Origin of the sequence: Bhargavaea sp. CC-171006 (genome assembly GCF_009761675.1) — a bacterium.
GTDB classification, from domain to species: Bacteria; Bacillota; Bacilli; order Bacillales_A; family Planococcaceae; genus Bhargavaea; species Bhargavaea changchunensis.
Window position 1 is genome coordinate 1 of sequence record NZ_QUZH01000004.1, and the last position, 115,343, is coordinate 115,343.

The following is a 115,343-nucleotide window of genomic DNA, read 5'->3' on the forward strand; positions in this document are numbered from 1 at the left end:
CACATGAATGACAAAACGTACCCAGAAAGATTTCATCTGGGTACGTTTTGTCTACAGTCTGAGGTTGTGCGCGGAGCACAACCTTTTTTGCCTTTTGCTTATTGAACCGTTTCTTTTTTCACTGTCAGTTTTTCAAGCTGTGACTCATCGACGTTAATTCCGAGCCCCGGCTGGCCGGACAGGAGGACTTGTGGCAGCTCATATTTCAGGTCGCCGATTTCTTCGCTGAAGAGGAGCGGTCCTGTAAGTTCGGCCGACTGGATGTTTGACCGGCTCATAACCACATGGTATCCCGCCGCCGAGCCGACGGATGACTCGACCATCGATCCGACCTGGCACGGTATTCCCGAAGCCTCCGCCGCCTTGGCGATATGGATTGCCGGGTAAATACCGCCGCATTTCATCAGCTTGATGTTCAGGACGTCAGCCGCCTCAAGTCGGACGATTTCCAGGAACTCTTCCATGCCATGCAGGCTTTCGTCCGCCATGACCGGTACAGTCACTTTTCTCCGTACATCCGCCAGCCCCCGGATATCCCCCATGCGGATCGGCTGTTCGATCCATTTCAGGTTCTCCCCTTCGAGCTCACGGATGGCCGCAGCCGCCGTTCCCGGTGTTTTCCAGCCCTGATTAACATCCACTCGGATCGGAAAGTCCGGACCCACAGCTTTCCGGACAGCCTTGATGCGGGCGACATCCTCCATCGGATCCCCTTTGCCAACTTTCAACTTAAGCGAGGAATACCCGTCCTCCACCGCGCGGACCGCTTTTTCTGCCATGACCTGAGGAGCCTCGATACTGAGGACGCGCGGATACTCGATCCGGTCATGGGCACGGCCGCCGATCAGGTTGTACACAGGCTGTCCGGCTGCTTTCCCCATCAGGTCATAGCAGGCAATGTCGACTGCAGCCTTGGCTGCCGGATTCCCCGAAACCGCTCCGTCCATCCTGCCGTGAATGCGTTCGATATCAAACGGGCTCTCTCCGATCACCGACGGGACGAGAAGCTGCTTCAGAATTTCATACGCAGACAGGAAGTATTCCCCCGTCACATGCTCGTCCGTCACGGCTTCACCGTATCCGACAAGGCCTGAGTCCGTTTCCAATCTCAGAATGACCGCGGGCATGTCCGGATAAGTCGCATAGGAGACGATGAACGGCTCCCGGAGCGGGAACCGGACCGCGTGAACGGTTGCTTTGATGATTTTCATGCTGCCCCTCCTTTTTTTCTTTTTCAGTCTATCGGGAACGCCTGTACAAATCAATCTCATACCGGGCTTTAGCCGTGCCGGCAGTTCGCCCGCCGCATAGCCTGTCACGAGGGAGGTGCGGAAATGGAGATACCATCGTCCGGAGGCAGCAGCGACGGACAAAAGCCCTGCCCCATTTGCGGGCAGTATCACCGCAGGAAGCGCGCTAATGCGACTGGTAACCCCTTGCCTGTCATACTCGCTGAACTGCAAGAGCGGGATGCGGAATTTCGCCGGGGCAAACGGGGGCCCAGGGGCTTCACGGGCATGAATGGGGAACCCGGCCCGCCGGGACCGCAAGGCGTTCAGGGACCTGAGGGGCCGGCAGGTCCTGAGGGAATCCGGGGACCTGAGGGGCCGGCAGGTCCTCAGGGTATCCGGGGACCTGAGGGGCCGATGGGTCCCGCAGGCGAGCCGGGGCCTCAGGGCGAACCTGGACCCGAAGGAAAACAGGGGCCAAAGGGAGAGAAAGGTGAACCTGGTCCGCAGGGGCCACAAGGTGTTCAGGGACCCAGAGGGAATTGTGGCGAAGTCGGGCCGGCGGGACCACCCGGCCCTGCCGGAGAACCCGGTGCACAGGGACCTAAAGGTGACCCGGGCCCGGAAGGACCTCAGGGCGCAAGAGGGCCGGCGGGTAAACGCGGAGAGAGAGGCCTACAGGGGCCGGCGGGAGGAATCGCGGAATATGCCTTTCTATCCACCCTCTCCGGCCAGCAGGTCGGACAGGGAACAATGGTCCGATTCAACGGCGAATCCGTTTTCTCGCCTGGCTTTTCAGTCAGAGGCAGGAAAACGTCGATCAAAATCAGCCGGAATGGCCTTTATGAGATGATTCTGGCTTTATCGGCCGGAGAAGCCAGCCTCTGGGCCGTCTATGTAAATGGTGAGAAAATCCCGGCTTCCGAGTGCCTGATCAAGACGGAACATCAGGAAGCATTCCGGATGACGATTCTGACGCTAAGAGAAGGCGACCTCGTGACACTCAAGAACTGTGTCCCGGAAGAAGGGGAAAAAGGGCAATCAAAGGCAGAAGTCACTGCAGCATTGTCCCTGAAGCTTCTCTCTCCCCTGCCGGAAAACGACGGAGCATAAGCAATCGATATCATTCGAGTTGGACCGAAAGTGCACCCAGCGGCATTTCCGGTCTTTTCGGATTTTCGAGACCTTTGTCTCCACCTTTCCCCTGACCCCTCCCTCCCGTTACCGTGTTCCTTTATAATAGTGGGAACAATAGGAGGTGCCGCATGGAAACCACATTAATTAAACCTGAGGACACTTGGCTGCTCTGGGCGTTTCTTGCCGGCTGGGCTGCCGTGAGCATCTATCTTGAACAGAAGTATAAATGGGCATCGAAAGTGACCGGCGCCATCATAGCACTCGCGGGTGCACTGATCCTGTCCAATCTGAACATCATCCCGACCGATGCCCCTGCTTATGATGCGGTTTGGACCTACGTCATTCCGCTCGCCATCCCTCTCCTTCTCTACCAGGCCAACCTCAAGCGGGTATGGAATGAAAGCGGACGGCTGCTGATCCTTTTCCTCATCAGTTCTGTCGGGACAGTTGTCGGGGCGTACATCGCATTTTTCTCACTCAGTGCGTTCATTCCGGAACTGTCCAAGATCGCCGCGGTCATGACGGGATCCTACATAGGCGGAAGCGTAAATCTGGCCGCTCTTTCCGCCAAGTTTGACGTCAGTGAGGGCATGCTGTCATCTACCATTGTCGCAGACAATCTCATGATGGCACTTTACTTTTTCGTCCTGATCGCCATCCCTGCGATCGGCTTTTTCCGGCGGAATTTCCCTACTCCGCATATCGACCATGTCGAGCAGTCCGCCGGCGATGAAGCCGGTACGCTAGCTGCCTCCTACTGGCAACGCAAGGAGATTTCACTCAAAGACATCGCCCTCTCTGCCGGAAGTGCATTCGTCATTGTCGCAATCTCCTTTAAAATGGCAGAAATCTTCGGAACCATCATTCCTGATGAAGGGACCGGCTGGCAACTGCTCGGGGGCCTGCTCGGAGACAAGTACCTGATGCTGACCACCATCACTGTTGCAGCAGTCATGCTCATGCCAAAGTTCTTTGACAGCCTGAACGGTGCCCAGGAAATCGGAACCTACCTGATTTATATCTTTTTTGTGGTCATCGGTGTCCCGGCTTCACTCCCACTCCTCATCCAGAATGCACCGCTCCTGCTCGTCTTCGTCTTCCTGATGGTGCTGGCCAACATGGTGGTCACGTTCGGCGTAGGGAGACTGTTTAAGTTCAGCCTCGAGGAGATGATCGTCGCCAGTAATGCCAATATCGGTGGGCCTACCACAGCTGCTGCCATGGCGATCGCAAAAGGATGGAAAGACCTGATTGTCCCTGTGATGCTCGTCGGCACGATGGGCTATATTATCGGAAACTATATCGGCACCATCGTCGGCAACATGCTAGGCGGTTTCTGAAGGATTGCCAAAATGTTCCGCATTCCCTAAGATGGATAAGTACCGACTACTAAGATGGGGGCATGACCATGGGCAATCCTCTAAATGCCCTCTCGCTTGACGAGATCTGGGCAAAAATCGGACAGGTGCTGGAGGCAAAGCCGGAACCTTATCAGAACGAACATATCCGATATGAATTCATCATCGATGAAAAAGGCGAAGTCAGCCGCTGGCAGTTGCTGCTCGACCACGGACGGGCGGAGATTTTCCCTGGCATTGCAGGTGAACCTGCCTGCACGCTCGAACTGAGCGGCAAGCACTTCCGCAAGCTGCTGACAGGTGACCTCAACAGCATGGCCGCGTTCATGACCGGCAAACTGAAGGTCCTCGGCAATGTCGGCTTCGCGCTGAAGCTTGAAAACCTGCTCAAAGAATATCAGTTCTCCGGATAAACGGGTTTCGCCCGCCGGAACAGGAAAGGACGGTCCGAACCATGCGCGTCGCAATCTTCGACTTTGACGGGACACTTTACCAGAACGAGACGTTCGACTTCATGATGACTCACCTTAAGCAACATCCCGAATACGGAAAGCTTTACGGCAAGTTTTTCAGGCGCATCCTCCCGGTGTATACCGGCTATAAGATGAAGCTCGTTCCCTCTCCCGTGATGAGGGAAAAGTCGATGCAAGCTTATCTCGCCCCCTTCTCGGGCTTTGCGGAAGAAAAGCTGACCTGCTTCTTCGGCGAGATGGCTGCAGCGATGCGGGGCGGATTCAATCCGGAAGTCGTACGGCGGGTCCATGAACACGCAAAATCCGGTGACCGGGTCATGCTGGTTTCCGGCGCCTTCACCCCGCTCCTTAGCGAGGCTGTGAAGGATCTGCCGTTTGATGACGTCATCGGCACCGACATCCCTTATTCCGGAGATACATATGACGGGCGGACAAACATCTACCACATTCGGAGCGAAAGAAAAAATGAACGCATCCACGCAGCACTTGGAGACTCCACAGTCGCATGGGAAGAAAGCTCAGCATTCGGCGATACGCTGTCCGACATGACTGTACTAGAACTTGTCGGGAACCCGGTCGCTGTGCGTCCGGAGGAAGGCCTCCGGAACATCGCGGCTGAACGGAAATGGGAAATTATCGGATAATCTAAAAAGGCACACTCGCATCATTGCGAGCAGTGCCTTTTCTGATATGACTTCATTTTTCTTCTGCCAGCAAATCGAACAATTCGGACCAGTCGCTGATCCTGGGAATGTCCATGTGCTGATTGTAGGATTGGTTCTTCGCGAAGACGTTCAGCGGACGGTCGCTAAGCGTTTCAAGAACGGCGGGCTTGTCATCAAAGTAATAATCAAGTTCCAGCTCTTTGATGATATGTACCTTGTCCTCATCGTTCATGCCGTAAAAGAACCTGTCTTCCCGGACCGGAAAGCCGTTTTGAATCATCCATTCCATCGTCCGCTTTCCGTGTTCCTTTGGCCTGGCCGTTATATAGTAAATTTCATGGCCTTCTTTTTCCAGCCTCTGCAGAGTTTCCGCCGCATCCCGATACGGCGGACAGTTTGTGTAATAGATTTCTTCAAGCGAACCGTTCCACATCTTCCCGCCTTCCTCAGCGGTCATGCCAAACAGTTCGTGGATTTCCACTTTGTCCAGTTCATGAAATAGGGAGATATCCACATTCCGGTTCAGTTTCCGGTTATACAGATGGAAAGCATGTTCCCTCAGGTTGATCAGTGTATCGTCAATATCGAAACCGAATTTCAAATCAGATTCCCTCATTTTGTATTGTAGTTCGGATAGCCCGTGAACCTGTAATCTTTCCCGATTTTTGTGATTTCGAGATCATCCAGCTCCACGGCATCACGCATCAGTCCGACGCCGGTGCCTTCGAGGAATGTGGGCGCCTGTGCGCCGCCGATCAATTTCGGCGCCATATAGACCTCCACTTTATCGACGAGCCCGTTCTCAAGGAAAGCCGCATGGATCGAGCCTCCCCCTTCTACCAGGACAGAAGAGACAAGTTGTTCGCCAAGCATACGGAGGACATCTTCCAAATCAACCCGTTCGGTCCCCGAGGTCGGAAAAACTGTAATCCCTCTCTCCTCCAACTCTTTCCTCGCGTCGTGATTATATTGTTTCGCGGTAAAAATCCATGTTTCCGCCTGCCCGTCCGTGACTACTTGGGATTCGAGGGGAATTCGGAGTGAGGAATCCAGAATGACTCGGATTGGGTTCCGGCCGTTCGGAATCCTCGTAGTCAGTTCAGGATCATCTTCTATGACCGTATTGACGCCGACCAGGATCGCCATATGCTCGTTGCGGAGCCGATGGACATCCTTGCGTGCCTCTGCAGAGGTGATCCATTTGCTGTCGGCTGTATGAGTGGCAATTTTACCGTCCAATGTGCTTCCCGCTTTCATCGTGATGAACGGCTTTTGTGTCACGATGAATTTGTTGAACACTTCATTCATCTTGCGGGACTCCTCTTCCATGACACCGACTGTCACTTCAATGCCTGCTTCCTCCAGGATCCTGACCCCGTTTCCGGCGACAACCGGATTCGGATCAAGCGTGGCGACGACGGCTTTTCGGATCCCAGCTTCTACTATGGCGACCGCACAAGGCCCTGTCCGGCCATGATGAGAACATGGCTCAAGCGTGACGTAGATGGTCCCGCCTTTTGCCTTGTCCCCGGCCATCCTGAGGGCATGGATTTCCGCATGCGGCTCGCCTGCCTTCAGATGCGTCCCGATGCCCACGACCCGGTTGTCATTGACGATAACTGAACCGACGAGCGGATTCGGATCGGTCTGCCCTTTCATCGCACGTGCGTTTTCAAGTGCAAGATTCATATAAAATTCATGGCTGGTCATCTGGATCTGGCGAGCCTCCCTCTAAGTGTCCGGATCGCTGGACCTTGGTCTGCAGATACTTTTCGTTAAACTCGGAGCGGTCACCCCATAACGGCTGACGTCCGGAAATCGGAAGGCCTGCCTTCTGCAGGGCATCCAATTTTTTCGGGTTATTGGTCATGAGGGTCACCGGCTTTTCCCTCAGGGTCTTCAGCACGCGGATAGCATCGTCATAGTTTCTGGAATCGTCGACAAACCCAAGGCTTTCGTTTGCTTCCACGGTATCATAGCCATTCTCCTGCAGCACGTAAGCCATCGCCTTGGAGAACAGGCCGATTCCTCGGCCTTCATGATTCGCCAGATAAAACAGTGCACCCGCCCCGTGGTCCACGATATTCTTCATGGACTGTTTGAGCTGATAGCCGCAGTCGCACCGCCTGCTGCCGAAAATGTCCCCGGTATGGCAAATGGAGTGCAGACGGATCAGCGCATCATCCGCGTTTTCAAAATCACCGTAGACGAGAACGCTCGACTGCTGGTATTCCGCCAGATTCGCAGATGACAGCCGGTCGATGATTTCCTGATAATCCTCTGTCACCTGGCATTGGTTCAGCCAGCAATACCACTGGAATACGACGGTATCCCCGTAAAGGTTCACTGGCAATCTGATCGGTCCCACCAGGTAGATGGCGCCTTCCCCGGTCTCAATCATTTGAATTTTTTCTTTCAGGACATCCAGCACTTTGGTTTCCAGCTTTGCTTGGACCATATAAAATCATTCCTTATAATTGATAAATTTTTCTTAGAGTGGTCATTCTAATGAGTTGTATACTTAATACATAAGTATTCCTGTATGAATATTTGTTTTCTATAAAATAACACTGTATGATGGATAACGTCAATTTATCCATGTTACGATTATATGCAAATTCAAGATTTCAGGGAGGGCTGGATATGGAGATCGGTTCCAAAATACGTGCAATCCGCAAACGGAAAGGACTGACGATCGCACAGATGAGTGAGCAGACAGGCCTGTCCAAAGGGTTCATCAGCAACATCGAGAACGACCATACTTCGCCCTCCCTCAATACACTGCAGTCCATCGCGGCCTTTCTGGATGTTCCGCTCCCCTACCTGCTCTTGGAGAAAAAGGAGCACATGAAAGTCGTGAGGAAAGCCGAGCGGGTGTACACATCGTTCAATGATATCAAGATCGAGCACCTCACTTCCCAAAGCGGCCTCCGGATGATGCACGTCGAATTACCGCCCGGCGCCTCGACCGGCGAAGCGATCGCCCATGAAGGCGAGGAGGCTCATATCGTCCTGAAAGGCACCGTCCTGGCCGAACAGGGGGAAGACTCCGTCATCGCCGAAGAAGGCGATTCATTCAGCTGGAACGCAAGCGTCCCCCACTTTGTGAAAAACGTCGGGGACTCTGAGGCGATCCTGCTCATCGCGGTCCATTCAGAGAAGGGCAATCAATAAGTCTGCTTCGGACCAAAAGCACCGCGCGGATATTCCCGCACGGTGCTTTTGGCATTTCCGATAGTCATTATATGAAGGCTGAAATCTTAGTATATAGAATCGATTAAACAAATTAACATCCATAGTGGGCAGTTGCTTTCCGCGGGGAAGGCATCAAGCCCCTTGCAGGGTCTTTCCGCTCTTCCTTTTCCGCAGGAGTCCGCGCCTTCACTGCAAGCAACCATGCTAATCATGTTCAAATTCAAATGTTCATTTTATATAGAAGTTAAATTCAGGATAGCGATATTTGCAAAATAAAATAACAAGCTGCTCCGGAAGAACAACGAGCATGACATAAAAGATTGCCAGCCCGAGAATGATCGCCGTCATTTCATTGAGCCCCTCAAGGCCTGATCACATATTGCAGGATGAAAAATATCCCGAGTCCGGCAGCAGTTGCAGCGTGGAGATAACTTTTATACTCGAACTTTTCACGCATCGCTGCCTGACGGGACCCGTCCCGATAATCTCCCCGCCGAATTTTCCTGATGAACCTTGCAAAAACCAGCAGAAACACTATTAGGCCGAACGTTAAGCTAATCCAGGTGAAGGTAATCATCGATTCAGCTGAAGCATCTGTCTCCTCTGCTATTAATAAAAGTGCACAGATATAAAATGTGATTCCGAACAGGTTTTGAGAAACCACGATACTGACCAAATACTGCACTTTCTCACTTCTCTTATACACAACAGGCAGTGAGTAAATCATTGATAGGGCGATCAAAATAGCGGTGAACCAGAAATGGACAGACAGGATCTGATCCTTCCATGGATGGTCGGATGCATAAGCAAAGACATAATACTCCAAAGCATACAGTCCTCCCTGGAGAACTGTAGCCAGCACCATATTACCCGCAAGGTTCTAGGGACTCTGCCGCCCCGATTCAAGCGGCTTTCTTAACACAAACACATCTTTTTCTTGGAGCAAAGCTGCTTCCCTCCTTAATGAAACCAGCCTTAACTTATCCTTTGCAGAATTCCTCTAAGAATCATCACACAGCAAATTGCAATAAAGGCGCCTATGTAACCTGCTTCTTCGGTACGGTATCTCCTAGCTATGAAACGGATATCCGAACATTTAACTCTTTTCAGTTTCACCATCATGTGTGACTTCATCTAAATACGTTTGCCCTTTAAAGTTAAAGCTGCTGAAACGCAGTTTGCAATACAAAATGATGAGTTGCTCGGGAAGCACAAAACACATCGTGTAAAACACAGCAAAACCAATGAAAATGATGATGAGCTGGTTTGGATCCCCTAATCCCAGGTTCCTTAGAACATATTGGAGGATAAAGAAGAGGCCAAGACCGGCAACGGCAGCCGCAGGCAAGGAGGACTTATATTCGAATTTCTTTCGTATCTGTTCACTTCTCGATCCTCGACTATAATCCCCATTCCTGATTTTCCATATATAACGAAGGAACGTGAGGAGGAAGACGAAAATCCCCGCAAATAGTGTCACCTTAGTGAACGTCATCATGGAAGCATCCGACAAACCGGCTTCTATGTCTGTAACAGCAAATAAAGCCAGAATGTAGGAAGAAACACCAAACAGATTTTGTGAGAATACAATACTGATCAGATACTGCAATCTCTCAAACTTCCTATATACAATAGGTAACGCAAAAACGATACCAAGCCCAATTAAAATTAAACTAGTCCAGAAATGCAACTTAAGAATATCGTTTTTTAGTGGATGAGCACTTGAATATCCTATGACATAGAATTCCAAAGCATATAATCCAGCTTGTAAAAAAGCGCCTAATACTAGGATTCCGGATAAGTTCATCGGACTTTGCAGGCCCGATACAAGCGGCGTTCTTAACACAAATACATCTTGTTCTTTGAGCATAACTATTTCCTCCTTCCAAACACCCGCCTTCCGGAGTCAACGTCAAGGTCTCCGCTGCCATCTTGGTTCAGGGTTTCAAACAGTTCAAATGATAAAAAGCATCGCGCAACAAATGTTGCCGATGCTTTTTAGGCCGATTCGCTCAGCACTTCCAGAAGAGAACTATCCGCTGACACCCACGCTCATTTCCACATATGTAGTTCCATCCGGGGCCTGCTTGTACTCCACGAAGACCGGTGTCTTCTGCTGCAGGTTATCCTTCTTCACATGATTGTAAAGCGCCCAGTAGGCAGCCTGTGACTGCTCATCAAAGTCATTCAGCAGACGGATTTTAGCAAGGCCTTTTACTTCAAAATAGCTTCGGAAAATAACTTCTTCCTCGGCAGGTACGGTCAGGTCGTTCTCTTTAATGCCCATATGCAGTTCGGCGGTCATCACTTCTGCAATCGGCTCGTTCAGCATCGTAAAGAATAGCCGGCCATCCACATTTGCACCGTGGGTCTGCAGGATAGTCCGGAAATCTTCGAAGGCGAGGCCGATCTCTGCAGGCACAAAGCTGTACCTTTTTGAAGCGACATTGCGATGCCGGATCATCCGGTTCTCGGTAATGTTCATTCCGGTCGTCCGCCTTCCACCGGAACGGCGAGGTCAATGATGATGTCACCGTAAACGTCGATCAGCACACAATAATAGTTCTGACCGAGAACGATGCCCTCCTTTTCGGCATGCATCCGGACTTTTCCAAAAGCCGCATCGAAGTCCGGCTCCTGCTCGGCCTGGCGCATGACGAGCGCATCCCCGGAATGGAAACGTTCCATATAGCCGAAACCGCTATCTTCAATTGCCATCGGTTCGCTGACCGGCAAATAATACGTAAATGTTCCCGTTTCAGCTCCTTCTTTCCCGTCGAACGTGAAAAAGATGGGACCATTCTGATATACACCCTTATCCAGAAGAATTGTCTCCAGGGCGCCTATCGGCTCCTGCCAATCTGCTTTCTGTTGCTCAGTCTGATAAGTCAGTACGCGGTCAAACACGAGCGGTCGCCGTTCCATTGCCATGCCCCCACATCCTTTTTTGTAAGATTTCTATCTGTAATACGAATCTCCAAAGAGCTCCTCTTCTTCGTCTTCATCTCCCGGTTCATCCAAATATGGACGTCCCTCAAAGTTGAAGCTGCGATAACGCAGTTTATAATAGAAGATCGCTAATTGCTCAGGAAGAACAAACAACATGGTGTAGAAGATGCCAAATCCGATCAGCAGGAACACGAGGGTACCCAGTTCCTCCATCCCCGACTGCCGGATTACATACTGGATAATGAAGGAGATCCCGAGCCCGGCAACCGTAGCTGCGGGAAGATAGGATTTGTATTCAAATCTCGCACGCATCTGGTCGCTTCTGGAGCCTTCCCGGTAATCGCCCTTGCGGATTTTCCAGATGAATCGTGCTGATGTCAGAATGAATATGAAAAGTCCCACAAGTAAAGTGGTCCATGTGAATGTCATGATCGAATCAGCCGATGCCCCGAATTTCCTGTCCGTTGCAACGAATAGCGCACAAATGTAGAAAGACACTCCGAACAGATTTTGGGAATACAAGATACTGATCAAGTACTGAAGCTTTTCAAACCTTCTATAGACAAAGGGAATGGCAAGGAGGAGGCCCAGGACAATCAAGACCGCACTCACCCAAAAATGCCACTGTAAGATTTCTTCTTTATACGGATGATCGGTGGAATACCCGACAATATAATATTCTGCCGCATACAGCCCCGCCTGAAGAAAGGCACCAAAAACAAAGATTCCGGATAAGTTCATCGGGCTTTGTCTGCCCGATTCAAGCGGCCGTCGCAGGACTGCGACCTTTTCAAAATTTTCGTTGTTCATTCAGTTGCCCCCATCACCGGAACCAGCCTTTAATGTGATCCATGGCAGATTTGTCCGAATCACCGAATTTCTTGTTCAGGAGCCAGTTGGCCCCGATACCTGCTGCCATGCCTATTGCGGTGCCGACACCAGGAATCGGTATGAGGGCGGTTCCCGCTGCTGTGAACCCGGCCTGTACGGCTCCGCCGACAGCGGTATCGACTGCCGTATCCAAAGCGGCCCGTTTATGGGCTTCCCCGCCGCTCAGACCATCCGCTGTTGCACTCTCATAGTTGCCAGCGTAGGCAAGGCCGGCCCCGATCGGGCCAAGCGCTTTACCCGTTCCTCTGATGAGTCCGCTCGCTTTGTTCATGACTCCAGGGTCTTTGACCCGCTTGAATTCATCAACCGTTCCTTTGGCATCCCAAAGATCGGTGAATGCGCCGGTGGTCCCTTTCACTGTCGCTGTGCCTATGACTTTGCCCTTTTGCCCGACGGTGGTCGCACGTCCGGTGAAATGCTCGATATCCGGATGCATCGTCTTCACTTTCTCGCCGGTAGGGGACCAGCCGCTCTGCCCCGGTTTGCGGGTGGCATATTTCAGCATGACGCTTCTGCTTTCGTATTGGGCAACTTGCTGCGGAGTCCATTTGCTCCGATCTTTCGGCAGACCGCGAGTCAGCATCTTCTCAACTTGTGCATCAAGCGGGACTCTGAGGGTATCCAGTGCTTTTTTGGAAGCGTTGATGCGGTATTTATAGCTTTGACTTTTGGGATCCCATGCACGGGTGGTTTGTATCCCGCCTTTGCGGCCAGCCACGTAAAGCGCAAACGCTGACATGCCGCCTTCCCCTTTACCGACCTTGTCCACCACGTCAGCACCGGACTGGATCGCTTTCGAGACACTCGCCCAGTTGAGCGCACCCTCTTGATCTGCCTCAAACGGGACGGTGCAGATGTTTTCCCCTGTGATCATCGGATGGCCCTCCATATAGGCCTTCCAGTCTTCAGCAGGGAAATCGACGTCTGTGATGCCGTCTTTGAACATTCCCTCGATCTCTCCAAGCCACTGCCCCATCCGGAGCAGACCGTCACGCACCGGGACAAGGGCATTTCTCTGGGTAGAATCGAATTCGTTCAGATCGGTGACTGTGTTATCCTTTTTTTTCCTCGCACTCCGGATGCCCTGCTGGACGTCACTGTCATCCAGATGTGGCAATGACGTAATATCCGCGACAGAGTCCATTATTCCGTTTGCATCGGAAGTGAGGTTCCTTGAAATGGTGGACATTGTGCTCAGGCCGGTCTCGACTTCGCTTTCGAGAAATCCCTCCCTGATATATCCTGAGGCATTTGGTTCCAGTGATTCCTGCGCAGACTGGATGGAAGTCAGAACAGAATCGAACGTGCCGGCAAAGCTCTCGAACTGGTTGAGCAAGGGCAGATGGCAGTCGCGATAAAATGCCTTGATCGCCTCCCCGCCGCTTCCGGCCAGAGAATCCCCCAGGTCCGTTACTTCCTGCACGCCTGTCCGGATCGCATCCATTTCCTGCTGAAGACTTTTCAACTTATCCCGGTTGCGCTGCAGCCCTTCCCTGAAGGGTGATACATCGAGCGTTTTCATTGATTTCCCTCCTTTTCCCGCTGAGCATTCAATCCTTATTCGGGCTTGGGTCCGTTTCCTGTGCCGCTGATGGCGGTTGCCAGCTGCTGATCGACGTCTGCAAGGAAGTTGATTGATTCCTCTGATGACAACACATTCTTCTGAAGCAACTCGCGGTAGCGGGTCAGCATCTGCTCCATATAGGTCATGAGTTCATTCAGCGAATCAGCGGTATCGAGTGTATTTCCGGTGATCTGGCCTGGCGCTGTTGTTTCCAGCGAAGACGCTTTTGCATCCAACGCTTCGAGCTTGGCCCGGACTTCCTCAAAGGCCACTTTCAATTCTGTCATCACTTATCCCTCCGGTTATCGTTGCCGCTCCGCCGCTTCCTGCGCGCGGAGCTGGGCGATGACCGATTCAAGTGACCGGATTTCGCTCTGCAACAAAGTGATTTTATTGTCGATCGCAGAATAGGCATTCTGGAATTGAGGTCCGGACACTTCAAGATATGGTGTCAGGATTCCCGACTCCCGTGTGCTTTCGAACTTACTGGCATGCTGTCCATGCCATGTACGGGCAGTCAGTTCTGGTTCGCTGAATTTAGATTCTTTAGATTGGAATTCGCCCTGTTTCCCCTGCAGTTCCCCCTTGCAGCTGCTCAGCCGCCTGATCTGCTGCCGCTTTTCCTCCACAAGCATCTGATAATACGAGATCATGCGATTTTCCCCTCCGTTTCTTCCTTGCGCCTGACTGTAGGAGTTCCCTTAGTGCCGCTCTTCAGCAGCGCTGGGACCATAAGGCCGAAGAGACCCAGCATCGCCGCCCCAATCAGGCTGATGAAGACATAAGTGCGGATGCTGCTGCTATCCGCAGCCTCATCCGGCACTTCCGCCGGTTGACTTGCCTGCGCCTGCGATTTCTCTGCTGGCGCAGTGAACAGGCCCAGTTCCTCAGCCTTCGCTGCCGCCGTCCCCGTTTCGGGACGCCCCGCTTCCAGGAACAGGTCATCCACTTCTATCGGAGATCTGAATCGGACCGGTTCGGAAAAATCAAGATTGACCCGTTCCTCGGTCAGCGTGTTCTTCATCTCGACCTGCCTGCTATCATGAAGATATTCTGTCTTCTTCCTGAAGGGAAGTGACTTGTATTCAAGCGGTTCCAGCGAATCTGCCGGTGCGTCTCCTGTATTGGCGGTAGCCGGAATAGCTGCAGAAGATATTGTGGTTGCCAGAAGGATGGCTCCGGCATGCTTAACTTTCATACGATTCTTCCTGAATGACGGTTTCACCGGTTCGCCATCTTTTTACAAGCCATGCCGCAATGAGCAACACCACTGCCGCAATGCCGGCGATAGCTGCTCCGGAATCAAACAGCGTAACCGGATCATACTTGATGGACATGTAGACCGGCGAGAGGATATCCGGAATATCGGCTTCAGGTACGCCTAGTTTCAGCAACGGGGCGATATAGAGACAGATGAGGGCAATTGCCGCGATCCATCCTGCTGTCTCAGCCGAATCCAGTGCCGTGCTGATAAGTGCAGATCCTGCAATGACGATAAGGATTGTGAAAAGCGTCCATTCGATTGCACGCTGGTCATTCAGAGCGTACATGTTCACACTGTACAGGCTGATGATCAGTCCTGTGATGCCGCCCAGAAGAGCCAGCATTCCTGTCCTGAGCAAGGGAGTACCTTCTCGCATTTTATGGCTGAAGAAGCCGATGGCCAGACTGCTGATCAGCAGGATGACATATAGAATTGCCGGCGGAACCTTCTTCATCTCTTCCCCTGCGATCGCTTCTCCGCGCACGCTGAGAGGATTGGTAAAATGATCGAACACGTATCCGTTCTCCTGCCCATCCACATAGGTGTTGTCGAGGAAACTGGAAACGTCATCACTGAATGCTGTGATTGCCTCTAAGTTCTGACGCCATTTTTCACTGTACGAATCGGTCGCGCTCTCGAAACCTTCCGCTTTGCCCTGCAGTTCTCGTGCGTAGTTGACAATACTGTCCTGACGCTCGGAAACCTCACTTACGGTAGAACTCAGGCTGACGAGTTGCATGCCAATGTTCTGCTGATCAGATACGAGCTCTCCTTCATTCGAAAGAACTTCCGGTTCACTTTCCTGAAGGCGGGTTGCCGGATCGCGAAGTTGTGCTAAAAGCGAATCAGCCTGATCGCCAATTGACTGCAGGTTCTCGAGTAGTTTCATATGCTGCATCCCAACGGACTCCTCATATCCGGAGACGATCGCGGTGAACGAGGAATTCCATTCTTCGACACGGGCACCGGTCTCGGGAAGCCCTTCACTGACCTTAGCCCATTGGAGCTTTTCCTCTTCCTTGAGCGCTGCAATATTCTTTGTCAGGGTATTGATAATTTCATCCTTCAGCACTTCATCTTTCCTCTGTTGGCGTCCGTCCTTCCGGTCATCCAACGTGAACGCCATTTGCTCCAAGGTCGCGTAGTAGGCAAGGAGCGAGTCAAGATCTTTGGCTGCCGGCGCCTGCTTGAACAGACCTTTCAGTTCCTTCTTTCGTTCCGGGGAGAGGGTATCCAGTTGGAGGAGGCCTGCTTCCTTCCGTTCAATCTCCCGGACAATGGCAACCGTGTTTTCCGGATATTCCTCAAGATATAGTTTCGTCTCCGAGTAGATGGCCAACAGACTTTCATAGGCACTGTAAAGATCACTGTAGTAGCCGGCTGCAACCTTCACTGCGTTTTCCTTGTCTTCCGCTTCACCATTGCCGTTACCGTTACCTTCACCATTGCCATTGCCATTGCCTTTACCGTTTCCTTCAGATCCGGCCTCTTCTTCCTTTTCTCCGATCGATTCGTTTACTTCAGATAGTTTGCCTGACAGTTCATCAAGCTGGGCCGGGATTTCCGATTCAGGCTGTTCTTCTGCGATCTGCTGCTTCAGGCCATCGATCGACGCTGCAAGAGCAGTGATCGTTTCCTTTTCTTCCTCCAGGGAAGGCAGACCTCCGCCTTCTTCAGGAGCTTCAGGTTCTGGCTGTTCCGGAGGTGCCGGCTCTTCCTTTTCCTGCTCTTTGGCGAGCCGTTCGAGTTCTGCCTTGATGGCCTCGAAATCTGTAATGTCCGGCAGACCATCAACGACAGGCGCATCCGGAATCTTAGAGCCTGCTCCGTCTTTCAGATTCTTCTGGAGGGTGCCGATCAATGTGTCGTTATACTCATCAATCGCCGTTCCCTGGAGTGCAAGAATTTCCTCTGCCTGGCGTTCTGCCTGTTTGAGGCGGACTTGCTCCAAGTCATTGAACTTCTCCTGATTAAGCGCAATCTGTTTATTCACTTTTTCCAATTCCGCGGCCAATTGGCCGTTGTTTTCCTTTAGACGGCGGACGGTTTCCTCGTATTCAGCTGCCTGTCCGGCAGCCATTTCCTGGATTTTAGCGATATTGTCCGATTGCAGTTCTTCAAGGACCCCGCGCTGTTCAACCTGGAATGCCTGATAGGACTGGACATCCTGCAGGAAACCGGAAAGTTCGTTCTTGAACGCTTCCACATGATCGACACGAGCTGCGTGATCCTGGTCAGATGCGCCTTCAACGGTCTCTCTTAATTGTTCCATCTGTTCGCGCTGTCTCTGCATGACATCCGCAAGTTCGGAAGAACCCGGGTCGTAATACGCAACCATTGCATCGAGGAACTCACTTTCCTTGTCCAGAATCGATGCAAACTCTTTCTTGATATGATCCATTTCGATTGCGACATAGCTCCAGTACATGGTTGAGATTCTGCCGTTTACGCGATCTGTTGCACGCTCAATCTCTTTTAATGCGTTTTTCTTGGAGTCCGCGTTTTTCTGCTGCTGGATCGTGTAATTGAATTCTGCCTTTTGCGGATTCTGTTCATCATAGGACATGACGTTCGACGAAAAGTCGGACGGGATGTACAGGACGGCATCATAGCGGTTTGATTTCAGGCCGCTTTCCGCTGCCCCCCTGCCGGTCACTTCCCAGTTGTAGTCGGAGTCTTCGGAGAGGATGGAGAGTACTTCCTTGCCCATCTCGATTTTCTGTTCTTCCCGTTCGCTCCCCAGGTCTTCGTTGACTACGGCGATTGTCCGTTCAGCCGGCTCGGCGAACGATGTGAAGCTGCCCGACATAAAGCCAAAGAACAGGACAGGCAACGCGAGGATGGCGATGACTCCCCCAATGATCGACGCCGATTTTTTTACATTGCTATTCATCGTACGTTCTCCTTCTCCAGTGTGCATAACGGGATCATGATTTTCGTGCTGTTCCCGTTCAGGATGTAATGTGCAAAGCCGGCAGGGAGCTCGGCTTCCTTCCGTTCATATGGAACATTGAAGAGCGTCTGCTCGGATTTCTTCATGAAAACTAGTGCCTGGCGCACAAGTTTCAGCTCGTTTGTGAATACGTCGTAGCCTTTAGTGAACTCGGCGTTGTTGCCTGACACGGCCACATTGAATCCGAGGTGCCCATAGTTTTTCATCAGTTTTACCAGCCTGTCCTGAATGCGGACATCCGCGGTCTGCATGAATCTCGAGTAGCCGTCGATAAACAGAAACACAGGGACGGGGTTGAATGGAAGACCGGTCTGCACAGCTGCGACATAAGCCGCTTCTGCCTCCTGCAGATAGGCTTCCGCCTGGGTGATCCATTCTTCCAACTGCTCTTTGGTTTCTGCATACGTGACTTCAGGATCCCGTGCGTATTCCGATAATCCCCGTTCAAAAGAGTCAAATATGGCGACAGGACCTGTTTCCTGCTTCCTGGCCGTACGGATCAACAGCTTCATCGCATTGGTTTTGCCCTTGCCGGGGAGGCCAACCATCAGAATATGGCGATGTTTGCTGAAGTCCACCGACACGGGCAGGACAGTCTCTTCATCCAGACCGATCGGAATGATTCCCGATGAGACGGGTTGCCCGGCAAGTCCGTCGAAGTGTTCGGCCGACAGCTCGGCCGGCAACATCGGGATCGGAGCAGGGCCTTTTCGTTCCGCATACCGTATGCGTAGATCCCGGACCCGTTCCTTGACCCCGTTCAAGACGCCAAAATCGTCCGCCCCGTCCGCCGGAAGGAACATCTGGCCAAACATGGCTTCTTCCGTTTTGATGATTGCCCTGCCGGGAAAAGGTTCCGGCGTAAACGGCGGACGCCCGATCATGCCGTACATTTCAGATGAATCCATCAGATAGTGGACAATCTTCATCTTCAGATTATTCATCAGGTGATGACGCACCGACTGAGGGCGGGTCGCCGTCAGCAGAAGATGGATCCCCAGGGACGAGCCGTCACGGCTGAACTGGCTCATCTGAAGCTCCAGTTCCTCCAACTCATCACGGATGATGTCGTAGTTATCGACCGCAAGATAGATGAGCGGCAGCGGCTGTTGCGATATCCGGTTGTACATCTGGATGGAGCTGACCTCGGCCTGCTGGAACAAGTTCTTTCTCTTGCTGATTTCCGCCCGGATCATCCGGACCATTTTTTCCCGTTTCAATTCCTCATCGAGGGTCAGGTAATCTGCAGTATGAGGAAGCTGCCGGAGTGGAAGCAGTGTACCGTTGCCATAGTCGAGAAGATAGAAATGTACCTCTTCCGGTGTCATGCTTTGCGCAATCCCCAAAAGGAGGGACTGCAATGTATAGGACTTTCCATAACCGGTGGAACCGAAAATCCCTACATTTCCGTCTTCCAACGGGTTATAGCCTACTGCCCGCTGGCTCTGCTTTTCCGGCTCATCTATGATGGCAATCGCGAAACCGGCACCATCGTATTGGCGGTCGCCAACATTGGCAAGCCGGTCAGGCAGCGGCGGCAGCCACGGGCTCCGGAGCCGTCGGATGCCGAGCTGATCTGCCGTCGATGCTATCGAGGCTGTCACGGCATCAATTTCCGTCATGTTGCTCCGCTTTCCCTTCACGACAGCCGACAGGCCGGTTAGCGGTTCCAGTCCCAGGTCGGTGACGATTGCCACTTCATCTTCCCCATCGTGCGTCTCGTTCTGGTAAGGCGCCCCGCTCCAGGCAGACTGAAACAGTTCGTACACTTCATTGTTTCCGACCTGGAGATAACCGCGTCCGGTCACCGTGATGTTCGCCGCATCCCCATTTTTAAGAATCTCCTTGCTGTCCGATGCATCCTGCACTTTCAGCGCGATCCTGAACCTTGCGTTGCTCCAGATCTGATCGTCGATGATGCCGCCCGGTTTCTGTGTCGCAAGAATCAGGTGGACCCCCAGGCTTCGGCCAATCCGCGCCGCACTGACAAGTTCACGGATGAATTCCGGCTCCTCGGTCTTCAACTCAGCGAATTCATCCGAAATCAGAAACAGATGTGGCATCGGCTCCGGTGCTTCTCCGCTTTTGTAGAGTTCAGTGTATTCATCGATATGGGTGACGGTATGCCGGTCAAACAGGCGTTGCCGCCGCTTTAGTTCGCTCTTGATCGAGGCGAGTGCCCGGTCACTGAAGTTCCGGCTCCCTTCGATGTTGGTGATTGTCCCCAGCAAATGGGGAATGTTCCGGAATGGCTGTGCCATGCCGCCGCCTTTGTAGTCGATAAGAAGGAATGCGACTTCATGCGGATGGAACTTTACCGCGAGCGAAAGAATATACGTCTGCAGTAACTCCGACTTACCTGAACCCGTCGTCCCCGCCAAAAGTCCGTGTGGTCCGTGGGCCTTCTCATGGAGGTTCAGTTCGATCAGGTCCTCGCGCCCCTTGTATCCGACTGGAGCCGCCAGGGAGCGTGCAGACTGGTTCGTATTCCAGTTTTCAGCGATCGCCAGGTCATCCGCATCCGTCACGCCGTACATATCGAGGAAGCTGACCATTGAAGGAAGGGAGTTCGTGACACCGGTTTGGTGGTCCAGCGTCCTCAGCATTCTTGCGAAATGCTCATTACCTCCTGTATTCTGTGCATCCAGTCTGAATCTGGTGTCAGCGGCGATGCCATCCCGAATGAGGATGTCACCCTCACGGTCGTTGACATAACGGACAAGCATATGTACATTTTCCGTGATCCGCTCTTTCGCATTCGCCGTGAAGATGACGGAAATGCCCAATGCTTCATGGTCCTTCCCTTCAAGAAACTCCATGATGATGTGTTCAGACAGCAGCTTATAATCAGAAACGATGAAAACAAGATGCGGTGCAAAACGTACCTTGCCTTTGTTCTCGTCATTGTCACGTTCCCTCAGAATTTCATACAACGACCCCAGAAGCTGATCACGTGTCCGTTCGTCATGGATCAGCCCTTTTGCGTTCATATGGGGCAGTTGGAAGTGCGGCAGCCATTTCATCCATTCCATTTCCTCATATCTGCTGTTGTCAAATACATAGATGAAGCGGACATCGTGATAACTGTGGAAAAAGGACAACTGGCCGATGATCTGTCCGATTTCCTTGCGGATGACTTCCTCTTTACCGAACATTCCAATGATCCCTCTGGATAGGTCAGCGGTGATGGGAGCGTTCTGAAGTTCCCTGTACACTTCCTCCATCCGTTTCGACTGCTCAATGAGATCATCGACTTCCCGATTGGCAAGATCCCCCGCCGATAGGGACAAACTGTAGCTTGCCGGTACTTTTCCCGTGCCTAATCTGAATTGCAGAAAGTCTGCATTGTCACGCGCCTTTTCCCAGATCCTCCCTGATAGCCCTTCCGTCATCCGCTTCACTTCACTGAACGGCGGAAAATGGTAGTCGAGCATTGTCTGATGCCGCTCACGGAGTTCATGAAGCTCTTCACGCATATTTTCCAGATAGGCCGTATAAACTCTGCGGCGCTTTTCCTCCTGCATTTTCCTGCGCTTGCGTTCTTTGAAGTATTGGACGGTCGAAGTGATGATCGTCACGGTGAACATCGAAATGGAAATGAGGATGAACAATCCCCGCGGGATGAAAATCACGACCAGAGACATGACGATCAGCATGACAAGTGGAGGGAGAATGACGAGCCAAAGCCCCCTGCCCTCATCCGGCTGTTCCTGTACCGGGAAAGAAAGTGATACCTTATCGTCGGGCGCCTGATGGATGAGACGCGGGGTACGCCGGTAGGCCGGGTAAGTTTTCTTTACCTCGGACTCGGGCTCTTCAAATACGGGGAGTGAAGTCCGGTACTTAAACGGAGATGATATTCCGATCATGTCATTGTCCACAAATTGAACTTCCATCCTCAGCCACTGGATGATATCTCCTGCCCTGAGACGAACGGCCCCTGATGTCTTTTTCCCATTCAGATAGAATGGGCAGCCAAACTCTATATCAGCACTCCAGCCGTCAGTACCTTTCAGCAGGACAAAACCCTTTCCCCCCGGAATGTCAGCGCCTGTTAAATTAACGGTGGCCTCCGGCTTTCCCGACGCAAAAATCAGCTGGTTTTCAAATCCTATATAATAGCAGTCGCTTTTTCGCGGCGCCGGGGTGATCGACAGGTGCAGTGATCGGCCTTTTTGAAGAGCAGCCAGATGCTCGCCAATTTTGAGATAACCGATTTCCCCCTGCCGGTCTCTGACACGGTAACCGTCATCCCCGCCTTCAAGCGTGATGGTGCCATTCGCGAATGGGAAGTCAAGCACTGTCAATGTGTCATCGACGGAAGGCCCGATTGACATGCGCTTCGCAGTATATTCGTCGAAGTCGATCTTTTGATAGTGCTCCGAGTAATGGATCCACAATTGCTGCATCGATCTTTCACCTTCTTTCTACAGACGGTTTAAGAACCGCTTTTTTCCCCGGATTCATCGTCCGGTCCTTCAGTTGGCTTTTTATCGGATTTTTTTGCTTCTGCTTTTTCATCTGTCTTGTCCGACTCCACCTCTTCCTTCGGTTGCCCGGAATTTTCAGGGCCTGCGTTTTCAGTGGCTGGCTTTTCCGATTCTTCCATGTCCGTGGTCATCTCTTCCCCGGTTGTCTGTTTGATTTCTTCCATAGCCTTCTGGATTTCTTCGAGTTCCTTGTTGATTTCTGAAATCTGCTCCTGCTTTTCCTGCCCGCTAAGTTCCTTATCCGCCCGGATTTCCTCCTGACGAATGGCAAGGCCGTATGCCAAGAGAACAGGATCTTCCATCGCGCGCGCTATGTCTACTGCTTCTTCCGCCTCGTTCCGACCGATCAGGACCCAGTACTTCAGGTAGTTCTCATCTGTCTTCAGCGTAATATTAGACCGGATATTCTCCTTCTGTTCTTCGGTCAGCCTTTCATTGATGACGTAGGAGTCTGCCAACTCATAGAGTGAGACGTAAGGCAGGCTGTCCGGTTTGTAATCGGATAGCTCTGTCACGGTATTACTGTAATTCATCGACAGATACGCTTGATGAGCTGCGTTGATGGCTGCCGTCTTCGGTTTTTCATAAATAAATGTATATAAAGTGAAAGCAAGAGAGGGGATGAGGAGTACACCGGAAACAATCCCCAAGACCTTTGCGGTTTTCCACTTTTTATTCGGAATCCGGACATTCTCCATCTCCCGTCTGTTTACATCTTCAATCGCCTTGTCAATAAAAATCCTGAGTGCATCCGGATCCGCTGCAGACATGACAGCTGCAGCCTGCGGTTTTAGATCGAGAGTGTCGTGGTGATGAAGATAATCTTCATACTTCCGTGTCCCATCCACCGCAACAGCAATCACGGCCTTTGTTTCCTGCCACACCCTCATCTGATCCGGAGATTCCGGCGGCAGGCTGTCCGTCACACCAAGATGAAGAAAGCGCGGAGTCATACTGCTGTCAAAGACGATATTCTCCGGACACACTACCGGTTGCAACCGGCCATTGCTACATTGTTCTGCCAAGTCGACAAGCTTTCCGGCAAACATCCATCTTGTCTTCTCGTCCTCTCCGAGAAGCACGCCAAAGCGGTTAAAGCGCTCCGGGAAAATAGCGGTGATCTTCAGTTCGTCACCGCTCAGGTCGATCTCTTTCCGGATGACCGGATCAGCGGCGGCAAGGAATGAGATTTCTGCTTCATTGTTCATCCCGATCCGTTCCGTCTGGAAAACGAACGAACTTTGATGGTTTCCATGTTGGATGTCAGCATCCAACAGTTTTTCCATATAGGAAAGCGGTTGTTTATCAGTCGCCATTTCGGTCTGCCCCTTTACTAAGTTCAAACTGTCTATGTATGATGGGTTGCACAAAAAATTATAGGATTTCCAGACGGTCTCCGGTCTGGATTCCGCATTTCGACATTGTCAAATGACCAGGGACGACCCGATTTTTATTAACAATCCTTACCCAATGCCCTTCTCGCTGGTATTTGGATACGCCTTTGGCCTGACGGGCGATTTCCGCCACTTTTTTCATTGTGTGATAATCCGACAGCCGGAGGTCGAAGACGCCTCCATCATAATTGGTCAGATCTACAGTAATTTCGATATACATGCATTCACCCCATTTTAATGAAGGAAGAGCGCCTTCCGGTGAGTTGAAAGGCGCTCCAAAATATTCAACGTACAGCTGATCAGCTGCGGATTTGGCCCGCAATCTGTTCGTCCGCATCGCGGAGGGCTTGGCCAGTGCGGTTCAGTTGGACACCGATTTCCGAAAGAAGGTCACGCATATCGTTGAAGTGCGGCTTTAGACGCTCATACTGTTCAGCGAATGCACGGCTGGAAGCCCCTTCCCATACGGAAGTAAGTTCCGAAATCATACCGTCGAGGCGGCCAATCTGTGCAGCCATTTCTCCGGATTCGTTATTGTAGCGATTCGACATAGCTTCCAGTTCAGCAGGGGTTACGCGAATGATACCTGACATTTCATCCATCTCCTTTTAATTTGCTGTATTTAAAATAACTGCTATCTGGTGATTTGGCGTCGCCGCCACTCCACCGCAGGTATTTCCGGGTCATCATGGGCAATCCGTCACATCTCATAGGGATTCCCTGTCATTCTTTAAATCTTTCTTTCTATTGAATACCATTTCTACGGGGAAACTGTCAAAAAAGATTCAAAGTCACGTCCCCCGAAAACAGGACTTAAGCATCCCTTTGCACTACTTTCAAGGTATTAAAAACCTCTTTTTTTCGACAAGACCACTATATTTCATAGATCTATATACCCTACAACCCTAAAAAAATAGCCTTAAACAACTTTATTCTTTTAATCAATGAGTGACTTACGATTCATTTTCACTTTCCGATCCTCCCTACTTTATCTTGGATTCATATTAAGAAACCAAAAATAAAAAACCGACATCAGCCGGCTTTAACCACTACAATATCAATCTGAATGAGCGGGCTCTTTCCTTCCCATCTTCTCCAACCGTTTTCACCTCCACCCACTGCCTTATTCCTTGATGATTTCATTTGGTCCGATGTTTTTTAACGTATTTGCTTTGCTTCCAGAAGCTCTCCGTTTATCAATGAAATTGTCGTTGAGGTGCAAAGCGTAAGTACCTGCCGGAATCCCTTCCAGCTTTGTCAGGGACGTTTTCAGTTCGTCCATTATTGACTTGTCAGGCTCAGCTCCCTCCTCCCCCATATACAAAGAAATACCAAATGCAATATCATCTGCAACAAATCCTGTACTTTCCAGCACTTTGCGGATTTCCCAAAATGGGAATGCAAAAGAAGGAGTATCGTAAATTAGGAACAAAGCCCTCCCCTAAATAAGCAATCTAATAGTTCATGTAAATTCTAGTTTATGTTATATATACGAATTGTTCAGAATACATTGTGTATATCGACGAAAAAAGCTATTATTATCTCTAATCTATTATAGTTCTGGGTCTTGAATATGGATTGGTCGAGGTACCAAATCGATATGGACTGATGAGCTAAAAAAAACGTAGGGGGGAAGTCATTGGATCTCATATTAGAAAAGATTGTTGGGTGGCTTTGGGGTTTGCCGCTTATATTAACCGTCCTATTTGTAGCACTTTATTTCACGATCGGAAGCAAGGTCTTCCAGCTCTTTCACCTTCCGCATATCTTCAAGGCAACATTCGGCAAAGTCTTTTCTAAAGAGGATCGTGAGCGTGCCAAATCGGAAAAAGGCATTCTGACACCGTTCCAGGCTGTCAGCACCGCAATCGGTGGCAGCGTGGGTGTCGGAAACATAGGAGGCGTTGCGACGGCGATAGCGGTCGGCGGGCCCGGAGCAGTGTTCTGGATGTGGCTCACAGCGCTCTTCAGCATGATGACCAAAATGGTCGAGGTTACACTCGCCGTCCACTACCGGAGCACCGATGAAAAAGGAGATCCGTACGGCGGACCGACCTACTATATGCAAAAAGGCCTCGGCGAAGAAAAGAACTTCAAGTTCTGGTGGATTCCCGCATTTCTCTTCGGCTTCGGGATCTTCTCGACTTTCTTCATCACGCTTCAGAACTACACGGTCGCGGAAGCGATTGATTCATCGTTCGGATTCGGCCTGATCCCCTCTTCCATCATCTACGTGGTCGGTATCTACCTGATCATCCTTGGCGGGATCAAGCGGATCGGGGAAACGGCATCTAAACTCATTCCGGCGATGTGCCTGTTCTACTTGGTGGCCGGACTCTATATCATTTTTTCGAATGCAGGTGACATCCTTCCTGTATTCAGGCTGATCTTTGACAGTGCATTCACCGGAATGGCTGCTGCCGGCGGATTCACCGGGGCGGCCGTGGCACAGGTGATCCAGATGGGAGTTGCCCGAGCGGTCTACTCCAATGAAGCCGGCTGGGGAACGTCCCCGATGATCCACTCCACTGCCAAAACCGACCATCCGGTCAAGCAGGGCATGTGGGGCGCGGCCGAAGTCTTCATTGACACCATTGTCATCTGTTCAGTTACTGCACTCACCATCATCATTACCGGAATGTGGTCGAGCGGCCTGGACGGCGCCTCGCTTACCCTTGCAGCATTTGAAGAGGGAATTGGTGAAATGGGCCGCTACGTCATCACAATCTCCGTTTTCCTGTTTGGGCTGACGACCACGACCGGCTGGTACACCTATTATGAGATTCTGCTGCGCCAGGTTTTCGGAAAGCCGGAGCAGGCGTCTCTGAAAGGAAAGGTGCTGAAGTTTTTCCAGCTCGTCTATCCTCTTCCGGGACTGTTGCTGGTCATTTACGCGGTCTATTATGAGCTGCCGGGCAAATATGTCTGGTACTTCGCCGACATCACAACCGCCATCCCGACATTCATCAACCTGGTCGTCCTGCTATTCCTGAGCAAGCGGTTCTTTGAACTTCTCCGGGACTACAAGGCCCGCGAACTCGGCGTAGGCATACCGGACCCGAATTTCAAAGTGTTCTACGAAGACCGGAAAAAGTGATTCGCTCTCCCCGTCCTTCCTGACCGTTTATTTGGATTCCTCAAGGGAATAGTAAAAAGGGAAATTCCAACACGGGAGGGATCGGGATGGATACAAAAGCAACTGCACAAAAAATACTGGATGAAAGCATGGTCGGCACGATGGCGACCGTCCAGGGCGGCAAGCCGTTTACACGCTACATGACATTTTTCAATGACGGCTTCACCCTGTATACGGCCACCTCTAAACAGACCGATAAAGTCGACGAACTCGAGGACAATCCCCACACCCATATCTTGATCGGCTATGACGGCGAGGGCTTTGGCGATGACTACCTGGAGATCATGGGTACCGCCGAAATCACGGATGACGAAGGCCTGATTGACAAGGTGTGGAACGACTCAATGGAAACTTATTTTGAAGGTCCGGATGACCCGGATCTCGTCATCTTGAAAGTCCGGCCCGATGCGATGCGCGTCATGAACAAAAAAGGACAGCCTCCGCAAGACGTCACAATGTAAGGAAGTGCTTCCAGCCCCTCCGGCAACTGCCGGAAGGGCTTTTTGAATGTTCCGTATGTCTCAACCGGTTGTCCCGGGGTATAGAATATAAAAGTGCCTCCCCAACAAGAAAGGAGCGAGAAAATTGAATCCCAAGTTCGAGGAAATGCAGAAACGCCTGAGCCATATCGGGAATCTGAATAATTACATAGAACAGCTGGTGGACAAGGTCCCGGGAAACCTGATATCGCAAAAGCAGCGGCGGAAACTCGTCGATGCCATCACCGATGACGAAGATCTGAACGCCCTCCTTGAAGGACTCAAAAATCCCCGTCCGCCCCGCTTTGTTCTGGTCGGGCGGACAGGCGTCGGTAAAAGCAGCCTCATCAATGCGATAAGCGGAAAATACCTTGCAGAAGTGAGTGACGTGGAGATCGGCACGAAAGAAGCCCGGCGGTTCACCTATGAATCGGATGGCCAAGTTTACTTTGAGGTGATCGACACGCGCGGCATCGGTGAGTCGGAAACATTTGATACAAAAGCGGAGGAAGAGCTTGCCGAGGTGATCCGCGAATTCCGGCCGGATGCGCTCCTCTTTCTCCAGAAAGCGACGGAGCGAGCGCATATCGACAAGGATGTCCTCGCTACCAAGCAGTTAATGGACAGGACAGGCGGTGACCTTCCACTGATCGCGATCCTCACCCATATCGATGAACTAAACCCGTCCCGCATTAAGGAGCCGGACCGGTACCCGGAAGATAAATTGGGCCTGATCGAGGAAAAAGCCGGACAACTGGATCGCATTTTCAAACAATACGGCCTGGACGCGACAGCGATTCTCCCCGTCTCCTCCTACATCGAATGGGATCGCCATCCAGACGATACACCGGGGGGCGAACAATATGATCCGGATATGGCCTTTGACGGGCGCAAAGGAATCGAGGAGCTGCTTGATTTTTTGGAGGAAAGCCTGGATGTCCGGGCAGCCATCCATCTTGGACTGACTGTACGGCTAAACCGCGTGGCGAACAGGATCGCTGAGCGTTTTATCCGGATATTCTCAGCTCTGAGTGCAACCGTCGCCCTTAGTCCGATCATCGCTTCGGATATCGCCGTCCTCCTCACCCTACAATCCATGCTCGTGATGATCATCGCCTATTTGTCAGGAAGGGAGCTGGAGTTCAAGACAGCGAGAGACCTGTTGATTTCCCTCGGCGGCATCGGGGCGACCGGCTTCACCTTGCGGATGGTCGCCCAACAGGGCACCAAGTTCGCGAATCTGGTGTTCCCGGGCGCCGGCTCCGCTTTGAGCGCCACCATTGCGAGCGGTGGCACCTACGCAATCGGCAAAGCCGCCGTTGCCTATTATCTGCGGGGCGTACCGGAAAATAAGCTTCAGCAAGTGATCCAAGATGCCCAAGATGAATTCCATGAAAAGCAGAAAGAACAATGAGTTGTTTGTAATCAAACAAAAAAGCAGTGGCTTTGGTCGCCTTCGGCAAACCATAGCCACTGCTTTTTGTATTTAATTGCTTTCTCCTAGATCCAGGTCAATGCGCTGCGGTCTCCGGCTTTCCGCTCGACTTCATACGCTTGCCCAGCACGGTTTCCCTGTACCGGTTACGTTCTTTTTTGGACATTTTTTGATAGTCCTTCATGAACTCATCATAATGCTTCAGGACTTCTTCTGTTTCTCCGTTTTCCCGGATCGTTCCGAACTCCAGCCAGACAATCCGGTCACAAAATTTGCGCATCTGTCCGGCCGAGTGGCTGACAAAGAACATGGTCTTTCCACGTTCCTTAAACTCCATCATTTTTGCGAGACTCTTTTCCGCGAATGCCTTATCTCCAACAGACAATGCTTCGTCGACAATCAGAATATCGGGATCGACACGGACTGAAATGGAAAAGCCAAGGCGCGATTTCATTCCGCTTGAATAGGATTTCACCGGCTGGTCAATGAATTTTTCAATCTCCGCAAATTCGATAATTTCCTCTTCCATGGCATCAATTTCGGCTTTGCTGAATCCCAGCATAAGCAATTTCAGTTCGATATTCTGACGCCCGGTAAGATTATTATCAAGGCCTGCATTGACCGCAATAAGAGAGATACTGCCGTTTGCAATCACTTCACCGGAAGTTGGAGGAATGATTCCCGCTATGATATTGGAAAGAGTCGACTTGCCGGAGCCGTTGATACCGATGAATCCGACAATCTCCCCGTGATTCACTTCCAGAGAAACTCCATTCAATGCATAGAAGTCCTCTCCATACTCCTTCCATGGCATAACCAGGTCAAGGATGCGTTCGGAGCTTTTCTTATACAATTTATAGCGTTTTCTTACATCTTTAACAATTACTGCTTTAGACATCGCTTTCCCAACTTTCCTCACAGGAAGTCAATAAACTGGCTTCGGAATTTCACATGAAGAGCAGAACCGATCAGGAAAAGAACAAGCACCACACCAACCATGTATGCCGTATAGACCGGGTTCTCAAGGAAATACCATCCCTCACCCAAAAGTGAATACCGGTACCCTTCAACAATGTAATAGAACGGGTTGATCTTAACTGCTGTCTGCCAAGACTCCGGCAGCAGTGTCGGCGGCCAAAGAATCGGGGACAGATACAGCAACATTCTCATAATCGATTGGAGAAGCATCTGGACATCACGGACAATCGTCGCAAGTGTCGATGTGATCAATGTCATGCCTAATAGCAGGACGAGTAAAATGGCCGTATAGAGCGGTAATTGCAAGTAATACACAGAAATCGGATACCCTGTGAATTGCAGCACCAGCATCCCCAGGCCCAACAAAATCAGATGCGGATAGAACTGAGCCAGAATCACATAGCTCGGGATGACGCTCATCGGGAAGTTCATTTTCGAAAGCATCTTGATTTTGGAGTATACAGATTTGGTCCCTCTCATAATCCCCTGGTTAATGAAGAACCAGACGAGAATTCCAGAAAACATCCATTGGAAGTACGGAATATCGCCGATCGGTTCCCGCTGGCGTATCCCGAATCCGAACACGAACCAGTAAATCATGATTTGGATCGCCGGATTGATGACCTCCCAGGCTGCCCCCAGATAACTGCCGGTGGCGGCACTCCTGAATTCGTAAAGGGAGAGCCGCCGCGCCAGGACAAAATTGCGTATCTGTTCATTTAAAACTGTTATCGCAGATTTCATAGTGGTTGCTCCTACATGATTAATGTCACTTACCGAGGAAAGTGCCGACTACCCGCTCCGTTGCATGGCCATCCTCTAGTGACGTGAACGTTTGACGGAATTTCCGGTACACTTCACTGTTCTCCGGCTGCAACTGCCCTGCATTCCGGATCACATCGAAAAGTTCCTCTTCCGTGCGGACGATTGGGCCTGGGGCTTCATTCTCAATTGGGAAATAAAAGCCCCTTAACTGGTCCCGATACTGATCCAAATCGTACATATAAAAAACAATCGGCCTGTTAAGGACGGAGAAATCGAAAAACACAGAAGAATAATCCGTAATCAGCATGTCTGAGACGATATAAAGATCCCGGATATCCGGATAGCCGGATACATCAATGACGGCCCCGTCGTATCCGGAGAAATCGAAGTTCTCCGCAATGAGGTAATGCATCCTTGTTAGAAGGACCCACTCCTCGGAAAACTGTTCTCTCCACTGTTCCAGATCAAATTGGAACTCGAATTTGTACTTCCCTTTTTCATAAAACTCATGATCCCTCCAGGTCGGCGCGTACAGCATCACTTTTTTCCCTTCAGGGATACCGAGCGTCTCCCTCACAGTCCGGACTTCCGATTCCGTAAAGTTGGTCAGGAGATCGTTGCGTGGGTAGCCGGATTCGATGACATTCCCCTTATACCCGAAAGCCCGCTTGAATATCTTCGTCGAGTAAGGGTTAGGGGAAACGAGAAAGTCCCATTTTGAAGATTCGCTGAGGAAGTTCTTGCGGTACCTGTCAGTGTCAGTCCCGGGCATATGAACCATCTCAATATCGAGGCCCAATTTCTTGAGCGGAGTCCCATGCCAAGTCTGAACATAAATTGTGCCCGGCGGCTTTGGCATCCAGCCGGGCAGACGGACATTGTTCACCCAATATTTTGCCCTAGGAAATTCAATGAACCACCTTGGAGTGAACCGCTTCACATATGGAACGCCATGCGTCTTAAAAAGTTGCTCTGCACGCTTATCGATACTCCAAACCAGTTCATATTCAGGATGATGCTCAAGCATATATTCATAAATCGCCCGGGGGCTGTCGCTATATTGCCTTGCATGGAAACTCTCAAAGAACACTGTACGCTTTTTTCTCGGTAAAAGGCCGATCAGCCTGAAAGCGATGCGGAAGATCCGCTTCGGAAGAGAACTCTTCTTTAACTTCTGAATTACGGACATGGCTCTTATCACCCTCTGAAATTGATTGGCCCTCTTTATGAAGCTCTCTCATACGAGCACCCTTCAAGTACATCACTATTTTTTTGGGAACATGTTGTATATAATAACATACGATTCGACATTTTATTATTATCAGGGGTATGACCCTGACCCACATTGAGGAGATGTCATACTATGAAACGAGTAATAACATACGGTACGTTCGACCTCATCCACCATGGTCACATTAATATCCTGCGCAGGGCCAAGGAATACGGCGATTATCTGATCGTGGGAGTTTCCACAGATGAATTCAATGCCATCAAAGGCAAAAAAGCATACTATCCCTTTGAAGAGCGAAAAATGATCCTTGAGGCCATCCGCTATGTCGATGAAGTGATCCCTGAATCCCATTGGGGTCAGAAAGTCGAGGATATTCGTGATCATAATATCGATATTTTCGTTATGGGCTCCGACTGGGAAGGAAAATTCGATGAGCTCGCGGAACAATGCGAAGTCATTTATCTTCCCCGCACAGAGGGAATTTCATCATCTAAAATCAAAGAGGATCTAAAAGACAAAGCACAATGAAAGATGTTTTAATATCCCTTTATGTGCGGTTGTTTGCCTTTATTTTCACAGCCTTCAAGGCATTCCCCTTACAAAAGAAAACAGTCTTCCTTTCTTCTTTCGGAAATAATGCCTGGCATCTGGCGAATGAACTTGGGAAAGAAGATAATCAGCCGGTCATCTTTTTAAATGATTCACGGTGTCGGATCGATTTTGCGGATACCACTCCAGCCAGGAAGAAAGTCTACACTTTTGAAACCGCCAATATACGGGATATGATCATATCCATATACCATTTGGCTACAGCCAGGTATGTCTTCATAGACAATTATGTCGGAGTCTTTTCCGGACTACGCTTTCGAAAAGAAGTTGAGCCGGTCCAGTTATGGCATGCAGCAGGTGCCATTAAGCGCTTTGGCTGGACAGATCCTGAGACATCAAAAAGAAGCCGAAGATCCCAAGAACGCTTCCAGGCTGTGTACAACCGTTTTTCTTGGATTCCCGTCGGCTCAGAAAAGATGAAATCAATTTTTATCGAATCATTTAAAATTGATGCCGGACACTTTCTTCCAACCGGAGTGCCGATGACAGACTTTTATTTCGACTTAGCCGCGGTAGCCAAGGGAGTGGAGAACGTTCTGCTTGAATATCCGGCAGCACGCGGGAAGAAAATCGTTCTTTATGCCCCGACTTTCAGGAAAGATCAACTTAGCCAACAGAATCTTGCCCTGGATTTCAGGGAGCTGCTAAACAGTATAGACGAGGAATTCGTTGTGATGGTCAGGCTTCACCCTGCGGTAATGGAGAATTCCAAGTTGCCTGAACATCCGCGGTTGATTGACGCCGGATCATACCCTAAGGTAAACGAACTGCTCGCCGCAGCTGACATCCTCGTGACCGACTATTCCTCACTTCCGTTCGAGTATGCTCTTTTGCGCCGTAAGATGGTTTTCTATCTTTATGACCTGGAAGAGTATTCGAAAAAAACAGGGATATGGGCAGTATCAGGTGATTTCTTCCCGGGTCCCGTTGCCGCAACCACACACGATGTCATCAGTCATATTAATGATCCCGCTATCGATTACAGTCGGATCGATGATTTTAACGCGGCTTGGAACAAATATTCCGACGGATGCTCGAGCAGAAAGTTGATTGACCGGATCTATAAATAATTAGGACAGGCTTCCCGATATTTCGGAAGCCTGTTTTTCATCATTTATTCAGACATGCTCACCCAATTTAGTCAATGTTCTCATTTCCTCTTACCCATCTGTCTCACAGGGTACATGAGGATATCGCTGGCAAGTTCAGCTGCACGCGCCCAGAGCGCCCCTTTCCCCTCTACCAGACGCTGTACAGTCTGTTCGGCCTGGCTCTGACGCTCCTGGAGTTTAAGCAGTGTATCAAACCCGCTGCGTACCATTCCCCTCATGCGCTCCTGCATGCATTCAGCAACCTCGGGGAAGAATTCACTGAAGTGATCTTCCCCTATCCACTTCTGTGCCTGGGCCGCCTTGTCGATCTCCTGTTTATAAAAAGCGGACTGCGCTTCCATCAGGTAATACAGGTCGAGCGCATCATGGATCCGGCTGAGCTTACCATAACCGACATTCTTCGCCCGGTATAGCTTGACTGCTTCACGGACATCCTCCCCGCGGCTATGGCGCCGGGGCTTGACCTGATGAAGGGTTGAGTAGCCGTTGTCAGGCAGGGCCGGATACCAGCGCCTGAACTTCTCCTCGAATTCCGCCAGAACAGCTGCCATTTCCCGGCGCGCCTCTTTTGCATAATGTCCTTTCGGATAATAGTAATCCAGGAGCTCCGCCCGTCTTTTTCGCCGCGCCAGCCAGCCGCCCGCCTCCGGCCAATCCGGGTATGGGCCAGCCGATTGCTTGTCCCGCTGTTCCATGATGCTCTCCCCCCTTCAATATTGCTTTTCTACTATTATACGGCTTTTTCGTTTTCTCTTCATCCTTGCAATCCGTAAAAAAAGCTTCCGCAGGTTGCGGAAGCCTGGTATACGATTATTTATTTGATCCATTTATGTCGCATCGGACTTTGCTCGTCCAATCCGTAGACCGGGTCCTGATCTGGGACGCCGGCATTGCTGATTGTATTCTTTGCCTGGGCTGCCTTTGCCGGATCGCGCTGCATCATATTCGGCTCCGCTCCGTCAGGATAGGCACCGACAACTTCAAAATCATCGGTGGATTCGATTTTCATATGGCCCGTTCCTGCAGGAAGCAGAATCACATCTCCCGGCTTGACGTCGATGCGCTGGCCGGAATCCCCTCCGACCAGGACCGTTCCGGTACCCCGCCTCACACCAAGGACTTCATGTGTATTGGAGTGATAATGGAGATAGTCATAAACATCTCCCGTCCAGCTGTTTGTCCATCCATGGCTGTTGAAGGCTGCCTCGATTTCTTCTGGGCTCCGCCCCCCGTCCTCACCGTCAAATGCGTTCTGGTAGAAAATGACCGGAAGCGTCGGGTTATTCGGAATCTGTCCGTCCTCTTTCAGGAAAAACGATTGTACTTGAATATCCATCTGATCCGTCCTTTCTTCCATTTTCCTTATGTTTTTCATTTACCCGTCTGCCGCTCTGCTAATCGTTTCCGTTTGGCGGGACTTGCGAATTTCAATTTTGAGCAGCAGGCAAAACCCTTAAATGGGTCTTTTTCCATATAAGAACGCCCCATTTCCATGTTCGTGTGCCGCAAGATTCAAATTTGAAGAACGCAAAATTGGATTTTGAGCATTTGACATTCAAATAAGCCCGTTCGACCGGATTTCTCCGATTCAGTAGGCTGAACATACCCGGGAAAACGTTGCGCCGTGCACGGCCTGAAAGGCCGACTCATGATGTCGAACCAGAATACCGAAAACCTCCTGCAGCAATATGAACCCATGATTTCCGCCATGCTCCGCCAATTGAATATCCGTCGTGATCACGACAACTTCAGGCAGGCGGCACGCCTCGCGCTCTGTCAGGCTTGTGAAAGGTACGACAGCCAACGCGGGCATTTCGCACCGTTTGCATACCGGACGATCCGCGGTGCAATGCTGGATGAACTAAAAAGAGAAAGCCGTCATACAGAAGCCGCTTCCGCCGTCGGCCCCGATATCCTTGAAATCCTATCCGGCAGGCAGGCATGCGACGCGGATGCTGAATTTACGGACGATCGGCTTCCAATGCTGCGGCAGGCCTTTACCCGCCTGCCGGAAGCTGACCGTCTCCTGCTGATACGGCTTTTTGCACAGCGGTTGCCTTATACCGAATGCGCAAGGCTGGCGGGAATCTCCGTTCCCGGCATCAAAAAGCGCCGGGAACGGATCCTCGGCAGGCTCAGGAAGCAGATCAATGCCATGCTGGAAAAGGAGTCGGCTGTTTAGGCTCATGTGGTGAGGGTAAACATAACCATGAATGATTGAATGATAATCAGGAGGGATTCAGAATGGCAAAAGTACTTACAGTGGAAAATGGCGTGCAGGCACGCGAGGAAATCGACAAACTCGTCACACAAGGGTATGACAAAGATCAGATTTACCTGTTTGCACATTATGATGATCGTGAGAAAGACATCGCCGAAGCACTTGATATCGAAACGGCTGGCATGAGCGACACCGGCTTTTTCAAGGGCATGAAGAACCTGGTCGCAAAACGGGGCGACGAGCTCCGCTCCGAATTTGAGGGCGTCGGGCTTTCCCAGCAGGAAGCCGATGAATACGAGAAAGTATTGGACGAAGGACGCCTCGTCCTCGTCGCGCAAGACGCAACGGACAAATAAACATTTAAAAACGCCGTCCGGACCGGGCGGCGTTTTTAAATGCCGGAAAACGGAAAGAATAAACTGAAGGAAACCGAAAACGCAGAAAGGAGGAAGCAGCGTGGGCATCCATAAGTTTTTTACCAGTATGAACGACCTGGAGAGAATCATCCGCGCACCGGGCAAATTCAAATTCGAAGAGCACAACGTGGCTGCTCATTCATGGAAAGTCGCGCAGTATGCCATGTTTTTCGGCACACTCGAAGAGATGGGCGGTGCGGACGTCGACTGGAAGTCACTTTATGAGAAAACCATCAACCATGATTTCGCAGAAGTCTTTATAGGAGACATCAAGACGCCCGTCAAGCATTCCTCCCCGGAACTTAAGCAGATGCTTGCCACGGTCGAAGAAAAGATGATGGAGAAATTCATTCACCGGGAGATACCTGAAGAATTCCAGGCCGTCTTCTTCCACCGCATGAAAGAAGGCAAGGATGGGACACTGGAAGGGCGGCTTTTGGAACTCGCCGATAAGCTGGACCAGTTCTATGAGGCTTACGCTGAACTTAAGCGAGGCAACACGGAACCCGATTTTACTCAGATGTACGAGATTGCACTCACCAAGATCCTCGAGATGCCGCTGAAAAAGAGTGTGGCCTACTTCCGGAATGTCATTCTGGAAGACGTCGTCAATGAGAAAACGGCCGTCGACGTCAAAAGTCTTACTATGCGCATCCTGAATGAGCAAAAAGATTAGGCGCCAAGAATGTGAATATTGTTTGAACAATTTCTATTTAATGGCATAATCCGAAAATTCGGTATTGAAAACGATTAACTGTCTGTGTATAATTATGAAATCAGACTCATAGTTTTTTTCTGAGAAAACATAGACGGAAAGGAACAAGGAATCCCTGTCGGTTCCTTTTTTCGGTTCCAGGAAAGGAATGATGCAACATGCAGATGGTCAGAGACGTTAAGGAAGAGGCACGGCGCAACGCAAATGATTATGTCCATCAGGTCTTCGAACTCGTCAAACGCCGCAATCCTGGACAAAAGGAATTCCTCCAGGCGGTCCGCGAGATTTTCGACTCCCTCCGCCCCGTTTTCGCCCAGCATCCGGAATATATACGGGATGGTATTCTGGAACGGATTGTGGAACCCGAACGGATCATTTCATTCCGGGTGACGTGGGAAGACGACAACGGGAAGGTCCATGTGAACCGAGGGTACCGTGTCCAGTACAACAGTACACTCGGACCTTACAAAGGCGGGTTGCGTTTCCACCCTTCCGTCAACGACAGCATCATCAAATTCCTGGGCTTTGAGCAGATTTTCAAGAACGCGCTGACAGGCCTTCCGATCGGCGGTGGCAAAGGCGGTTCCGATTTTGACCCGAAAGGAAAAACGGACCGTGAAATCATGCGCTTCTGCCAGAGCTTCATCACCGAGCTGAGCAAGCATGTCGGCCCGGATACGGACGTTCCTGCAGGAGACATCGGGGTCGGCAAGCGTGAAATCGGCTATATGTTCGGCCATTACAAGCGACTGAAGAACGCCTACGAAGCGGGTGTCTTTACAGGCAAAGACCCGGAAAGCGGCGGCAGCCTCGGCCGGAAAGAAGCAACCGGCTATGGCCTCGTCTACTTTACCGATGAGATGCTGAAACATCACGGCCTGGACCTTAAAAATAAAACGACGGTCGTATCAGGCTCTGGTAATGTTTCGATCTACGCCATGGAGAAGGCCATTGAGTATGGCGCCAAGGTCATTGCCTGCAGTGACTCAAACGGCTATATTCATGATCCGGCCGGCATCAACCTTGAAACGGTCAAGCAGCTGAAGGAAGTTGAACGCCGCCGAATCAAGGACTACATCCTGTTCCACCCGGATGCCACCTATACAGAGGGCTGCGGGGATATCTGGTCCATTCCTTGCGAGATTGCACTGCCATGTGCCACACAGAACGAACTTGATGAAGCATCTGCAGCCAAGCTGATCGAGAACGGGCTGATTGCAATCGCTGAAGGCGCGAACATGCCATGCGACCAGGAAGCGATTGACCTGTTCCTGGAGAACGGCATCTTCTACGGACCTGCCAAGGCTGCCAATGCCGGAGGCGTCGCGGTATCTGCGATGGAAATGTCGCAGAACAGCATGCGCTATTCCTGGACTGAAGATGAAGTAAATGAAAAACTCCACCGAGTCATGATTGATATCCATAAAAACTGTGTCGAGACGGCAGAACAATATGGATATGAGAACAACCTGATGGTCGGAGCAAACATCGCAGGTTTCAAAAAGGTTGCCGATGCCATGGTTGCCCACGGCCTGCACTGAGTTCAAGTTCGACTGGCGCAAAAAATACTTTCAATCCACTCCCCTCATAAGGGGAGTTTTTTATAATGGGGCAAAAAATATTTGTTCTGAAAGCCCATACAAGGCAAACTAATGGTATAATTATGTCGAATCGAATCTATTATTTATGGCAAGGAGCCGTTGATATGCTTAAAGAATTCTTTATCGGTCTTTCCCAAAATCAGTTTCTTAACGCTGCCGCACAGAAATACGGCCTTCAGCTCGGCGCGCAAAGCGTCGTTGCCGGTACGGATATCCATGAAGCCATTGAGACAATAAAAGAATTAAATAAAAGTGGTATCTCCGCCACAGTAGATAATCTTGGGGAATTCGTCCACGACCGCGAAGAAGCGACCGCTGCCAAAAATCAGATCCTGGGCGTCGTTGAAGCCATTCATGAGGCAGGAGTCGATGCTCATATCTCCCTTAAAGCCTCACAGCTCGGATTGGACATCGACTATGACTTCGCTCTCTCAAACCTGCGTGAGATTGTCCGGGCGGCCGCAAACTATGACATGTTCGTCAACATCGACATGGAAGACTATGCCCGTCTCCAGCCATCGTTCGACATTCTGGACGAGCTCTCAAAGGACTACAACAATGTCGGTACCGTCATCCAGGCATATTTCCACCGTGCAGAGGATGATATCCGGAACCATAAAGACTATCGCCTCCGAATTGTAAAAGGGGCTTATAAGGAGCCGGCGGATGTCGCCTATACAGAGAAGGAAGAAATTGACCGCAACTTCATCAAACTGATCGAGTACCATCTTCTCCACGGAAAATTCACATCGATTGCGACGCATGATCATCACGTCATCGAGCATGTGAAGAGATTTGCAACAGAAAATGACATTCCGCGGGATAAGTTCGAGTTCCAGATGCTTTACGGGTTCCGCCGCGACATGCAGCATGAACTTGCATCTGAAGGTTACAATTTCACGACATATGTTCCGTTCGGCAAGGACTGGTACGGCTACTTCATGCGCCGTCTGGCTGAGCGCCCGCAGAACCTGAACCTCGTCGCAAAGCAGGTATTCACACCAAAGACCAATGGCGTCATCGCCCTTGCCGCAGGAGCTTTCCTGCTCGGCCGTATGACGAAGCGCCGCTGAAGAATGAATCAAGGACCGCACATCCGGATTTTCCCGGATGTACGGTCCTTTTATTGATGCCGATTATGGTTTCTCCGACAGACGGACAATGGTTTCGGCAAGCAGGCGGCAACGCGGGATGAACGAGTCCAGCTCCATGTACTCGTCTTCCCGGTGGGCATTTCCGCCGACGGGACCCATCCCGTCGATGGTCGGAATCCCCGCGGCGGAGGTGTATGATGCATCTCCGCCGCCGCCTGTTGCGGTGTCGGTCACTTCAATCCCGATTTCAGCACCGATTTCCCTGATGATTTCGATTAGCCGGGCTGTCCCTTCAGTGCGCTCCATCGGTGGCCGGTCTATGGCACCTTCGACAGTGATGCTCGTCCCTTCCACGTCCGGCACCGCACAGATATCTCGGATTTTACGATCAAGCGGCTCCGCCTGGGAAAGCTTCGTCGTGCGGATATCCACATAGCCGACGGCTTCCGGCGTGACGACATTCACAGCATCTCCCCCCTGGATAATGCCTACATTGACGGTGATTCCTTCAGTGTAATCTGTCAGCGCATGAAGTTTGATGATCTTGTGGGCAAGCTCTTCCGTTGCACTCCGCCCTTTTTCCGGTTCGATGCCCGAATGTGCGGCAACGCCGTGTACACGGATCGTGTAGTCTCCTCCGCCTTTGCGGGCACTGACGTGCGACCCATCCTTGCGGGCGGGCTCCATGATGAGCGCGGCCTTCTTTCCTTCTGTATGTGCTTCAATCATCGGGCGGCTCGTGATCGAACCGATCTCCTCATCGCTCGTAAGGAGAATTTCGATATTATCCAGGCCGGGTCTGCCGCTCTCTTTAATGGCCTGCACAGCGTAAATCAGCGAGACGAGGCTTGCCTTCATATCGATGACACCAGGCCCGTATGCGCGGCCATCTCTTACTGAAAACGGCCGCTCTCTTGCCGTTCCGTCGCGGAAGACCGTATCCATATGTGCAACGATCAGGATTTCGGGAGCCGACGCATCGTTGTGCCGGATGATGAGGTGGTCGCCCTGGATCTCCTGTGAAACGGTCTGGACGTCAAATCCGAGGTTGATATACGCTTCTTTCAAGATGCTTCCGACCTTGTCGATTCCCGCTTTGTTTCGCGAGCCGGAGTCAATATTGACAAGCTGCTCGAGCAAACCGAGCATTTCTTCCTGACGGCTGTTCAGGAACTGTTCCATGATCATTCACTCCATTCGCTCCTAGTTAATGATTGCCATTCCATTATACCGGTTCGGGCCATTCAGATGAACCTGCCATTCTATGTACCCGCAAGCAGAAAGATGAAGTGAAATGCAGAAAACTTTTCGACAAAATCCGACTTATCCAGAACCTGTGGATAAGTCTATGCACATCATCCACACTGCCGAATGCGGAATGAGCCGTCATTCACACACACTATCAACAGGTTATCCACCGGTTTTTGTGGATAACGGAACAGTTGTTCCCGAATTACTTCTTTGATACATTGAGAATGTGGGAAATGCGCCCCGCATCCACAGACTGTGATCATCCACCGGAGGTGAACAAGTTGGACAGACTAACAGACGATCAGCTTATTGACACCTATCTCACGGCGATTGCACACGGGCTTAATCAATGCTTCATCATGCTTCTGGAGAAAGAAATTATGCGGCGCACTTTTGAACAGGAAAAGAAACTGTTGTGTCCGGCCTGAATGACCAAGCAGACGGCACCGGAAAAGCAGCATCTGCTGACCGGAACGCTTTCTGCTTTTTGTTATTGCCCAAAAAAAAACCGGGAGGCTTCCCGGCTGGTCAGACGACTTTTCGGCCTTTTTTCCAGACGGCATGGACATGGTTGACGCCAAACAGATATTGAAGTTCCTGATAGTTCCTCACATTCCATATGACTAAGTCGGCCTGTTTGCCGGGCTCGATCGAACCGGCTTTGTCCTGCACTCCAATGGCACATGCGGCATTGATGGTGGCAGCGACAAGTGCTTCTGCAGGCGTCATCCGCATGGCGATGCACGCCAGGTTCATGACCAGCGGCATCGAGGTCGTCGGGGAGGAGCCGGGGTTGCAGTCGGTCGAGATGGTGACAGGGACGCCCGCGTCAATCATCTCCCTGCCCCGCGCGGCTTCTTCCCTCAGATAGAGCGCGGTCGCCGGGAGCAGGCAGGCGATCACTCCTGCTTCCGCCATCCGCCGGATTCCTTTGTCGGACGCCTTGAGCAGATGCTCCGCGGAAATGGCTCCGACTTCTGCGGCCAACTCCGCCCCTCCGTAAGGTTCAATTTCATCTGCATGAATCTTCGGCTTCAGTCCATGCCTCTTCCCTGCTTCCAGGATACGCCGGGATTGCTCAGGTGTATAGACACCGACTTCACAGAAGACGTCATTAAAGACAGCCAGCTTTTCCGCCGCCACGGCAGGAATCATTTCATCGATGATCAGGCCGACAAATTCATCTTCCCTGCCCTTGAATTCCTGCGGGACGGCATGAGCACCCATGAAAGTCGATACGACGTCGACCGGATGCTGTTCGTTCAGCTGTTTCATGACACCAAGCTGCTTGAGCTCGGTCTCGAGCTCCATTCCGTAGCCGCTCTTTCCCTCGACCGTCGTCACCCCGTGTCGGAGAAACGAATTCAGCCTGAGCTCTGCCTGGCGGTACAGCTCTTCTTCCGTCGCTTCCCTTGTCATACGGGTGGTCGCATGGATTCCGCCGCCGGCATTCATGATGTCCATATAGGAAGCGCCCTCAAGGCGCATCTCAAATTCCTTCTCCCTGCTTCCTCCGTAAACGAAATGGGTGTGGGGGTCGATGAGACCCGGTGTTACAAGCCGGCCGGTCGCCTCGTAAACATCCGCTTCCTCTTCCCATTCCCCGAATCGTGCCTCCAGCTCGGAGGTCGTTCCGACCGCTTTGATTTCCCCATCTTCAATCCAGACGCTTCCGTCCTCGATCAGGCCGAGTTCAGACATGTCCGCGCCTGTTCTCGGCCCCTTGCTGCCGCCGACGGTCACCAGCTGAGCGGCGTGTTTGATCCACAGGGGTCTTCTCATGACGGATCCTCCTTTCCGGACATCGGGATATCGACGCCCTTTACCCTCGCAGTCCGGATGGCCAGATCGTACCCCGCATCCGCGTGACGGGCGATGCCCATCCCCGGATCAGTCGTCAGCACCCGCTCCAGGCGGGCTTCCGCTTCCTTCGTGCCGTCAGCGACAATCACCATCCCGGCATGCTGGGAGTACCCCATGCCGACGCCGCCGCCATGGTGGACGGATACCCAGGTCGCCCCGCCGACGGCATTGATGAGCGCATTCAGGATCGGCCAGTCGGACACCGCGTCGGAACCGTCCTTCATCGCTTCCGTCTCGCGGTTCGGCGAGGCGACAGAGCCGGAGTCCAGGTGGTCACGGCCAATCACGATAGGTGCTTTCAGCTCGCCGGATGCGACCATATCGTTGATGATTTTCCCGAATCTGGCACGCTCCCCGTAACCGAGCCAGCAGATGCGGGCAGGGAGGCCCTGGAACTCGATCTTCTCTCGGGCCATGCGGATCCAGTTGCACAGATCCGTGTTGTCGCTGAACTCCCGGAGGATCACTTCATCCGTTTTCCGGATATCGTCCGGATCGCCCGACAGCGCCACCCAGCGGAACGGGCCCCTTCCCTCGCAGAACTGCGGGCGGATATAGGCGGGAACGAAACCCGGAAAGTCAAATGCCCTCCCGACGCCTTCGTCTTTTGCCACCTGCCGGATGTTGTTGCCGTAGTCGAACGTCACCGCTCCCCTGTCCATCATGCCGATCATGGCACGGACATGCCGGGCCATAGAGGACTTCGCCAATTTAACGACCCGGTCTGGATCGGACATACGGAGTGCCTCTGCTTCTTTTGCATCCATGCCGGACGGAACATAGCCATTCATCGGGTCATGTGCCGATGTCTGGTCGGTCAGCACATCCGGGATGAACCCGCGTTCAAGCAGTGCCGGAAGGATATCGGAAGCATTTCCGAGCAGGCCGATGGAAAGTGCCTTCCCTTCTTTCTTCGCCTCCACCGCCAGACGGATGGCCTCATCTGCTGAGTTGGTCTTGGTGTCCAGATATCGGGTCCGGATTCGCTTGTCGATCCTGCTTTCATCCACTTCAACCGCAATGCAGACCCCGCCTGCCATCGTGACTGCCATCGGCTGGGCGCCGCCCATGCCGCCAAGTCCCGCGGTCAGTGTGATCGTGCCTTTGAGGGAGCCGCCGAAATGCTGGCGGGCAAGCTCCGCAAATGTCTCATACGTTCCCTGCACGATGCCCTGGGAGCCGATATAGATCCAGCTTCCGGCAGTCATCTGCCCGTACATCATGAGCCCCCTGCGGTCGAGTTCATGGAACGTTTCCCAGTCAGCGTATGCCGGAACCAGATTCGAATTGGCGATCAGCACGCGCGGCGCTTCCCGGTGTGTGCGGAACACGGCCACCGGCTTACCGGACTGGATGAGGAGTGTCTCATCATTTTCCAGCCGCTTCAGCGCTGCGACAATCGCATCGAACGCTTCCCAGTTACGTGCCGCCTTGCCGATTCCCCCGTAGACGACCAGCCGGTCCGGGTGCTCCGCCACATCCGGATGGAGGTTGTTCATGAGCATTCTCAATGCCGCCTCCTGCAGCCACCCCTTCGTATGAAGCTCCGTTCCAGTATAGGCAATGACCTTTTCCGCCGCTGTATTTGTATGCGCTTTCAATTCCATCCCCTCCCTTTCCCCCATTGTACAATGAAACAGAGAGTGCAACATCAGGATCAGGGGATTGATTAACGCTTTAGTGAGGGAACAGACGAAAAGTTCCCGAGACCGTCTTGCCAGATCAGGCAAAAGGTTTCGGGAACGCTGACTGGTCGGACAGACTCCCTATTGTCAGGCAGCCGCCGGGCTATTTTTCCGCCTGTCTTTCAGATAATTGAAACTGAAAATCACGCCTACAATCAAAACTCCGATAATATCGGAATAAGTTTCAGGGATGATCATTCCGATGGCCCCTGCCCCCAGCAAAATCCGGAAAATCAGGTTCATATCTGTCCGGAAGTAACCTTCGATAGCCGAGCTTAGGGCGATGATGCCGATCACCGCAGTTACCGTGATCAGCAGGATGTCAACCGGGGCGGCCATCCCAAACTCCCTTGCATTCGTGGCGACGCCTTCCGTATCCAACATCAGCATTGCCGGATTATAGACGAACAGATATGGAATAAGGAAACCCGCCGTGGAAAGTTTCAGGGCATGGAAACCCGTTTTCATCGGATCCCCACCGGATATTCCGGCCCCCGCAAAAGCGGCCAATGCAACAGGCGGCGTGATATTGGCAAAGATCCCAAAATAGAATACGAACATATGCGCAACAATGATCGGAATATCAAATTCCGCCAGAGCCGGCGCAGCCATCGTAGCAGTGATGATATAAGCCGGAATTGACGGTAGCCCCATTCCGAGGACCATTGATGCCAGCATGGTGAAGAATAGCGTCAGGAACAGGGAACCTGCTCCGAGACTTGCGATGGAAGAAGTCATCACGTTCCCGAAACTTGTCAGGCTGACCACTCCGATGATGATGCCGACCACCGCACAGGCGACCATGACAGAAAGCGACTGCCTGGCGCCACTGTCGAGCGCGGCCAGGATATCCCTGAAGCCCATTCGGGTCTCTTTGCGGATGGCCGCGATAATCACCGTGGAAATAATGGTGTAGATTGCAGTCTGGCCTACCGGCACCCCCTGGTATAGGAAGAAGACAAGAAGCAGGATCGGCAGGAGAAGATGCCCTCTTTCCTTCATCACTTCCTTGACGCGCGGAAGATCGGCCTTCGGAATGCCTTTCAGCCCCCTTCGTCCTGCGCGGAAGTGAACTTGCATGATTACACCGAGAAAATACAGGAGTGCAGGTATCAATGCCGCCAGAGCAATGGTTCCATACTGGACACCGGTTGTCTCCGCCATGATAAATGCGCTCGCTCCCATGATCGGCGGAAGGATCTGGCCGCCAACCGAAGCACTTGCTTCAACAGCTCCCGCAAAGTTCTTTGAATAGCCGATTTTTTTCATAAGAGGTATGGTGAACGCGCCGGTCCCCACTACGTTGGCCACTGCCGCCCCGTTAATGCTTCCCATAAAACCGCTTGAAATGACGGCAACTTTTGCTGGCCCGCCCTGTTTGTGCCCGGCCAGCGCAAGTGCCAGGTCATTGAACAATTGTCCCATTCCCGACCTGGCCAGAAAAGCTCCAAAAAGGATGAACAGGAAAATGAAATTGACCGAAGCACCGATGGCTGTTGAGTATAGCCCTTCCGTCTTCAGATACAGCTGTCCGAAAATGTCCCCCAAATCGAACGGACGGGTCGCCATGCTGATTGGCACCCATGGCATATGACTGAAGAATGGATACGACAGGAAAATCAGTGCCAATACCGGGAGGATCCAGCCGGTAACCCGGCGTGCCGCCTCCAACACGAGAACGACCGCCACAATCGCCATCATGATATCTGCCGTATTCGGGATTCCGCCCCTTGTCGTGACAATGGCCGTGTACTGTGAAATCAGGTAGCCGGCCGTTGCGAGCGCTCCGATGAACAACAGCCAGTCCAGCAAGGGCACACGATTTCTGTTCTGCTTTTTGGTCATCGGATAAAGCAGGAAAATGAGACCGATCCCGACTGCCACGTGCACAGCGCGCTGTTGCAGTGCCGGAATCGGGTTGAATGTCGTATACAGATGGAAGACTGAATAAAGAATGGCGACTGCGGCGATGAAAAACCCTACAGTCCGGCCGCTTATCTTTCTCGTTCTGGAGTCTGCATCAAACTTCTCCAACAGCTCTTCCTGCTTTCTTTCATCCAGGAATTCCGTCTCCGCGGCTATTCTCTTTTTCTCGGCTTCACTCATGATGGGCACCTCCGAACAGCCGCCAAAGCGGCACAGTTTTGTGTGTAATGCTTACCGACCACCTCTCTCCGCCGGGTGCATAGAGAGGCAATTCCCCTTTTCCAAAATAGAAGGTCGTCTTTATATCTTTGGACGTAAAAATGTTCAGTTCCGGCACTTCCCGATCCAGTGCCATATGGACAAATCCGTCATCGGAAGGGATGATTTTACCTTCAGACGGAACACCTGCCCCATATGTTTTGAATCTTGTTCCCGTCAGGTAAAGCTTTCCGTCCCGGGCCTCATACGTTTCAAACCACGGTTCCTTCTCCACAGAGTGAATCCAGCCAATTTCGAACCGGTCCGTCCGAATCATGTCTTCCCAAGCGTCAGTTGTGATCTGGATGGCAGGTACCGGTAAAAAAAGAGAAAGAAGGAGCATAACGACCGCTATGCCCCCGAACATGAAGCTTTTGGATTTCATTGCTCGTCATAGTACTTTTGCGCTCCCGGATGGACAGGAGCGACCATACCTTCCTGTGCCCCCTCCAGAGAAATGTCGGAAGCCGCCTGGTGGGAGTTCTCAAGTGATTCCAGACTATCAAAGAATTCTTTCGTCAGTTTATAGACGTCGTCTTCCGACAGCTCGGACGACACGACAAGGGCATTCATGATGGCTGCAGTCGGAACGGCTTCTTCATTGCCGTATGTATCCGCCGGGATTTCCATAGAGATGAAATATGGCTGTTCTTCCGCGATTTCTTCAACTTTTGCCGGATCCACGGAGACCATGCTCAGATCCAGGCTTTTCGACAATTCAAGTACGGAAGAGTTTGGCAGGCCGCTCGTCAGGAAAGCCGCATCAATCTGGCCGGAACGCAGGCCGTCAGCCGCTTCGGCATAGCCCAGGTAATCGACTTCAATATCGTCATAAGTGATTCCGTGGCCTTCCAGAAGGTTCCGTGCATTGACCTCGACTCCAGAGTTCTGATCACCCACTGCCACCCGCTTGCCTTTCAGATCATCGACCGTTTCGATTCCTGAATCTGCAGTCGTCACGATCTGGACGAAGTTCGGATAGAGAGCGGCGATCTGCTGGACCTGGTCTACCGGCTCGCTGAAGTTTCCGGTACCATCCACAGCTTCCGTGAGCACATCACTCATCACAAAAGCCATCTCGACCTTTCCTTCCTTGATGAGATTGATGTTTTCGACGGAGGCGCCAGTCGTCTGCGGTTTGGAGTTTACGCCGAACGCATCCGAAAATTCGCTGGCAAGTGTGGTGCCGATGATGTTGTATGGACCAGATGCTCCCCCAGTGGCAATGGTCACAATCCGGGTTTCAAGACCCTCAGAACTCCCGCCACCTTCCCCTTCTCCCCCGGCAGACCCGCCGTCATCCCCTCCGCATGCGGCAAGCACCATCGCGCTCAGCATTGTTCCTGCCGCAAGCGCTGTCCACTTTTTCTTCTTCATACAGAAAATCCCCCTTTTTGGTAGCCGTTCTTTGGAACTATTGATTGAAGCCATTATAGCAGTAGAAAGAAAGCGCAAACAAGTCGAATAGAAAGGAATGTTCAGATTAATTGGATATTCTATTGAATCTGGCTGCATTTGGACAATATCTGAAACCGTGGACTTCCTATTCCGTATAACAGTTAACAGATTTGAAACGGAGGCGGTCGCGATGACCCAAGTGATCAGAATCATCCTAATGGCGGGGTTCCTGCTGTTCCTGTTTCCGGGAGCCGCATTCGCTGTTGAGTTCGAAATCACTGACAGCCGGATCAAAGCCGAAACGGACAAAGATGGAACGGTCAACGTAACAGAGTTCCATACCTACCAATTTGACGGTGAGTTTAGTGGAGTGACCCGGATGCTTGTTCCAAAAGAGGGTACCGCCGTCTCCGGATTCAGCGCGTTGGAGGACGGACAGCCCCTGCGCACCGTGAAAGACGGAGAACTGTACAAAGTCTTCCGCGGCGGTGAGGATGAAAATATTACAGTTGAGCTCCGCTACGTCATCGAGGGGGCGGTGACTCGGTATGAAGACGGAGCCGAGTTTTACTGGCCGTTTTTTGACGACCGAAATGAATCGGATTATGGCAACATGATGATCACCGTCGTACCTCCGGAACCCTCTTCAGGAACGGAGCTGATCGGCTATGACGCGGCCGCGGGTACCGGGACACTCGAGTCTGATGGCAGCGCCCGTTTTGACCTGGGCCATGTCGGCTCGGGTCAAAACGGGGATATCCGTGTTGTTTTCGATGCCGCCCTGTTCCCTTCCCTGAATGCCGTTCCGGGGACCATCCGTGACACGATAGCCGCCGAACGGAAACGGCTTGCCGTAGAGCAGGAAGCCGCCGAAGCGCGCCATCAAACTGCGGTTTTGATCGGTAACATCATGTTGCCCGCTGCCATCCTGCTCCTTCTGGGTATCTTCTTGAAAGAATGGAACCTCTCGCGAAGAAAATCGGCGGAAGCAAGACGTGAAGCCGAGGCGTCCGGTTTCATGACGCCCAAAGAGATCATCAGTATGCCGGCCGTCATGCAGTTCATGTCCCCTGCCATTGACACCGGGCCGGAGCGCCTTTCGGCCGCGCTTCTGGACCTGATCCGGAAAGGCCAGGTCGTACAAGTATCCGAAACCCGGTTCGCGGAGACCGGAAAGGCTCCTGACCATCAGCATGAAGAAATCTTCCGCTCCTTCCTTTTCGACAGCTTCGGGGACGGTAACGGCGGCTTCGATCTGGAAGAACTGAAACGACGGACCGAAGATGACGAGCAGGCCGGAGAATACAGCAGCCGGATTGCGGAATGGAGCGGCACCGTTTCCCAGGAAGTCAAAGAGGCCGGGCTTAGGGAGGCCCACCCGGGCACGTCAGTGCTCCTGGCCCTCACAGGGAGTGTTCTAGCAGGCACCGCCATCTACTTCGCCATGGGGGAGGCTTGGATTCATCTCATCATCGCCATCCCGCTTGCACTGGCCGCGCTGATCGGTGCTGCGTTTTACCGGCCGCTCAGTGACACAGGCCGCCTGCTTCGTGAACAGTGGCAGGTCTTTGCAGGACAATTCAAGAATGCAAGGGCCGAAGAATGGACATCCTTGCCGCGCGAAGACCGGCTGAGGGGATACATCTATGCCATCGGCACGAAAAACAAAGACATCGATCTTCCGTTTGCGAAATTTGCGGATACCAGGCAGTCTTCCTCTGACACGCCGCCTGCCGTAATCGTCTATGACCCGCTGATCATGAACCGCTCCTTTGCCGTGGCAGGTGAGCATGCCGCCTATTCGAGCTCCGCATCCTCCTCATCCAGCTCGGGTGGAGGAACCGGGGGCGGGGGCGGCGGTTCAGGGGCATTCTGAGTTTTTAACGAACGAACAACAGCGCCATCCCGGTGTGCCGGGATGGCGCTGTTCCGTCTTTTGTTCACTTTGCAGGCTGATCCAGAATTTTAATTCTCCCAGTAAACGGCTTTGTAAATCGGGACTCATAGAAAAGCATCGCCCAGCCGATTGAGGTTGCCACACCCAAGAAAGTCAAAATGATGATATGGGACCAAAAATTATTAGCCACGGTCTGCGTGAGTTGGCTTAAATAAGGAAGCGTCAGCTGATGTGTCAGGTAAATAAAGAAAGAAAAATGGCTTAACTTAATCAGCGTTTGGTTAGGATTTTTAATCATTCTCAATAAAACCAATGCAATGATAAAAACAGATAATGCAAATATGAGCATGTCATACCGGTCACTTTTTACAGATACAAAGACCCTGTCCATGACCTTATTCATAATCATGAGATATGAAACAAAAACGCCAATGATCGGGATATAGAAATGCTTTGCGAAAAAGTTAATTACTTTTTCATAATCCCGTCCAATATAGAAAGCTACTACAAAATAAAACAACCAACCGATAAAGAGGGTCCTATCCCAAAAAGGATAAACTTGATCAATGAATATACGGAAGTCCTTATTACCTGCATGAACATACAGGTACGTAAATGACAAGATAAAGGAAATTAGAATCGGGGGTAAAGGATGAGTTTTCTGCAAGAAGCGCCCCAGCAAAATATGCAATATATAAAATTGGAAGATGACCAAAACAAAGAAACCGTGCCAATGCCCAAGCACAACTATTTCAAATGCGCGCTGGAAAAAGACAGACCATTCACCTTCAGAGTGCATGTAACTCCTGATCAACCCAATTAAAATATATGGAATCAGAATATATTTGACTCGTTTTAACAGAAACCCTTTCCTTACTCCATCAGGATAATTCTTTGAAATAAGGACCTCGGATATCATTACAAAAACGGGCGTCGCCCAAAGGAGTGCGAAACGAAAATAGGTTATGAATTGGTCTTGATCAAAAAGATCAGGTTCATAAGTTTTGGCGTAATTGGTGATTGAATGGGTGAGTACAACTGCCACACATGCAATTGCACGCAACAAATTAATCTCGTTGAGTTGCCTGCTCGTTTTTAACTTAATCATAATACAATAAATATAACATCAATATATTTATTTTTAATTTCCAATTTAAGTAAACTAATCCGTATTATTCCCTTGATTCCTCAACTGAAAAAGACCGTACAAACAACTGTAATCAAAATCGCGGTCAGAATATAGGCAACCGTGCTGACCGAGCCTTCCCTGTCACTCGTCTCAAAAAGTTTCGCGGTGCCGAAGCCGTGTGACGCGATCCCGATACTGAGGCCCCGGGCGACCGGGTGACGGATGCCCAGCTTGTCGAGAATCGGGATGCCGAGAACTGCTCCTCCTATTCCGGCGATCATGACGTAGACGACGGTAAGCGAAGGGATGCCGCCGATCATTTCAGAAAGTTCAATGGCAATCGGCGTCGTGGCATTTTTCGGAATGGTCGATGTGGACACGGATGCATCCGCCCCGAGCCACTTCGTCAGCAAAAAGCCGCTGAAGAGGCCGAAAAGCCCACCACCAAATACGCCGAGCAGAATTGGTCCAAAGTACTTTTTAACCATCGGCAGGTTAAAGTACAACGGATAGGCAAGAGCGACAACAGCGGGTCCAAGCAGCCAGTTCCACAGATTGGCCCCTTTCATAAAGGTTTCATACGGGATGTCCAGCAAAAGGAGGATCGTTCCAATCAGGAAAGTCGCAACAATCAGCGGTTGCAGCCAGGTCTTTTTGTACCGTTTGTAAAGATAAATGCCAATTGCATATGTACCCAGTGTCAGCAACACACCGAACAAGTAGGTAATGGCCGTGTTCATCTCGGCTCCCCCTTCCCAACCGACCGTTCGATCGCCCATGCAGTCAGAGCGATTGTCAGGAGCGTGCTCAAGAGCACCGTCACAAACGATACCGCATTCCATGTCCTGAACAGGTCAAGATAAAGAATGATGGCGACTGTCGTCGGGATGAAAAACAATGTGAAGTTCCGGATCAGGATGGATGCACCGTCGGCATGGGTATTCACCGCCAGGTTTTTGAACACGATAATGAACCCGAGCAGCAGGAGGAGCCCGATGATGCTGCCGGGGATCGGCAAACTGAGCCATGCCTTGACCTGCACACCGAAGTAATAAAACAGAAAAATCAGCGCGAGCTGAACGAATTTTTTCATGGACACCGGTCACCCCGCCTCATTCGAAAGTCAATCACCTTCTTCCATCTTACCCCTCCTCCCTGCACCGCTCAAGGTACCCCCCGATGAAATGGAACGAACCCTGCACGAAACAGCCGCTTTCCGGTACAATCGAGTCATCAGGGATAAAGGGGGATCTATCATGGATCTGAAACTGAAGGACAAACATGTACTGGTCATGGCTTCCAGCAAAGGACTTGGACGCGCCATCGCACTGGAATTCGCAAAAGAAGGAGCTTCCGTCTTCCTGACAAGCAGGAGTTCCGAATCACTTGACCAAACTGCAGGGGAAATAAAGCAGGAATCCGGAAATGGCAACATCCATTACCATTCGTGCGACATGTCCCGTGAGGAGGATATTTCTGCGCTCTTCCGTAAAGTCCGTGAAGTTTTCGGCGGTGTTGATGTACTCGTCAACAACACCGGGGGGCCGAAAGCCGGAGGGTTTGCCGGTGTAGATGATGCAGACTGGGTCCGGGCATTCGAGCAGAACCTGCTGAGCTATACACGCACCATCCGCGAAGTTCTGCCGGGCATGCAGGAAAACAACTGGGGACGCATCATCAATATCTCTTCCTCCTCCACGAAAGAAGTCATCGACGGACTGATCCTTTCCAATACATTCCGTGCAGGCATGGTCGGCCTGACAAAATCTCTTGCCCGCGAATATGCAGCTTCAAATATTCTCGTCAATACAGTCGGACCCGGCAGAATCGAAACAGACAGGATCATCGAACTGGACACCGCACGGGCACAGACCATCGGGGTATCACAGGAAGAGGTCACCGAGAAAGCCAAACAGGGCATCCCGATCGGCCGTTACGGGCAGCCGGCAGAATTTGCCCGTTCCGTCGTTTTCCTCGCCTCAGGCGCCAATACCTATCTCACCGGCCAGTCCATCGTCATCGACGGCGGCATGCTGAAGGCACTGTAATTGAATCTGATCGATAACACGGCAAGGAATCCTCTTCCCTGCCGTGTTCTGATTTAGGACAGCTTGCCGATATGCAAAATATTTGTTATGCTAGACCAGTTGCAGATTGTGAAATCCATCACATGGGAGAGTGGTCTTAACCAAATTCATAACTCAAATAGAATAAGGAGTGATTCAATGACTTCAGTGTCCGTAGACAAGCAGACAACGGCACAAGAAGCACATACTGACGACTATTCATTGGACCGCGTCCCCCGTTCCGAACGGAAAATGGGATGGCTGAGCATCACGAATATCACATTCGGAATCGCCACTGCGATCTTCTACTTCCAAATGGGCAGTGTCATGGCTCTGCAGTTCGGCGCCATCAACGCCCTGATCTCCTCAGCTTACGCGATTATCGTCGCCGGCATCCTCGGTTCGTTTATCGCCTATTTCTCCGCGAAATCCGGCATGAACGTCAACCTGATGTCAAGGGGCGGCGGATTCGGATATATCGGCGCCTCGCTCACGTCCCTGATCTACGCATCAAACTTTATCCTCTATGTTGCGTTTGAAGGACTGATCCTGGTCGCCGCCGTCCACACTTTCTTCCCTTCCATCCCCGAATGGATGCTCATCGTTGTCTTCGGATCCATTGTCATCCCGCTGAACTGGTTCGGCATCAAGCAGTTGGACAAGCTGCAGAAATGGTCGCTTCCGATCTTCTTCATCTTCCTGATCGCGGCGATCGTCTTCTCCTTTCTCACTCCGTCCGTTTATGAAGGCTCGTTCTGGACCTTCATGCCGGAAGGTGTCGAGGTCGGAGGTACAGCACTTCTGGCTTGTATCGGGATGCACCACGGCATCATGGGGCTCACCGCCCTGCTTGCATCCGACTACTCCCGGTTCCTTAAGCCTGAGGATATCAAAAAGGGATCCGTCATCATTGGATTTGTCCCTCAGATTTTCTGCTTCGGCGTTATGGGAGGTCTCGGAATCTGGTTTGGCGTCCGTCTCGGCGAAGCCAATCCGGGCGTCTACATTGTAACCCTCCTGGGACTTGGCGGCGCACTGTTTACGCTGCTGACACAGCTCCGCATCAACGTAACCAACATCTACAGCGCCTCGCTGTCCCTCTCGAACTTCTTTGAAAACATGTTCCGCTTCACGCCGGGCCGCCGCTTCTGGGTGGTCGTAGCGGGCGTTATCGGGATCATGCTGATGCTCGGCGGCATTGTTGACCACCTGGGCGCTGTCATGACATTCCAGGGCGTCTTCCTGCTCGCATGGGCCGCGGTGCTTGTCGCCGATGCGCTCATCGTGAAGAAGATGCTGAAAATCGGGCCGCTCTACTACGAGGCCCGTCAGCAATACCTGTATAAGTGGAACCCGGTCGGAACAGTTGCACTCATCGTAGCGAGTGTTCTCGGCACCATTGCCGCGCTTGGCTTCATGGGTGAATTCCTCGCAAGCACAGCGGCATTTTTCGCGGCAATCCTTGCCGCCATCCTGACCGTTGTCCTGGCGATCGCGACCAAGGGCCGCTATTACATGAGAAAACAGCCGGAGGAAGTTCCAGAGGAAGATTTTATTGCCTGACCTTTCGGCCCTGTCCCACTGCTCCCGGATTCACAATTGCATAGAAAAAACCGCTTCCGACGGAAATCCGTCCGGAGCGGTTTTTTGTTCGTTTTTATTCGCGGTATCCGGTGTTCGCACGTACCGATACCTCTGCAAAGCGCCGGGCGTCCGACTCTTTCGAGAGAATCGTGCCGAGCCAGCCGCCGAGGAATCCGAGCGGCACGGATACGATCGCCGGGTTCGTTAGAGGGAAAAGCGGTTCTCCAACAAACATTGCGGCACCGGCTTCCGGTGACAAAACGTTCGGGCTCACGGCCACGAGGACGAGTGCCGAAATGAGTCCGAACAGCATTGCGGTCAGGGCGCCGGTCGTGTTGAACCGTTTCCAGTAGATTGTGTACAGGATGACAGGCAAGTTCGCACTTGCCGCCACACAGAAAGCAAGCGAGACCAGGAAGGCCACGTTCAGCGACTGCGCTCCGAGCGCAAGGAGAATCGAGAAGACCGACACCCATAGGGATGCCTGGCGTGCAGCCTTCATCTCCTGTTGCTGTGTGGCTTGTCCCTTCTTGATGATCTGGCCGTAGATGTCATGCGCGAATGCCGACGCACCCGTCAGAACGAGGCCTGCGACTACCGCTAGGATCGTAGCGAAGGCCACCGCTGAGACAAACGACATGAGCAAGTCGCCGCCGAGCGCTTCCGCAAGCAGCGGAGCGGCCATGTTACCGGCCGGGTTCGCAGCCACAATTGCCTCATGTCCCACAAATGCCGCCGCGCCGAAGCCGAGGAAGATGGTCAGGATATAGAAGATCCCGACAATCCAAGTTGCCGTGACTACGGAGCTCCGTGCCGTCTTGGCATCCTTGACTGTGAAGAAGCGCATCAGAATATGCGGCAGCCCGGCTGTACCGAGGACAAGCGCCAGCATGAGAGAAATCGTATCAAGCGGGACCGTATACTTGAGTCCCGGCTGCAGGAACGCCTCTCCGTGGGCGGTCGCCGTCTTGACCTCGCTGAACATCGTCATGATGCTGAAGTCGAAGCGGGCAAAGACCAGGACCGCGATGACGACTGTACCGAGCATAAGCAGGACCGCCTTGACGATCTGAACCCAGCTCGTTGCCGTCATTCCGCCGAACAGGACATAGATCGTCATCATGACGCCGACGATAAGTACCGCGATCCAATAAGGAATTCCGAACAGAAGCTGGATCAGTGCGCCGGCACCCACAAGTTGCGCAATCATATAGAAAATGACGATGGTGATCGTGCTGAACGCTGCTGCCGCACGAACCTTTTTCGCATCAAATCGTGAATTGATCATATCCGCAAGCGTATATTTGCCGAGGTTCCGAAGCGGTTCCGCAACCAGGAACATCACAACCAAATACGCAATCAGGAAGCCGATGGAATAAAAGAATCCGTCAAACCCGAAAAGTGCGATCATCCCGGCGATTCCGAGGAATGATGCGGCGGACAAGTAGTCCCCCGCGATGGCAAGGCCGTTTTGCCAGCCGGTGAGTCCCCCGCCGGCCGTGTAGAACTCACCCGCGGTGGTCGTGCGCTTGGCCGCCCACCACGTGATGAACAGTGTAAGAAGTACAATAGATAAAAACAGGACTATGACTGTTGTGCTCAAGCTTATCCCCCCTTGATCTCTGTCTCGACAATCTCATCTGCATCCTTGTCGAACTTCTGGAACTTCCTGACGTACACCGTGCAGAGGACCCATGTCATGATGAACTGGGCGGACGCATAAATCCAAGCCCAGGATATATCACCGATCGCCGGTCTCTCCAGGACATTGGTATACGATGTCAGGATCGGTAAGGTGAAATAGAACACCAGGAAGAAAATCGTCAGCGGTAAGATGAACTTCTTCTTCTTCTCCAATAGCGTTCTAAAGCGGCTGCTATCCGCGACCCGAGCAAAGTCAATTTCCGCCTTTCGGCCCGGCGTTTTCCGCTGCTTCGCTTTCGAAGTTGTACGCTCTTCTGTGTAAACGCTTCCAGCCTTCATTGAAAGATTACCCCCTTCGCTATTACACGAAATAATAGGTCTATTGTAGAATAGGGTAAGTAAATATTCAAAAGGTTTTTTAGATTCTGTTAAAAATGGTATTTTAGTCTTAACGGTTTTGATCAGCACCAATCTATAAAGGCCCGTTTGATTTCCGTTACAAATTTAGAAGCAATGTTTTGCAGAAGGTTTGATGAGTAGATTAGAAAATACCCCCTGTTTCTCTGTTTGTTTAAATATATAAAGACAAGGCAATATTGAATAAAAGACTTATATAAAAACTGAATCTGAGAGGAGCCCAATCGTGGACCAATTCAATGATAAGATCGAAAATCAGATGCACGACTACGACAGCGAGGAAAAAGACCAGATCCTGGAGAACTTTAACCATTTCAAACAATTTCTCTCCCATAAAGTGGATCAAGGCGAAAAGATGGGACTGAGCGAGGAACAACTTGCAAATACGGCGGAAATGGTCGCCAATTACCTGATGAAACATGAAGAGCCCCGGAATCGGGAAGAACACCTGCTGCACCAGCTTTGGCAGGTAGCCGATAAGGAACAGCAGCATACACTCGCTCATCTGCTGATTCGCCTCGTTCAACAATAACCATCGTGTCGCCCGTTACAGACTGCTCCCTGTCTGCAAGGCGGATTATCGAAAAAAGCAGCATTCCCCGCAGATAGGAATGCCGCTTTTTGTTATTGAAATAATTGAATTCCCGGGTCTTTCCCCATCCGGACCAGCATCGAATGAAGCTGTGCCCGGTGGTGTGCCATATGGGTGAGGATCTGGACGAGCCAGCCCAATCGGGTATCCGCCGTTCCCCACCAGGATGTGGTGGTCTCATTCAACTCCGCTTCGCTATACCCGCCGTACCGTTTTTTGAGACCTTCCAGGTTGTAGCGGAGAGCAACGCGGATTTCTTCCGGGGAGTTTAATTCCGCCGACCGATAGTAGACAGCCATCTCCATTTCGGTCGCTTCATCGGATATACGGGCGTCCGCTTCGCAGATCAGAGCGATATGCGAGAGCAGTTCACCGAGCGACCGCTTTTCCGGGTCCGGACGGTAACCGAAGTCTTCCCCGGCCAGGTTGGAGGTCATCTGCATGACCGTACCTGAAAGCCACTCGAGATGCTGAAAAATACGGCTGCAGACTTCATTCATTCATAGGTTTACCTGCAATGGTCTCCAAGCAGATCCTGACTCCCCGGAGCAGGTCCTCATGGCTCCAGCTTGGAATTTTCCCATGACGGATTCCCAGCTCGTGCGAAGCAGGAATATGGATAAAGCCGGATTTCATCTCCGGATTCTCCGTCTTGGCGTAGTGAAGGCCGGCGTACATCACGTTGTTGCACAGATAGGCGCCGGCTGTGTTGGAGATTTCAGCCGGGAGTCCGGCTTCAAGCAATGCATTGACCATCCCGCGGACAGGAAGCGTTGAGAAGTAGGCGTCTGCCGCCTCTTCTTCGATCGGCTCGTCTACCGGAGTATGACCCTCATTGTCTGCCGCTCCATCTTTTACGTTCACCGCAATCCGTTCAGGTGTGATTTTGTACCGTCCGGCGGCCAGACCAAGGGAAACCGTGACATCCGGTTCCACTTCACGGATCAGCCCGATCAGCCTGGCGGATGCCTTGCTGAAGTCGACAGGCAAGATCCGGGTGCAAATCTGATAGTCTCCGATGACAGCTCTGTCAAGCTCTTCCGCAATCCGCATCGTCGGATTCACGGGATAGTCAAGGAACGGTTCAAAGCCCGTGAGTAAAATGGTTTTCATACCTATCACTTCCTTGTCGTTGATACTTTGAATGTAGCAGTGGCATAGCCGATCAGTTCCCCTGCCTGGTTATGCAGTTTCCCTTCCATCAGGACGGTACTCCGGTTTTGATTGATCAATGCCGCATGGGCAGTCATGGCTTCCCCGATCAGCGGTTTGAGGAACTGTGTCTGCATCTGGATTGTGACGGGTGCCTCAAAACCCAGCTGGCGGATTTTCAGACCCATCATCGTATCGAGGATGCTCATATAAACGCCTCCGTGCACCGTGCTCTGGACATTGTCCAGTTCCTTTTTATAAGGGAGGTACAGTTCGACATCCTCCTCATCCAGCCTGGTGATTTGTAGTCCGAGATACCGGAAAAACTCGCTTGTTTCAAAATCCGCGCGGATGCGGTCTAAGTCGGTTGCAATCATGTTGTCTTACCCCTTTGTCTGATGAATGGAATAGTTTCAGTATACCACTTCATTCCTGCTAAGGTTTGGGGGCCTCATACAAAAAACGGAGACCGCTCCGTGGAGGGTCTCCGCTGTTTCGTTGACTCACGCATGTATTTCTTTAGCGGCCATTGCCCGTTCCAGATCCTCAATCAGGTCAAGCGGATCTTCCAAGCCGACCGAGATCCGGACAAGCCCGTCCTCGATGCCCAACTCATGACGGCGTTCCACAGGTATGGAAGCATGCGTCATCAGGGCAGGGATGGAAATCAGGCTCTCAACAGCGCCCAGGCTTTCCGCAAGGGTGAAGTACCGGACTTTTTCGAGCAGCGACAGCGCCTTTTCCTGGTTTTCTACCGTGAAGGAGACCATTCCTCCGAAACCGCCAGCCTGCTTTTGGTGGACGTCATGGCCCGGATGGTCCTCCAACCCAGGATAGTAGACCTTCCCGACTGCCTCATGTTCCGTCAGGAAGCGGACGACCTGCTCGGTATTTTGTTCGATCTCTTCCATCCTGATGCCGAGCGTCTTGATGCCCCGGATCAGCAGCCAGCTGTCGTGAGGGGCCAGCACGCCGCCTGTGGAGTTCTGGACAAAGTGCAGTTCTTCGCCAAGCTGTTCGTCTTTCGCGACGACAAGCCCTGCGACAACGTCACTGTGCCCTCCCAGATATTTGGTTGCGCTGTGTAGGACGATGTCCGCGCCATGCGCGATCGGATTTTGCCAATACGGCGTGCTGAATGTGTTGTCTACAATCAGCTTCAGGCCGTTTTCTTTTGCGATTTCAGATATGGCCTCAATGTCTGTCACTTTCAGGAGCGGGTTGGTAGGCGTTTCCACGAAGATCGCCTTGGTTTCCGGACGGATCGCTTGTTTGACCGTTTCCGGATCACTTGTATCAACGAACGATACCTTGATTCCGAAGCGGCTGAAGATCTTATCCATCACACGGAAAGTCCCGCCGTATACATCATCCGTCACAAGTAAATGATCCCCTGACTTAAACAGCTGGACGGTCGCCGTGATGGCTGCCATCCCCGATGCGAAAGCGAATCCGCGTGCGCCTCCTTCAAGATCTGCAATCAGACTTTCCAGTGCCTCCCTTGTCGGGTTTCCCGTGCGTGCGTATTCGTACTTGAAGTTGCCGACCCCATCCTGTTTGTATGTGCTGGCCTGGTAAATCGGGATCGAGACCGCTCCGGTATAAGGGTCACGGCTAACCCCGCCATGAATTAACTGCGTTTTCTTCCTCATATCTAATCACCTCTTCATAAATTCCGCTACTGATATAGCGTTCGCTGCTGTCCGGAAAAATCGTGACGATATGCGTTCCGGGACGGGCTATGGCCGCCTCTTTCAGGCTGGCGGCGAGGGCCGCTCCGGAGGAACTGCCGACGAGGAGCCCTTCATTCCTTGCGGCTTCCCTAAGACGGGCAAAAGCCTCTTCATCCGAAATGGTATGGATGGCGTCAAAGAGCCCCCGGTCGATGAACGGCGGAAGGAAATCCATGCCGATCCCCTCCGTTTTGTGGGAATGTGATGGGCCGCCATTCAGGATGGATCCTTCCGGTTCAACGATGACGCATTTAACATCTTTCAGCCGGTCTTTCAAATATCGTGACGTACCGGTGAACGTCCCCCCGGATCCCGCTCCCGCAACAAAGACATCGACTTTGCCGTCCAAGTCGTCCAGCAGTTCCGGCCCCAGGCTTTCATAGTACGTCGCAGGGTTGGAGGCGTTCTGGAACTGCCCGGGACAATAGGATCCGGGGATTTCCTGTAGCAGTTCCTCGGTCTTGGCAATGGCGCCTTCCATTCCGAGTTCCGTTGGCGTATTGATCACTTCAGCCCCGAGCGCCCGCATGAGCGTCTGCTTTTCCAGGCTGAATTTCTCGGGCACCACAAAGATGGCGCGGACACCGTAGCGGATCGCCGCTATCGCAAGACCGATTCCGGTGTTTCCGGCAGTCGGTTCAATGATCGTGCCACCCTTTTCCAGCTTCCCTTCACTGAAAGCCTGCCTGAGCAGAAACTGTCCGAGCCGGTCTTTGACGCTGCCGCCCGGATTCATGAATTCAAGCTTGGCGAACAGTCTCACCCCCTCCGGCAGCGGGAACGAGTTGATTTCCACCAGCGGGGTGTTCCCGATGAGTTCATGGACATTTTTTGCGACATTCATTGGAATCCTCCTTACTGCGCTGGTCTTTGGATTCGATTGACCCGAGTCAGCTTTTCTTTACTGCCTCAATCAGCCAGACAAAGTCATTTTGACGGGTAAATGCAGCATCGAAGCCGATTTCCTCGAAGAATCCGGTCAGTACCGGAATGGTTGTGTAATATTCAGTCTTCAGGTCCTCGGCCAGACGGGCAAAGTTTTTCTCCCGAGCATCCTGGATTGCCTTCTCTTTCGCTTCTGCATGGGCAAACAGCGTATCCGCGAACACGATCTTCCCCTGCGGGCTGAGCAGCTCGTGATAAAGGGTGATCGCTTTTCTTTTGTCTTCGTCGGTGAGGTGATGAAATGCATAAGTGCTTACAATCGAATCCGGCGACTGTTCGGAAACCGGAAAATCGATAAAGTCACCGTCGAAAAGAATCAGACCGGGCAGTTTCTGCACCGCGATTTTCCGCATTTCTCCCGATGGCTCATAGCCGATCAGCTTCTTGCCCTGACGGAGAATCCGCTCCGTGAGATTGCCGGTTCCCACCCCAAATTCCAGGATCAGTCCACCCGCTTTGTCTGCGACGGATTGAAGGATTTCATCATATCGGGCAAACACCTCCCTATACTCCGGATCGGTGCCCGCCACTGTATCGTCATAGGTTTTGGACCAGTCATCAAACAGCTTAGTGAATTCGGATGCCATCCCTTAACCCTCTTTTCTTATTGATTTACTCAGAATTATAGTATGGCAATAATTTAACCTTTGTTCCCAAAAATAGCAAGAGGGACAAAAGATTTATTCTTTGGCCAGTTGGACTGCAGCTCAAATAAAAAAAGCGGAGGCGCCATTGCCCTCCGCATTACGATAAATCCACGATTTAGAGTGGAATGAAGAAAATCAGATCTTCGTTTCTTCAATCAGCCCTTTGTCGCCGGATATGATTTTTAAAAGTCCCTGATTCTTGATCAGTACGGTTTTGTAGGCGGGCTGATCCCCGTCCATGAAGAGCAGCACCCGGTTCCCGGGATTGTCGTTGGCGACTCGGATTTCATAGTCTTCCGGAGTGAAGTGCTCTGCCGCATGTTTCAGCTCTTCATAACCCGACGGATTACTGACCGGCTGGGCTTGGTCAATTTCCTGGGCGTAAATCTTGTGTTCTCCCGGTATCCCGTCCTGATTCTCCGTACCCTCGGTTGCAAGGCTCCTGACTTCGCCATCAGCCGTCTTCTCCTCAGCCGCATCCTGAACGTCCGCATCTTCCGGGTTCTCCTGCCCGGTGCAGGCGGAAAGCAGTAAAGCTGCGGCACCGATGAGGAACAGGTTCTTCTTCATTTTCAGGTATCCCCCTTTCACTAAACTTTTCTTTACCCCGTCATGCCGTTGACAACACCTTCAGCTTCAGATAACTTTATTGTAGTAAATCACTAAAGCAACAGGGAGCGATCGGAATGAGCAGATTCTGGAGTGAAATGGCCCGGCGGACGGAACCTTACGTTCCCGGCGAGCAGCTGAACCGGGAGGAAATCATCAAGCTGAATACAAATGAAAACCCCTACCCGCCTGCACCGGGTGTCACGGAGGCGATTCGGGATGCGGCAGAGGGTCTCCGCCTGTATCCGTCGCCGACCGCTGATTCCTTGAGGCAGGCCATTGCAGAAACGGAAGGCCTCAAAGCGGATCATGTCTTTACGGCGAACGGTTCCGATGAAGTCCTCGCGTTTTCCTTCATGGCCTTTTTCAATCCCGGAAAAGCGATCCGCTTCCCCGACGTAACTTATAGCTTCTATCCGGTCTATTCAAATCTGTTCGGGGTTCCATTTGAGGAAATACAGCTTGGCGAAGATTTCTCACTGGATACCGAAGCCTTCACGGGAGCCAAGGGGGGCGTCATTCTGCCGAACCCGAACGCCCCGACCGGAATCTACGAGCCTCTTGACGTCATCCGCCGCATTCTCCAAGGCAATCCGGATTGCGTCGTCATCATCGATGAAGCGTATATCGACTTTGCCGGTCCTTCAGCATCTACACTGATCAGCGAATTCGATAACCTCCTCGTCGTCCGGACGACCTCCAAATCAAGATCGCTTGCCGGCCTTCGCGTAGGCTACGCGCTCGGCCAGCCGGAACTGATCGAAGGGCTCATCCGGATCAAGGACTCGTTTAATTCCTACACGATCGACCGGCTGGCACAGGCAGGCGCGGAGGCCGCGTTCAGGGATACGGCCTACTTTGAGGAAACGACCGCAAAGATTCTCGCAACCCGCGGCACCTCCGCAATGCGCCTTGCCGAACTTGGATTCACGGTCCTCCCGTCATCGGCTAATTTCCTCTTCTGCATGCATCCGGAGGCGGATGCCGGAGAGTTATATGCCGGACTCAAATCCCGCAACATCCTCGTCCGCCACTTCGGCAAACCGCGCATCAAAGACTATCTGAGGATTACTGTCGGGACCGACGAAGAGATGGATAAGCTGTTCACTGCGCTGGAAGAAATCCTGAACGGAAATCATTGATAGGCAAACGGCAAGGCCCGCGGGCCTTGCCGTTTTGTCATGTCATTCTTTTGCGAATCCGCTTCCGACATCTTCCGGTGAATGGGCGTCCGATCCCGTCTGCAGCTTCAGCCCGAGCCGCTCCGCTTCTTCCGCTATCCACGGTTCAGGATACGTCTCCCGGTAGTCCGGCTTCCGGAGCCCTGCGTGGTTAAAGTCGAGCACATAGCCACTTGCGGCCGCTTTTTCCAGGATACCCGTCCAATTAACAGGGTCTGTTTTCGGGCGGATGCGCCTCCGGAATTTGTGGATGAGATTAAGATGTCCGAGTACCGGCGGGTTCACTTCGCCGAACGGTTTTCCGGCCGCCCTCTCCATCGCCAAGCCATAGGCTTCGTATAGATGTTCCACCCCAACTTCCTCCGCCTTCTCCTCAAAGGCATCCGCACTGTAGTCGAGGCAGAACCAGCCATCCGGAAGTTTGATGAAATGCACACTTAGGATCGAATGCGCGGCTGCTTCGCTGTGGTTTTCAAGGAAGCGCCGGGTCTCTTCCTCGTATCCTTCTATATAATCCACCTCGAAACCGCAGCGGACATCCACCCGTCCGGCATACTCCCGGCGCAGCCTCGCGCCTTCTTCCAGATAGGCACGGACGTTTTCCGGCTTCATCGCACTGTCTTTTTCCGGCACCGGGTCGGTGAATCCTTCCGGAAGCGGCGCGTGCTCGGTGAAGACAAGGATCCCGATTCCTTTCCTCTCCGCCTCCTTTACATACTCCTCCATCGCCGCGCCCGTGCCATGCGGGCAGTATGGCGAATGGACATGTCCGTCAATGCTTGTCATATTCATCCCCCTATTGCAATTCTGAATTCTCTATGCTATTATTTCACCTATCTACTACTTTATCATGATAAAGTAATGAAGTGAAGAGGTGTCGACGAATGACTTCATTCATCTATAATCCCGCATTGATCCGACAAAAACAGCTGGAAGTCGAATTTCTGTCGTTTTTCCACGGAAACGGCTTTGACATCATTGATCTCCCTGTCGTGGAAACATTCGACTGGCCGGCCATGACGGAGGACGATCTCCGGCTTATGCCTCAGCGTGAGTCATGGGTACAGAACGGAACGGTCCATGCGCTCCGGCATGACTGGACCAATGCCATTGTCCGCTATCTCCATAAGTACAAGATCAACGCGGAGCGCGCGGTCTACTCCGGCCCGGTGTTCCACTCCGGCGCGGAAACACGGCAGCTAGGCATGGAAGTGTTCTCGGAAAGCACAACCCGCCAGCAAGAGGGACTTTCCTTGATGATCGGGTTCATGGACGAGCAGATGAACGACCGGCCAAGGACAGCGGTCATCAGCCATTATGCCCTGCTCCCCATGATCCTCGGTGAAGAAAAAGTGGCGGATCCTGCCATCCGCCGTGCGCTGTCCCAGCGGAGCACGTCGGCACTCCGGCAACTGCTCGGAGACCATCCGCTGCTCGACCTCATCGGCGATCAGCCGGAAGCCCAGGTCCACAAGCTCCGCTCCGTCTTCCCGGAAATCCGCGAGATACTCGGTGAGCTGACCGGATGGGAGGAAACCCTTCGCGAAGCCGGCATCGAGGCGGTCTATCCAGACATCACCGCGCTCCCGTCACAATCCTATTACGACGGAGTGTTCATCCGCCTCTATGGATCCGGGCGGACAACACCAATCGCATCGGGCGGTCAGTACACCGCCCGTTCCAAAGCATTTGGCATGGGGATTTTCTATTAATTTCAAGGCTCGATCCGCAGAATCCTGCAGGAAGCAGCCAATCAGACAAAAGGATGATTCCATGATTACCATCGCACTTTCAAAAGGCCGCCAGCTAAAGGACTTCCTTGCCTACCTGGATGAAAACGGCCACCCGCGCTGGCACGGCGCGCTAAAGGCGGCACAGCGCGAACTGCTCGTCGAAACAAACGGCATCCGCTTCCTTCTTGTAAAGGGGGATGATGTACCGACCTACGTCGAGGAAGGCATCGCCGATCTCGGCATCACAGGAAGCGACATCCTTGCCGAGTATGATGCAGACGTGAACGAGCTGCTGGAGCTGCCGTTCGGCTACTGCTACTTCGCGATCGCCTCCGGGGAGGAACTCCCCGAATACAAGACAATCGCCACTAAATATGTGAACTACTCCCGCTCCGTCTTCGAGCGTTCCGAAAAGCCTGTAAAGATCATCAAGCTGAATGGCTCCGTCGAGCTCGCGGCGGTGATCGGCATGGCGGATGCGATCGTCGACATCGTCCAATCGGGAGAAACGCTCCGGATGAACGGCCTCCAGGAACGCGTCCGGCTCGATGCAATCAGCGCAAGGCTGATTGCAAACAAGCACGCTTTCTTCACAAAGTCGGCGGAAATCCGCTCATTTATGAATGAATTGAAGGTGAACTGAATGCAGACCGCGCAGCAATTCAAACAATCCTATCGCCAAGCCGGCCCGGGCGATTATGACATCTCAGGCCGTGTTCTGGACATCATCCGGGACGTCCGTGAAAACGGCGATGAGGCGCTTGCCCGCTACACCAAACAGTTTGATGGTGAAGAGTCGGAAGTCCGTGAAATAACGGCCGATGAACTGAAAGCGGCATTTGAGTCTATTCCGGACGAGCTCCGGCAAGCCCTCATCACCGCCAAGAAAAACATCGAAACATACCAGACCAAGATCAAATGGCAGCCGGCAGAGCCTGAAGGCTTTTATCCCGTATTCCACCCGATCGGCCGCGTCGGCATTTATGTGCCCGGCGGCAAGGCGAATTATCCATCGACTGTTCTCATGACGGCAGTCCCCGCGAAAGTCGCGGGGGTCCGGAGCATCACCGTCGTCACCCCGCCTCCGGGCAACCCGGCGACATTGGCCGCGTGCCATTTGTGCGGAATCGACCATGTCTACACGGTCGGCGGTGTCCAGGGAATCTCCGCCCTCGCCTACGGAACTGAAACAATCGGGCGGGTCGACAAGATCTGCGGACCCGGCAATGCGTATGTCGCGATGGCCAAAAAGCTCGTATACGGTGACGTCGGCATCGATTCCGTCGCAGGGCCGAGCGAGCTCGCTATCGTCGTGGACAAATCGTCCAATGCAGAATGGGCTGCGCTCGATCTGCTCGCACAGGCCGAACATGATGAACAGGCACGGACATACCTGATTTCACTGGACGGGGACAAGCTGGAAGAAGTCGGACAGCTTGCTGTCCGGTTCGCCGAAGAAGCCCCGCGAAGTGAGATCATCAAAAAGAGTTTGGCCGACAATCACTGGGCAATCCTTGCAGAAAACCGCACCGAAGCGGTGGATCTGCTCAACTTCATCGCACCGGAGCACGCAGCCGTGCAGACGGAAGATGCCGAAAGCTATGCGGAAGACGTGACCAATGCCGGCGCCCTCTTTGTCGGCGGGTATTCCCCGGAAGCGGTCGGCGATTATTCCGCCGGACCGAGCCACGTGCTCCCGACCGGCGGCAACGCCCGCTTCCAGTCAGGACTGTCCGTAAACGATTTCCTGACGGCGAATGCGGTCATCCGCGTTGATCAGGCGGACTACCGCCGCTATGCCGAGGCAGGAATCCCGATTGCCAAAGCTGAAGAACTGTATGCACACGCGGCTTCGATGGAAGCCCGCCTGAACGGAGGAAGTGACGACTGATGGCAAGCTATGAACGCAAGACCAAAGAAACCGAAATCCGCATGGAACTCAATAAAGGAACCGGCGAATCCAGCATTGCAACCGGCGTCGGGTTCCTCGACCACATGCTGACGCTGTTCGCTTTCCATTCCGGACTGGAGCTTGATGTGGAAGTGAACGGAGACACCCAGGTCGATGATCACCACACGACGGAAGACACGGGCATCGTGCTCGGCCAGTTGCTCCGGGAAGTGATGGGCGACAAATCCGATATCCGCCGCTACGGCACATCCTATGTACCGATGGATGAAACGCTCACCCGCACCGTCATCGATATCAGCGGACGCCCGTACCTGAGCTTTAATGCGGAAATCTCCCGGGAGAAAGTCGGCACATTTGATACTGAACTGACCGAAGAGTTTTTCCGCGCCCTCGTCATGAATGCCGGTCTCACCGTCCATATGGACCTGATCCGCGGCGGCAACGCCCATCACGAGATCGAGTCGTTCTTTAAATCGTTTGCCCGTGCGCTGCGCGAAGCGATGCAGCCGGGCGACGGGCGGCTCGCATCGACAAAGGGGCTCCTCGCATGAATGGACAAGAAACAGCAACTCCGGGCCTGACTGACGGCCGCCGCATCGCCATCGTCGACTACGGCCTCGGCAATGTCGCGAACGTTCGGAGGGCATTGGAGTTTCTCGGCCACCGGGTGGAACTGACGAAAGATCCGGATGTGCTCCGGAGAGCGGATGTCCTGATCCTGCCGGGCGTCGGCCACTTTGCCGATGCGATGAGGCGACTGGAATCGGACGGGCTCATCCCAATCCTGACCGAGCTGAAAGAGGACAAGCCGCTCGTCGGCATCTGTCTCGGCATGCAGCTTTTGTTTGAGCACAGCGAGGAAGGCAATGTGGAAGGACTTGGTTTCATCCCCGGTGATATCACCCGGATCGAAACCCGCCTCCCCGTCCCCCACCTCGGCTGGAACGCACTTGTAAGCGAACGTCCTGAGCTGACCGGCAAGGATATGTACTTTATCCATACCTATAAAGCGGCACCCGGGCCGCACACGGTCGCAACCGCCGACTACGGCGGCGAAACCGTCACGGCGATCGTCCAACATAGACAGCTGATCGGCATCCAGTTCCACCCAGAAAAAAGCGGGGATGCGGGACTGGTACTGTTGCAGCAGGCCGTCACGGAAGGGTTTTTGGAAAATGAGGAGGCATCCGAATGATCGAGATCTGGCCGGCGATAGACATTATCGATTCACAGAACGTCCGCCTGACAGAAGGCGACTATGATACAAAAGCGGCAATGGGCCGCACTCCGCTTGAAGCGGTGGCCTTTTATTCCGAACAGCCTCGCGTCGGGCGCATCCATACCGTCGACCTGATCGGTGCGAAGGAGAAAAAACCGGCCGAGATGGACCTGTTCCGGGACATCATCAAGGCGACGGAACTCCCTGTCGAGATCGGCGGAGGCATCCGCTCCGTGGAAACGATCCGCGAGTATCTCGACATGGGCGCCGGTTACCTAGTCATCGGCACAAAAGGGCTGACAGAGCCTGAATGGCTGATTAGAATGAGCCGAAAATACCCGGGCAAACTGTTGCTCGGATTGGATGCCCGCGGCGACAAAGTCGCCCTGAACGGCTGGCTTGAGACCGCAGAGACCACGGTCTTTGAAATGCTCGAGCGCCTCGACGGTGCGGAAATCGGCGGCGTCATCTACACCGACATCGCCCGTGACGGGCGCATGGAAGGCCCAAATGTGGAGATGACCGGCAAACTGGCGAAAGCCTCGAAATGGCCGGTCACCGCATCCGGCGGCGTCCGGAACGGCAGCGACCTTGCCGCGCTTGAAGCGGAAGGCGTTGCCGCAGCGATCGTCGGGAAAGCGGCGAACACGGATGAGTTTTGGGAGAGTATCCGGTGAGGGTTCGGCAGGCTGAATGACGAAATTGGGCGCGTGAATGAAGAAACTGCGGGCCCGAATGACGAAATTGGATGTGTGAATGACGAAACTTTAGCTCCGAATGACGAAACCGGACTCTTCAACAATGAAATAGGTACCAATATGCAGCCGAAAGGAGTGTCACACATGATCAAAAAACGCATCATCCCCTGCCTGGACGTAAAAAACGGCCGGGTCGTCAAGGGCATCAACTTCAAGGGACTCCGCGACATCGGCGATCCGGTGGAGCTTGCCGCACGGTACAACGCAGCCGGCGCCGACGAACTGGTCTTCCTTGATGTCTCTGCGACCGATGAAGGCCACGACCTTATGCTCGACGTCATCAAGCGCACGGCGGAAGTGCTGTTCATCCCGCTCGCCATCGGCGGCGGAATCCGCACGGCTGACGATATCGGGCGCCTCCTCAAGGCCGGTGCCGACAAGGTAAGCATCAACTCCGCGGCGCTTGCCCGTCCTGAACTGATCCGCGAAGCGGCAGAACGCTTCGGCAGCCAGTGCGTCTGTCTGTCGGTTGATGCCGGCTGGGACGAGGAAGCGCAGGACTGGTTCTGCTTTACCCACGGAGGCAAGAAAAAGACTGATATCCGCGTCCTTGACTGGGTCACCGAAGGAGAAAAGCTCGGGGCCGGCGAGATCCTCCTGACTAGTATGGAAGCCGATGGCACGAAGGACGGTTTCGACCTCCCCCTCTTGAAAGCGGTGGAAAAAGCCGTCACCGTCCCGGTCATTGCATCCGGCGGCGCCGGCAATGCCGATGACTTTGTCGAGCTGTTCCGCGAAACGGATGTGTCTGCAGGACTTGCCGCATCCATCTTCCACAATGAAGAAACAACCGTCGGCGAGGTCAAGTCCCTCCTATCGGATGCCGGCATTCCGGTCCGCCTGACGGCCGGAGGTGTGCCGAATGAAGCCTGACTTTTCCAAGGGGCTCATCCCGGCAGTGCTTCAGCACTGGACGGACCACACCGTCCTCATGCTCGGCTACATGAACGAGGAAGCCTACGATAAGACGCTGGAAGACGGCGTCGTCTGGTTTTACTCCCGCAGCAAGGAACGCCTCTGGAAAAAAGGCGAATCCAGCGGACATATCCAGCGCGTCAAATCGATGACGCTCGACTGCGACGAAGACACCCTCCTGATCCAAGTGGAACCGGTGGGCCCTACATGCCACACCGGAACGAAAAGCTGCTTCGGTGATGAACCTGCTTCCCCGCTCCTATCGCTCGAAGCCATGATCCGTGTCCGTCAGTCGGATGCCGACGAAGGATCGTATACCAACTATCTTCTCGGCAAGGGACTCGACAAAATCGCGAAAAAGTTCGGCGAAGAAAGCTTCGAAGTGGTCATCGCAGCGATGAAGCGCGACCGCGAAGAGTTGAAAAACGAGACCGCTGACCTGCTTTATCATCTGTTCGTCCTGCTGCGTGAACAGGGCATCGACTTCAATGAAGTCGAGCAAGTTCTCCACGAACGCCACTCCAAGAAAAACAACTTCAAGGGAGAGCGGCAGGACGTGGAGAAATGGTGAATAGACGCTGACATACTAAGCTGAGACCTAATCCATTGGGCAATTTCATACTGATTAACAAGGACCGGCGACTGTCGGTCCTTTTCTTTGCGTCCCGGATGCCACCGGGTACCCCATATGCTAAAATAAATGAGGTACTTTTATTGTGGAAAGAAGGTCAGAAATGGCTTTGTTTTTATTAAAACGGGTGGCTGAATCGGCCTTCGTGCTAGTTCTCGGCAGCCTGCTCTGTTTTGCGTTTATCCAGCTGATCCCGGGTGATCCGGCGGCAGCCATGTACGGGGATCAGCTGCAGAAGCTGACCGAGGCCGACCGGCTGAGGATTTCCGAGAACCTCGGCCTTGACGAGCCGGTGCCCGTTCAATATATCCATTGGGCTTCCCAGGTGCTTCAGGGCAACTGGGGAGCTTCCTATCTGACGGGAGAGCCTGCTGATGAAGTCATTGTCCGCACGCTCCTCCCCACCGCCGTGCTGCTCATGGCCTCCCAGGTTCTCATGATCGGGTTGGCCCTGTTCTTTGGCCTGACATCAGCACTCCGGCGGGATGGTCTGTATGACCGGATTGTCCTTGCCGCGAGCGTCCTGCTCATGGCAATCCCCCCTTTCTGGCTGGGACTCATGATGATGCTGTTCTTCTCAATCCGTCTGGGTGTCCTGCCGTCGTCAGGCATGGGTGCCGGACCTTTCTCCATCAGTCACCTTATCCTGCCTGCCCTTGTCATCGCACTGTCCCATGCCGGCTACTATATCCGGCTCTTCCGGAATCATTTCGCCGCTTCCTCCATGGGCGGCCATCTTCTGGCACTCCGAGCCCGCGGAGTCCCTCACCGCCGGATCGTGATCGCCCATATCCTGCCGAATGCCGCTGCCCCGCTGATCGTCTATACCGGTGCATCGCTCGCCGTATCGCTGGCGGGCTCCGTTGTAGTGGAAACGATTTTCTCCTGGCCCGGCCTGGGACGACTCGCGCTGAAATCTGCACTTGCCCATGATTATCCGGTCCTGCTCGGGATCATCCTTTTGAGCATGGCCTTTGTCATTCTCGTCAACCTGCTTGCCAGCCTCCTGGCCGCATGGATGGATCCGAGGCTTCGCGGGTCCGGTGCCGAGGGGAGGAACGGACAATGAAGATCAAACATGTAATTTTTTCTCCTGCCGCCGTGGGATTGTTCCTGCTTGCACTCCTTTCAGCTGCAGCGCCGCTGCTTGCAGGTGTTGATCCAGCTGAAGTGCGGATGGACCGGATTCTCCAGCCACCCGGCAGCGGACATCCGCTCGGCACAGACGAGCTCGGCCGGGATGTATGGTCAAGACTTCTCTATGGAGGCCGGGTCTCGCTTGCAGTCGGCTTTCTCGCTATGGCGCTATCCATATCAGTCGGGATGATTCTCGGCACGATAAGCGGCCTTGCAGGAGGGTTCATCGACAGGCTGATCATGCGGACATCCGATATGCTGCTCAGTATTCCCTCGATTCTCCTCATGATCGGCCTGCAGGCCATCGCACCTGCCGGACTACTGTCCGTGATTCTAGTGATCGGCCTTACCGGGTGGATGTTGATCACCCGGGTCATCCGTACAGAAATTAGGGCCATCCGAAAAGAAACTTACATGCTTGCAGCAAAGAAACTGGGAGCCGGTCCCGTGCGGCGTTTCATCAGTCACCTGCTCCCCCGCTGCTTGCCGTCGATCATCGTGCTTGCCGCGGGCAGTGCGGGGCATGCCATCCTGGCCGAGGCCACACTCAGTTTCCTCGGCCTTGGCATTCCACAAACGATCCCGTCATGGGGCAATATGCTGACCGGAGCGCAAGGATACCTGATGTCCGGGGCATGGTGGCTCGCGGTGTTCCCTGGACTATGCATTGCATTGACCATCTACTTCATCCATGTACTCGGAGACCGGCTGCAGGCAGGTCCCCGGTGTCCATCGGCAAGAAAGGAGCAAAACCCTCATGGCCATTCTGGAGCTTGACCGGCTGACGGTTGCCGGTGATCGGGGCGATATCATCACCGGGCTGACATTCAGCATTGACGAAGGTGAAACCGCAGTCATGATCGGCGGGAGCGGATCAGGCAAAAGCATGACCGCACGTGCCGTGCTAGGCATTCTGCCGGATGGACTGCGGGCATCAGGAGATGTCCGGTTCCACGGGGAATCAGTCTTTCATATGCCGACAGAGCGGCGCAGGACCTATCTCGGCCGTGGTACCGGCATTGTTTTCCAGGATTCATTCGGGACGTTCGATCCGATTCGGACAATCAGGCAGCACTTTACGGAACTGTTTTCCGTCCATTTGGGACTAAAGGGAAAAGACGCGGACCGGCGTGCGCTGTACTGGATTGGCCGGGCAGGCATCCTTGATCCCGTGAGGGTAGCGGCAGCTTATCCTCACGAACTGTCAGGCGGGATGCGCCAGCGGATCCAGATTGCACTTGCGGCGTCCCTGGAGCCTGAGCTGCTCATTGCAGATGAACCCACAACGGCGCTCGACCTGAACATTCAGGACGCCATCCTGGAACTTCTGAAAGAATGGAAAAAAGAGACCGGCGGCACGCTGCTTCTGATTACACATGACCTCGGAGTGGCCCGTGAGATGGCGGACCGAATGCTCGTCATGGACAACGGCAGGCTTGTGGAAGACGGGCCAGCGCGCCAATTGTTCACCGCTCCCCGCTCCCGTGCCGCCATGCAGCTTACAGATGACTGGCGGACGGTCGGTGGAGCGCCGCCAGCTGATAAAGCGGCATCACCCTCTCACCTTTTGGATGTATCCGGCCTGTCCATGTCATACCGGACAGGCGGTCTTTTCAAAAAAAGAGAGGTTCGGGCATTGGATGAGGTGTCCCTCTCCATCGGCTCGGGGGAAATCGTCGGGCTGATCGGTGAGAGCGGTGGCGGCAAAAGCACGCTCGCCCGGCTGCTCGCCGGCATCGAACCGGCGCGAGCCGGAGCAATTTCATGGCACGGCACCAGGAACTGGCCGGACGCAGTCCAGTGGGTCCATCAGGATCCAGCCGCCTCATTCAACCCGGGCTGGACCGCCGGACGCCTTGTCGCAGAAGGGCTGGAATACCGGGGAACCCGACGAACAGAACGGGAGCGGACGGCACGCCATCTTCTTTCAGAGGTCGGGCTGCCGTCTGAAACCGCCCAACAATACCCGGGCGAACTTTCCGGCGGCATGAACCAGCGGCTGGCACTGGCCAGGACCCTTGCCGTCTCCGCGGAACTCGTCGTCCTCGACGAACCGTTTGCGAGTCTCGACATGAGCACCCAGGCGAAGATGATCCGCCTGATCCGCTCACTCCGCGACCGGGAAGGCACGGCCTTCCTGTTCATCACCCATGACATCCGGGCCGCATTCGCGCTCTGCAGCAGAATTTATGTGATCAGGCAAGGGCAGATTGAAGATCACGGATCCCCCGCAGAGCTGGCGGCATCCGAAAATCCCTATACAAAAAGCCTCCTCGAACATGTACCGGGACGGGGAGTTGACCTATGCAACAATGGAGGAGGAGTTCTATGAAGAAACTAAAGAAACCAATGCTCATTATTGCAGCCGTCACTATCGCTGTCCTGGCCGGCGCGTGCAATGCGAAAACTGCCGACAATGCAGCAGACGGGAAAAAGCAGCTCATCTACGGCATGGAAGCCGAAATCGACCGTGTCAATCCCGTCCTTGATGAAAGTCAGGAAATCGACGCATTGCTGTTCCGGGGCCTGACAAAGCCTGATGAACAAAACGAAGTGACCCCTGACTTGGCCGAGAGCTGGACGATCAGTGAAGACCTTCTCACCTATTCGTTCAAGCTGAGGGGAGATGCCATCTGGCAGGATGGTGAAAAGGTAACAGCCGATGATGTCGTCTTCACGCTCGAAAAAATCCTGGATCCCAAGACCAACACCCCGATTACCGGGGAATTCCGTGAAATTGCAGAAGTCAGGGCCACCGGCGATTATGAAGTCGAAATCAAACTGCACCGCCCGTATCCCCCGCTCCTCGACAAGCTGAAGGTCGGCATTGTGCCGGAACATATCCTCGATGGGGAAAATCTTGCGGAATCTGAATTCAACCGCAATCCTGTCGGAAATGGGCCGTTCCGCCTGAAGAAATGGGAGGGCGACGGCACGATTGTACTGGAACGGAATGAACAGTACTACGGGAAAAAACCGAAGCTGGATGAAGTCGTGTTCAAGCCGGTTCCGGACGCCAACACCCGCCTTGTACAATTGAAGGCAGGCGAAATCGACCTGGCCCTTCTCACCCCTTCCCAGGTGAAGGCAGTTAAAAAACCGGATCCGATCCGGATTCATGAGGTTGATACAGCCGATTACCGTGCCGTCATGTATAACTTAGATATGGAGATCTTTAGGGATCCGAAAGTCCGGCAGGCCATCAGCCTTGCCGTTGACCGTGACGCGATGGTCGAGGGGATTCTCGCCGGCAAAGGTGAAGCAGCTTACGGGCCGCTTCAGAAATCATGGGCAGCGAACCCTGATGCCGGCAGTTCAGACAGTCCTGACCCCGGCCGCGCGGCGGAGCTGCTCGCAGAATCCGGATGGAAGAAAAACAGCGACGGCATTCTTGAGAATAACGGGATGCTCCTGAGCTTCGAGCTCGTAGCTCCCGCCCAGGACACGGTCCGTGTGGCACTTGCCAATGTGGTCTCCCAGCAGCTCAAGCCCCTCGGTATCGATGTGCAGCCAAAACCGGTCGACCAGAATGCGGTCAAATATGACGGCGAAGAAGCACTCGTCATCGGCTGGGGAAGCGAGTTCGATCCCGACGACCATACGTATCGACTGTTCCACAGCAGTGAAATCGGAGGCGGTCAATACAATTTCGGCAAGTACCGGAATGACGAGGTCGACCGTCTGCTGACGGAAGCCCGGACCGCCACGGATTGGGATAAACGGAAAGCGGCATATGCCCACTTCCAGGAAGTGCTCGCCGAGGACCCGCCTTATACCTTCCTTGTTTATCTTGACGCCCTGTACGGGGTGAATGAAAAAGTCACCGGCATCAGCGGCCGTACGCTCGGCCACCACGGATTCGGCATCCTCTGGAATATTGAGGACTGGGATAAGCAGGCGGACTGAACTTAGCAAATTGGCCCAACTTGCCTCAAATGCTTCAGAACGGACGACCGCTGACTACAGCGAAAGAAACAGAAAACGGCATGGACCGATCGCCAAAAGGCGATGGCCATGCCGTTTATTTTTGTTGCTGTAACGGGAGGTGATCTTCAGACCTTGTCCCCAGTTTCTGCTTGCTGTGTGCCGATTTCTTCATGCACCCGGTTTTCAAGTTCTTCAACATGCTCGTCTTCCAGCTTCTGATGGGGTTGTGGATGAAACCACTGGATCTCCCCTTCGTGAACCAGTCCCTTGAACTCCTCCCCCTGAACCGTCAGGGCGAACTGGCGACGCTCATGCGGGCGGTCCTCAAAGGCAGGCTTTACCTCAATTTTCTCAATATCACCAACGGTATGGCCGCCTTTACTCATCAGCCTATGGATGACAATTTCAATCTCTGTCGCAGTTTCCTCACCAATGAGCTGCTTTGGGTGGGGATGCATCCACAGAATCTCTTCATTGTGGAAATGTCCCTTGTACTCGTCCCCTTCGACATTGAATGTGAACGCGAGACGTTCGTGCGGCCGATCTTCAAACAGCGGCTCGACTTCGAATGAATCAACGATTTGTTCCTTTTGTGTTTTTCCCCGGTTGTTTGCCTGCATGCCAGTCTCCTCCTTATGTTGGAGTTTCCCCCCACGATAACGAATTCAGCCTTCTTTTTCAACCGTTAAAAAAATCCGGAGCCATTGCAGCTCCGGATTTGCGGACTTAATATTTCCTTAGTGAGGCGGGTGTCAGGCCAAGCCATTCTTCGCTGATCCGTTTATGGCATGCATTCAGCATTTTCTCGATCCTGCCTGTAGAACGGGCCAGGATCCGAATGCTGAATCCCGGGACAGCCAACCGGGAAATCCCGAATTTCACTTGATCCTCCCCCGATGATTTGGCAAGCAGGTCATGGAGTCCATCGATCAGATCATCGGTTGTCTGTTCACCTATGGCAATCATTGAACCGAGATGTGTATAGCCTTCCATAAATCCGAGGCCGCCGACCTTCTGATCGGCCGGGGACAACCGGATATTGTCAAAGACCGCAGGTTCCCCGTCCACGTAGATCTCGTTGATGAGCCTGACGGAATTGAAGGCAAATTGTCCACCGTCCGGGGACCAGCCGGGCGTCAGGATATCCGTATAGAGGAATGTTGCTCCACTTTCCATGCTTACGACGTTTTTCTGGCGGTATACCGCGTCTTTGTACGCGATCAGCGGGTCGGGCAGATATTCGAGATAGCTGCCTGCCTTAAGTGTCATCGTCGTCTCCTGATAAGCATGGTCTTTCGGGGTCTTATAGACTTTCGTGGCGCCCTGGGTCGTCAGCGTGACCCGGGCGTCCGGTTCCGCAGTGATGTCCATCCGGTAACGGTCTCCGTCCAGGTAACCCCCGCCCGGATTCAGGAGGTAGTAGCAGACCTTGCCGGAATCATCATGATAGATCGGACGCATCACTTTGAATGCGCCCTGGAAATAGACATTCCGGGCAACTGTCTTACCCGCACGGTCTTCGAGGGAAAGGTTAAGCTCCCCCGTCCATTTCGTCATGGTCAAGCCAATCCTTTAAGCAAGACCTGCTTGTTGATCCAGTCGATCACTTCGTCAAGTCCCTCTTCTGTCTTCAGGTTTGTAAAAACGAATGGCTTGTCTCCGCGGAATTTCTTCGTGTCCTCCGCCATAACCTCAAGGCTTGCCCCGACATGAGGCGCGAGGTCCGTTTTGTTGATGATGAACAGGTCGGATTTGATCATTCCCTGCCCGCCTTTACGCGGAATTTTTTCCCCCTGGGCCACGTCTATGATGTAGATCGAGAAGTCCACAAGCTCCGGACTGAACGTGGCAGCAAGATTATCACCGCCGCTTTCAACGAAAATGAGCTCGACATCAGGGTGGCGTGACACGAGTTCATCGATTGCAGCAAAGTTCATGGAGGCGTCTTCACGGATAGCAGTGTGCGGACAGCCTCCCGTTTCCACCCCGATGATCCGGTCATCCTCAAGTACACCGTGCGCGATAAGGAATTTTGCATCTTCCTTTGTATAAATGTCATTCGTCACAACTGCCATATCTACTTCGTCTTTCATGTGGCGTGTCAGCTTCTCGACAAGCATGGTTTTGCCCGCACCTACCGGGCCGCCGATTCCAATTTTGATTGGTTCCATCTGACCAGTTCCTTTCTGTTTATTACTTTCTTAAAGGCACAGTTGCCCGTATGAAGCTCTGGGGCGGCGCCTGTCTGTCAGGACATGAAAATCCGGACGTTGACGCGCTCGTGCTGCATCTGCGACAGTTCAAGCCCCGGTGCGACCAGACCGAAATCCTCGTCAGGCAGCGTGAGGGCCTTTTCCGCCGTCTGACGGAGCAGCGGCCGGATACGATTAAGGATCATCTGGCCTGCCGTCTGCCCAAGCGGTATTGCCCTTACGGCATTTTGGATCAGTCCCGAAACGGTGCCGTAGAAATGATACAAAACGGCTTCTTCGCGGCTGCACCCCAGCCCGTGGGCGGTGATGGCGAAGACAATGGCCGGATGCGGGACAGCCCGCTTTTCCTTTACGAGCCGGGCGTATTCGGTAAGGAAGGGGAAATCATACAGCCGGCTGAACAGTTTCAGCATGCCTTCCCCGATCATCCGGGTTCCCTGCCGCGTCTCCCTCGGAAGGTTCTGGACGTGAAGCTTGGCGCCGATTGCAGAGACCGTATCCAGATCACCGGTTTCCAGTGCATCAAACACCATCCTGCAGGCGATTCCATCTGTATAAGCAAGCTGTTCTTCCAAGTAACAGGACAGCCATTCCTCAAACGAGTCACTGTCGGTGACTGTGTTGTCCTGAATATAAGTCTCCAGCCCGAACGAGTGACTGAACGACCCCGTCGGCAAGTTCGAGTCACAAAGCTGGAAAAGGGCAAGCAACCGCTCAGTCATGGCTGTGCCCGATATGCCGGAAAGCTTCCTTCACTTTCCTGTCCTCGCGCACATAGGGGATGCCCAGCTCTTTCAGAAGATCTTCGACGAGATAATCGTATTGAACGAGCATCTCGTCCCCTTCGAATTGCGCGGGAAGATGCCGGTTTCCAAGCTGGTGCGCAATCGTCCCCATCTCTTGGATCGAGCGCGGGCGGATGACCAGCAGATCGTCTGTCATGACATCGACGACAATCATATTATGGTCGTCCATATAAAGGACATCGCCCGCCCGCAAGTCGCGCGGCTCCTTCAGACGAATTCCAATCTCTGTCCCGTGATCGGTCGTGACCCGCTGGATGCGCTTGACAAGCGTGTCGCTTTCGAGAAGGATCTTCTCCTTATGGCGGTTTCCAATCTCAGCCGGATCCATTTCATCAAGATTGCCCAAGATCCGTTCAACAATCATGTCTTTTCACCTCAGAATAAGAAATATCGTTGCCCCATCGGCACTCGTTCAACCGGTTCACATGTCAGGTGCTCACCGTTTACATGAACTTCATAGGTTTGCGGGTCGACTTCGATTTCCGGTGTTTCGGAATTTAACTTCATGTCCTTTTTCGTTAAGGTGCGGATGCCGCCTACCGGAAGAACCCGCTTCTGCAGCCCCAATTTCTCATGTACACCGTCTTCATAAGCTGCCTTCGAGATAAACGTAATTGAGCTTTCATGCAATGCTTTTCCGTACTGGGCATACATCGGTCGCATGATATACGGCTGCGGAGTAGGAATCGAAGCGTTCGCATCTCCCATCAGGCCGCTTACGGCAAGCCCTGTCTTCAGGACCATCTCGGGTTTTACCCCGAAGAATGCCGGGTCCCATAGGACAAGATCCGCAATTTTACCGACCTCGACAGACCCTACATAATCAGAAATTCCATGGGTGATTGCCGGGTTAATCGTGTATTTCGCAATATAGCGTTTGGCACGGTTGTTGTCTGCATAATCGGAATCCCCTTTCAGGAGCCCCCGCTGCAGCTTCATCTTGTCTGCAACCTGCCACGTACGGATCGTCACCTCTCCGACACGGCCCATGGCCTGGGAATCTGAGCTCACCATACTGAAGACACCCATGTCCTGGAGAATATCCTCTGCGGCAATCGTTTCCCGTCGGATCCGGGAGTCCGCAAATGCAATATCCTCCGGCACGGACGGGTTCAGGTGATGACAGACCATGACCATGTCCAGGTGTTCGTCAATCGTATTGACCGTATACGGAAGCGTCGGGTTCGTTGATGAAGGAAGAATATTCATATAGCCTGCCGACTTGATTAGGTCCGGGGCGTGGCCCCCTCCTGCTCCTTCAGTGTGATACATGTGGAGAACCCGGTCCCGGACAGCCGCCATCGTCTCTTCCATAAATCCGCTTTCATTCAGAGTATCGGCATGCAGCGCCACCTGGACGTCGTATTCGTCTGCCACCGACAGGGCCATGTCCAGCGAGGATCCGGTCGCCCCCCAGTCTTCGTGGACCTTCAGGCCGATGACACCTGCACGAACTTGCTCGGCAAGCGGCTCTTTCGCCGCGGCATGGCCTTTTCCGGTAAAGCCTACGTTAATCGGAAGCCCTTCTGCCGCCATCAGCATACGGTGAATGTTCCATTCACCCGGTGTGACCGTGGTTGCCTTGGATCCCGTGGCAGGACCTGTCCCCCCGCCAATCAGTGTTGTGGTACCGGAAGAGAGGGCAACCTGTACTTGTCTCGGATTCATAAAGTGGACGTGAGTGTCGATCGCCCCGGCCGTCACGATACGCCCCTCACCCGCAATGATTTCCGTGGATGCACCAATGATAATGTCAACGTTATCCATGACGAGCGGGTTTCCGGCCTTTCCGATACCCGCGATTCGGCCGTCCTTGATGGCGATATCCGCTTTCACAATGCCCGTATAATCCAGGATGACGGCATTCGTAATCACGACATCTGCGGCCCCATCAGCCCTTGTTGCGAGCGGGTGCTGGCCCATTCCATCACGAATAACCTTGCCGCCGCCAAATACCACCTCATCACCGTAAGATGTATAGTCCTTCTCAATCTGGATATACAAGTTCGTATCAGCCAGGCGGATAGAATCTCCCGTTGTAGGGCCAAACATTTCCGCGTACTGTTTTCTTGTCATTCGGAACGTCATGATTCTGCCTCCCCATCAAGCGGGCCGTCTACTTCATTGTGGAAACCATAGACGCGTCGCTCACCCGCAAAATCGATCAGTTCGATCTCCTTCTCATCACCCGGCTCAAAGCGTACGGCGGCACCCGCCGGGACGTTCAGCCGTTTCCCGTATGCTTTCTTCCGGTCGAACATCATCGCAGGGTTCACTTCATAGAAATGATAATGTGAACCGACCTGTACGGGCCGGTCTCCCGTGTTTGTCACGGTGATGGTCGTGATCTCCCTTCCCTCGTTACAGATGATGTCTCCTTCTTGAAGAACATATTGTCCAGGATGCATGATCAGTTTCCTCCTGTCTTGATTATCGAATCGGATTGTGGACAGTGACGAGCTTTGTCCCGTCCGGGAAAGTCGCTTCCACCTGGATGTCCGGAATCATCTCCGGCACGCCCTCCATGACATCCTCACGGGAGAGGATATTCGCTCCAAACTCCATCAGCTCGGCGACACTCTTTCCGTCACGCGCCCCTTCCAGCACCTCGTAGGTGATCAGCGAAACTGCTTCAGGATGGTTCAGCTTCAGTCCGCGATCTTTCCTCCGGCGGGCCAGATCGGCCGCCACAACGATCAATAGCTTATCCACTTCACGCGGCAGCAAATGCATCTTCTGTTCCCTCCTTTTATTCATTCCGTCCGAACTAAAAAAAGCCCGCAACGAGACTTTTTAAATGGTTCTGAATATTTCGTCCCAATCTTCTTCAGCTTTCCCTTCGGAGACGGACGGTAAACTACTTTCTAAACTATATTAGCAAAATCAATTTGGGAAGTAAATTTGGACGCATCGGTCTTAGTTCCCTTTTCCGATTCCCTTTGCATTGGGGTTTTTCCATATAAAGACCAAATGATAAAATGAATAACTTATTATTATATAAATAGTAAACGATAAGATAAAGCAAAGAAATTTACCCATTGGGTTTGTCGCTTTTCTTTGACACAGACGGTCCATTTTAATAAGGAAGCTTTTTTCCTGATTTGATTAATGAGAGCTCCAGAACTACGGAACTGGTGAGACGTTTACATACTCTGCTGAGTCGCATATCAAATTAAAAAGGACCGGCATCCGCCGGTCCTTTTCTTCATTCATCATGCTTTCGCTTCTTCCGCTTTCGGCCTGAGTGTGTGCTTCAGGACCTTGCCCGAAGCGTTCCGTGGGAGGATATCCAGGAACTCAACTTCCGCCGGGAGTTTGAATTTCGCCAGTTGCTCCGCGCAATATTCGATGATTTTCTCCTCAGTGAGGCTCTTTCCTTCCTTGACCACAACAAATGCTTTCGGCACCTCACCGTAAACCGGATGCGGGACGCCGACGACAGCGGCCTCAAGCACTTCCGGGATTTGGAACAGTACTTCCTCGACTTCCAGCGGATAGATGTTTTCACCGCCGCGGATGATCATGTCTTTTTTGCGGTCGACGATGTAAAGCAGTCCGTCTTCATCGGTGCGCCCAAGGTCACCCGAATACATCCAGCCGTCACGGATGGTGCGGGCGGTCTCTTCCTCATTTTTCAGGTAGCCTTTCATGACTTGAGGGCCCTTGACGACAATTTCCCCCACCTGGCCCGGCGGGAGCGTGCGCCCCTCTTCATCGACGACACGCACTTCTGTCCTAGGAAGCGGCTCGCCGACCGACCCGATCTTATCGAGGGCGTAATGGTCTTTCAGTGTGGTCGCGGCAGGCGTATTCTCCGTCTGGCCGTACAGGTTCTGGACCTTCACGCCCGGGAATATCTCCTTCAGCTTTTTCACGAGCTCATATGGCATCGGTGCCGCGCCATAGCAGAACAGGCGCAGATCCGGGACATTGAGATCCCTGATATCCGGGCGGTTCAGGAGGATGGCGAACATCGCCGGCACGCCGAAGAACATCGTCGCCCGGCTTTCCTCCAGTGTCTTGACCGTCCGGTCCGGCGAAAACGCCGTCTCGATGATGAGCGAGCCGCCGCTTACCGATACCGCGTTCATGAACACATGGCTTGCAGCGCAGTGGAACAGCGGTGTCGTGATCTGCATCCGGTCATTTGCCGTGACGTCCATCGCCTCTGCCCAGATCTCCCCCGTCTCCAGAAGATTCCGGTGTGTCAGCATGACACCTTTCTGCTTGCCCGTCGTTCCCGAGGTATACATGATGACCGCCGTATCATCCGAATTAAATTCCACCGGCTCGGGGGCAAGAGACGAGTCTTCCAGGATGGCATCGAACTCACCGGAACCTCCGATCTCCAACACTTCTTTGAAAGAGACACCCGTATCGTCCGCCGTCTTTCTAAGCGATTCATCGACTATCAGCGACTTGGCTTCGGAATGTTCGAAGATATAGCCGATTTCCCGCGCCGTCAGCTTCGTATTGACCGGCATGAGGATGAATCCGCCGAGCTGCACGCCAAAATAGGCGGCGACAAACGAGTCCGAGTTCCCCGCCAGAAGGGCGATCACATCACCCGGCTGGTAACCCTGCCGCTGGAAATAAGCGGCGACCCGCTCCGCCTTCTTCCTGAACTCCCCGTATGTCCACTCCCTCCCCCCGAATGACGTATACATTTTCTCCGGCTGTGTCTTACCGTATTCGACGACCACTTCTGGCATGAACATAGCGTTCGCTCCCTTTGCGCTGTTAGATAATTAAAACTATTCTCCGTGTTCATGTTGGATTCCTGCATTTCACACGCCATTTCGGGTCGTTCAGACTATTTTACACTGGAAAAATAATAAAGGCCGCCCCTCTCACGGGACAGCCTTTTACCGATATTCCATTTCATTCATTGCCTGGGATGACCCCACAGGGATTGTTCTGTATTGCAGGACGACCGGGTCGCCTGCGGACAGCCGGCCGGCAAGGCCCGTGACCAGGTCAACCGTTTGTTGGCCGACATCGATTGTATAATGGATTTCCCTTCCCTGATAAAGCACATTCCGCACCGTTCCTCTGATGCCTTCCCCGGTGCCGAATGCCAGCTGTTCCGGACGGAGCGGGCATAGGCCGGTGTCACGGAAGGCCGGTGCGACATCCGGAACGGCCCAGGCGATTTCCGGACTGCCGAACGGATGGAAGCGGCCGTCCCTCCATTCGCCCGGAATCAGGTTCGCTTTTCCGATAAATGTCGCGACAAACGGGGTTTCCGGCCGCGAATAGATTTCTTCCGGAGGTCCGGCCTGTTCGATCCTGCCGCCGTTCATGACGACGATCCGGTCTGCCATCGCCAGTGCCTCATCCTGATCGTGCGTGACGTAGACGATGGAGGTGCCTGTCTGGCGGTGGATCGTCTGAATCTCATTCCGCAGTTCGAGCCGGAGCCGGGCATCGAGGCTCGAGAGCGGCTCATCCATAAGCAATAGTGACGGGTTCGGCGCCAGTGCTCGGGTGATGGCGACCCGCTGCTTCTGGCCGCCAGACAGTTCCGATGGCATCCGGCTGCCGTATTGGGCGAGGCCGACCATCGAAAGCATCTGCCGGACCCGTCCGGTCGCATCGTGTTTCAGCGCGGGATCAATGAACCGGTGATGGCGGAGCGGGAAGGCGACCTGTTCACTGACCGTCATATGCGGCCAGAGCGCGAACGACTGGAACACCATTCCGAGATCGCGTTTTTCGGGCGGAACGGCAATACCCGCGCCGGCGACCGTTCGTCCGCCCATCCGAATCTCTCCCGCAGAAGGAGTCTCGAATCCGGCAATCAGCCGGAGTAGCGTTGTCTTGCCGCAACCCGAAGGCCCGACGATGGCAACAAATTCCCCTTCGCCGATCTCCAGGTCGATGCCTTTCAGCGCATCCGTCTCCCCGAATGTTTTCCGGATGCCGGTCAGTTCTGTTTTCATGGTGTATTCAGCCTCCTTTTCCAGATCCGCAGCACCAGAAAAGCCAGGCCCGCTATTGCCACCATCAGGAACAAGATGACGGCCGAATAGGCGGTCGAATGGGTCGTATAGCCTGCCTGCTCAAAGTTGAAGATGATGATGCCGATCGTCTCGGACCCGCTTGACCAGAGCAGCGACGAGACGGTCAGTTCGGTCAGCGACGTCAGCAAAACCAGAAGGGCCCCGCTCAGAATGCCGCCGGACAAAAGCGGCAGCAGGATTTTCCGCCACTTCTGAGAGGCTCCGGCGCCCGAGATGCGGGCTGCCTCTTCCATGTCAGGCGATACCTGCGCCATCGCGGTCATGCTGCCGCGCACCTGAAGCACCATGAACCGCGTGACATAGGCAATCAGCAGGATCCAGGCGGTTCCGTAAATGCCTGGATTCCATCCGGGGACGGGCTCCATCCAGGCGAAGATCATCGCCAGGCCGAGCACGATTCCAGGAAGCGCATACGGCAGTCCGGCCGAAAGCTCGATATAGCGCATGGCCCCTCCCGGCCTGCGTGTCCGGAAATACGCGATTGCCGTTCCGAAAACGAGGCAGATGAGCGAAGCGGCAACCGCAAGCTTCAGGCTGGTGCCGATGGCCGCAAACGACTTTCCGTATTCGAACAGGACATATCGGTAATGCTCCAACGTGAGATTGTCAGGAATGAACGGCAGACCGTATGCCCGGATGACCGAAGTCTTCAGCATGGACAGGAGCGGCACGATTCCGGTGCCGAGCACGAACAGCCAGATCGCCGCCTCCACAAACGAACGTTTTTTTCCGAGACGGATCCTGGGCTCCGTGTCCGGAGCCGATGTCCCATCCGTTGCCGACTTCCTGAGAAGCATCCATTGAAACAGCGTTCCGGCGAGCGCAACAATAGCCAGGATGACCGACAGCGCGGCTGCCCGGGAAAATGCCCCGGGACCGAAGCCGATGACTTCCTGATAGATCGCGGTGCTTAATACTGTGATGTTCGCCGGGATGCCGAGAAATGCCGGGATTCCGAAGTTGTCGAGGTTCGACAGGAACGCGATCATCGCACCACTGACGATTCCCGGAAGCGCTAGCGGCAGCGTCACGCGGCGTAGCACGGTGAGGCGTCCGCCCCCTACCGCCCTTGCCGCCCATTCCTGCTCTTTCGGGATCCGCCGGAGCACATTCGCCGTGAACAGATGGACAAGCGGATAGTGGGTGATTCCGAGGACGAAAATGATGCCGCCCATGCTGTACAGGTTGATGTCTGCAAACGGGACGTCCGAGGCCAGCTGTGTCCAGGCAATCGTGACGATATAGCTTGGAATGATGAATGGCAGCAGAATGAACACCTGCAGCGCCTTCTTCATCCGGATGTCCGTATAGGCGGTGAGCCATGCCGTCGTTACGCCGAGCGCAAGGGAAAGCACTGTTGAACCTGCCGTGACGATCAGCGTGTTCAGGAACATCGTCCAAGTACCGGTTTCACTGAGAAGCGAGCGGTAATGCGCGAGCGATATGCCACCCTCTTCAACAAAGCTCATATAAAACAGGCGGATGACCGGGAGGACAAAAAGCAGCGTGACGAGCAGCACCGAAAGCCATACCGGAACATGCCGCAACAGAGAAGAGCGGCGTCCGGCCCCAGCCGCCTGCCGCCCACCGTCATTCAGGGTGATCTGTGTCATCGGACCGCCCCCATTATTCTCCGAACAGCTCCTTGAACTCGCGCTTATCGTCTTCACGGCCGCTGCTAAGCTCGTCAAGCGGCGCGGACAGGACGTTCATCTCATTGATGGATTTCAGCCCTTCAGGTGCTTCGACGCCTGTCCGGATCGGCGTGTATCCAAGTTCCGACGCAAGCTTCTGGCCTTCTTCAGACAGGACAAAATCGATGAATGCCTTTGCCGCATCTTCATTGTCCGTATCCTTGATCATGCCGATCGGCTCCGTGATGACCGGGACGCCCTCTTCCGGATAAACGAGGTCTACCGGAGACCCTTCCGCTTTCGCGTTGGCGACAATGTAGTCAACCACCATCCCGTATGTCTTTTCACCTGCCTGCACGGCCTTCAGTGCCGCGCCGTTCCCCTGGACGACTGATGTCCCGTTTTCCTTCAACGATTGATAGAAGTCCCAGCCAAAGCTGTCCTGGCGGGTGAAGACCCCGGCGTTGTAGGCAGCCGCCCCACTGTATAGCGGGCTCGGCATGACTGCCTCATCTTTTGAGGCTGTTTCCGTGAGTACATTCCATGAATCCGGCAGCTGTTCCGCTTTTTCCGTATTGACGGCAAGAACAGTTGCCATCACTTTCGTTCCCGTATATGTATGGTCCTGATCAATGAAGTCTTTGGGAATCGCTTCAATTTCTTCCGATTCGTAAGGCTCCAGAAGATCCTGCTCCTTCAGGCCCTCGAAAGTCACACTGTCGGCAACAAGCAGGACATCGGCCTGGATTTCTCCGGCCTGCTCCTCGGCCAGCACCTTTCCGATGACTTCTTCCGTACCGGACCGGAAGACGTTCACTTCCACTTCCGGATGCTTCTCATTAAACGCATTCACCAGTGCGGTCGCATCGGTGTCCGGCTGGGACGTGTAGAAGTCGAGCGTGCTGCTTGCGCCGCCGTCTTCCCCTGAATTGACTGCCTCCGATTCGGCATCCGTTCCCGAGCATGCAGCAAGCATCAGGCTTGCCGCAACGCCCATCGTAAGCATCGTCTTTTTAATTTTCATCTCTGTTTTCCCCCAATCGTTGTGATCTGATTTTCCTCATGACCGGCTGCAAGGCCGATCTTCGAAACCGTGATATATCCTTCGCGAAGCAGATGAAAATCACTGTCTGGCCGTGACGGTTCAAGCCATGCCTGCCGGTCACGAAGCCAGTAGAGAACTCCGCCCTCCGGCTGGTCGGCCGTCATGTGGCGGTAGCGGTCCAGGGAAAAATCCGGCACCGCCTCCGCGATTCCCGGGCAGGCCGATTCCGGAATAGCGGGCAGGTTGATGTTCAGAAGCCCCTCGAGCGCCTCCTCTTTTCTGAGGCTGGACAGCGCCGTGTAAAACAGGCCTTTCGCCGCCCCGAAATCGGGCTCCGCCGCATCCGAACGATCCAGCGAAATCGCCACACCCGGAATTCCGGAAAGTGTTCCTTCTCTCGCTCCGCCGATTGTCCCGGAGTAATGGATGTCCCTGCCGATATTGGCTCCCGCGTTGATGCCGGAGACCACACAGTCAGGTTTTTCTTCAAACAAGACGCCAAGCGCCAGCTTGACGCAGTCCGCCGGCGTGCCGCCGACAATCGCATAAGCCGGGACATTGCCGCCGAAAATCGTCATCCGCTCCGCCTTCAGCGGTTTCCGGAGCGTGATGGAATGGCTCGCCGCGCTCCGTTCCCCGTCCGGAGCGACGACCGCGACTTTACCGAAATGCTGGAGCACTTCCACGGCAGCGGCCAGGCCGGGCGCAAAGATTCCGTCGTCATTCGTCACGAGAAATCTCATAAGTGATTTCCTCCATTCCGAACAACCCGTTCTTTTTCAGGTATGCCACGTTTTCTTCGAGCATCCCCGACTCCCCGAGGTAATCAAAACCTTCAATCACCCTGATGATCCCGCGTTCGGCGGCGGCGCGGATAGCCGGTTTCACATCAATCTTGCCCTTGCCCAGCGGGACATGGAACCGGTTGGCCGTCGCATCGCTGACATGGAGCTTGCCCACCCGGCAGAGCGCGCTCATCTCGATAAACGGAGAACGGGAGAACGGCACATGTGCGGTATCGACCGTCACCGTGATAAACGCCGACCGATACCGGACAAGCCGGTTCATCGTTTCAGGTCCGGTGACCAGTTCCCCGTCCCTGTCTTCCATCATCTCGATTGACAGGGGCACCCCCTCCCGGATGGCGATTTGCTCCAGCCGGTCTAGCGATTGCTCGATTTTCTCGAGATGCCATTCTGTCCAGCGTTCATTTACCGTAATCCGGCCGGGGTGGATCGTCACGTCTTCCGCGCCGAGGTCTGCTGCGAGTGCGACCGAGCGCTCGATCTCCGATAAGGACTGCTCACGGATACCTTCATTCAGCGAGCACATGTTCAAATCCCAGCTTGGCGCATGCAGTGTCAGCCCCAGGCCTGCTTCCCCGAGCACTTCCTTCACCGCATTCACCCGGAACCCGGAAAACCGGAACTGCTCCGCCCACAGTTCGACACCGCCGAGGCCTGCAGCGCTGAACTTGTCCGCGATCTGGCGGATCGTTCCGCCCCAGAAAAGCGTGGATGAACCGTACCATTCTCTGCTCATCGGGCCACCTCCTCTCCCGGCAGGACCTGCTCGAGCCAGCCGTGGACGTCATCCTGGTCATAATCGACCGAACCCGGCAACTGCGGATTCCTTGATGCTTCTCCGTGGAAATCGCTGCCCACGCTCTTCAGCAGTCCGAGCCGCTCCGACTCCGCCCACCACTGGACGGTCTCCAGTTCGGAATGGCCGGAATAATACACTTCAATGCCGTCGAGCCCTTCATCCACGACACGGTCAATGCTGAAACCGAACCGGTAGATGCCGGGATGAGCCAGGAAGGCGAAGCCGCCGCACTCATGGATCAGGGCGATCGCCTCTTCGGATGAAAACGTTTCGCGCTCGACATAGCCCGGGCTTCCGGATGAAAGGAGCCGGTCGAACGCTTCTTCCACATCATGAAAATACCGGTGCTCCACAAGGACCTTGGCAATATGCGTCCGCACGATCACGCCGCCTTCCGCCTTTGAACGGCAGTCTTCCCAGCAGATGTCGTAGCCCATCCGGTTCAGGCGGCGGACGATCTTGCGGCTCCATGACTCCCTCTCCTGACGGCGCCACTCACAGTGCGCCTTCATCAGCGGATGTTCCGGGTCAAATCCATAACCGAGGATATGCAATTCTCCGTTCGGCCCGTAAGTGTTCAGTTCGATCCCCGGAATCACCCGGACGCCTGTGCGTTCTTCATGAGCCTTCGCTTCCACATAGGCGCCCACCGAGTCATGGTCCGTGATGGCGATGCAGGAAAGCCCCTGCATCGCCGCCAGATCCATCAGTCCGCGCGGCGTCCGTTCACCATCCGAAAACACCGAGTGCATATGCAGGTCCACTTTCATCCGAAGCACCTCCTGTGATTAACTCCGCTTTCATCGTAACGCCCGAATGTTTTCAGAATGTTAAGCTGTTGTTGAAGTTCGTAAAGGGAGGGTTAAGATGGATGATGGTTGAGGCTACGAGTATTTTCGGAAAGAGCTTTGAGTTTAAAGATTCATCGCCTGAGTTAGAAGATTAGTCTCCTGAGTTTGAAGATTAGCGTCCTGAGTTTGAAGATTCATTGCCCGAGTTTGAAGATTAGCCTCCTGAGTCTGAAGAATATGTACGTGCGGAACACAAAAGCACCCGGGTCATCCGCTCTGACCCGGGTGCTGCATCTCTTCTTTTTTCAATTCCTTTGCCATCTTGGCCAGCTTCTTTTTGTCGATCTTGCCGATATCGGTCTTAGGCAGCTCCTGTATGAAAAAGAAATCTTTCGGAATCTTGTAGCTGCCCAAGGTCTGTGCGCAGTGCCGCAGCAGTTCCTCGGTTTTCGGCACGTTTGCCGGATGGGCTGTGATAAAGGCCACGACGCGCTCTCCCCATTTCCTGTCGGGGATGCCGATGACCGCAATCTCCTTGACTCCATCATGGCCGATCAGGCATTGCTCGACTTCCTGCGGGTAGATGTTTTCCCCTCCGGAGATGATCATCTCCTTTTTTCGGCCTACGATAAAGCAATCCCCGTCTTCATCCAGGGTGGCAAGGTCTCCCGTGCTGAACCAGCCGTCCTTCAGCGCTTCACGTGTCGCCTCCTCATTGTTCCAGTAATGGGAGAACAGGTGCCGGCCCCGAAGATGGAGTTCTCCGACCTCGCCCGGACGGCATATCCGCCCCTTCGAATCCACAATACGGACTTCGTTGAACTGCATGCTCTTGCCGACGGCCCCCCGCTTTTTCATCGCTGTATCCGGGTCGATGACAAAGTTATTGGGTCCGGCTTCAGTCATGCCGTATCCTTCCTTGAAGCGCTCACCTTTTCGCCGGTACGCGTCATACACCGTCTGCGGGCACGGTGCTCCTCCTGAAAGGAAAACGTCCACAGTCGGAAAGTCAGTTTCCCAGAACAGATCGGTGTCGAGCATCGACTGGTGCATCGTCGGAACAAAGAGGGAAATGGTGGTCTGGTACTCATTCAGTGCACGAATTGCCTCTTCCGGATCAAACTTCCGTCCGATGACGACAGTACCTCCGGCCATCAGAATCGGAAGGCTGAGCGCATTCAGACCGCCCGTATGAAACAGCGGCATGTAATTGAGTGTGCGGTCGCGTGCCGACAGGCTCCAGCTGACAATCGTGTTGAGGGCGTTCCAATTGACCGATTGGAAAGTCAGCACGACACCCTTCGGTCGCCCGGTCGTCCCTCCCGTATAGATCATCATCCACGGATCATCCGGGCGGCAGGCCACCTTTTCTGAGAGGGGGTACACGGATGCCGATGGTACGGAATCAAGAGGTATGGCCGGAACACCAAGCCCGGCTGCCCGGCCGGCATGTTCATCATCATGCAGCAACAGCGACGGCCCGCTGTCATCCACGATGTACCGGAGCTCTCCCTCGCTGAGCCGCCAGTTCATCGGAACATAGATCAGCCCCCTGCCTGCACAGGCAAACAGTATGGCGAACAGATCGATCCGGTTGTGGGACAGTACCGCAACCCTCTCTCCCTTCCGGAGTCCGGCTGAATGGAACGTTTCCACAAAGCCGGCCGTACGAACGGCCAGTTCCCTGTAGGACCAGCGCTGTCCGGTATGTACATCGATCAGTGCCGTGCTGTCCGGCGTGATTTCCGCCCGCTTCATGATCCATCCGTGATCCGTGTACATTCCGCTCTCCTCCTTTTGTTACATCATGATCCCGCCATCCACCTGAAGAACATGGCCGTGCACATAGGCGGATTCATCAGACGCGAGGAACAGGTATGCATTGGCGATATCCTCCGGCTGGCCGAGACGCCTGAGCGAGATGCCGCCCTTCATCTGCTCAATTACCTTTTCCGGCATTTTTGCGACCATTGCCGTCATAGTGAAGCCCGGAGCGACGGCATTGACGTTGATGCCCTTCCTGCCGAGCTCTTTTGCCCATGTCTTCGTCATGCCCACAACGGCTGCCTTGGTAGCGGCATAGTTGGTCTGCCCGAAGTTGCCGTAGACGCCGCTTACCGAAGAGGTATTGATGATCTTGCCGCTTCCCCGTTCCGTCATGTGTGCAGCGACGGCCTGCGTGCAGTTGAAAACACCGGTCAGGTTGACATCGAGTACCTGCTGCCACTGCTCTGCCGTCATCTTCATGAGCGTCGCGTCGCGCGTGATGCCCGCATTGTTGACCAGCACATCGATCCTGCCGGTGGCGTTCAGCGTCTCTTCCACCATCCGGTCGACGCTTTCCCTGTCCGCGACATTCACACGGATGAATCCAACATCCAGGCCGTCAGCCTTCAGCTGCTCTTCCGCTTCACGGCCCGCCTGTTCGTCAAAATCAGCCAGTATGACCCTTGCCCCTTCTTCCGCAAACCGCCTGCCGGCGGCGAGACCGATTCCGTTCGCTCCGCCGGTGATGATGGCTGTCTTTCCCTCAAGCCTCATGCTGCTTCACCTTCTCCGCCAAAAATGATTCGATCGCTTGTTTCAGTCCGTCCAGGTCGTCGATTAGCGGGGAGTGCCCGTTATCTTCCAGGGGGACGAACAATGCGTTGTTCCCGAGGTCTTTCATGATTTCATCGGCCATCTCTTTGGTGACGACCAGGTCGCGGTCACCCCGAAGGACCAGCACGGGCACCCGGATATCCTTCGCCTGATCCGTCCCTTGCGTCACGCCGTTGTGGACAGCGCTGATATTGAATGTGTTCAGCGCGTGGTACACGTCCGCCAGGTTCCGCTGTGTCAGCATGTCGTCGACGTAGGCTTCATAGCGTTCGGGATCCGGCTGCCGTTTTGTATAGATCGCCGCATTCCAAACCGCTTTCAGCCCTTCCCGGTTGCCCGTATCGTACAGACCCTGCATCGGCTTCGTCTTGCCCGGATCCGCCTCGATTTCTTCGATGGTCCGGAGACGGTTTTCAAGATCCGTGCTCCCGTCCGGCTTCACCCCGTAAAACGGATATCCCCGTGTCGAGGCGGATGCCAGGAGGACCAGTTTTTGCACCGGTTCCGGATGATCTGCGGTGAACTGCATCGCCACCGCTCCCCCCGTCGACCAGCCGACCAGGCTGAACGTGTCGAGGCCAAGCTGTTGCGTAAAATCATGCAGGTCCTCCGAGAAATCCCTGATGGATGTGATCCTCTGATTGTAGGATGATCCGCCGAACCCCCTTAGATCCGGAGCAATGACCGTGTACAGCGGATCGAGCGAATCGATCAGGATGTCCCAGTGCTGCGACGATGTCATGTTTCCGTGGACCAGCACGATGACTTCTTCGCCCCCCGGCCGCTCCCTGTAGGTGATCGTCTCGCCGTTCCCAAGCTTGACTTTTTTTAACGCCATCCATTATTCCTCCCCTTCATTCCGGCCCCCACCTGACTGTCATAGCCCCCCAGGCATAGCCGATCCCTGCACTGACCAGAACAGCGACATCTCCGTCCTTAAGTCTTCCCTGCTGCTGCGCGAGCTCAAGGGACAAGATTTGGTCGAACTGACCGATATGGCCATAGTCGTCCAGGTAGACCGACTGCTCTTCGCCCAGGCCCAACTGTCCGAGGACATAGTCGTGGGCGGACCGTTTCATATGGAGGATGCCGAGATAGTCGATATCGGCATCCGTATAGCCGCTCTTCGCCAGAGACCCCCGGATCACCTTCAGGAAGTTCTCCATCGACCGCTGCTCCAGCCGCATCTTCATCCCTTCCGGATCCAGTACGTCCAGGCGGTACAGGCCGTCACGGAGCGATTCTTCGGTCAGCGGCTGCATCGTTCCCCCGACCGGCACGACGACGTCTTCGGAAAATGAGCCGTCCGTGATGATTTCGCCCTGAAGAACGGTGTTGCGCCCCAGATCCTTCCGGAGGATCATTGCTCCGCCTCCGGCCGCAAGATTGAACATGAACCGTGTCCGCTCATTGCGGTAGTCAATAAAATCACCGTTGCGGTACCCTCCGGCAAGCAGCACCGTCCCGATATCCGGATCCGACTCCATGAGGGCAGCAGCCACCTTCATCGCCATGATGGTCGTCCCGCATCGCATCGCCGCGTCAAACCCCCAGGCATGGTGAGCCCCAAGTTCTTCCTGCATTTTGATTGCTGCGGTCCAGAGCGGATATTCCTTATGCTCTTCTCCGATATAGATGATGAGGTCAATTTCCTTCGGGTCGATCCCCGCTTTGCGGATCGCCTCCCGTGCCGCCCGGATGCCCATGGCCGCCGTGTGATCGTCCTTCCCGGGAACCGGAATCCGGTTGATGCCAAGTTTGGTCCGGACCACTTCTTCCGGAATGCCTGTCATCTCCGCCAGTTGCTCCGCATCAAAGTAAGTTTCCGGGATATACATGCCCGTGCTTAAGATTCCGACTGCCATGGCTCTGCTCCTTTATCCATTCTCTTCCGCTTTCGCCTTCAGGACCGGCTGCTTTGCCTTAATAGCAGCAGCCCGCTTTCCACTGCGCTTCGCCCGAATTTGCCGGAACCATCCGACAATCCCCTGCGGGAAGAAGATCACCGCCAGAATATAGACGATTCCGAAGAAGATGATCCACCGTTCGAAAATCGGGTAGTCCCGTGCAAGCCCGGACAGGTAATGCTGGGCAAACTCAATCACCGTGGCCCCGAGGATCGGGCCGATCAGGGTGCCGACGCCCCCGATGATTGTCATAAGCAACGCATCCAGCGTGATGTCCATCGTCATGACGCTCGTGTTGACGAAGCGGAGAGAAACCGAATAGAGCGACCCGGCCAGGCTTGCAAAGATACCTGCAACAACAGACGCCGTCACTTTATAGTGAAGGGTCTTGTATCCGAGCGAGGCGGTCCGCTGCTCATTCTCCCTTACCGCAATCAGGACACGTCCCATCGGTGACGCAACAAAACGGGACAGAAGCAGATAGACAAGGATCAGGCAAATGAGTGCGGTCAGGTAAAACATCGTGCGATCCTGGAAAAACTCAGGCGCTCGGAAAGTAAATCCGTCATTGCCGTTCGTGACCGTCCGCCATTTCTCGGCAGCGACCAGGAACAGGCCGGAAAGCGCCAAGGTGAACATGGCATAAAAGTGACTTTTCAGCCTCAGCGTGAGGAGCCCCGCGATAAAGCTTATGATGCCCGCGATTACCATGCCCGCTGCGATCGACAGGAGGAACATGCCGAGCGTCGGCTCCATCCGGTCGAGGATGACGGCGGTCGTATAGGCGCCTACCCCGAAGAACATCGCGTGGCCGAATGAGACGATACCGGTGTAGCCTAGCAGGATGTCATAGCTCATCGCAAGGATTGAGAAAATGAAGATCTGGGTCAGCAAAATGGTCATCGTCCTGGAATCCGAGAATAGCGGGAAGGCGGCAAGCACCGCGGCAATGACGATCAGCCAGAAGTTTTTTCCTTGAAGTTTGGATATCATCGGTCATGCCTCCTTTGCCGTAAAGAGTCCCTGTGGCCTGAAGATGAGCACGACCGCCATCAGGATCATGTTCACCGCGAGAGACAGAGATGGGACGAAATAAGCCATATAGCTTCCTGCCAGCCCAACGAGGATTGCCGCGAGAAGCGAGCCCGGGAAACTGCCCATACCGCCGATCACGACGACAATAAAGGCGAGTATGGCGAACTCAAGTCCCATCTCCGCGTATACCACACCCGAATACGGGGCCATGAGCGCGCCTGCCAATGCCGCGAGCCCGGCACCCGCCATGAACACGTAGAGAAAGACTTTGTTGATGTCGATACCGAGCGCCTGCACCATCTCTTTGTTGATGACGCCGGCCCTGACGACCAGCCCGATCTTCGTCCGCTTCAGGATAAACTGGACGACGGCGAATACAAGCAGTCCGACGAGAATGATGAACAGGCGGTATTTGATCAAAATGACACCGCCCGCCTCCCAGCTTCCAGAAAGGTAATCCGGTGTTTTTGCCGCGATCTGGTTTGGTCCGAAGACGACTTTCAGCATCTCCGACAACACCAGCATGAAGCCGAGAGTAATCAGGATCTGCTGCACGTGGTTGCCGTACACCGGCTTGATGATCAGCTTTTCAGTAATAAAGCCGAGGACGACGCCCGTCAGCACGGCTCCGATGACGGAGATGAGGAAACTTCCGGTCACGCCGTAGAAGAAGACCCCGCTGAAGGCTCCCCATGCGAACAGCCCGCCATGGGCAAAGTTCAGGACGCTCATCAGACCGAATATCAGTGTCAGCCCCGCGGCAAGCAGGAAAATGAGCATGCCCGTGGCCAGCCCGTTGACTGTTAGATTCAATAATAGATCCATTTACATGGCCTCCTTTCAGGCGATTCCCAGATAGGTCCGCTTCAGTTCTTCATCGCGCACCAATTCTTCCATCCGCCCGCTCTGGACGGTCTCCCCGTCATCGATCAATGTGTAGGTGTCCCCGACTCCCGCAGCCATCGAGAAGTTCTGTTCGACCAGGATGATCGTCGTCTGTTTTTTCATCTCCCGGATCGCCTCCATCACAGATTCGATCACGATCGGGGCAAGCCCCTTGGACGGTTCGTCGATCAGCATGAGCCTGTTGTCATTGACAAATGCCCTCGCCATCGCAAGCATCTGCTTCTGGCCGCCGGACAGGTGTCCGCCTTCCTTCTTCCAGAACTTTTTCAGATCCGGGAACAGGGTCAGCACATAATCCTGCCGTGCCATTGCAGCTTCGTCTTCTTTTCGCATTGCGACTTTCAGGTTCTCCTCGACGGTGAGTGTCGTGAAGACCGCCTGATCCTCGGGCACATAGCCGATGCCGCCGTTGGCAATGGAGAAGGTCGGAAGCTTCGTGATGTCCTGCCCGTTATAATGGATCGTGCCGGATGTGGCCGGAGACAGCCCCATGATCGTGCGGAGTGTCGTCGTCTTCCCGGCGCCATTGCGGCCGAGAAGTACCGTCACCTCGCCCTCTTCCGCGGTCAGAGAGACCCCCTGCAAGATGTGATACTGGCCGATATGAGTGTGGACGTTCTCAAGCGTGAGCAGTCTGCTCATGAGGCATCCCTCCCAGATACGCATTTTGTACAGTCTCGTTCTGCATGATCTCTTCCGGTGTCCCGTCCGCAAGAAGTTTTCCGTTGAACAGCACCATGATGGAATCCGACAAATCGAGGATCATGTCCATCTTGTGCTCGATCAGGAGGACGGTCTTGTTCCCGCCTTCCTTTATGTTGCGGATGACATTCAGGATGGACGGCACCTCTTCCAGTGACATGCCGGCGGTCGGCTCATCCAGAAGAAGCACTTCCGTATCCAGTGCCAGCAGCATGGCAATCTCCAGCTTCCGCTTTTCGCCGTGGGAAATCTGGCTTGCAATGGCGTCCGCCTTGCCGTCAAGCAGGACAGTCGATAAAATCTCCATCGACTCCTCCATGAACTTCTTATAAGAACTGAAGTGCCGGAACGGGTTGTACCGTACCCCTTCCCTTGATTGCACAGCCAGCCGGACATTTTCCAGAACGGTCAGGTTCGGGAAGACGTTCGTGATCTGGAATGACCGCCCGAGGCCGAGCCGGGTCCTCTCAACAGGTGACAGGCCGTCGAGCAGCCGCCCCTTGAAATAAACACTGCCTTCTGTCGGCTTGAGTTCGCCGCTGATCAGGTTAAAGAAAGTGGTCTTTCCCGCGCCATTCGGCCCGATCACCGATTTGAATTCGTTCGGCGGCAGGGTGAAGTTCACATGATCCACGGCGGTGTGACCGCCAAATCGGATTGTCAGGTTTTCCGTCTTTAATATCGGTTCCATATCGGGATCCTCCCCTCATTTGTTCCGCCCTTCCGGATACACGCCCGACCGGTGTGCATCCGGAAAGGCGGGACGGCAGATGCCGTCCGTCTTTCCTGCGTTTGTCAGATCAGTTCATGATCGGTGGCTCGGTCTCCTCAGGCGACAGTTCACGGATCAGGACCGGCACCGGATATGGCACGCCATCTTGCTCTTCCAGCTTAATCGCGTAGAGCGACTGCAGAGCCTGGTGGTCTTCTTCACGGAAAGTCATTGTTCCTTTCGGTGTTTCAAAGGACATGCCTTCCATGACTTCGATCAGCTGGTCCGCGTCCGCATCGCCTTCTGTCTGCTTCAGTGCTTCCACGATGGCAATTGCGGCCGACATGCCGCCCGGCGTGAACAGGTCAGGCACTTCACCGTCAAATCGGTCCGTGTGTTCCTTGACGAGCCAGTCGTTCACTTCGTTGTCAGGCAGGGTATGGTAATAGACCGAGAACCCTTCCATGCCGACAAGCGGTTCCATGACAGACAGTGCCGGGATGTCCGGAGCACCGGTGGAAATCTTGATGCCCTTTTCCTGAAGCTTCATGTCCGCAATCTGGTTCCACGGAGAGTTTGCTCCTGCCCATACGACGAACAGGTAATCAGGATCCGACTCGATAATCTTCTGGAGGTTCGCCGTAAAGTCAGTGGCTGCCGGGTCGGCATACTCCTCAAGGACAATCTCGGCTCCCAGGTCTTCTGCCGCGTTCTTGAATGCCTCCACTCCGTCCCATCCGAACGAGTAGTCCGGGGCGAATGTCGCGATCTTCACACCTTCACCGGCGATAGAAGCCGCTCCCGCCACTGCATCCTGCGAGGAGTTCCTCGCCGTGCGGAACAGGTACTTGTTGAACTCGGAACCGGTGATGCTGTCAGCGACCGCCGGCTCGACGATCATGACTTTTTCGTATTCTTCCGCGAGCGGCAGAACCGCGAGCGTGTCACCGGAGCTGGACGATCCGACCAGGAAGTCCACTTCATCTTCTTCAAGTAGCTTGGTCGCTTTCTGGACTGCGACTTCCGGTTTGGTTTCCGTATCTTCGTAAACCACTTCGATTTTCTTGCCATTCACTTCCATCGATCCGTCGGTTGCATATTCAAGGCCGAGGTCAAATCCTCGCTGTGTCTGCTTTCCGTACGATTCGAGCGCACCGGTCAATGAGGCCAGGACACCTACCTTGATCGTTTCATCACTGCCGCTTCCTTCCACTTCATCGGCACCGCTGTCCGAACAAGCTGCTGAAAACACCAGCACACATGCGAGACTGAGCAAACCTGCAACTCTCTTCAACTTGCACTCCTCCTCCGCTGTTTTGTAAACGTTTTCTGAACTGTCTACATCATAGATTGCAAGAGTTGCAAATGAGTTGCAGACGCCCAAACGAAGATGGGCGTCTGCGAGCAAAAGCGAAGCGTTGCGGAGCAGCAGTTAAAAAAGATTGGCTGCTGCGTTCAAAAGCGCCAGCGTTGCGGAGCACAAAGCAGCTTTAGCTGCTGCCAATACGCAGACTGGCGTCTGCGAGCAAAAGCGAAGCGTGGCTAAGCACAGGATACTGCTGCGCTCAAAAGCGCCAGCGTTGAGCAGCACCGCCCAAACGAAGATGGGTGTCTGCGAGCAAAAGCGAAGCGTTGCGTAGCACCGTCAGTACGATGCGAAGCTTTAATTAACGCCCGCTATAAGCACGGCTGCAAGTGTGAGCGAGTGATGGAACAGAGGGCGTTGCTCACCACAGATCTTCAATAGTTGATTTCGTCATTCATCCCTCCAATCTCGTCATTCATCCCTTCAATCTCGTCATTCATCCCTCCAATCTCGTCATTCCACCGAGTAATTTCGTCATTCGCACCATTGAAATGGATGAATGACGAAATCAGGGTGTTGAATGGTGAGACTGAGTCTCCGAATGACGAAACCAAGTCCCTGAATGACGAAACCGTCATTGGCCGTGTTTATCTTTTGCTGCCGGATCGATAGGAAGCTTGTTTTTCCCACAGCAACGCAAAACTCCCCGAATCTGCTTCGCATCAAGATGCGCACATTTTCGGGGAGTCTTCCATTGTTCAAATTGTTTGTTCTCTGGCCATCATCACTTTACGCTTCTTCTATAAACTCTTCCTCCGTTTCGGTTGCTTCGAGGACCATTTCATACATGCGGATGGTCGGTTCCATGGGTTCGATGCCAAGTTCCCGGTCGAGGATGTCGTGGCATGTTTCGAACCAGCGGATCGCCCTGGATCGCCTTCCCAGTCTGTAATTGGCGTAGATCAGAAGCCGATAGGCCTCTTCTCTTGTTTCGTCGGCTTCCAAGAGTTTTTCTGCACAATTGATGACTTCGGCGTATTCTTCCAGCCGGGTACAGGTTTGTGCCATTCGTTCCATAACATCCATTCGTAATCGGGCATGGGCTTCCCGCTCCGAACGAATCCAGTCTGTAGTCGGCTTTTCCGCGAATAACGTTCCGCCATACCGGTCCAGCGCTTTTTGGAGCTTTTGTTTGGCTTCTTCCGCACGCCGCTCCCTGATGCCTGATTCCGCGTATTTCCGGAACAGCTCGACATCCGTCTTCAGACTGCTTTCGGGATTGAGGCGGTACATCGTCTTGCGGCGGATAATGAAGAAGGGCTCCTCCCGAGCATTCCGTTCCGGTTCCAATACCTTCAGAAGTGCATTTAGCGCGACCTTGAAGTCCCGGTCAGCCGACTTCTCATCTGACTCCGGCCATAGTGCCTGAAGCAGTTCTTCCTTAGGAATATACCGCTCCCGATTCAGGCAAAGATAAGAGAGCAGTTCCTTCGATTTATCGCGCTTCCACTCTCTGTCCGGGACTTCCCGGCCGTCCCGGTATAGGATGAACGGCCCTGAAAGCCGGACAAACAGGCTGTAGGCCGGATACCTGACGCCATTTTCCGTCCCGGTGATTTCCGCAAGCCGTGCCGATGCCGCCGAAGCGCCCGATTCCTGTGCATAGGCAATCATGGCCCGGACTGCTTCCATCCCGACAGGGGCCATCAGCGTCCTGCGCCGGATGAAAAAGTCGTAACCGTTGCCGGCCAGCAGACTTCCGAATTCCTCTATAGCCGGGAGAAAGCGTGTAGTGTCCCCTGAGCGGAAAGCCGCGTGCGCCATCCAGAATGCAGATGCCATCCTCCCGAACGAATCCCCGCTTCTCATAAACAGAGAACGGGCCTTTTCGGCTGCTTCACGGGACTTTTCCCATTCATCCATGCGTGCGCGTATCACCGAGATTCCCGTAAGAATGATTGCGGACAGCCACTGGTCATCGACGGACTCGGTTTCCGCAAGGCCTTTTTCCGCACAGGAGAGCGCCTCGTCAAACCTTCCTTCAGACGCCCTGAGGATTGCGAGGCCCAAATATGCTTCTGCGGTTCCCCGATTCACGTTCAGCTCTTCCATGATGCCGATCGCATCAAGATATAGCCGTTCAGGGGTTCTGAAATCATACGGATCTTCCAGAAATTCCGCATGCCCTTTCCGGATCCGGGCCACTGCTCCGACAAAAGCCGACTGGTTGCCCCGGATTCCTTTATCGGCGGCATCCTTTGCACGTTCTGCCTCTCCCTTCAGAGAGTAAATGAACGAAAGGAGCAGATCCGTTTCCCGGTGGGAGTCCGGAAGATGAGCAGCCTGCCCCGACCGCCGCTCAAGAAGGCCCAGCGCTTCATCAAGCCGCCCCCTCCGGAGGAAAATCCGGACATCCAAGTTTCCTTGCGACAGGATCTCTGCATCAAGCCGTGCCTCGGCCGCCCAGCTTTCACCCTCTTCCGCCCTGCCCAAGTTGACAAGGTTTTCGGCATACTGCCGCTTCAGCCGGACCATCGCCTTCTGATCGGTTCCGTTCCCGCTTTCTGCTTCCAAGATGGCTCTTCTGAGATACGGCTCTGCGCGGCCCGGCTGTATCGTATCCAGGTAAATATGCGCGATGCCGGCATGGGCCCGGCTGATCATAAGACGGTCCCCTTCCCGTTCGGCCAGCGTGGCACAGCGCAAGTATGACTGTTTCGCCTTTTCATAAAACGCCCGGTATCTGAAACATTCCCCTTCTTGGAAGTAAAGGCCGTACCATGCCTCCTTCACCTGAACGGGCAAATTTTTGAGCCTTTCCAGCAACCAATCGAACTTTCCTTCCTTCACCACTTCGTCAGCATGATCATCAAGAAAACGGGCAAAGAAAGCCGGGTCCCCCGACTTTTCCGCATGGTTCAGCGCCTGTGTCGTCTCCCCTCGGTCCGAACAGAAATAGGCAGCCTTCTTCTGCAATTCTTCAAATCTGCCCGAACGGCCGTCTTTCCATTTATCCTCCAGGAACTGCTGGAACAGTGCATGGAACCTGTAGGAGCCGGAGCCGATCGGCTGGATAAACACATGACGGCCTGACAGATGCCCCAACTTCTCTGCCTGCGCCTCTCCATAGAATGCACGGATCAGTGAATCCGAAAAAGCAGGGAAGATGCTGAACTCCAGAAGAGCCTCCTGATCATCGGCAGGCATCCAATTAAAAACATCCTCGGACAGATAGGAAAAAAGATCTCCCAGAGCCGGCTTCAGGATCGGCTCTTCCCTTTCCTGGCCATCCAGGATCTGGTCCGCCATAAGCCGTACGGCGATTGCCCACCCTTCCGTGAGCGTCAGAATCTGGTCCGCCACCGCCGAATCGAGCCTGCGCCCGAAATAATCCTCGAAGTACACTTCAATCTCTTCCCGGGTAAATCGGAATACTTCTTCCCCCACTTCAAACAGACGTCCGGTCAGTTTGAGCCTCGGCAGGACAGACCATTTCGGCTTCATGCGGGAGGCGACGACCATCCGGATCTGCGGAGGGAGAAATTCCAGCACCTTCTCCATGAAGAAATCGATTTCAAAAACGTGGTCCACATGGTGGAAATCATCGATCACGATGGCGAACGGTTCCGAAATCTTCATCAGCTCATTGATGAACGAGCCCTGAATCCCGGCCACGGCCCGGCCCGGTGCAGGCTCGTTTCCGCCAAAGGCCGCATCGGGGTCGAATGCCGGTTCGGCCAGTTGGATGCTCCGGAACAGATGCCGCAGGAAAGGAAGCAGGTCGTCGTCCTCAGAAGAGACCGTGTACCAGGAATGCCGGATTGGACCATCCGCAAAAAACCTGGCCAGTCCCGAGCTTTTTCCGTAGCCTGCTCCGCCATGGACAATCATCGTCTGTGCATCCAGCCCCCGCCGGAACGCGCGGTTCAGACCGGCACGGGGCATATATGATGGCGGCGGCACCGGGGCAATCAGCTTGGTCATGATCAGTTCCTGCTCCGACATCCTGTTCCTCCCCCTTTCGTCTTGGTCCCTTCATCGTACCACAACAATTATTTGAATTAAATGACATCTTTATCAGCAATCCAGGAGATTTTATGTTGAAGTGAGCGGGTGTCCGGCTGAATGACGGACCCTGAAACAGGACAGGCGCGCCTTAATTGGTCTCGTTTGGAACTCGATCACGATGGGTGTCTTCTCCGGCATTTTTCAAAACCCCCTTCGGATCCTTTCTTGGTGAAGCTTATCCAATGAGTGTCCGATCTGGGTCTGTCGTCCTCCGAAGTGAGGGTCAAAAGCTATAGTAAGGACCTTTAATCACACTGCTAATGATACAATTTTCTGATATCTCATTGCAGGTCACTTCTCCCTTTTCTATAGTAGATGAGAACGACCAACTATAAAGGAGGGGATTGCTTGTGCTGAAGAAGAAATTGCCGGCTTTTGTACTGGGGATGACTCTGATCGCCGGAAGTTTTCCGGTGACGGCCAACGCAAAGCCGCAGGGGGAAATCGACTATGATAGCTTTCCGGAAGTTGCGGAAGCGAACGGCGGGATGGTGGCGACCGCTCACCCGCTCGCGACCGAAATCGGCCGGGATGTACTGAAAAAGGGAGGCAATGCGATTGATGCCGCGGTCGCCATTCAGCTCGCTTTGAATGTTACCGAGCCGATGATGTCCGGCATCGGGGGCGGCGGATTCATGATGGTCCATGACGGTGCGACCGGCGATACGACGATCGTGAACAGCCGCGAACGTGCCCCGGGAGGCGCGTCACCGGATATGTTCCTGGATGAGAACGGTAAGCCGGTCCCGTTTTCCGAGCGGGTGATGCACGGGACATCCGTCGGTGTGCCGGGAACGCTGAAAGGACTTGAAGAATCGCTTGACCGTTGGGGCTCCCGCCCGCTCGAGTCGCTGATCGGGCCGGCAATCAAACTCGCCGACCACGGGTTTGCGATCGACCCGGTTCTTGCAGACGCCATCGAGGACAATGAGGAAAAGCTGAAGCGCTCGGCGGCGAGGGACGTGTTCTTTGATGAAAGCGGAGAGCCGCTAGAAGAGGGCGAACTGCTCGTTCAGGATGACCTCGCCAACACGATGAAACTCATCCGTGCCAAGGGGACAGAGGCTTTCTATGAAGGGCCGATCGCCGATGCCATCGCGGAAACCGTGCGGGAGTTCGGTGGCTCGATGACACCGGATGACCTCGCCCGCTACGACGTAACAATCGATGAACCGATCTGGGGCAAGTATAAAGGCTATGACATCGCCAGCATGCCGCCTCCAAGTTCCGGCGGGGTGTTCCTGCTCCAGATGCTCGGCATCCTGGACGGATTTGACCTTTCTCAATACGATGTAAAGGCATGGGAAAAGTATCATCTCCTCGCAGAGACGATGCACTTGGCCTATGCTGACCGTGCTGCCTATGCAGGTGATCCGGAGTTTGTCGATGTGCCGGTGAACGGTCTGCTGGATCCCCGCTATATCGAGGAGCGCCGCTCTCTAATTTCGCTTGATCAGGTGAATCAGAATCCGATTGCAGGCGACCCATGGAAATATGAGCCCGGCGGTACGCCGACCGCAGCAGTCGCACAGCCGGAGAACACACAGTACGGCGAGACGACCCACTTCACTGTCGCCGATAAATACGGCAATGTCGTCTCCTATACAACGACGATCGAGCAGCTTTTCGGCTCGGGCATCATGGTGCCGGGATACGGCATCGTCCTGAACAACGAGCTGACCGACTTTGATGCAGTTCCGGGCGGCGCCAATGAAGTCCAGCCTTATAAGCGTCCGCTCAGCTCGATGACACCGACAATCGTATACGAAGACGGCAAGCCGGTCCTCACCGTCGGTTCGCCGGGAGGTCCGACCATCATCACATCGGTTCTCCAGACGATTCTTTATGCGATTGAATATGACATGGACCTGAAGTCGGCCGTAGAGGAGCCACGCATCTATACGAACAGCCTCACTTCGTACCGCTATGAAGACGGCGTTCCTGCGGATGTACGGGCTCACCTGAACGGCATGGGCCACCGATTCGGACAGGCTCCGGTTACGATCGGCAACGTCCAGAGCATCCAAATCGACCACGAGAACGGCACCTTCCTTGGCGTCGCGGACTCCAGCCGGAGCGGGTCCGCCGCAGGGATTGAGCTGAAAGGGAAAAAGAAAGGCCAACACTAATTACAAGGTTGAACTTTCTAGGGTATAACAGATATCGAAATCATGAGAAATAAAATTAGCGGCTTCAACCCTTTGTTCGATAGGGCTGAGGCCGCATTTTTATTCCGGAAAATTTACTAATTGAAATAAATGGGAACACTCAGTATTCATTAATAATAGTGACCCCAGTGACCGAAATCTGTGTTTAATTCTTCCCTTAGACCAATAGTGCCTTCAAAAAAGTCTTCGTCATAAAGAATTTCGCTGCTTTCTGAGTCTCTTACAAAAACGTCACTACTTTTGTTAATCTTTTTTTGTTTTTCATGTGTACGATTTGATAACTCAGCATAGCATTTTGAACAATAATTCAGACCTTCTGAATTGGCTGCTTCATACTCGGAATTACAGCTTTTACAAATGGATACTCTAACCACGTCTAAACGCTCCTTTCTGATTTCTTTATTATATTTCTCCCCAAAACGCCCCTATAAATAACAAAAAAACGCAACAGAATTTATGGTTCTGTTGCGTTGATAATTATCAATTACTTTTTATACACTGGAATATCATAAACGAAATCAGGCTTATCCAATTTGTCATAGTACCCTTGGTATGACCTAATTTGTTTAGCTGCCCAGCCTATATCCGTGGCATATTGATGCAATCCCGGATTCTCCGGATTCCACCTCATCTTGTATAAAGTGTCTTGCTTGTATGTGGGATGGTGTATATACCTGTCAGCAATCCATTTTGCACCTTCGCGAATGGCGATTGAAGGTGTTGTCCACCCTTCACGATAAGCTTTTTTGGCTCCACTTTCTAGAGGTGATTTATCATAAGCTTCAATCCCGTACATATTATAAACGACTTTTATATCTTTTAATTTTGATCGATTACTGTCTGTCACTAACTGGGCTTCTGATTTTGTATCGATTCCAACTTCTACACCCTGGGCAAGATCTGATCGTCCATGGTTGGTTTCAAGAAGTGAATGAGAAAGCAAATAAATCTCGTTGACACTGTACTTCTTCCCTGCTTCTGCAAAAGCATCTCCTTGATTAGTTAATGTACCCTTACTTTCTAAAAATTGATTTAGCTCTTTGCCACTTACTCCTAAACTACGAGATAGTTTAACAAATTCGAAGTTATTGGCATTAGATGGGTTTATGGCCATTTCAACATCCATCTTCGGAGCATTTCTCCAAACTGGGTAAACCGCCAATTGGTACCACCCATTTTTTTCAGTAATTATTTTTAAAGGATCAGTTGTAGTCAAGTTCCCAAATAGGTGACTATCAAAGCTTCCGTTCTGAAAATATTGCGCATTAACATTAGCAACGGATGTGTGTAAATAAGCATCCGCTCCATTATATTTTACCTTATACCACTTAGTAGAATTACTTACGGATTGTCCCGATACTATCTCACTATACTCTAATTGATTGCCTTTCGATAAACTCGTAATCACATTGTTACTCTCGACAAAAGGTTTACTTCTAAGGTTTGTGCTGTTAGATAGAACTTCTACGTTTATTTTAGCGGTTTTAGCATTCTCTTCAACAAGACTACTGTGAACGTATAAATTGCTCATATTATTATATTTGATTCGATACCACTCGGTACTCCCTTTATAAGTGAATCCAGTTATCCCCTTTTCAAGAACATCTATTATTGTTCCTTGATTTACTTTAGCTTTTATTGCGCTATCAGAAGTGTTGTTTGGATCAGTTCGTAGAGCTACACCATTTGAGTTAATCAAAGTATCTTTATTGACCGTTAATTGTTCATGGTGAACCCAAGGTGCCAAGTTTCTATACTTATCCGTTTGAGGAGGGGGCGATAGCTTTAATTGACTCTCCAACATTTCGTTTATAGTAATATTATAATGTGAATAATGTTCCTTATTTTGTTGAGACCATTTTATATTAATTTTAGCAGCCCCTGTAATTTCTTCGTAATAAATTTTTATTACATTTAAACCTTTTGGTAATGAAATATAGGTATCTATCCTGTGACTTCCTGGTGAATCAATTTTATATACTTCCACATTATTCACCAAAACACGTATTTTATCATCTACTAGTCCAGTAAGATGATACACAGCTTCATCGGTCTGGAAAGTTCTCTCGAAAATCCCACTAAAATAATTGTTTGGTATTGTCTTATGAGGTGAACCTGATCCCCAATCGAATTCCACAGCTTCAGTATTTTCAACTATAGGTATCCCATTAAACTTGTTATTATTATAAAAGTAAGACGTCCAACCTTCGCCAGCCTCTTTTGGTGTATAAGTGAAATTAATATTTGGATTTTCATTATATGTTTTATATTTCAATTCAATTTTGTGTTTCCCTTTGTTGAGATAAACCGAAGTTGAAAGACTTTCTCCCTGTTTCGCATAATCAATTCGTTCACCGTTAATATACAGTTCAAGTTCTCCAATACTTTTACCATCAAACTGATAAATACCACTTTTTACTTCAATCTCTTTTGAAATCAAAATAGATCTGTTTGTGTTAAAGAAATCTTTATCAATAAAAGCAGAAGATAAGTTATCTACTTCATAAATCCTTCCACTTTGGCTAAAGTTTGTATCATCATAGTATTCAACAACCCATTTATCGGAATAACCATAAGGTTTTATATCCAAATTAATTTTTGAAGCACCTGTATATTCTTCAAAGACCACCTCTGCTGGCCATATCCCTTCTTTCAAACGGACAATTTCATTAAATACATGTGATCCAGGTTTATTAATGTTAATAAGGTTTTTGTCACTGACACTAATTTCAACAGTATCATCGGATGAGCCACTTAAAACATAATACCCATCTTTTTTAATTGATATATTCTTCTTGTAAATCGCAGAGAAATTATTAACGGGTATATTAGGGGCAGGAGATCCATAACCAAAATTCAAGTTAAGATTGTCATATGCCTTTTTAATTGACGGACCTTTAAAGTCGTTATTAGGGTAATATTCACCTATCCACTTTCTAGAGGTGTCAATTTCCCTTTGGTTGAATGACAAAAGAGCATTCCCACTATATTCCACAAATCTAATTGTCACTTTATGATTTCCAGCGGGTATATAAACTATTTCACTATAATTATGGTGTCCCCTATCGTTGATATCAACAATTTTTTGTGATCCTACGTTTATTTCCAACATATCGTCGGACTCACCATAAAACTCATAAAAGCCAGCTTCCTTAAAGTTTATATTCTTTGTGTATTCAGCTGAAAAATTATCATTAGGGAACCCCGAAATTTTCGGACCTCCTTTGCCGAAATTTTGATTCAAGTCGGTATGAGTTAAATACTTAGGTAATCCTTTAAAAGAGGTATTGCTGTAATATGCTCCCAACCATTCATCTACTGGCAATAAATCGAATACTAATTTTGCTCCACCCGTATATTCTGTATATGCCAATTCAACTTCAATGTCACCCTTTGGTAATTGAAGAATCTTTTCAAATGAATGATTTCCCGCTTTATTTATTGATATAGCGGTTTTACCATTTATCTTTACTTCGATTAAGTCATCTACATTACCGTGAATTTTATAAAATCCGCCTTTTGAATCGAACGTCTTATAGATCTTAGCCGTAAAGTTGTTGTTCACTACTGCTGTTCCTGGACTTCCGGAGCCCCAATTAAAGTCTAGTTTTTCACTTGTTGATAAAGCAGGGAAACCCGATCTATTTAAGTTGTTGTAGAATTCAAATCCCCACTTGGATGCAGGTATAAAATGAATATATAAAGATGCTGCTCCAGTGTACTCTTTATATATTACTTTTACTTTACGTTTTCCAGGTTTAACTTCAAACGTTTTATTTACGTAATCCCGTCCCCCTTTTTGAAAATCATATATCTTCTTTCCATCTATGTATACGGTGATTGCATCATCAAATTGACCCGCCAGTCTATAGGTAGACTCTGAGAAATCCATTTCTTTCTCAAACACAGCAGAAAAGTTGTTAGCATTAATGCCTTTAATCGGTGATCCAGACTTCCAATTATATTTTATTCTGTGATTCTCGTCGTATATCGGTGTACCAATCTGCTCTAAATTATTATAGTACTTTATTGACCACCCTTTTACCTTCTCAATAGACACCTTAATTTTCGCGGAGCCGGTATATTCAACATATCGAACTTCAATAAAATTATCTCCGTTTTTAAAGTCAGTATATGCAGTAAACTTTCGGGATCCTGCACCAGTTTTTTTGAAAATCGATTCCCCATTTACCAAGATATCAATTGCATCATCGACTTCACCCTCAAATTTATATACGCCACCGTTTGATTTAATTGTTGATGAAAATTCTGCAGAAAAATTATTAGTGTTTATTTCTGAATTTGGAGAGCCCCCTCCCCAATCGAAGTTAATTTTTTCAATTTCATGTTTGCTTGGAACGCCTTGAAAAGAAGTGTTGTTAAAATACTTAGCTTGCCAAGTAATTTGTTCAGCAGCATTAACTGACAATGAACTTGTTAACCATACTCCTAAACATACTAAACTGAACAAGATCACATTCTTCATCTTCATTAACCTCCGGAATAATAAGATAAGGTTATTATATAACATTTAAGTTATCTTTTTAGTTTATCCTTAAAATTTCCTGTAATCTTTGCCGAAAATTTATGTTAAACTAATGTATTGCTAATGTATTACCTATAAGACGACTATTTGCAAAAGGAGTTAGCCAAGTGTTGATATATAATAAAAATTTCGAGTTCGTTGTAGAGAATGATGAAATCTTCAAATTCTTTTATACATTCAACTTTAAAACTGTCACTGCCGAATTGTCGAAGAGTAATATTAATGATGATCCTATTATAATTGACCTTCCAGAAAATGTTGAACCCGATCAAATTGTTGCACATATACCCTTAGATGAGCGGTCCTACCTTGCAGTTTATATTTATGATCAATCCTTGAGAATTCAAAGAGAAGCCTTAAAAGAAAATCACAGATCTTCTTTATTTCCAAAACATATTGAAAACCTAGAGGAAGAAATCACCGTGATTGAATTGAGTGATAGTATTCTTGGGATTAAAGATATCAATGGTCGAATAGTGAAAGTTTTCTCAGAACTCCTTAATCCGTATAAGATTGAAGAAATTGTCCCTTTCGAGACTTCTCTTGAGAATAAAGAAATAATCTATATGCCTATTTCGTATATTAGTTGCGATAGATACAATTTGATTGTTTACTATGATTTATATAGACGTGAGCTGAAATTTAAGAAAGTTATAATTGATATCGAGCAGGACCTTATAGATATTAACTTTAGGTTTAGTGGAATTAATAATATTCAACTTTATTATGGAGAAGACAGTTCAACGTTTAATTTTACTAATAAAAAAAGAGGGAAGATAGGAAGGATTTTTGAAAACAGCGATTTAAGCTTGCTCCCAAAAGAAACAATTTTATCTATGTTTAAAGTGAACGGACAAAAATACTTTATTCATAGAAAATCTGATTACTTATTATTAACACGTAATCGTCCTTTCTACGTTTTGGGTCATGGTGTTAGAATGCACAGTTTTAACACTAAGAATAATATAATTCTCGCGGGAAGATTTACTCATTACGCTAAATATGCAAATGATAAATTTAACATTATATACCTGAACAATATTAATCACCCGATTGCTACCGTAAAACGTCTTTTTCCCAAGATACCACTATTAAGAAGACTTGTTTTTATTAAAATTCCTAAAAATAAGCTTAAAATTAATGATCAAATCCACAATAGTCTATACGTTGGTAATGCCGACTTTATTGTTCATAATCTAAAAAGAAAGTATAACGATAAAAAAGTTAAAACACTTAGTATGAATATCGACAATGAAGAAGTAGTTATCTTAAGAACAACATTAGGTGGAAACTTAGCGATTACACGAATTCCATACACTCCTGAATATTCCAAAGTAAACCGTTTGAAAATTACGATTGCTAAGCTAGCCAGCAAGTTGTTTAAGACTAAGAAAAAGACAAATTTGTATTTCGAGAAAAAATCAAATAAAGCAGACGAATCAGGTTTCCGCATCTTTGAAAAAGTAATGCGCGAGCCCGCTGTTAATAGCTATAATTATTTCATTTTAGATTCAAGTCACCCTGACTTTCCAAAACTAAAAGAAAAATACGGTAAATGGTTAATCGCAAAGTATAGTTTTAAACACTATCTCGAAATTTTTCGTGCCGATTATTTAATTTCAAGTGAGTTAGCAAATCATCTATTAAATGACCGATTGTATATTGATTCAATAAGAAAACGAATAATGGACATTCCTCTTGTATTTCTTCAACACGGTATCATGTTCGCTAAACCTGTTGATAATCCAATGGCATACGGTTTTCACAAGGATAAAAACCCATATAATATATATAAGTCTGTTATTAGTTCAGATTTAGAAGCAGAGCAGTTTTATAAAATGGCGTATTCTCCAAAAGACTTACTGAAAACTGGATTAGCCACGTTTGATTATGCAACTCTTCAACAAAACGCTAATAAAATCGCATACATGCCAACGTATCGTTATTGGGAAGAAGGTTTAATTTACAAAGGACAAATTCATAACACTTCTTACTACAAATCAATAATTGAGGTTATTAAAGCATTTGAATCTGCTAATTTACTTGATCGCCTATTAATAGTACCCCACAATAAATTTTCTGAGTTCATATTTGAAAACATGCCTGAGTATTCGACCATTATATCCACTAACCCTTCAGAGGCACTAAAGGAGTCAGTAATTTTTATTACTGATTACTCATCTGCAATTTATGATGCAATCATGAGGGGCGCCTATCCAATTTTCCATTGGCAAGAGAAAGAATATCTGATAGATAACTACAAAGCAATCCCTCCAGTGAATGAGGAAAATGCTCCAGGACCAATATCAAGAAATCCTCAGGAATTAGTAGGCTTGGCTAAGCATGCAATTAGTGTAAACTACAAGTTAGAACCAGAATACAAAGAGAAATACATGAAAATAAACGAATTTAATGACAGAAGAAACAGTGATAGAATTATTGATTTCTTAAGATCAGATAATATCATCTGATCTTAAGATATAATTAATCAAATAAAAAACAGATGGTGGGAAAATAATTTCCCCACCATCTGTTTTTTTTATTTTACAGCTCTTTTTCCAATATATCCGCTATCCGCTTACTTGCATGGCCATCACCATATGGATTACTTGCATGGCTCATCTTTTCATATTCAAGTTTATTATCCAGCAATAGCTTGAAGTTTTCATAAATGTTTTCTTCACTTGTTCCTACCAATTTTAATGTACCTGCTTTTACGCCTTCTGGACGTTCCGTTGTGTCTCGCATTACTAAAACCGGTTTCCCTAAGCTTGGAGCTTCTTCTTGAATGCCTCCGCTATCAGTAAGAATTAAATACGATCTTGCTAGGGCATTATGAAAATCTATTACCTCTAAAGGTTCGATTATTCGAACACGGTCGGTATCCCCGAGAATGTCATTAGCTGCTTCCCTCACGACAGGGTTCATATGAATTGGGTAGATAGCCTTGATGTCAGGATACTCATCGATAATTCTCCTAATTGCTCTAAACATGTTCCTCATAGGTTGTCCGATATTTTCGCGACGATGCGCAGTTATCATAATAAGCTTGCTATCCGAAGCCCAGTCTAAATGTTCATGTGAATATTCTTCAGTAACTGTTGTTTTCAAGGCATCAATAGCAGTATTTCCAGTTATATGAACTATTTCCGGACGTTTTCCCTCATGAATTAAGTTTTGTTTAGACATTTCAGTTGGAGCAAAGTGGTATTGTGCTATTAAGCCCACCGCTTGTCGGTTGAATTCTTCTGGATAAGGTGAATAGATATTATACGTCCTTAAGCCAGCCTCCACATGCCCTATTGGAATTCTTAAATAATAACTAGCTAAAGATGCTACAAAAGTTGTGCTTGTATCACCATGAACAAGTACTACATCAGGTTTTTCCTTTTCTAAGACCGCCTTCATTTTTTCTAAAATATTTACTGTTACATCAAAAAGTGTTTGTCTATCTTTCATAATTGATAGGTCGTAATCCGGGACCACATCAAAAGCTTTTAATACTTGATCTAACATTTCTCTGTGCTGGCCGGTTACACAAACAATAGTTTCTAATTTCTCACGTTCCTTTAGTTCTTTTACTAATGGACACATTTTTATAGCCTCGGGACGGGTTCCAAAAACCAATAGAACTTTTTTCTTCATATACTCATTCCACGACCTTTCATTTCAACTCTAAAGTATATTCAGCATTCTTCCCAAGAATATTATCAAGAATAACCCTTAAAGTCTAACCAATTCATTTTCCCCTTCCTTATTAATGTTACTAATAAAGTTCAAACATAAATTTCTCCTCTTTACATAAGTAGTTCGCGCTGTAAACTTGCAAAAAACATAGATATGTATTTAGTTGATCTTAATGAATTGAAAAACCTGACCATCTGTTGAAGTGGTCAGGCTCAGTTTGAGGCTTACACTACTCGGACAGATGCCCGTCCCGGAGTGGATACGTGCCGCCATGTCTTGAGGAACAGACGTGTCCTGTCCCGCCCCCTCTCCATGAGTGCTTCCATCTGTTTCCGGTCCATATCAAAGTCGGTCGCCTTCACATCATCCATCGGGATGAAAACGACATCGCGGGCATGTTCCCTCGAAATGTAACGTTCATCATGGGCATTCTTCATCGTCGAGAACAGCGCCTCAAACAGGTCCAGCGCATTATGGATCTGATGCGGACGCCTCTCTTCCTGACTGCGACTCAGTTTCAGCCCAATCACCGGACGTTCCCGCTTTCCTTTTTCATCATCGAAAATCCACATCGGGAAATTGCTCAGGACCCCTCCGTCGACGACAATCGCCTCGCCTCCCGAAGTGAACAGCCGGACCGGTTCGAAGAAGTAGGGAATCCCGCAACTCATTCTCAAAGCACGGGCTACCGGGAACGTATCCGCCGGAATGCCGTACTTTTCCAGATCGTCAGGGAGTACGAGCATCTTGCCATTCGTCAGGTCGGACGCGACCAGCTTAAGCCTGCCCGGCTCCAAGTCGCCGAATGTATACACCTGCTTTTCCAGCAGGCGGTCAGTAAACCAGTCCTCGAGTGCTTTCCCCTGATAAAGCCCCATCCGCCAATACAGGTTCAGCCACTTCATGAAGCGCGTAGGCACTAGTGAAGTACGCCGGTCCAGCAATTCGCTGAAATCCTGTTCAGCAAGCAGATCCGCAATTTCCCTTGATGTAAACCCTGCCGCGATGAACGCAGCAAGGATTGATCCCGCGCTTGTGCCCGCAATCCTTCTGAATGTCAGCCCTTGCTTCTCCAGTTCCTCATAAGCCCCGACAAGCGCGAGCCCCTTTAGCCCGCCTCCCGAGAACACACCGTCCACCCTCATTTCTCCCGCCCCTTTCCCGGAAGTCTTTCTTATAAGGTAAGTATGCGGAGGCAGGATTAGAACCGAACCGGAAATCGCCTTGCATGCAGACGAAGAAGAAGATAGATTGAAAACAGGACAAATAAAAAGAGGGATGAACCAATGAAAATCCGTGAAATCGTGAAAAAAGACAATCCGGCCATCGAGAAAATCATCAAGCGCTCGCTGGAGTCATTCGGACTGGATATTCCGGGCACAGCCTATTTTGATCCGCAACTGGCCAGTTTGTCAGCCTACTATCAGGAGTTGCCGAATTCGAAGTATTGGGTGATAACAGATGAACACGGTGTGGTAATGGGCGGTGTCGGTATTGCGCCTTTCGGGAAGCATGCAGGCGTCTGTGAGCTTCAGAAGTTGTATATCATGTCGGAAGCCCAGGGACAGGGACTGTCAAAGCAACTGATGGAAACCGCACTCCGCTTTGCAATGGAGCATTATTCCCATTGCTATCTGGAAACAATGGAAAAACTCCAAGTGGCCAACAGGCTCTATGAACGGCTCGGCTTCAGGAAACTGGACAGGCCGCTGGACGGCTCCGAGCATGGGACGATGGATACCTGGTATATTAAAGAACTATAAAAAGAGGTTGCACAGGATGTTATCTGTGCAACCTCTTTTTATATCACGATCTTGATTGGCATACCTATCAACAATCCCTTTAGCGCCCAAACTGCTTAGAAAACTCAGCACCCTAAATGTTTTAGCACCCTTGGATAATCGAACGTCACACTACCGAGCTACCCCATTTTGTTGGTTAAATTTCTCTAAGTTGCGGAAGAGGTTTATTTTCTCGTCTGAAAGCTCATCATCCAATTATGGATCACACTACTTAGGAGAGTTG

General features: G+C 52.0%; 109 protein-coding genes. 36 read left to right on the top strand and 73 right to left on the bottom strand.

Translation table 11 applies throughout. The annotated features are described in order from the left end of the window. Window positions 1-98 precede the first annotated feature (98 nt). Complete coding sequence (locus DZC51_RS01470) at window positions 99-1,211, bottom strand: mandelate racemase/muconate lactonizing enzyme family protein (protein WP_157293594.1); 1,113 nt, start codon at window positions 1,209-1,211, stop codon at window positions 99-101. A 771-nt stretch (window positions 1,212-1,982) separates the two neighbouring features. On the opposite strand from DZC51_RS01470, the gene DZC51_RS16250 reads away from it, so the two are divergent. The 4 genes from DZC51_RS16250 to DZC51_RS01490 all read left to right on the top strand — a co-directional run bounded on the left by DZC51_RS16250 (window position 1,983) and on the right by DZC51_RS01490 (window position 4,841). Continuing rightward, window positions 1,983-2,342, top strand: a complete 360-nt coding sequence (locus DZC51_RS16250) for a hypothetical protein (RefSeq protein WP_232524040.1) — start codon at window positions 1,983-1,985, stop codon at window positions 2,340-2,342. A gap of 152 nt (window positions 2,343-2,494) precedes the next feature. Next, window positions 2,495-3,706, top strand: coding sequence for a DUF819 family protein (locus tag DZC51_RS01480; protein WP_157293596.1), 1,212 nt, complete (start codon window positions 2,495-2,497; stop codon window positions 3,704-3,706). Between the two features lie 68 nt (window positions 3,707-3,774). After that, window positions 3,775-4,137, top strand: coding sequence for an SCP2 sterol-binding domain-containing protein (locus DZC51_RS01485; protein ID WP_157293597.1), 363 nt, complete (start codon window positions 3,775-3,777; stop codon window positions 4,135-4,137). Window positions 4,138-4,178: 41 nt separating this feature from the next. Next, window positions 4,179-4,841: an HAD family hydrolase gene (locus DZC51_RS01490; protein ID WP_157293598.1), complete on the top strand. Its 663-nt coding sequence runs from the start codon at window positions 4,179-4,181 to the stop codon at window positions 4,839-4,841. Window positions 4,842-4,893: 52 nt separating this feature from the next. Here DZC51_RS01490 and DZC51_RS01495 read toward each other — a convergent pair whose 3' ends face one another. The 3 genes from DZC51_RS01495 to DZC51_RS01505 are packed head-to-tail and all read right to left on the bottom strand — an operon-like array spanning window position 4,894 to window position 7,320. Next, window positions 4,894-5,463 carry a 5' nucleotidase, NT5C type gene (locus DZC51_RS01495; protein ID WP_157293599.1) on the bottom strand — a complete coding sequence of 190 codons (570 nt, stop codon included), beginning with the start codon at window positions 5,461-5,463 and terminating at the stop codon, window positions 4,894-4,896. 11 nt (window positions 5,464-5,474) lie between these two features. Beyond that, window positions 5,475-6,572, bottom strand: coding sequence for a bifunctional diaminohydroxyphosphoribosylaminopyrimidine deaminase/5-amino-6-(5-phosphoribosylamino)uracil reductase RibD (gene ribD, locus DZC51_RS01500; RefSeq protein ID WP_157293600.1), 1,098 nt, complete (start codon window positions 6,570-6,572; stop codon window positions 5,475-5,477). Continuing rightward, the gene (locus DZC51_RS01505; protein ID WP_157293601.1) at window positions 6,559-7,320 is read right to left on the bottom strand and encodes a GTP cyclohydrolase II; all 762 of its coding nucleotides are present in this window, start codon (window positions 7,318-7,320) and stop codon (window positions 6,559-6,561) included. Before DZC51_RS01505 ends, ribD begins: the two co-directional genes overlap by 14 nt. A 185-nt stretch (window positions 7,321-7,505) precedes the next feature. Between DZC51_RS01505 and DZC51_RS01510 the strand changes: the two genes are divergently transcribed. Continuing rightward, window positions 7,506-8,036: a helix-turn-helix domain-containing protein gene (locus tag DZC51_RS01510; RefSeq protein WP_157293602.1), complete on the top strand. Its 531-nt coding sequence runs from the start codon at window positions 7,506-7,508 to the stop codon at window positions 8,034-8,036. 382 nt (window positions 8,037-8,418) lie between these two features. Here DZC51_RS01510 and DZC51_RS01515 read toward each other — a convergent pair whose 3' ends face one another. From DZC51_RS01515 to DZC51_RS01585, 15 genes are all read right to left on the bottom strand, one after another. Then, complete coding sequence (locus tag DZC51_RS01515) at window positions 8,419-8,883, bottom strand: hypothetical protein (protein WP_157293603.1); 465 nt, start codon at window positions 8,881-8,883, stop codon at window positions 8,419-8,421. Between the two features lie 270 nt (window positions 8,884-9,153). Then, window positions 9,154-9,927: a hypothetical protein gene (locus DZC51_RS01520; protein ID WP_157293604.1), complete on the bottom strand. Its 774-nt coding sequence runs from the start codon at window positions 9,925-9,927 to the stop codon at window positions 9,154-9,156. 162 nt (window positions 9,928-10,089) lie between these two features. Continuing rightward, the gene (locus DZC51_RS01525; protein ID WP_157293605.1) at window positions 10,090-10,542 is read right to left on the bottom strand and encodes a DUF5085 family protein; all 453 of its coding nucleotides are present in this window, start codon (window positions 10,540-10,542) and stop codon (window positions 10,090-10,092) included. Further along, window positions 10,539-10,982, bottom strand: a complete 444-nt coding sequence (locus DZC51_RS01530; RefSeq protein ID WP_157293606.1) for a hypothetical protein — start codon at window positions 10,980-10,982, stop codon at window positions 10,539-10,541. Before DZC51_RS01530 ends, DZC51_RS01525 begins: the two co-directional genes overlap by 4 nt. A 33-nt stretch (window positions 10,983-11,015) precedes the next feature. Further along, window positions 11,016-11,816: a hypothetical protein gene (locus DZC51_RS01535; RefSeq protein WP_157293607.1), complete on the bottom strand. Its 801-nt coding sequence runs from the start codon at window positions 11,814-11,816 to the stop codon at window positions 11,016-11,018. A 13-nt stretch (window positions 11,817-11,829) separates the two neighbouring features. Then, window positions 11,830-13,419 (bottom strand): ribonuclease YeeF family protein, encoded by a 1,590-nt coding sequence (locus DZC51_RS01540; RefSeq protein ID WP_157293608.1) that lies wholly within the window; start codon window positions 13,417-13,419, stop codon window positions 11,830-11,832. A gap of 35 nt (window positions 13,420-13,454) precedes the next feature. Then, window positions 13,455-13,748, bottom strand: coding sequence for a YwqI/YxiC family protein (locus DZC51_RS01545; protein ID WP_157293609.1), 294 nt, complete (start codon window positions 13,746-13,748; stop codon window positions 13,455-13,457). Window positions 13,749-13,763: 15 nt separating this feature from the next. Beyond that, window positions 13,764-14,114, bottom strand: a complete 351-nt coding sequence (locus DZC51_RS01550) for a YwqH-like family protein (protein WP_157293610.1) — start codon at window positions 14,112-14,114, stop codon at window positions 13,764-13,766. Beyond that, window positions 14,111-14,659, bottom strand: coding sequence for a type VII secretion EssA family protein (locus tag DZC51_RS01555; protein WP_157293611.1), 549 nt, complete (start codon window positions 14,657-14,659; stop codon window positions 14,111-14,113). The genes DZC51_RS01550 and DZC51_RS01555 overlap by 4 nt, the downstream gene beginning before the upstream one ends. Beyond that, entirely contained in the window at window positions 14,649-17,618 is a 2,970-nt protein-coding gene (gene esaA / locus DZC51_RS01560; protein WP_157293612.1) for a type VII secretion protein EsaA, read from the bottom strand. Before esaA ends, DZC51_RS01555 begins: the two co-directional genes overlap by 11 nt. After that, window positions 17,615-22,087, bottom strand: a complete 4,473-nt coding sequence (gene essC, locus DZC51_RS01565; RefSeq protein ID WP_157293613.1) for a type VII secretion protein EssC — start codon at window positions 22,085-22,087, stop codon at window positions 17,615-17,617. Before essC ends, esaA begins: the two co-directional genes overlap by 4 nt. 29 nt (window positions 22,088-22,116) lie before the next feature. Beyond that, window positions 22,117-23,484 (bottom strand): type VII secretion protein EssB, encoded by a 1,368-nt coding sequence (gene essB, locus DZC51_RS01570; protein WP_157293614.1) that lies wholly within the window; start codon window positions 23,482-23,484, stop codon window positions 22,117-22,119. Between the two features lie 58 nt (window positions 23,485-23,542). Next, window positions 23,543-23,782 carry an ESX secretion system protein YukD gene (gene yukD / locus DZC51_RS01575; RefSeq protein ID WP_157293615.1) on the bottom strand — a complete coding sequence of 80 codons (240 nt, stop codon included), beginning with the start codon at window positions 23,780-23,782 and terminating at the stop codon, window positions 23,543-23,545. Between the two features lie 79 nt (window positions 23,783-23,861). Then, on the bottom strand, window positions 23,862-24,155 hold the full coding sequence (locus tag DZC51_RS01580; protein WP_157293616.1) for a WXG100 family type VII secretion target: 294 nt from the start codon (window positions 24,153-24,155) through the stop codon (window positions 23,862-23,864). A gap of 530 nt (window positions 24,156-24,685) precedes the next feature. Further along, the gene (locus tag DZC51_RS01585) at window positions 24,686-24,994 is read right to left on the bottom strand and encodes a hypothetical protein (protein WP_157293617.1); all 309 of its coding nucleotides are present in this window, start codon (window positions 24,992-24,994) and stop codon (window positions 24,686-24,688) included. Between the two features lie 207 nt (window positions 24,995-25,201). On the opposite strand from DZC51_RS01585, the gene DZC51_RS01590 reads away from it, so the two are divergent. From DZC51_RS01590 to DZC51_RS01600, 3 genes are all read left to right on the top strand, one after another. Next, window positions 25,202-26,659 carry an alanine/glycine:cation symporter family protein gene (locus DZC51_RS01590; RefSeq protein ID WP_157293618.1) on the top strand — a complete coding sequence of 486 codons (1,458 nt, stop codon included), beginning with the start codon at window positions 25,202-25,204 and terminating at the stop codon, window positions 26,657-26,659. Between the two features lie 86 nt (window positions 26,660-26,745). Further along, complete coding sequence (locus tag DZC51_RS01595; protein WP_157293619.1) at window positions 26,746-27,159, top strand: pyridoxamine 5'-phosphate oxidase family protein; 414 nt, start codon at window positions 26,746-26,748, stop codon at window positions 27,157-27,159. Window positions 27,160-27,283: 124 nt separating this feature from the next. Continuing rightward, window positions 27,284-28,591 carry a GTPase gene (locus DZC51_RS01600; RefSeq protein WP_157293620.1) on the top strand — a complete coding sequence of 436 codons (1,308 nt, stop codon included), beginning with the start codon at window positions 27,284-27,286 and terminating at the stop codon, window positions 28,589-28,591. A 97-nt stretch (window positions 28,592-28,688) separates the two neighbouring features. Here the strand turns inward: DZC51_RS01600 and tagH are convergent, their stop codons facing one another. The 3 genes from tagH to DZC51_RS01615 are packed head-to-tail and all read right to left on the bottom strand — an operon-like array spanning window position 28,689 to window position 31,544. Beyond that, entirely contained in the window at window positions 28,689-29,510 is an 822-nt protein-coding gene (gene tagH, locus DZC51_RS01605) for a teichoic acids export ABC transporter ATP-binding subunit TagH (protein ID WP_157293621.1), read from the bottom strand. Window positions 29,511-29,527: 17 nt separating this feature from the next. Next, the gene (locus DZC51_RS01610; protein ID WP_157293622.1) at window positions 29,528-30,334 is read right to left on the bottom strand and encodes an ABC transporter permease; all 807 of its coding nucleotides are present in this window, start codon (window positions 30,332-30,334) and stop codon (window positions 29,528-29,530) included. 25 nt (window positions 30,335-30,359) lie between these two features. After that, window positions 30,360-31,544 carry a CDP-glycerol glycerophosphotransferase family protein gene (locus DZC51_RS01615; protein ID WP_157293623.1) on the bottom strand — a complete coding sequence of 395 codons (1,185 nt, stop codon included), beginning with the start codon at window positions 31,542-31,544 and terminating at the stop codon, window positions 30,360-30,362. Window positions 31,545-31,718: 174 nt separating this feature from the next. On the opposite strand from DZC51_RS01615, the gene tagD reads away from it, so the two are divergent. Together tagD and DZC51_RS01625 are read left to right on the top strand one after the other, a co-directional pair. Beyond that, window positions 31,719-32,114, top strand: coding sequence for a glycerol-3-phosphate cytidylyltransferase (tagD, locus tag DZC51_RS01620; protein ID WP_157293624.1), 396 nt, complete (start codon window positions 31,719-31,721; stop codon window positions 32,112-32,114). After that, window positions 32,111-33,265 (top strand): CDP-glycerol glycerophosphotransferase family protein, encoded by a 1,155-nt coding sequence (locus DZC51_RS01625; RefSeq protein WP_157293625.1) that lies wholly within the window; start codon window positions 32,111-32,113, stop codon window positions 33,263-33,265. Before tagD ends, DZC51_RS01625 begins: the two co-directional genes overlap by 4 nt. Before the next feature lie 80 nt (window positions 33,266-33,345). Here the strand turns inward: DZC51_RS01625 and DZC51_RS01630 are convergent, their stop codons facing one another. Next, a complete protein-coding gene (locus DZC51_RS01630; protein ID WP_157293626.1) occupies window positions 33,346-34,002 on the bottom strand; it encodes a hypothetical protein in 657 nt (218 codons plus the stop codon). A gap of 119 nt (window positions 34,003-34,121) precedes the next feature. Continuing rightward, complete coding sequence (locus tag DZC51_RS01635; RefSeq protein WP_157293627.1) at window positions 34,122-34,643, bottom strand: cupin domain-containing protein; 522 nt, start codon at window positions 34,641-34,643, stop codon at window positions 34,122-34,124. A 315-nt stretch (window positions 34,644-34,958) separates the two neighbouring features. Between DZC51_RS01635 and DZC51_RS01640 the strand changes: the two genes are divergently transcribed. The 5 genes from DZC51_RS01640 (at window position 34,959) to DZC51_RS01660 (ending at window position 39,333) form a co-directional block, all read left to right on the top strand. After that, on the top strand, window positions 34,959-35,489 hold the full coding sequence (locus DZC51_RS01640) for a sigma-70 family RNA polymerase sigma factor (protein ID WP_157293628.1): 531 nt from the start codon (window positions 34,959-34,961) through the stop codon (window positions 35,487-35,489). A 62-nt stretch (window positions 35,490-35,551) separates the two neighbouring features. Next, entirely contained in the window at window positions 35,552-35,884 is a 333-nt protein-coding gene (locus tag DZC51_RS01645) for a YflT domain-containing protein (protein WP_157293629.1), read from the top strand. A 100-nt stretch (window positions 35,885-35,984) separates the two neighbouring features. Further along, window positions 35,985-36,620, top strand: coding sequence for a YfbR-like 5'-deoxynucleotidase (locus DZC51_RS01650; RefSeq protein WP_157293630.1), 636 nt, complete (start codon window positions 35,985-35,987; stop codon window positions 36,618-36,620). Window positions 36,621-36,817: 197 nt separating this feature from the next. Beyond that, a complete protein-coding gene (gene gdhA, locus DZC51_RS01655; RefSeq protein ID WP_157293631.1) occupies window positions 36,818-38,200 on the top strand; it encodes an NADP-specific glutamate dehydrogenase in 1,383 nt (460 codons plus the stop codon). Window positions 38,201-38,364: 164 nt separating this feature from the next. Continuing rightward, the gene (locus tag DZC51_RS01660; protein WP_157293632.1) at window positions 38,365-39,333 is read left to right on the top strand and encodes a proline dehydrogenase family protein; all 969 of its coding nucleotides are present in this window, start codon (window positions 38,365-38,367) and stop codon (window positions 39,331-39,333) included. 63 nt (window positions 39,334-39,396) lie between these two features. On the opposite strand, the gene DZC51_RS01665 is transcribed toward DZC51_RS01660, so the two are convergent. Then, window positions 39,397-40,536, bottom strand: a complete 1,140-nt coding sequence (locus DZC51_RS01665) for a M20 family metallopeptidase (RefSeq protein WP_157293633.1) — start codon at window positions 40,534-40,536, stop codon at window positions 39,397-39,399. 350 nt (window positions 40,537-40,886) lie between these two features. On the opposite strand from DZC51_RS01665, the gene sda reads away from it, so the two are divergent. Next, on the top strand, window positions 40,887-41,033 hold the full coding sequence (sda, locus tag DZC51_RS01670; protein ID WP_157293634.1) for a sporulation histidine kinase inhibitor Sda: 147 nt from the start codon (window positions 40,887-40,889) through the stop codon (window positions 41,031-41,033). A gap of 100 nt (window positions 41,034-41,133) precedes the next feature. Here sda and hutI read toward each other — a convergent pair whose 3' ends face one another. The 5 genes from hutI to DZC51_RS01695 form a co-directional block, all read right to left on the bottom strand. Further along, the gene (gene hutI, locus DZC51_RS01675) at window positions 41,134-42,387 is read right to left on the bottom strand and encodes an imidazolonepropionase (RefSeq protein WP_157293635.1); all 1,254 of its coding nucleotides are present in this window, start codon (window positions 42,385-42,387) and stop codon (window positions 41,134-41,136) included. Beyond that, window positions 42,384-44,069, bottom strand: coding sequence for a urocanate hydratase (gene hutU / locus DZC51_RS01680; protein WP_232524041.1), 1,686 nt, complete (start codon window positions 44,067-44,069; stop codon window positions 42,384-42,386). Before hutU ends, hutI begins: the two co-directional genes overlap by 4 nt. 171 nt (window positions 44,070-44,240) lie before the next feature. Further along, window positions 44,241-46,259: a TRAP transporter permease gene (locus DZC51_RS01685; RefSeq protein ID WP_157293637.1), complete on the bottom strand. Its 2,019-nt coding sequence runs from the start codon at window positions 46,257-46,259 to the stop codon at window positions 44,241-44,243. Then, the gene (locus DZC51_RS01690) at window positions 46,252-46,614 is read right to left on the bottom strand and encodes a DUF1850 domain-containing protein (RefSeq protein WP_157293638.1); all 363 of its coding nucleotides are present in this window, start codon (window positions 46,612-46,614) and stop codon (window positions 46,252-46,254) included. Before DZC51_RS01690 ends, DZC51_RS01685 begins: the two co-directional genes overlap by 8 nt. Window positions 46,615-46,718: 104 nt before the next feature. Further along, entirely contained in the window at window positions 46,719-47,714 is a 996-nt protein-coding gene (locus DZC51_RS01695) for a TAXI family TRAP transporter solute-binding subunit (protein WP_157293639.1), read from the bottom strand. Window positions 47,715-47,925: 211 nt separating this feature from the next. On the opposite strand from DZC51_RS01695, the gene DZC51_RS01700 reads away from it, so the two are divergent. Then, window positions 47,926-49,611 (top strand): DUF2207 domain-containing protein, encoded by a 1,686-nt coding sequence (locus tag DZC51_RS01700; protein WP_157293640.1) that lies wholly within the window; start codon window positions 47,926-47,928, stop codon window positions 49,609-49,611. A 64-nt stretch (window positions 49,612-49,675) separates the two neighbouring features. Here the strand turns inward: DZC51_RS01700 and DZC51_RS01705 are convergent, their stop codons facing one another. From DZC51_RS01705 to DZC51_RS01715, 3 genes are all read right to left on the bottom strand, one after another. Beyond that, window positions 49,676-50,740 carry an acyltransferase family protein gene (locus tag DZC51_RS01705; RefSeq protein ID WP_370513667.1) on the bottom strand — a complete coding sequence of 355 codons (1,065 nt, stop codon included), beginning with the start codon at window positions 50,738-50,740 and terminating at the stop codon, window positions 49,676-49,678. Window positions 50,741-50,820: 80 nt separating this feature from the next. After that, window positions 50,821-51,501, bottom strand: a complete 681-nt coding sequence (locus DZC51_RS01710; protein ID WP_157293642.1) for an LrgB family protein — start codon at window positions 51,499-51,501, stop codon at window positions 50,821-50,823. Beyond that, the gene (locus tag DZC51_RS01715; RefSeq protein WP_232524043.1) at window positions 51,498-51,854 is read right to left on the bottom strand and encodes a CidA/LrgA family protein; all 357 of its coding nucleotides are present in this window, start codon (window positions 51,852-51,854) and stop codon (window positions 51,498-51,500) included. The genes DZC51_RS01710 and DZC51_RS01715 overlap by 4 nt, the downstream gene beginning before the upstream one ends. A gap of 163 nt (window positions 51,855-52,017) precedes the next feature. Between DZC51_RS01715 and DZC51_RS01720 the strand changes: the two genes are divergently transcribed. Continuing rightward, the gene (locus tag DZC51_RS01720; protein ID WP_157293644.1) at window positions 52,018-52,809 is read left to right on the top strand and encodes an SDR family oxidoreductase; all 792 of its coding nucleotides are present in this window, start codon (window positions 52,018-52,020) and stop codon (window positions 52,807-52,809) included. 177 nt (window positions 52,810-52,986) lie between these two features. Further along, window positions 52,987-54,390: a purine-cytosine permease family protein gene (locus tag DZC51_RS01725; protein ID WP_157293645.1), complete on the top strand. Its 1,404-nt coding sequence runs from the start codon at window positions 52,987-52,989 to the stop codon at window positions 54,388-54,390. Window positions 54,391-54,484: 94 nt separating this feature from the next. On the opposite strand, the gene DZC51_RS01730 is transcribed toward DZC51_RS01725, so the two are convergent. After that, window positions 54,485-56,014, bottom strand: coding sequence for a solute symporter family protein (locus DZC51_RS01730; RefSeq protein ID WP_157293646.1), 1,530 nt, complete (start codon window positions 56,012-56,014; stop codon window positions 54,485-54,487). A 2-nt stretch (window positions 56,015-56,016) separates the two neighbouring features. Next, on the bottom strand, window positions 56,017-56,394 hold the full coding sequence (locus DZC51_RS01735) for a DUF485 domain-containing protein (protein ID WP_157293647.1): 378 nt from the start codon (window positions 56,392-56,394) through the stop codon (window positions 56,017-56,019). A gap of 304 nt (window positions 56,395-56,698) precedes the next feature. On the opposite strand from DZC51_RS01735, the gene DZC51_RS01740 reads away from it, so the two are divergent. Then, on the top strand, window positions 56,699-57,004 hold the full coding sequence (locus tag DZC51_RS01740) for a DUF3243 domain-containing protein (protein WP_232524042.1): 306 nt from the start codon (window positions 56,699-56,701) through the stop codon (window positions 57,002-57,004). A gap of 92 nt (window positions 57,005-57,096) precedes the next feature. Here the strand turns inward: DZC51_RS01740 and DZC51_RS01745 are convergent, their stop codons facing one another. The 7 genes from DZC51_RS01745 to DZC51_RS01775 all read right to left on the bottom strand — a co-directional run bounded on the left by DZC51_RS01745 (window position 57,097) and on the right by DZC51_RS01775 (window position 62,111). Continuing rightward, window positions 57,097-57,564, bottom strand: a complete 468-nt coding sequence (locus DZC51_RS01745) for a DinB family protein (protein WP_157293648.1) — start codon at window positions 57,562-57,564, stop codon at window positions 57,097-57,099. Then, window positions 57,557-58,177: a pyroglutamyl-peptidase I gene (gene pcp / locus DZC51_RS01750; RefSeq protein WP_157293649.1), complete on the bottom strand. Its 621-nt coding sequence runs from the start codon at window positions 58,175-58,177 to the stop codon at window positions 57,557-57,559. The genes DZC51_RS01745 and pcp overlap by 8 nt, the downstream gene beginning before the upstream one ends. Window positions 58,178-58,182: 5 nt before the next feature. Next, window positions 58,183-58,593, bottom strand: coding sequence for a PaaI family thioesterase (locus DZC51_RS01755; RefSeq protein ID WP_157293650.1), 411 nt, complete (start codon window positions 58,591-58,593; stop codon window positions 58,183-58,185). Between the two features lie 126 nt (window positions 58,594-58,719). Next, the gene (locus tag DZC51_RS01760; RefSeq protein WP_157293651.1) at window positions 58,720-59,868 is read right to left on the bottom strand and encodes a bifunctional cystathionine gamma-lyase/homocysteine desulfhydrase; all 1,149 of its coding nucleotides are present in this window, start codon (window positions 59,866-59,868) and stop codon (window positions 58,720-58,722) included. After that, complete coding sequence (locus DZC51_RS01765) at window positions 59,831-60,793, bottom strand: PLP-dependent cysteine synthase family protein (protein WP_157293652.1); 963 nt, start codon at window positions 60,791-60,793, stop codon at window positions 59,831-59,833. Before DZC51_RS01765 ends, DZC51_RS01760 begins: the two co-directional genes overlap by 38 nt. Before the next feature lie 46 nt (window positions 60,794-60,839). Then, entirely contained in the window at window positions 60,840-61,481 is a 642-nt protein-coding gene (locus DZC51_RS01770; RefSeq protein WP_157293653.1) for a class I SAM-dependent DNA methyltransferase, read from the bottom strand. 195 nt (window positions 61,482-61,676) lie between these two features. Beyond that, entirely contained in the window at window positions 61,677-62,111 is a 435-nt protein-coding gene (locus DZC51_RS01775; protein WP_157293654.1) for a hypothetical protein, read from the bottom strand. Between the two features lie 116 nt (window positions 62,112-62,227). Here DZC51_RS01775 and hisC point away from each other — a divergent pair, with 116 nt between their 5' ends. Beyond that, window positions 62,228-63,292 (top strand): histidinol-phosphate transaminase, encoded by a 1,065-nt coding sequence (hisC, locus tag DZC51_RS01780; RefSeq protein ID WP_157293655.1) that lies wholly within the window; start codon window positions 62,228-62,230, stop codon window positions 63,290-63,292. Window positions 63,293-63,334: 42 nt separating this feature from the next. On the opposite strand, the gene hisJ is transcribed toward hisC, so the two are convergent. Further along, a complete protein-coding gene (gene hisJ / locus DZC51_RS01785; protein WP_157293656.1) occupies window positions 63,335-64,117 on the bottom strand; it encodes a histidinol-phosphatase HisJ in 783 nt (260 codons plus the stop codon). A gap of 98 nt (window positions 64,118-64,215) precedes the next feature. Between hisJ and DZC51_RS01790 the strand changes: the two genes are divergently transcribed. The 12 genes from DZC51_RS01790 (at window position 64,216) to DZC51_RS01845 (ending at window position 75,542) form a co-directional block, all read left to right on the top strand. Further along, window positions 64,216-65,043: an ATP phosphoribosyltransferase regulatory subunit gene (locus DZC51_RS01790; protein ID WP_157293657.1), complete on the top strand. Its 828-nt coding sequence runs from the start codon at window positions 64,216-64,218 to the stop codon at window positions 65,041-65,043. 61 nt (window positions 65,044-65,104) lie between these two features. Next, window positions 65,105-65,707: an ATP phosphoribosyltransferase gene (gene hisG, locus DZC51_RS01795; RefSeq protein WP_157293658.1), complete on the top strand. Its 603-nt coding sequence runs from the start codon at window positions 65,105-65,107 to the stop codon at window positions 65,705-65,707. Beyond that, window positions 65,708-66,955 (top strand): histidinol dehydrogenase, encoded by a 1,248-nt coding sequence (gene hisD, locus DZC51_RS01800; protein WP_157293659.1) that lies wholly within the window; start codon window positions 65,708-65,710, stop codon window positions 66,953-66,955. Continuing rightward, entirely contained in the window at window positions 66,955-67,527 is a 573-nt protein-coding gene (gene hisB, locus DZC51_RS01805) for an imidazoleglycerol-phosphate dehydratase HisB (protein WP_157293660.1), read from the top strand. The genes hisD and hisB overlap by 1 nt, the downstream gene beginning before the upstream one ends. Continuing rightward, window positions 67,524-68,171 carry an imidazole glycerol phosphate synthase subunit HisH gene (gene hisH / locus DZC51_RS01810; RefSeq protein WP_157293661.1) on the top strand — a complete coding sequence of 216 codons (648 nt, stop codon included), beginning with the start codon at window positions 67,524-67,526 and terminating at the stop codon, window positions 68,169-68,171. The genes hisB and hisH overlap by 4 nt, the downstream gene beginning before the upstream one ends. Beyond that, a complete protein-coding gene (locus DZC51_RS01815) occupies window positions 68,168-68,872 on the top strand; it encodes a HisA/HisF-related TIM barrel protein (RefSeq protein ID WP_157293662.1) in 705 nt (234 codons plus the stop codon). Before hisH ends, DZC51_RS01815 begins: the two co-directional genes overlap by 4 nt. A gap of 165 nt (window positions 68,873-69,037) precedes the next feature. Then, window positions 69,038-69,826 carry an imidazole glycerol phosphate synthase subunit HisF gene (gene hisF / locus DZC51_RS01820; protein ID WP_157293663.1) on the top strand — a complete coding sequence of 263 codons (789 nt, stop codon included), beginning with the start codon at window positions 69,038-69,040 and terminating at the stop codon, window positions 69,824-69,826. Next, window positions 69,816-70,439, top strand: coding sequence for a bifunctional phosphoribosyl-AMP cyclohydrolase/phosphoribosyl-ATP diphosphatase HisIE (hisIE, locus tag DZC51_RS01825; protein ID WP_157293664.1), 624 nt, complete (start codon window positions 69,816-69,818; stop codon window positions 70,437-70,439). Before hisF ends, hisIE begins: the two co-directional genes overlap by 11 nt. 163 nt (window positions 70,440-70,602) lie before the next feature. Then, complete coding sequence (locus DZC51_RS01830; RefSeq protein ID WP_157293665.1) at window positions 70,603-71,568, top strand: ABC transporter permease; 966 nt, start codon at window positions 70,603-70,605, stop codon at window positions 71,566-71,568. Continuing rightward, entirely contained in the window at window positions 71,565-72,413 is an 849-nt protein-coding gene (locus tag DZC51_RS01835; protein ID WP_157293666.1) for an ABC transporter permease, read from the top strand. The genes DZC51_RS01830 and DZC51_RS01835 overlap by 4 nt, the downstream gene beginning before the upstream one ends. After that, window positions 72,394-73,968: an ATP-binding cassette domain-containing protein gene (locus DZC51_RS01840; protein ID WP_198304034.1), complete on the top strand. Its 1,575-nt coding sequence runs from the start codon at window positions 72,394-72,396 to the stop codon at window positions 73,966-73,968. Before DZC51_RS01835 ends, DZC51_RS01840 begins: the two co-directional genes overlap by 20 nt. Then, the gene (locus tag DZC51_RS01845) at window positions 73,965-75,542 is read left to right on the top strand and encodes an ABC transporter substrate-binding protein (RefSeq protein WP_157293668.1); all 1,578 of its coding nucleotides are present in this window, start codon (window positions 73,965-73,967) and stop codon (window positions 75,540-75,542) included. Before DZC51_RS01840 ends, DZC51_RS01845 begins: the two co-directional genes overlap by 4 nt. Before the next feature lie 146 nt (window positions 75,543-75,688). Here DZC51_RS01845 and DZC51_RS01850 read toward each other — a convergent pair whose 3' ends face one another. From DZC51_RS01850 to DZC51_RS01975, 26 genes are all read right to left on the bottom strand, one after another. Further along, entirely contained in the window at window positions 75,689-76,183 is a 495-nt protein-coding gene (locus tag DZC51_RS01850; RefSeq protein ID WP_157293669.1) for a hypothetical protein, read from the bottom strand. A gap of 106 nt (window positions 76,184-76,289) precedes the next feature. Continuing rightward, the gene (locus DZC51_RS01855; protein WP_198304035.1) at window positions 76,290-77,120 is read right to left on the bottom strand and encodes an urease accessory protein UreD; all 831 of its coding nucleotides are present in this window, start codon (window positions 77,118-77,120) and stop codon (window positions 76,290-76,292) included. Between the two features lie 2 nt (window positions 77,121-77,122). Further along, complete coding sequence (gene ureG, locus DZC51_RS01860; RefSeq protein WP_157293671.1) at window positions 77,123-77,734, bottom strand: urease accessory protein UreG; 612 nt, start codon at window positions 77,732-77,734, stop codon at window positions 77,123-77,125. 77 nt (window positions 77,735-77,811) lie between these two features. Then, window positions 77,812-78,498 (bottom strand): urease accessory protein UreF, encoded by a 687-nt coding sequence (locus DZC51_RS01865; RefSeq protein ID WP_157293672.1) that lies wholly within the window; start codon window positions 78,496-78,498, stop codon window positions 77,812-77,814. After that, the gene (gene ureE / locus DZC51_RS01870; RefSeq protein ID WP_157293673.1) at window positions 78,491-78,946 is read right to left on the bottom strand and encodes an urease accessory protein UreE; all 456 of its coding nucleotides are present in this window, start codon (window positions 78,944-78,946) and stop codon (window positions 78,491-78,493) included. Before ureE ends, DZC51_RS01865 begins: the two co-directional genes overlap by 8 nt. A gap of 11 nt (window positions 78,947-78,957) precedes the next feature. Continuing rightward, on the bottom strand, window positions 78,958-80,670 hold the full coding sequence (ureC, locus tag DZC51_RS01875) for an urease subunit alpha (protein WP_157293674.1): 1,713 nt from the start codon (window positions 80,668-80,670) through the stop codon (window positions 78,958-78,960). Further along, complete coding sequence (locus DZC51_RS01880) at window positions 80,667-80,990, bottom strand: urease subunit beta (protein WP_157293675.1); 324 nt, start codon at window positions 80,988-80,990, stop codon at window positions 80,667-80,669. Before DZC51_RS01880 ends, ureC begins: the two co-directional genes overlap by 4 nt. A 22-nt stretch (window positions 80,991-81,012) precedes the next feature. Continuing rightward, window positions 81,013-81,315 carry an urease subunit gamma gene (locus DZC51_RS01885; RefSeq protein WP_157293676.1) on the bottom strand — a complete coding sequence of 101 codons (303 nt, stop codon included), beginning with the start codon at window positions 81,313-81,315 and terminating at the stop codon, window positions 81,013-81,015. Between the two features lie 479 nt (window positions 81,316-81,794). Continuing rightward, the gene (locus DZC51_RS01890; RefSeq protein ID WP_157293677.1) at window positions 81,795-83,300 is read right to left on the bottom strand and encodes a class I adenylate-forming enzyme family protein; all 1,506 of its coding nucleotides are present in this window, start codon (window positions 83,298-83,300) and stop codon (window positions 81,795-81,797) included. Window positions 83,301-83,447: 147 nt separating this feature from the next. Beyond that, complete coding sequence (locus tag DZC51_RS01895; protein ID WP_157293678.1) at window positions 83,448-84,524, bottom strand: ABC transporter ATP-binding protein; 1,077 nt, start codon at window positions 84,522-84,524, stop codon at window positions 83,448-83,450. Next, entirely contained in the window at window positions 84,521-86,218 is a 1,698-nt protein-coding gene (locus DZC51_RS01900) for an ABC transporter permease (protein ID WP_157293679.1), read from the bottom strand. Before DZC51_RS01900 ends, DZC51_RS01895 begins: the two co-directional genes overlap by 4 nt. A 13-nt stretch (window positions 86,219-86,231) precedes the next feature. Next, complete coding sequence (locus DZC51_RS01905; RefSeq protein WP_157293680.1) at window positions 86,232-87,263, bottom strand: ABC transporter substrate-binding protein; 1,032 nt, start codon at window positions 87,261-87,263, stop codon at window positions 86,232-86,234. Next, window positions 87,260-88,027: a 5'/3'-nucleotidase SurE gene (surE, locus tag DZC51_RS01910; protein WP_157293681.1), complete on the bottom strand. Its 768-nt coding sequence runs from the start codon at window positions 88,025-88,027 to the stop codon at window positions 87,260-87,262. Before surE ends, DZC51_RS01905 begins: the two co-directional genes overlap by 4 nt. Further along, window positions 88,005-88,826 (bottom strand): sugar phosphate isomerase/epimerase family protein, encoded by an 822-nt coding sequence (locus DZC51_RS01915; protein ID WP_157293682.1) that lies wholly within the window; start codon window positions 88,824-88,826, stop codon window positions 88,005-88,007. The genes surE and DZC51_RS01915 overlap by 23 nt, the downstream gene beginning before the upstream one ends. After that, window positions 88,823-89,659, bottom strand: a complete 837-nt coding sequence (locus DZC51_RS01920; protein ID WP_157293683.1) for a PHP domain-containing protein — start codon at window positions 89,657-89,659, stop codon at window positions 88,823-88,825. The genes DZC51_RS01915 and DZC51_RS01920 overlap by 4 nt, the downstream gene beginning before the upstream one ends. Before the next feature lie 288 nt (window positions 89,660-89,947). Next, window positions 89,948-91,462 carry a class I adenylate-forming enzyme family protein gene (locus tag DZC51_RS01925; RefSeq protein ID WP_157293684.1) on the bottom strand — a complete coding sequence of 505 codons (1,515 nt, stop codon included), beginning with the start codon at window positions 91,460-91,462 and terminating at the stop codon, window positions 89,948-89,950. Between the two features lie 18 nt (window positions 91,463-91,480). Then, window positions 91,481-92,221, bottom strand: coding sequence for a 3-oxoacyl-ACP reductase FabG (fabG, locus tag DZC51_RS01930; RefSeq protein WP_157293685.1), 741 nt, complete (start codon window positions 92,219-92,221; stop codon window positions 91,481-91,483). Further along, window positions 92,211-93,119 (bottom strand): intracellular short-chain-length polyhydroxyalkanoate depolymerase, encoded by a 909-nt coding sequence (gene phaZ, locus DZC51_RS01935; protein ID WP_157293686.1) that lies wholly within the window; start codon window positions 93,117-93,119, stop codon window positions 92,211-92,213. Before phaZ ends, fabG begins: the two co-directional genes overlap by 11 nt. Window positions 93,120-93,135: 16 nt before the next feature. Continuing rightward, window positions 93,136-94,146 (bottom strand): 3-oxoacyl-ACP synthase, encoded by a 1,011-nt coding sequence (locus DZC51_RS01940; protein WP_157293687.1) that lies wholly within the window; start codon window positions 94,144-94,146, stop codon window positions 93,136-93,138. Window positions 94,147-94,158: 12 nt separating this feature from the next. Then, the gene (locus DZC51_RS01945; RefSeq protein ID WP_157293688.1) at window positions 94,159-95,181 is read right to left on the bottom strand and encodes a branched-chain amino acid ABC transporter permease; all 1,023 of its coding nucleotides are present in this window, start codon (window positions 95,179-95,181) and stop codon (window positions 94,159-94,161) included. Window positions 95,182-95,184: 3 nt separating this feature from the next. Next, the gene (locus tag DZC51_RS01950) at window positions 95,185-96,048 is read right to left on the bottom strand and encodes a branched-chain amino acid ABC transporter permease (RefSeq protein WP_157293689.1); all 864 of its coding nucleotides are present in this window, start codon (window positions 96,046-96,048) and stop codon (window positions 95,185-95,187) included. A 15-nt stretch (window positions 96,049-96,063) separates the two neighbouring features. Further along, window positions 96,064-96,771: an ABC transporter ATP-binding protein gene (locus DZC51_RS01955; protein WP_157293690.1), complete on the bottom strand. Its 708-nt coding sequence runs from the start codon at window positions 96,769-96,771 to the stop codon at window positions 96,064-96,066. After that, the gene (locus DZC51_RS01960) at window positions 96,749-97,522 is read right to left on the bottom strand and encodes an ABC transporter ATP-binding protein (RefSeq protein ID WP_157293691.1); all 774 of its coding nucleotides are present in this window, start codon (window positions 97,520-97,522) and stop codon (window positions 96,749-96,751) included. The genes DZC51_RS01955 and DZC51_RS01960 overlap by 23 nt, the downstream gene beginning before the upstream one ends. Before the next feature lie 109 nt (window positions 97,523-97,631). Continuing rightward, window positions 97,632-98,837, bottom strand: coding sequence for a substrate-binding domain-containing protein (locus tag DZC51_RS01965; RefSeq protein WP_157293692.1), 1,206 nt, complete (start codon window positions 98,835-98,837; stop codon window positions 97,632-97,634). A gap of 446 nt (window positions 98,838-99,283) precedes the next feature. Next, on the bottom strand, window positions 99,284-99,487 hold the full coding sequence (locus DZC51_RS01970; RefSeq protein WP_157293693.1) for a hypothetical protein: 204 nt from the start codon (window positions 99,485-99,487) through the stop codon (window positions 99,284-99,286). 151 nt (window positions 99,488-99,638) lie between these two features. Beyond that, window positions 99,639-102,854, bottom strand: a complete 3,216-nt coding sequence (locus DZC51_RS01975; RefSeq protein WP_157293694.1) for an AfsR/SARP family transcriptional regulator — start codon at window positions 102,852-102,854, stop codon at window positions 99,639-99,641. 449 nt (window positions 102,855-103,303) lie between these two features. Between DZC51_RS01975 and ggt the strand changes: the two genes are divergently transcribed. Continuing rightward, a complete protein-coding gene (gene ggt / locus DZC51_RS01980; RefSeq protein ID WP_157293769.1) occupies window positions 103,304-105,046 on the top strand; it encodes a gamma-glutamyltransferase in 1,743 nt (580 codons plus the stop codon). 149 nt (window positions 105,047-105,195) lie between these two features. On the opposite strand, the gene DZC51_RS01985 is transcribed toward ggt, so the two are convergent. Next, window positions 105,196-105,459: a hypothetical protein gene (locus tag DZC51_RS01985; protein ID WP_157293695.1), complete on the bottom strand. Its 264-nt coding sequence runs from the start codon at window positions 105,457-105,459 to the stop codon at window positions 105,196-105,198. A gap of 110 nt (window positions 105,460-105,569) precedes the next feature. Next, on the bottom strand, window positions 105,570-109,571 hold the full coding sequence (locus DZC51_RS01990; RefSeq protein ID WP_198304036.1) for a PA14 domain-containing protein: 4,002 nt from the start codon (window positions 109,569-109,571) through the stop codon (window positions 105,570-105,572). Between the two features lie 167 nt (window positions 109,572-109,738). Here DZC51_RS01990 and DZC51_RS01995 point away from each other — a divergent pair, with 167 nt between their 5' ends. Continuing rightward, window positions 109,739-112,102, top strand: a complete 2,364-nt coding sequence (locus tag DZC51_RS01995; protein WP_157293697.1) for a CDP-glycerol glycerophosphotransferase family protein — start codon at window positions 109,739-109,741, stop codon at window positions 112,100-112,102. A gap of 73 nt (window positions 112,103-112,175) precedes the next feature. Here the strand turns inward: DZC51_RS01995 and wecB are convergent, their stop codons facing one another. Together wecB and DZC51_RS02005 are read right to left on the bottom strand one after the other, a co-directional pair. After that, on the bottom strand, window positions 112,176-113,276 hold the full coding sequence (gene wecB / locus DZC51_RS02000) for a non-hydrolyzing UDP-N-acetylglucosamine 2-epimerase (RefSeq protein WP_157293698.1): 1,101 nt from the start codon (window positions 113,274-113,276) through the stop codon (window positions 112,176-112,178). 266 nt (window positions 113,277-113,542) lie between these two features. Beyond that, the gene (locus DZC51_RS02005; protein WP_157293699.1) at window positions 113,543-114,463 is read right to left on the bottom strand and encodes a patatin-like phospholipase family protein; all 921 of its coding nucleotides are present in this window, start codon (window positions 114,461-114,463) and stop codon (window positions 113,543-113,545) included. Between the two features lie 141 nt (window positions 114,464-114,604). Here DZC51_RS02005 and DZC51_RS02010 point away from each other — a divergent pair, with 141 nt between their 5' ends. Further along, window positions 114,605-115,081 (top strand): GNAT family N-acetyltransferase, encoded by a 477-nt coding sequence (locus tag DZC51_RS02010; RefSeq protein WP_157293700.1) that lies wholly within the window; start codon window positions 114,605-114,607, stop codon window positions 115,079-115,081. The last annotated feature ends 262 nt before the right edge of the window (window positions 115,082-115,343 follow it).

Bases quoted from the DNA above. Each gene is read 5' to 3' on its own strand.
- DZC51_RS01900 (WP_157293679.1), bottom strand. From the start codon at position 86,218: ATGACACAGATCACCCTGAATGACGGTGGGCGGCAGGCGGCTGGGGCC.
- ureG (WP_157293671.1), bottom strand. From the start codon at position 77,734: ATGGAACCAATCAAAATTGGAATCGGCGGCCCGGTAGGTGCGGGCAAA.
- DZC51_RS01940 (WP_157293687.1), bottom strand. From the start codon at position 94,146: ATGGCAGTCGGAATCTTAAGCACGGGCATGTATATCCCGGAAACTTAC.
- hisF (WP_157293663.1), top strand. From the start codon at position 69,038: ATGATCAAAAAACGCATCATCCCCTGCCTGGACGTAAAAAACGGCCGG.
- DZC51_RS01970 (WP_157293693.1), bottom strand. From the start codon at position 99,487: ATGACGGTTTCGTCATTCAGGGACTTGGTTTCGTCATTCGGAGACTCA.
- DZC51_RS01845 (WP_157293668.1), top strand. From the start codon at position 73,965: ATGAAGAAACTAAAGAAACCAATGCTCATTATTGCAGCCGTCACTATC.
- DZC51_RS01505 (WP_157293601.1), bottom strand. From the start codon at position 7,320: ATGGTCCAAGCAAAGCTGGAAACCAAAGTGCTGGATGTCCTGAAAGAA.
- gdhA (WP_157293631.1), top strand. From the start codon at position 36,818: ATGCAGATGGTCAGAGACGTTAAGGAAGAGGCACGGCGCAACGCAAAT.
- hisB (WP_157293660.1), top strand. From the start codon at position 66,955: ATGGCAAGCTATGAACGCAAGACCAAAGAAACCGAAATCCGCATGGAA.
- DZC51_RS01485 (WP_157293597.1), top strand. From the start codon at position 3,775: ATGGGCAATCCTCTAAATGCCCTCTCGCTTGACGAGATCTGGGCAAAA.
- DZC51_RS01685 (WP_157293637.1), bottom strand. From the start codon at position 46,259: ATGAGTGAAGCCGAGAAAAAGAGAATAGCCGCGGAGACGGAATTCCTG.
- hisIE (WP_157293664.1), top strand. From the start codon at position 69,816: ATGAAGCCTGACTTTTCCAAGGGGCTCATCCCGGCAGTGCTTCAGCAC.
- DZC51_RS01695 (WP_157293639.1), bottom strand. From the start codon at position 47,714: ATGAAGAAGAAAAAGTGGACAGCGCTTGCGGCAGGAACAATGCTGAGC.
- DZC51_RS01770 (WP_157293653.1), bottom strand. From the start codon at position 61,481: ATGGCATCCGAATTCACTAAGCTGTTTGATGACTGGTCCAAAACCTAT.
- DZC51_RS02010 (WP_157293700.1), top strand. From the start codon at position 114,605: ATGAAAATCCGTGAAATCGTGAAAAAAGACAATCCGGCCATCGAGAAA.
- DZC51_RS01640 (WP_157293628.1), top strand. From the start codon at position 34,959: ATGTCGAACCAGAATACCGAAAACCTCCTGCAGCAATATGAACCCATG.
- hisJ (WP_157293656.1), bottom strand. From the start codon at position 64,117: ATGACAAGCATTGACGGACATGTCCATTCGCCATACTGCCCGCATGGC.
- yukD (WP_157293615.1), bottom strand. From the start codon at position 23,782: ATGTATATCGAAATTACTGTAGATCTGACCAATTATGATGGAGGCGTC.
- DZC51_RS01725 (WP_157293645.1), top strand. From the start codon at position 52,987: ATGACTTCAGTGTCCGTAGACAAGCAGACAACGGCACAAGAAGCACAT.
- essC (WP_157293613.1), bottom strand. From the start codon at position 22,087: ATGCAGCAATTGTGGATCCATTACTCGGAGCACTATCAAAAGATCGAC.
- tagD (WP_157293624.1), top strand. From the start codon at position 31,719: ATGAAACGAGTAATAACATACGGTACGTTCGACCTCATCCACCATGGT.
- DZC51_RS01700 (WP_157293640.1), top strand. From the start codon at position 47,926: ATGACCCAAGTGATCAGAATCATCCTAATGGCGGGGTTCCTGCTGTTC.
- DZC51_RS01855 (WP_198304035.1), bottom strand. From the start codon at position 77,120: ATGACGAAATGGACGGGGGAGCTTAACCTTTCCCTCGAAGACCGTGCG.
- DZC51_RS01885 (WP_157293676.1), bottom strand. From the start codon at position 81,315: ATGCATTTGCTGCCGCGTGAAGTGGATAAGCTATTGATCGTTGTGGCG.
- DZC51_RS01755 (WP_157293650.1), bottom strand. From the start codon at position 58,593: ATGATTGCAACCGACTTAGACCGCATCCGCGCGGATTTTGAAACAAGC.
- DZC51_RS01760 (WP_157293651.1), bottom strand. From the start codon at position 59,868: ATGAGGAAGAAAACGCAGTTAATTCATGGCGGGGTTAGCCGTGACCCT.
- DZC51_RS01540 (WP_157293608.1), bottom strand. From the start codon at position 13,419: ATGAAAACGCTCGATGTATCACCCTTCAGGGAAGGGCTGCAGCGCAAC.
- tagH (WP_157293621.1), bottom strand. From the start codon at position 29,510: ATGTCTAAAGCAGTAATTGTTAAAGATGTAAGAAAACGCTATAAATTG.
- DZC51_RS01690 (WP_157293638.1), bottom strand. From the start codon at position 46,614: ATGATTCGGACGGACCGGTTCGAAATTGGCTGGATTCACTCTGTGGAG.
- DZC51_RS01535 (WP_157293607.1), bottom strand. From the start codon at position 11,816: ATGAACAACGAAAATTTTGAAAAGGTCGCAGTCCTGCGACGGCCGCTT.
- essB (WP_157293614.1), bottom strand. From the start codon at position 23,484: ATGGCGACTGATAAACAACCGCTTTCCTATATGGAAAAACTGTTGGAT.
- DZC51_RS01625 (WP_157293625.1), top strand. From the start codon at position 32,111: ATGAAAGATGTTTTAATATCCCTTTATGTGCGGTTGTTTGCCTTTATT.
- DZC51_RS01580 (WP_157293616.1), bottom strand. From the start codon at position 24,155: ATGTCAGGTATCATTCGCGTAACCCCTGCTGAACTGGAAGCTATGTCG.
- DZC51_RS01715 (WP_232524043.1), bottom strand. From the start codon at position 51,854: ATGAAAAAATTCGTTCAGCTCGCGCTGATTTTTCTGTTTTATTACTTC.
- DZC51_RS01815 (WP_157293662.1), top strand. From the start codon at position 68,168: ATGATCGAGATCTGGCCGGCGATAGACATTATCGATTCACAGAACGTC.
- DZC51_RS01745 (WP_157293648.1), bottom strand. From the start codon at position 57,564: ATGAATGAAGTCTGCAGCCGTATTTTTCAGCATCTCGAGTGGCTTTCA.
- hutI (WP_157293635.1), bottom strand. From the start codon at position 42,387: ATGAGAAGACCCCTGTGGATCAAACACGCCGCTCAGCTGGTGACCGTC.
- DZC51_RS01470 (WP_157293594.1), bottom strand. From the start codon at position 1,211: ATGAAAATCATCAAAGCAACCGTTCACGCGGTCCGGTTCCCGCTCCGG.
- ribD (WP_157293600.1), bottom strand. From the start codon at position 6,572: ATGACCAGCCATGAATTTTATATGAATCTTGCACTTGAAAACGCACGT.
- DZC51_RS01950 (WP_157293689.1), bottom strand. From the start codon at position 96,048: ATGGATCTATTATTGAATCTAACAGTCAACGGGCTGGCCACGGGCATG.
- DZC51_RS01990 (WP_198304036.1), bottom strand. From the start codon at position 109,571: ATGAAGAATGTGATCTTGTTCAGTTTAGTATGTTTAGGAGTATGGTTA.
- DZC51_RS01905 (WP_157293680.1), bottom strand. From the start codon at position 87,263: ATGAAAATTAAAAAGACGATGCTTACGATGGGCGTTGCGGCAAGCCTG.
- esaA (WP_157293612.1), bottom strand. From the start codon at position 17,618: ATGAATAGCAATGTAAAAAAATCGGCGTCGATCATTGGGGGAGTCATC.
- DZC51_RS01710 (WP_157293642.1), bottom strand. From the start codon at position 51,501: ATGAACACGGCCATTACCTACTTGTTCGGTGTGTTGCTGACACTGGGT.
- DZC51_RS01550 (WP_157293610.1), bottom strand. From the start codon at position 14,114: ATGATCTCGTATTATCAGATGCTTGTGGAGGAAAAGCGGCAGCAGATC.
- DZC51_RS01520 (WP_157293604.1), bottom strand. From the start codon at position 9,927: ATGCTCAAAGAACAAGATGTATTTGTGTTAAGAACGCCGCTTGTATCG.
- DZC51_RS01490 (WP_157293598.1), top strand. From the start codon at position 4,179: ATGCGCGTCGCAATCTTCGACTTTGACGGGACACTTTACCAGAACGAG.
- DZC51_RS01630 (WP_157293626.1), bottom strand. From the start codon at position 34,002: ATGGAACAGCGGGACAAGCAATCGGCTGGCCCATACCCGGATTGGCCG.
- DZC51_RS01595 (WP_157293619.1), top strand. From the start codon at position 26,746: ATGGATACAAAAGCAACTGCACAAAAAATACTGGATGAAAGCATGGTC.
- DZC51_RS01955 (WP_157293690.1), bottom strand. From the start codon at position 96,771: ATGAGCAGACTGCTCACGCTTGAGAACGTCCACACTCATATCGGCCAG.
- DZC51_RS02005 (WP_157293699.1), bottom strand. From the start codon at position 114,463: ATGAGGGTGGACGGTGTGTTCTCGGGAGGCGGGCTAAAGGGGCTCGCG.
- DZC51_RS01975 (WP_157293694.1), bottom strand. From the start codon at position 102,854: ATGTCGGAGCAGGAACTGATCATGACCAAGCTGATTGCCCCGGTGCCG.
- DZC51_RS01865 (WP_157293672.1), bottom strand. From the start codon at position 78,498: ATGACTGAGCGGTTGCTTGCCCTTTTCCAGCTTTGTGACTCGAACTTG.
- hisG (WP_157293658.1), top strand. From the start codon at position 65,105: ATGATTACCATCGCACTTTCAAAAGGCCGCCAGCTAAAGGACTTCCTT.
- DZC51_RS01830 (WP_157293665.1), top strand. From the start codon at position 70,603: ATGGCTTTGTTTTTATTAAAACGGGTGGCTGAATCGGCCTTCGTGCTA.
- DZC51_RS01840 (WP_198304034.1), top strand. From the start codon at position 72,394: ATGGCCATTCTGGAGCTTGACCGGCTGACGGTTGCCGGTGATCGGGGC.
- DZC51_RS01925 (WP_157293684.1), bottom strand. From the start codon at position 91,462: ATGTACACGGATCACGGATGGATCATGAAGCGGGCGGAAATCACGCCG.
- DZC51_RS01835 (WP_157293666.1), top strand. From the start codon at position 71,565: ATGAAGATCAAACATGTAATTTTTTCTCCTGCCGCCGTGGGATTGTTC.
- surE (WP_157293681.1), bottom strand. From the start codon at position 88,027: ATGAGATTTCTCGTGACGAATGACGACGGAATCTTTGCGCCCGGCCTG.
- DZC51_RS01765 (WP_157293652.1), bottom strand. From the start codon at position 60,793: ATGAATGTCGCAAAAAATGTCCATGAACTCATCGGGAACACCCCGCTG.
- DZC51_RS01880 (WP_157293675.1), bottom strand. From the start codon at position 80,990: ATGCATCCTGGACAATATGTTCTTCAAGAAGGAGACATCATCTGTAAC.
- DZC51_RS01480 (WP_157293596.1), top strand. From the start codon at position 2,495: ATGGAAACCACATTAATTAAACCTGAGGACACTTGGCTGCTCTGGGCG.
- hisC (WP_157293655.1), top strand. From the start codon at position 62,228: ATGAGCAGATTCTGGAGTGAAATGGCCCGGCGGACGGAACCTTACGTT.
- ureE (WP_157293673.1), bottom strand. From the start codon at position 78,946: ATGATTGTTGAACGGATCTTGGGCAATCTTGATGAAATGGATCCGGCT.
- DZC51_RS01665 (WP_157293633.1), bottom strand. From the start codon at position 40,536: ATGGAACAGTTCCTGAACAGCCGTCAGGAAGAAATGCTCGGTTTGCTC.
- DZC51_RS01660 (WP_157293632.1), top strand. From the start codon at position 38,365: ATGCTTAAAGAATTCTTTATCGGTCTTTCCCAAAATCAGTTTCTTAAC.
- hisD (WP_157293659.1), top strand. From the start codon at position 65,708: ATGCAGACCGCGCAGCAATTCAAACAATCCTATCGCCAAGCCGGCCCG.
- DZC51_RS01525 (WP_157293605.1), bottom strand. From the start codon at position 10,542: ATGAACATTACCGAGAACCGGATGATCCGGCATCGCAATGTCGCTTCA.
- DZC51_RS01545 (WP_157293609.1), bottom strand. From the start codon at position 13,748: ATGACAGAATTGAAAGTGGCCTTTGAGGAAGTCCGGGCCAAGCTCGAA.
- DZC51_RS01920 (WP_157293683.1), bottom strand. From the start codon at position 89,659: ATGAAAGTGGACCTGCATATGCACTCGGTGTTTTCGGATGGTGAACGG.
- DZC51_RS01850 (WP_157293669.1), bottom strand. From the start codon at position 76,183: ATGCAGGCAAACAACCGGGGAAAAACACAAAAGGAACAAATCGTTGAT.
- DZC51_RS01635 (WP_157293627.1), bottom strand. From the start codon at position 34,643: ATGGATATTCAAGTACAATCGTTTTTCCTGAAAGAGGACGGACAGATT.
- DZC51_RS01790 (WP_157293657.1), top strand. From the start codon at position 64,216: ATGACTTCATTCATCTATAATCCCGCATTGATCCGACAAAAACAGCTG.
- DZC51_RS01735 (WP_157293647.1), bottom strand. From the start codon at position 56,394: ATGAAGGCTGGAAGCGTTTACACAGAAGAGCGTACAACTTCGAAAGCG.
- DZC51_RS01530 (WP_157293606.1), bottom strand. From the start codon at position 10,982: ATGGAACGGCGACCGCTCGTGTTTGACCGCGTACTGACTTATCAGACT.
- DZC51_RS01555 (WP_157293611.1), bottom strand. From the start codon at position 14,659: ATGAAAGTTAAGCATGCCGGAGCCATCCTTCTGGCAACCACAATATCT.
- DZC51_RS01610 (WP_157293622.1), bottom strand. From the start codon at position 30,334: ATGAAATCTGCGATAACAGTTTTAAATGAACAGATACGCAATTTTGTC.
- DZC51_RS01615 (WP_157293623.1), bottom strand. From the start codon at position 31,544: ATGTCCGTAATTCAGAAGTTAAAGAAGAGTTCTCTTCCGAAGCGGATC.
- fabG (WP_157293685.1), bottom strand. From the start codon at position 92,221: ATGAGGCTTGAGGGAAAGACAGCCATCATCACCGGCGGAGCGAACGGA.
- ggt (WP_157293769.1), top strand. From the start codon at position 103,304: ATGACTCTGATCGCCGGAAGTTTTCCGGTGACGGCCAACGCAAAGCCG.
- DZC51_RS01705 (WP_370513667.1), bottom strand. From the start codon at position 50,740: ATGATTAAGTTAAAAACGAGCAGGCAACTCAACGAGATTAATTTGTTG.
- ureC (WP_157293674.1), bottom strand. From the start codon at position 80,670: ATGACGTTCCGAATGACAAGAAAACAGTACGCGGAAATGTTTGGCCCT.
- DZC51_RS16250 (WP_232524040.1), top strand. From the start codon at position 1,983: ATGGTCCGATTCAACGGCGAATCCGTTTTCTCGCCTGGCTTTTCAGTC.
- DZC51_RS01895 (WP_157293678.1), bottom strand. From the start codon at position 84,524: ATGAAAACAGAACTGACCGGCATCCGGAAAACATTCGGGGAGACGGAT.
- DZC51_RS01960 (WP_157293691.1), bottom strand. From the start codon at position 97,522: ATGGAACCGATATTAAAGACGGAAAACCTGACAATCCGATTTGGCGGT.
- DZC51_RS01915 (WP_157293682.1), bottom strand. From the start codon at position 88,826: ATGAGCAGAGAATGGTACGGTTCATCCACGCTTTTCTGGGGCGGAACG.
- DZC51_RS01945 (WP_157293688.1), bottom strand. From the start codon at position 95,181: ATGATATCCAAACTTCAAGGAAAAAACTTCTGGCTGATCGTCATTGCC.
- DZC51_RS01775 (WP_157293654.1), bottom strand. From the start codon at position 62,111: ATGAAGAAGAACCTGTTCCTCATCGGTGCCGCAGCTTTACTGCTTTCC.
- DZC51_RS01720 (WP_157293644.1), top strand. From the start codon at position 52,018: ATGGATCTGAAACTGAAGGACAAACATGTACTGGTCATGGCTTCCAGC.
- DZC51_RS01510 (WP_157293602.1), top strand. From the start codon at position 7,506: ATGGAGATCGGTTCCAAAATACGTGCAATCCGCAAACGGAAAGGACTG.
- phaZ (WP_157293686.1), bottom strand. From the start codon at position 93,119: ATGGCGTTAAAAAAAGTCAAGCTTGGGAACGGCGAGACGATCACCTAC.
- wecB (WP_157293698.1), bottom strand. From the start codon at position 113,276: ATGAAGAAAAAAGTTCTATTGGTTTTTGGAACCCGTCCCGAGGCTATA.
- DZC51_RS01890 (WP_157293677.1), bottom strand. From the start codon at position 83,300: ATGTTCATGCCAGAAGTGGTCGTCGAATACGGTAAGACACAGCCGGAG.
- hisH (WP_157293661.1), top strand. From the start codon at position 67,524: ATGAATGGACAAGAAACAGCAACTCCGGGCCTGACTGACGGCCGCCGC.
- DZC51_RS01645 (WP_157293629.1), top strand. From the start codon at position 35,552: ATGGCAAAAGTACTTACAGTGGAAAATGGCGTGCAGGCACGCGAGGAA.
- pcp (WP_157293649.1), bottom strand. From the start codon at position 58,177: ATGAAAACCATTTTACTCACGGGCTTTGAACCGTTCCTTGACTATCCC.